83 protein-coding genes, 1 tRNA gene, 1 other RNA gene and 1 pseudogene are annotated in these 103,905 nt (G+C 52.7%); 51 read left to right on the top strand and 35 right to left on the bottom strand.

The genetic code is table 11. From position 1 onward, the window contains the following. The first annotated feature begins 193 nt into the window (after positions 1 to 193). The 6 genes from HQ37_RS07910 to HQ37_RS07885 all read left to right on the top strand — a co-directional run bounded on the left by HQ37_RS07910 (position 194) and on the right by HQ37_RS07885 (position 7,811). On the top strand, positions 194 to 466 hold the full coding sequence (locus HQ37_RS07910) for an HU family DNA-binding protein (RefSeq protein ID WP_036882221.1): 273 nt from the start codon (positions 194 to 196) through the stop codon (positions 464 to 466). Between the two features lie 222 nt (positions 467 to 688). Next, positions 689 to 2,254, top strand: coding sequence for an Rne/Rng family ribonuclease (locus tag HQ37_RS07905; protein ID WP_036882217.1), 1,566 nt, complete (start codon positions 689 to 691; stop codon positions 2,252 to 2,254). Between the two features lie 89 nt (positions 2,255 to 2,343). Continuing rightward, entirely contained in the window at positions 2,344 to 2,964 is a 621-nt protein-coding gene (gene recR / locus HQ37_RS07900; protein ID WP_036882215.1) for a recombination mediator RecR, read from the top strand. Positions 2,965 to 3,002: 38 nt separating this feature from the next. Further along, complete coding sequence (locus HQ37_RS07895) at positions 3,003 to 3,512, top strand: GNAT family N-acetyltransferase (protein WP_081951823.1); 510 nt, start codon at positions 3,003 to 3,005, stop codon at positions 3,510 to 3,512. Beyond that, complete coding sequence (ligA, locus tag HQ37_RS07890; RefSeq protein WP_036882210.1) at positions 3,500 to 5,533, top strand: NAD-dependent DNA ligase LigA; 2,034 nt, start codon at positions 3,500 to 3,502, stop codon at positions 5,531 to 5,533. Before HQ37_RS07895 ends, ligA begins: the two co-directional genes overlap by 13 nt. Positions 5,534 to 5,555: 22 nt before the next feature. Next, positions 5,556 to 7,811, top strand: a complete 2,256-nt coding sequence (locus tag HQ37_RS07885; RefSeq protein WP_036882208.1) for an inorganic phosphate transporter — start codon at positions 5,556 to 5,558, stop codon at positions 7,809 to 7,811. A 173-nt stretch (positions 7,812 to 7,984) separates the two neighbouring features. On the opposite strand, the gene HQ37_RS07880 is transcribed toward HQ37_RS07885, so the two are convergent. Further along, positions 7,985 to 8,479 carry a DNA-binding protein gene (locus tag HQ37_RS07880; RefSeq protein ID WP_036882205.1) on the bottom strand — a complete coding sequence of 165 codons (495 nt, stop codon included), beginning with the start codon at positions 8,477 to 8,479 and terminating at the stop codon, positions 7,985 to 7,987. A gap of 493 nt (positions 8,480 to 8,972) precedes the next feature. Between HQ37_RS07880 and HQ37_RS07875 the strand changes: the two genes are divergently transcribed. From HQ37_RS07875 to lpxB, 4 genes are all read left to right on the top strand, one after another. After that, positions 8,973 to 10,514 carry a glycine--tRNA ligase gene (locus HQ37_RS07875; RefSeq protein WP_036882202.1) on the top strand — a complete coding sequence of 514 codons (1,542 nt, stop codon included), beginning with the start codon at positions 8,973 to 8,975 and terminating at the stop codon, positions 10,512 to 10,514. Between the two features lie 69 nt (positions 10,515 to 10,583). Continuing rightward, positions 10,584 to 11,114, top strand: a complete 531-nt coding sequence (locus HQ37_RS07870; RefSeq protein ID WP_036882200.1) for a hypothetical protein — start codon at positions 10,584 to 10,586, stop codon at positions 11,112 to 11,114. 10 nt (positions 11,115 to 11,124) lie between these two features. Next, positions 11,125 to 11,889 carry a 5'/3'-nucleotidase SurE gene (gene surE, locus HQ37_RS07865; protein WP_036882196.1) on the top strand — a complete coding sequence of 255 codons (765 nt, stop codon included), beginning with the start codon at positions 11,125 to 11,127 and terminating at the stop codon, positions 11,887 to 11,889. 21 nt (positions 11,890 to 11,910) lie between these two features. After that, positions 11,911 to 13,068 (top strand): lipid-A-disaccharide synthase, encoded by a 1,158-nt coding sequence (gene lpxB, locus HQ37_RS07860; protein WP_036882192.1) that lies wholly within the window; start codon positions 11,911 to 11,913, stop codon positions 13,066 to 13,068. Positions 13,069 to 13,103: 35 nt separating this feature from the next. Here lpxB and ubiE read toward each other — a convergent pair whose 3' ends face one another. The 10 genes from ubiE to HQ37_RS07815 form a co-directional block, all read right to left on the bottom strand. Further along, positions 13,104 to 13,823: a bifunctional demethylmenaquinone methyltransferase/2-methoxy-6-polyprenyl-1,4-benzoquinol methylase UbiE gene (ubiE, locus tag HQ37_RS07855; RefSeq protein ID WP_036882189.1), complete on the bottom strand. Its 720-nt coding sequence runs from the start codon at positions 13,821 to 13,823 to the stop codon at positions 13,104 to 13,106. Between the two features lie 10 nt (positions 13,824 to 13,833). Next, a complete protein-coding gene (locus HQ37_RS07850; RefSeq protein ID WP_036882187.1) occupies positions 13,834 to 14,772 on the bottom strand; it encodes a phosphoribosylaminoimidazolesuccinocarboxamide synthase in 939 nt (312 codons plus the stop codon). Continuing rightward, positions 14,765 to 15,760 carry a PhoH family protein gene (locus HQ37_RS07845; protein WP_036882185.1) on the bottom strand — a complete coding sequence of 332 codons (996 nt, stop codon included), beginning with the start codon at positions 15,758 to 15,760 and terminating at the stop codon, positions 14,765 to 14,767. Before HQ37_RS07845 ends, HQ37_RS07850 begins: the two co-directional genes overlap by 8 nt. After that, a complete protein-coding gene (locus HQ37_RS07840) occupies positions 15,757 to 18,483 on the bottom strand; it encodes a 4-alpha-glucanotransferase (protein ID WP_052080866.1) in 2,727 nt (908 codons plus the stop codon). Before HQ37_RS07840 ends, HQ37_RS07845 begins: the two co-directional genes overlap by 4 nt. Before the next feature lie 144 nt (positions 18,484 to 18,627). After that, positions 18,628 to 21,858: a carbamoyl-phosphate synthase (glutamine-hydrolyzing) large subunit gene (gene carB, locus HQ37_RS07835; protein WP_036882183.1), complete on the bottom strand. Its 3,231-nt coding sequence runs from the start codon at positions 21,856 to 21,858 to the stop codon at positions 18,628 to 18,630. Between the two features lie 57 nt (positions 21,859 to 21,915). Continuing rightward, entirely contained in the window at positions 21,916 to 22,995 is a 1,080-nt protein-coding gene (carA, locus tag HQ37_RS07830) for a glutamine-hydrolyzing carbamoyl-phosphate synthase small subunit (RefSeq protein ID WP_036882182.1), read from the bottom strand. 202 nt (positions 22,996 to 23,197) lie between these two features. Next, positions 23,198 to 23,603, bottom strand: a transfer-messenger RNA (tmRNA) gene (gene ssrA / locus HQ37_RS08260). Between the two features lie 299 nt (positions 23,604 to 23,902). Further along, a complete protein-coding gene (locus HQ37_RS07825) occupies positions 23,903 to 24,787 on the bottom strand; it encodes an endonuclease/exonuclease/phosphatase family protein (protein WP_052080865.1) in 885 nt (294 codons plus the stop codon). An 89-nt stretch (positions 24,788 to 24,876) separates the two neighbouring features. Beyond that, positions 24,877 to 25,647 carry a YaaA family protein gene (locus HQ37_RS07820; RefSeq protein ID WP_036882180.1) on the bottom strand — a complete coding sequence of 257 codons (771 nt, stop codon included), beginning with the start codon at positions 25,645 to 25,647 and terminating at the stop codon, positions 24,877 to 24,879. A 31-nt stretch (positions 25,648 to 25,678) separates the two neighbouring features. After that, positions 25,679 to 27,523: a DNA polymerase III subunit gamma/tau gene (locus tag HQ37_RS07815; protein ID WP_036882177.1), complete on the bottom strand. Its 1,845-nt coding sequence runs from the start codon at positions 27,521 to 27,523 to the stop codon at positions 25,679 to 25,681. Positions 27,524 to 28,330: 807 nt separating this feature from the next. Between HQ37_RS07815 and HQ37_RS07810 the strand changes: the two genes are divergently transcribed. Both HQ37_RS07810 and HQ37_RS07805 read left to right on the top strand, forming a co-directional pair. Then, positions 28,331 to 29,422 carry a mannose-1-phosphate guanylyltransferase gene (locus HQ37_RS07810; protein ID WP_036882175.1) on the top strand — a complete coding sequence of 364 codons (1,092 nt, stop codon included), beginning with the start codon at positions 28,331 to 28,333 and terminating at the stop codon, positions 29,420 to 29,422. A gap of 119 nt (positions 29,423 to 29,541) precedes the next feature. Continuing rightward, positions 29,542 to 30,819, top strand: a complete 1,278-nt coding sequence (locus HQ37_RS07805; RefSeq protein WP_036882172.1) for a DUF2851 family protein — start codon at positions 29,542 to 29,544, stop codon at positions 30,817 to 30,819. Between the two features lies 1 nt (position 30,820). Here the strand turns inward: HQ37_RS07805 and nrdG are convergent, their stop codons facing one another. Together nrdG and HQ37_RS07795 are read right to left on the bottom strand one after the other, a co-directional pair. Then, the gene (gene nrdG, locus HQ37_RS07800; protein ID WP_036882169.1) at positions 30,821 to 31,321 is read right to left on the bottom strand and encodes an anaerobic ribonucleoside-triphosphate reductase activating protein; all 501 of its coding nucleotides are present in this window, start codon (positions 31,319 to 31,321) and stop codon (positions 30,821 to 30,823) included. 21 nt (positions 31,322 to 31,342) lie between these two features. Then, positions 31,343 to 33,748 carry an anaerobic ribonucleoside triphosphate reductase gene (locus HQ37_RS07795; RefSeq protein WP_036882167.1) on the bottom strand — a complete coding sequence of 802 codons (2,406 nt, stop codon included), beginning with the start codon at positions 33,746 to 33,748 and terminating at the stop codon, positions 31,343 to 31,345. Positions 33,749 to 34,126: 378 nt separating this feature from the next. Here HQ37_RS07795 and HQ37_RS08135 point away from each other — a divergent pair, with 378 nt between their 5' ends. The 22 genes from HQ37_RS08135 (at position 34,127) to HQ37_RS07690 (ending at position 57,833) form a co-directional block, all read left to right on the top strand. Beyond that, positions 34,127 to 35,101: a hypothetical protein gene (locus tag HQ37_RS08135; RefSeq protein ID WP_152566825.1), complete on the top strand. Its 975-nt coding sequence runs from the start codon at positions 34,127 to 34,129 to the stop codon at positions 35,099 to 35,101. Between the two features lie 46 nt (positions 35,102 to 35,147). After that, complete coding sequence (queG, locus tag HQ37_RS07785) at positions 35,148 to 36,062, top strand: tRNA epoxyqueuosine(34) reductase QueG (protein ID WP_235264652.1); 915 nt, start codon at positions 35,148 to 35,150, stop codon at positions 36,060 to 36,062. Positions 36,063 to 36,562: 500 nt separating this feature from the next. Beyond that, on the top strand, positions 36,563 to 38,617 hold the full coding sequence (locus tag HQ37_RS07780; protein WP_081951822.1) for a S9 family peptidase: 2,055 nt from the start codon (positions 36,563 to 36,565) through the stop codon (positions 38,615 to 38,617). Positions 38,618 to 38,935: 318 nt separating this feature from the next. Further along, on the top strand, positions 38,936 to 39,100 hold the full coding sequence (locus HQ37_RS08255; protein ID WP_081951821.1) for a DUF362 domain-containing protein: 165 nt from the start codon (positions 38,936 to 38,938) through the stop codon (positions 39,098 to 39,100). 196 nt (positions 39,101 to 39,296) lie between these two features. Beyond that, a complete protein-coding gene (locus HQ37_RS07775; RefSeq protein WP_036882159.1) occupies positions 39,297 to 40,190 on the top strand; it encodes a YicC/YloC family endoribonuclease in 894 nt (297 codons plus the stop codon). Positions 40,191 to 40,229: 39 nt separating this feature from the next. Then, on the top strand, positions 40,230 to 41,165 hold the full coding sequence (locus tag HQ37_RS07770) for a dimethylarginine dimethylaminohydrolase family protein (protein WP_036882154.1): 936 nt from the start codon (positions 40,230 to 40,232) through the stop codon (positions 41,163 to 41,165). A gap of 16 nt (positions 41,166 to 41,181) precedes the next feature. Then, entirely contained in the window at positions 41,182 to 42,555 is a 1,374-nt protein-coding gene (radA, locus tag HQ37_RS07765) for a DNA repair protein RadA (RefSeq protein ID WP_036882153.1), read from the top strand. Between the two features lie 63 nt (positions 42,556 to 42,618). Then, entirely contained in the window at positions 42,619 to 43,875 is a 1,257-nt protein-coding gene (locus tag HQ37_RS07760; RefSeq protein ID WP_036882152.1) for a hypothetical protein, read from the top strand. Next, the gene (gene lepA, locus HQ37_RS07755; protein ID WP_036882151.1) at positions 43,868 to 45,655 is read left to right on the top strand and encodes a translation elongation factor 4; all 1,788 of its coding nucleotides are present in this window, start codon (positions 43,868 to 43,870) and stop codon (positions 45,653 to 45,655) included. The genes HQ37_RS07760 and lepA overlap by 8 nt, the downstream gene beginning before the upstream one ends. A 24-nt stretch (positions 45,656 to 45,679) precedes the next feature. Beyond that, positions 45,680 to 47,206 carry a replicative DNA helicase gene (dnaB, locus tag HQ37_RS07750; protein WP_081951820.1) on the top strand — a complete coding sequence of 509 codons (1,527 nt, stop codon included), beginning with the start codon at positions 45,680 to 45,682 and terminating at the stop codon, positions 47,204 to 47,206. A 50-nt stretch (positions 47,207 to 47,256) separates the two neighbouring features. Next, entirely contained in the window at positions 47,257 to 48,429 is a 1,173-nt protein-coding gene (locus HQ37_RS07745) for a Xaa-Pro peptidase family protein (protein ID WP_036882147.1), read from the top strand. A gap of 10 nt (positions 48,430 to 48,439) precedes the next feature. Further along, the gene (gene coaD / locus HQ37_RS07740) at positions 48,440 to 48,901 is read left to right on the top strand and encodes a pantetheine-phosphate adenylyltransferase (protein WP_036882144.1); all 462 of its coding nucleotides are present in this window, start codon (positions 48,440 to 48,442) and stop codon (positions 48,899 to 48,901) included. Positions 48,902 to 48,941: 40 nt separating this feature from the next. Continuing rightward, positions 48,942 to 49,361, top strand: a complete 420-nt coding sequence (locus HQ37_RS07735; RefSeq protein WP_036882141.1) for a 6-carboxytetrahydropterin synthase — start codon at positions 48,942 to 48,944, stop codon at positions 49,359 to 49,361. 527 nt (positions 49,362 to 49,888) lie between these two features. Further along, positions 49,889 to 50,794: a diaminopimelate dehydrogenase gene (locus HQ37_RS07730; RefSeq protein WP_036882138.1), complete on the top strand. Its 906-nt coding sequence runs from the start codon at positions 49,889 to 49,891 to the stop codon at positions 50,792 to 50,794. A gap of 46 nt (positions 50,795 to 50,840) precedes the next feature. Next, on the top strand, positions 50,841 to 51,701 hold the full coding sequence (gene lgt / locus HQ37_RS07725) for a prolipoprotein diacylglyceryl transferase (RefSeq protein ID WP_036882135.1): 861 nt from the start codon (positions 50,841 to 50,843) through the stop codon (positions 51,699 to 51,701). A gap of 14 nt (positions 51,702 to 51,715) precedes the next feature. Continuing rightward, complete coding sequence (locus HQ37_RS07720) at positions 51,716 to 52,927, top strand: FprA family A-type flavoprotein (protein WP_036882132.1); 1,212 nt, start codon at positions 51,716 to 51,718, stop codon at positions 52,925 to 52,927. Between the two features lie 34 nt (positions 52,928 to 52,961). Then, positions 52,962 to 53,753 carry a glucosamine-6-phosphate deaminase gene (nagB, locus tag HQ37_RS07715; protein WP_036882129.1) on the top strand — a complete coding sequence of 264 codons (792 nt, stop codon included), beginning with the start codon at positions 52,962 to 52,964 and terminating at the stop codon, positions 53,751 to 53,753. Between the two features lie 115 nt (positions 53,754 to 53,868). Further along, a complete protein-coding gene (gene pyrB, locus HQ37_RS07710; RefSeq protein ID WP_152566824.1) occupies positions 53,869 to 54,786 on the top strand; it encodes an aspartate carbamoyltransferase in 918 nt (305 codons plus the stop codon). 20 nt (positions 54,787 to 54,806) lie between these two features. Beyond that, the gene (locus tag HQ37_RS07705; RefSeq protein ID WP_036882118.1) at positions 54,807 to 55,271 is read left to right on the top strand and encodes an aspartate carbamoyltransferase regulatory subunit; all 465 of its coding nucleotides are present in this window, start codon (positions 54,807 to 54,809) and stop codon (positions 55,269 to 55,271) included. Continuing rightward, positions 55,268 to 55,867, top strand: coding sequence for a flavin reductase family protein (locus tag HQ37_RS07700; RefSeq protein ID WP_036882116.1), 600 nt, complete (start codon positions 55,268 to 55,270; stop codon positions 55,865 to 55,867). The genes HQ37_RS07705 and HQ37_RS07700 overlap by 4 nt, the downstream gene beginning before the upstream one ends. A gap of 56 nt (positions 55,868 to 55,923) precedes the next feature. Further along, positions 55,924 to 56,517 (top strand): LemA family protein, encoded by a 594-nt coding sequence (locus HQ37_RS07695; RefSeq protein WP_036882115.1) that lies wholly within the window; start codon positions 55,924 to 55,926, stop codon positions 56,515 to 56,517. A gap of 17 nt (positions 56,518 to 56,534) precedes the next feature. After that, positions 56,535 to 57,833 (top strand): YgcG family protein, encoded by a 1,299-nt coding sequence (locus HQ37_RS07690; RefSeq protein WP_081951819.1) that lies wholly within the window; start codon positions 56,535 to 56,537, stop codon positions 57,831 to 57,833. A 442-nt stretch (positions 57,834 to 58,275) separates the two neighbouring features. Here HQ37_RS07690 and HQ37_RS07685 read toward each other — a convergent pair whose 3' ends face one another. Further along, positions 58,276 to 58,740, bottom strand: a complete 465-nt coding sequence (locus HQ37_RS07685) for a helix-turn-helix domain-containing protein (protein ID WP_036882107.1) — start codon at positions 58,738 to 58,740, stop codon at positions 58,276 to 58,278. Positions 58,741 to 59,550: 810 nt separating this feature from the next. On the opposite strand from HQ37_RS07685, the gene HQ37_RS07680 reads away from it, so the two are divergent. Continuing rightward, entirely contained in the window at positions 59,551 to 62,061 is a 2,511-nt protein-coding gene (locus tag HQ37_RS07680; protein WP_036882104.1) for a ribonucleoside-diphosphate reductase subunit alpha, read from the top strand. A gap of 51 nt (positions 62,062 to 62,112) precedes the next feature. Then, positions 62,113 to 63,156: a ribonucleotide-diphosphate reductase subunit beta gene (locus HQ37_RS07675; RefSeq protein ID WP_036882103.1), complete on the top strand. Its 1,044-nt coding sequence runs from the start codon at positions 62,113 to 62,115 to the stop codon at positions 63,154 to 63,156. Positions 63,157 to 63,241: 85 nt separating this feature from the next. Here the strand turns inward: HQ37_RS07675 and HQ37_RS07670 are convergent, their stop codons facing one another. The 3 genes from HQ37_RS07670 to HQ37_RS07660 form a co-directional block, all read right to left on the bottom strand. Further along, complete coding sequence (locus tag HQ37_RS07670; RefSeq protein ID WP_036882102.1) at positions 63,242 to 64,153, bottom strand: dihydroorotate dehydrogenase; 912 nt, start codon at positions 64,151 to 64,153, stop codon at positions 63,242 to 63,244. Beyond that, positions 64,147 to 64,941, bottom strand: a complete 795-nt coding sequence (locus HQ37_RS07665) for a dihydroorotate dehydrogenase electron transfer subunit (protein WP_036882099.1) — start codon at positions 64,939 to 64,941, stop codon at positions 64,147 to 64,149. Before HQ37_RS07665 ends, HQ37_RS07670 begins: the two co-directional genes overlap by 7 nt. A 96-nt stretch (positions 64,942 to 65,037) precedes the next feature. Further along, positions 65,038 to 66,384: an MATE family efflux transporter gene (locus HQ37_RS07660; RefSeq protein WP_052080863.1), complete on the bottom strand. Its 1,347-nt coding sequence runs from the start codon at positions 66,382 to 66,384 to the stop codon at positions 65,038 to 65,040. Between the two features lie 493 nt (positions 66,385 to 66,877). Between HQ37_RS07660 and HQ37_RS07655 the strand changes: the two genes are divergently transcribed. Next, entirely contained in the window at positions 66,878 to 68,032 is a 1,155-nt protein-coding gene (locus tag HQ37_RS07655) for an iron-containing alcohol dehydrogenase (protein ID WP_036882095.1), read from the top strand. Beyond that, complete coding sequence (locus HQ37_RS08130) at positions 68,023 to 68,826, top strand: type II CAAX endopeptidase family protein (RefSeq protein ID WP_052080862.1); 804 nt, start codon at positions 68,023 to 68,025, stop codon at positions 68,824 to 68,826. The genes HQ37_RS07655 and HQ37_RS08130 overlap by 10 nt, the downstream gene beginning before the upstream one ends. 8 nt (positions 68,827 to 68,834) lie before the next feature. On the opposite strand, the gene HQ37_RS07645 is transcribed toward HQ37_RS08130, so the two are convergent. Together HQ37_RS07645 and HQ37_RS07640 are read right to left on the bottom strand one after the other, a co-directional pair. Beyond that, the gene (locus HQ37_RS07645) at positions 68,835 to 69,539 is read right to left on the bottom strand and encodes a porin family protein (RefSeq protein ID WP_081951818.1); all 705 of its coding nucleotides are present in this window, start codon (positions 69,537 to 69,539) and stop codon (positions 68,835 to 68,837) included. Continuing rightward, entirely contained in the window at positions 69,536 to 70,825 is a 1,290-nt protein-coding gene (locus HQ37_RS07640) for a LysM peptidoglycan-binding domain-containing protein (protein WP_052080860.1), read from the bottom strand. Before HQ37_RS07640 ends, HQ37_RS07645 begins: the two co-directional genes overlap by 4 nt. Positions 70,826 to 71,010: 185 nt before the next feature. Here HQ37_RS07640 and HQ37_RS07635 point away from each other — a divergent pair, with 185 nt between their 5' ends. Continuing rightward, on the top strand, positions 71,011 to 73,299 hold the full coding sequence (locus tag HQ37_RS07635; protein WP_036882094.1) for a GH92 family glycosyl hydrolase: 2,289 nt from the start codon (positions 71,011 to 71,013) through the stop codon (positions 73,297 to 73,299). Positions 73,300 to 73,332: 33 nt separating this feature from the next. Then, positions 73,333 to 73,902 (top strand): GNAT family N-acetyltransferase, encoded by a 570-nt coding sequence (locus HQ37_RS07630; RefSeq protein WP_052080859.1) that lies wholly within the window; start codon positions 73,333 to 73,335, stop codon positions 73,900 to 73,902. A 172-nt stretch (positions 73,903 to 74,074) separates the two neighbouring features. Here the strand turns inward: HQ37_RS07630 and rmuC are convergent, their stop codons facing one another. The 4 genes from rmuC to rsmG all read right to left on the bottom strand — a co-directional run bounded on the left by rmuC (position 74,075) and on the right by rsmG (position 79,721). Continuing rightward, positions 74,075 to 75,400 carry a DNA recombination protein RmuC gene (gene rmuC / locus HQ37_RS07625; protein ID WP_052080869.1) on the bottom strand — a complete coding sequence of 442 codons (1,326 nt, stop codon included), beginning with the start codon at positions 75,398 to 75,400 and terminating at the stop codon, positions 74,075 to 74,077. A 139-nt stretch (positions 75,401 to 75,539) separates the two neighbouring features. Continuing rightward, entirely contained in the window at positions 75,540 to 78,413 is a 2,874-nt protein-coding gene (gene gcvP, locus HQ37_RS07620) for an aminomethyl-transferring glycine dehydrogenase (RefSeq protein WP_036882089.1), read from the bottom strand. 15 nt (positions 78,414 to 78,428) lie between these two features. Then, the gene (locus tag HQ37_RS07615; RefSeq protein WP_036882086.1) at positions 78,429 to 79,079 is read right to left on the bottom strand and encodes an MBL fold metallo-hydrolase; all 651 of its coding nucleotides are present in this window, start codon (positions 79,077 to 79,079) and stop codon (positions 78,429 to 78,431) included. An 18-nt stretch (positions 79,080 to 79,097) separates the two neighbouring features. Continuing rightward, on the bottom strand, positions 79,098 to 79,721 hold the full coding sequence (gene rsmG, locus HQ37_RS07610) for a 16S rRNA (guanine(527)-N(7))-methyltransferase RsmG (RefSeq protein WP_052080858.1): 624 nt from the start codon (positions 79,719 to 79,721) through the stop codon (positions 79,098 to 79,100). 527 nt (positions 79,722 to 80,248) lie between these two features. On the opposite strand from rsmG, the gene HQ37_RS07605 reads away from it, so the two are divergent. The 3 genes from HQ37_RS07605 to HQ37_RS07595 all read left to right on the top strand — a co-directional run bounded on the left by HQ37_RS07605 (position 80,249) and on the right by HQ37_RS07595 (position 83,367). Further along, complete coding sequence (locus HQ37_RS07605; RefSeq protein WP_052080857.1) at positions 80,249 to 80,839, top strand: nitroreductase family protein; 591 nt, start codon at positions 80,249 to 80,251, stop codon at positions 80,837 to 80,839. Beyond that, complete coding sequence (locus HQ37_RS07600; RefSeq protein ID WP_036882084.1) at positions 80,836 to 81,618, top strand: Rossmann-like and DUF2520 domain-containing protein; 783 nt, start codon at positions 80,836 to 80,838, stop codon at positions 81,616 to 81,618. The genes HQ37_RS07605 and HQ37_RS07600 overlap by 4 nt, the downstream gene beginning before the upstream one ends. Before the next feature lie 78 nt (positions 81,619 to 81,696). Continuing rightward, positions 81,697 to 83,367, top strand: coding sequence for a putative transporter (locus tag HQ37_RS07595; protein ID WP_369794066.1), 1,671 nt, complete (start codon positions 81,697 to 81,699; stop codon positions 83,365 to 83,367). A 72-nt stretch (positions 83,368 to 83,439) separates the two neighbouring features. Here the strand turns inward: HQ37_RS07595 and HQ37_RS07590 are convergent, their stop codons facing one another. From HQ37_RS07590 to HQ37_RS07565, 6 genes are all read right to left on the bottom strand, one after another. After that, a complete protein-coding gene (locus HQ37_RS07590; RefSeq protein ID WP_036882078.1) occupies positions 83,440 to 84,378 on the bottom strand; it encodes a DUF5106 domain-containing protein in 939 nt (312 codons plus the stop codon). 99 nt (positions 84,379 to 84,477) lie between these two features. Continuing rightward, positions 84,478 to 85,149 (bottom strand): OmpA family protein, encoded by a 672-nt coding sequence (locus HQ37_RS07585; RefSeq protein WP_036882076.1) that lies wholly within the window; start codon positions 85,147 to 85,149, stop codon positions 84,478 to 84,480. Between the two features lie 37 nt (positions 85,150 to 85,186). Next, positions 85,187 to 86,167 carry a dihydroorotate dehydrogenase-like protein gene (locus HQ37_RS07580; protein ID WP_036882074.1) on the bottom strand — a complete coding sequence of 327 codons (981 nt, stop codon included), beginning with the start codon at positions 86,165 to 86,167 and terminating at the stop codon, positions 85,187 to 85,189. 114 nt (positions 86,168 to 86,281) lie between these two features. Beyond that, positions 86,282 to 87,208: a ribonuclease Z gene (locus tag HQ37_RS07575; protein ID WP_036882072.1), complete on the bottom strand. Its 927-nt coding sequence runs from the start codon at positions 87,206 to 87,208 to the stop codon at positions 86,282 to 86,284. 59 nt (positions 87,209 to 87,267) lie between these two features. Beyond that, entirely contained in the window at positions 87,268 to 87,726 is a 459-nt protein-coding gene (locus tag HQ37_RS07570) for a nucleoside deaminase (RefSeq protein ID WP_036882070.1), read from the bottom strand. Further along, positions 87,723 to 87,926 carry a hypothetical protein gene (locus tag HQ37_RS07565; RefSeq protein WP_036882231.1) on the bottom strand — a complete coding sequence of 68 codons (204 nt, stop codon included), beginning with the start codon at positions 87,924 to 87,926 and terminating at the stop codon, positions 87,723 to 87,725. Before HQ37_RS07565 ends, HQ37_RS07570 begins: the two co-directional genes overlap by 4 nt. Before the next feature lie 481 nt (positions 87,927 to 88,407). On the opposite strand from HQ37_RS07565, the pseudogene HQ37_RS08510 reads away from it, so the two are divergent. From HQ37_RS08510 to HQ37_RS07535, 6 genes and pseudogenes are all read left to right on the top strand, one after another. After that, positions 88,408 to 89,336: pseudogene (locus HQ37_RS08510) on the top strand (IS982 family transposase); the annotation flags it as partial. A gap of 275 nt (positions 89,337 to 89,611) precedes the next feature. After that, on the top strand, positions 89,612 to 89,965 hold the full coding sequence (gene panD / locus HQ37_RS07555; RefSeq protein ID WP_036882068.1) for an aspartate 1-decarboxylase: 354 nt from the start codon (positions 89,612 to 89,614) through the stop codon (positions 89,963 to 89,965). A gap of 23 nt (positions 89,966 to 89,988) precedes the next feature. Continuing rightward, positions 89,989 to 91,338, top strand: coding sequence for a signal recognition particle protein (gene ffh, locus HQ37_RS07550; protein WP_036882066.1), 1,350 nt, complete (start codon positions 89,989 to 89,991; stop codon positions 91,336 to 91,338). A gap of 21 nt (positions 91,339 to 91,359) precedes the next feature. Beyond that, a complete protein-coding gene (gene folD / locus HQ37_RS07545) occupies positions 91,360 to 92,244 on the top strand; it encodes a bifunctional methylenetetrahydrofolate dehydrogenase/methenyltetrahydrofolate cyclohydrolase FolD (protein ID WP_036882063.1) in 885 nt (294 codons plus the stop codon). Then, entirely contained in the window at positions 92,244 to 93,539 is a 1,296-nt protein-coding gene (locus HQ37_RS07540; protein ID WP_052080856.1) for an MFS transporter, read from the top strand. Before folD ends, HQ37_RS07540 begins: the two co-directional genes overlap by 1 nt. A gap of 35 nt (positions 93,540 to 93,574) precedes the next feature. After that, on the top strand, positions 93,575 to 94,573 hold the full coding sequence (locus HQ37_RS07535; protein WP_036882060.1) for a glycoside hydrolase family 130 protein: 999 nt from the start codon (positions 93,575 to 93,577) through the stop codon (positions 94,571 to 94,573). 105 nt (positions 94,574 to 94,678) lie between these two features. Here the strand turns inward: HQ37_RS07535 and HQ37_RS08125 are convergent, their stop codons facing one another. From HQ37_RS08125 to HQ37_RS07520, 3 genes are all read right to left on the bottom strand, one after another. After that, positions 94,679 to 95,617, bottom strand: a complete 939-nt coding sequence (locus HQ37_RS08125; RefSeq protein ID WP_052080855.1) for a glycosyltransferase family 32 protein — start codon at positions 95,615 to 95,617, stop codon at positions 94,679 to 94,681. A gap of 27 nt (positions 95,618 to 95,644) precedes the next feature. Next, positions 95,645 to 97,039 carry a lipopolysaccharide biosynthesis protein gene (locus HQ37_RS07525; protein ID WP_160215080.1) on the bottom strand — a complete coding sequence of 465 codons (1,395 nt, stop codon included), beginning with the start codon at positions 97,037 to 97,039 and terminating at the stop codon, positions 95,645 to 95,647. 215 nt (positions 97,040 to 97,254) lie between these two features. Then, positions 97,255 to 98,406, bottom strand: coding sequence for a glycosyltransferase family 4 protein (locus tag HQ37_RS07520; protein ID WP_036882054.1), 1,152 nt, complete (start codon positions 98,404 to 98,406; stop codon positions 97,255 to 97,257). Between the two features lie 212 nt (positions 98,407 to 98,618). On the opposite strand from HQ37_RS07520, the gene HQ37_RS07515 reads away from it, so the two are divergent. Beyond that, positions 98,619 to 100,283, top strand: a complete 1,665-nt coding sequence (locus HQ37_RS07515; protein ID WP_036882051.1) for a dipeptidase — start codon at positions 98,619 to 98,621, stop codon at positions 100,281 to 100,283. Between the two features lie 158 nt (positions 100,284 to 100,441). After that, positions 100,442 to 100,512 (top strand) — tRNA-Gln (locus tag HQ37_RS07510). 114 nt (positions 100,513 to 100,626) lie between these two features. Here HQ37_RS07510 and HQ37_RS07505 read toward each other — a convergent pair. The 3 genes from HQ37_RS07505 to HQ37_RS07495 all read right to left on the bottom strand — a co-directional run bounded on the left by HQ37_RS07505 (position 100,627) and on the right by HQ37_RS07495 (position 103,878). Then, a complete protein-coding gene (locus tag HQ37_RS07505; protein WP_036882049.1) occupies positions 100,627 to 101,166 on the bottom strand; it encodes a shikimate kinase in 540 nt (179 codons plus the stop codon). A 9-nt stretch (positions 101,167 to 101,175) separates the two neighbouring features. Next, entirely contained in the window at positions 101,176 to 103,254 is a 2,079-nt protein-coding gene (locus HQ37_RS07500) for an HD family phosphohydrolase (protein ID WP_235264651.1), read from the bottom strand. Between the two features lie 348 nt (positions 103,255 to 103,602). Next, positions 103,603 to 103,878, bottom strand: coding sequence for an integrase core domain-containing protein (locus HQ37_RS07495; protein ID WP_152566821.1), 276 nt, complete (start codon positions 103,876 to 103,878; stop codon positions 103,603 to 103,605). Positions 103,879 to 103,905: the final 27 nt, after the last annotated feature.

Raw genomic sequence — 103,905 nt, 5'->3', positions numbered from 1 at the left:
GGCCTAGAGAAAAGTTGGGTTTCAAATCCCCAGCAAAAGTATTCTTCGCTGCTATAAAGTAAATTTGCACTTGATACTTGAACCTGCACTCAACCCTTTTGTCGCTGATGCAAAGGCTTTATCGAATATTTGTTCTATATTTGCACAGCAAAAAAAGAGATATCTATTCATCAATAAATAACGAGTATAAACTATGACTAAAGCAGAAGTTGTAACAGACATCGCTAAGGCCACTGGTATCGACAGAGAGACGACTATGAAGGTAGTCGAGGCTTTTATGGACTCAGTCAAGGGCTCTCTGATCAAGGGGGAGCATGTGTACCTTCGTGGATTTGGTAGCTTCATCATCAAGGAGCGTGCAGAGAAAACCGCCCGCAACATTTCCAAGAAGACTACGATCATTATCCCTAAGAGACGTATCCCTGCCTTCAAGCCCTCGAAGCTCTTCTCTACTCAGGTGAAGTAATTAGTATTATCACATAATAAATTTATTAGACAACATGCCAAGCGGAAAGAAAAGAAAGCGCCATAAGATGGCCACGCACAAGCGTAAGAAGAGACTGAAGAAGAACCGTCATAAGAAGAAAAAGTAAGTCTCGTAGAATAAGGGGTCATGGGCAGAATGCTTTGCCTAAACCCCTTATACTCTATTTGTATAGAACAACCCTCATAACTCATTCAACCAAAGATGACCAGCGATCTTATAGTCGATGTGTCGGCTCGTGAGATATCCATGGCTGTCCTAGAGGATCAGAAGCTCGTCGAGCTCCAACGGGAGCGTCGAGATCTAGCCTTTGCCGTCGGAGATATATACCTCGGTCGAGTCAAGAAGGTCATGCCTGGGCTCAATGCCGCCTTTGTTGATGTGGGTTACAAGAAGGATGCTTTCCTACACTATCTGGACCTCGGACAGGTCTATGGGGCTCAACAGAAGCTCCTCGAGATCATTGATAAGCAACGAGCCATCCCTCCACTCAGCAAGGTCGTTAGTGCTCATCAGGATCTGCCCAAAGAGGGCAAGATCGCAGACCATATCCGTGGGGGACAGTATGTCCTGGTGCAGATCGTCAAAGAGCCAATCTCGACCAAGGGGCCACGCCTGTCGGCAGAGATCTCTCTCGCAGGACGCAACCTCGTCCTAGTTCCTTTCACGGATAAAGTTTCTGTCAGCAGCAAGATTAAGTCTTCTGAGGAGCGTGCTCGCCTCAAGCAGCTCATGCTCAGTATCAAGCCCAAGAACTTTAGCGTTATCGTGCGCACCTCGGCCGAGGGTAAGAAAGCCTCCGAGCTGGACCAAGAGCTCCGCAAGCTAGTTCGCCGATGGGAAGAGAGCCTGAACAAGCTCAGTAAAGCTGTCAAAGCCCCCAAGATCATCTATGAGGAGGCTAGCCGTGCACTGGGAGTGCTGCGAGATACTTTCAATCCTTCGTTTCAGAGCATTCAGGTCAATGACAAGGACTTTTACGAGGATATACGGGAGTATGTGGCTCAGATAGCTCCTGGACGGGAAGAGATTGTTAAGCTCTACAATGGCCAAGTCCCTATCTTCGACGAGACTGGGGTTACCAAGCAGGTCAAGGCCCTCTTCGGCCGTACGGTTACCTACAAGAGCGGGGCTTATCTAGTCATCGAGCAAACTGAAGCCATGCACGTCGTGGATGTCAATAGTGGCAATCGCTCTCGTAATAGTTCCGAGCAGGAGACCACGGCCGTAGATGTTAATATGGCCGCTGCCGAAGAGCTCGCTAGACAGCTTAGACTTAGAGACCTCGGGGGTATCATCGCCGTAGACTTCATTGACATGCATGAGCCCAAGAACCGCCAGCTGCTACACGAGCATATGGTGAAGCTCATGTCTGGCGATAGAGCTCGGCACAACGTCCTACCGCTGAATAAATTTGGGGTGATGATGATTACCCGACAGCGTGTGCGCCCAGAGATGCGTATCATCACTGAGGAGAAGTGCCCCACCTGTATGGGTACGGGCAAGATGAAGTCCTCGGTGCTCTTTACCGATCAGATCGAGGCCAAACTACTAGAGCTTGTAGCAAAGCAACATCTTACTTACATCAACGTACATGTGCACCCCTATGTGGCTGCATATCTCAAAAAAGGATTACTCCTCTCCATTGCTCGCCAGTGGAAGCTCAAGATAGCACGTGGTATACGTGTTACCCCGAACCAAAGCTTGGCCTTCCTGGACTACAAGTTCCTCGACAAGGAGGGCAATGATATAGAGCTTACGGAGGACTAAGTCCAACTATTACCCAAGGTCGGTAAGCAAACACTCGCTGTGGCTTACCGACCTTGTAGTTTTGTAGCGTATCTGTCAAATATCTACTCATGATCTCATACCCTTCTAAGCTCGTCGAGCGAGCTGTCGAGCAGCTATCCACGCTACCGGGCATTGGTCGCAAGACTGCCCTGCGCCTAGCCCTACATCTGCTCTCTCGACCCTCAGCCGATACTGAAGCTTTCGCCTCGGCTCTGCTACAGATGCGGCGAGATATTGTCTATTGTCAGCGATGCCACAATATCAGCGATACCCCTCTGTGCTCCATCTGCAGCAATCCCTCTCGGGACGATCGTTTGCTGTGCGTGGTGCAGCATGTGGGGGATGTCATTGCGATAGAGAATACGGGGCAATATCGGGGGCTCTACCATGTCTTGGGTGGTGTTATATCGCCTATAGATGGCATTGGACCTCAGGATCTGACCATTGAGCCCCTCATTGCTAGGGCTCGTGCTGGGGAGGTAGACGAGATCATCCTAGCTCTTGGGACGACGATGGAGGGTGAGACGACAAATTTCTTCATCTACAGAAGTCTTGAGGCTACACCAGTCAAGGTCTCAGTTCTCTCCCGAGGTGTAGCTATCGGGGACGAGATTGAGTATGCAGATGAGGTTACACTCGGACGTTCTATCCTGGGGCGTACGGACTTCGAGCAGGCCATCCGCTTCTAACTCTCGGTATTACTCTCGAATTGTATTATCTTAGCGGCATGAACGCTTCGCAGATATGCTTGCGCTCCATTGAGCTGACAGACGCACCACTCTTGCTCCGCTGGGAGAATGACCCCAAGGCCTGGGCAAGCTCTGGCTCGTATAACCCTCTCTCTAGTGCTTTTGTGGAGGCTTATGTTCTCTCGAGCAATGTTTCCCTCGTAGAGCGAGGGCAGATGTCTCTAGTCATACAAATGCAGGACGAGGCTGTCGGCTATGTACAAGTTTCAGACTACAATGCTGTCGAGCGTCGGGCTGCTCTCGGGGTCTATATCGCCGAGCTGCATCGGGGGCGTGGCATTGCCACCGAAGCCATCAGGGAGCTAATTCAATATCTGCGCCAGCGAATGCGCTGCGAGCACCTCTACGCTACGATGCTCGAGTCTAATACCATATCTCAGCATTTATTTCTCAAACTGGGTTTTGTACATACGGCTTCGCTGCCCCATTGGCAGTGGACGGGTGAGCGTTATGAGGCCCTGTATTACTACCAACTATGGAGCGAGTAAAGGAAGAGATCGAGCGGCTACGATACCTCCTCGAGGAACATAACCACCGCTACTACGTCCTCTCAGACCCCAGTATATCCGACCAGGAATACGATGCCCTCATGCATCGCCTTGAGGAGCTCGAGGCTCAGCATCCTGAGCTGATCACTCCCCATTCACCTACCCAGCGAGTGGGGAGTGATCGAACAGAGGGCTTCGCCACCATAACGCATCGCTATCCGATGCTCTCGCTGAGCAATACCTATAGCTATGACGAGGTCAAGGACTTCTATGAGCGTGTCTGTCGAGAGATCGGCCGAGATGTCGAGGTCGTGGCTGAGCTCAAATACGATGGTCTCTCGATCTCGCTCGTCTATGAGGATGGGGTGCTGAGTCGAGCCGTTACTCGAGGGGACGGTCGGCTGGGCGATGACGTTACGGCCAATGTGCGTACCATTCGCTCGATCCCTCTACGCCTACAAGGCGAGGGATACCCTAGGGAGCTTGAGGTGCGGGGCGAGATCTTGCTGCCTTGGGTCGAGTTTGAACGTATCAATCAAAGCCGTATAGCCGAGGATGAGCCTCCCTTTGCGAACCCCCGCAATGCTGCCAGCGGTACACTCAAGCAGCTAGATCCCAAGGTCGTGGCGGCCAGGAAGCTGGATGCCTACCTCTACCACGTGCCAGGTGAGCAGCCTGAGCTACCCCATACGCATTACGAGCGGTTGGCGTGCTGTCGTCGCTGGGGCTTGAAGGTTTCGCATGCGACACATCTATGTCATTCGCTTGAGGATATATTGGCCTTCTTGGATCATTGGGATGCTGCTCGCTCTCATGAGCCTGTGGCTACCGATGGTGTCGTACTCAAGGTCAATTCGATCGCAGAGCAAGAGGAGCTAGGGTATACGGCCAAGAGCCCTCGCTGGGCGATTGCCTACAAGTTTAAGGCGGAGCAAGTGCAGACTGAGCTACTCTCAGTGGACTATCAAGTTGGGCGTACGGGGACGATTACCCCTGTGGCTAATCTTGCTCCTGTTGCGATCTCGGGGACTATCGTGCGTAGGGCTTCGCTGCACAATGCAGACTTCATTGCCTCGCTCGATCTACATCTAGGCGATACGGTTGCGGTGGAGAAGGGGGGCGAGATCATCCCCAAGATCGTCTCCGTCGTTCCCTCGCTGCGCTCAGTCTCTGCCCCTCGGGTTGGCTTCCCCAGTGTATGCCCAGCCTGTGGTACAGCTCTAGAGCGTATTGCTGGCGAGGCTGCTTACTTCTGCCCTGCTCGTAGCTCCTGTCCTGAGCAGCAGAGAGGTCGGGTAGAGCACTTCTGCTCTCGCAAAGCAGCTGATATTCGCATCGGTCCAGAGACGATTGACTTGCTTTTTGAGCATGGTTTGCTCTCGGATATCGGTGGGCTGTATGCACTAGAGGAGGAGCAATTGCTCGGCCTGCCAGGCTTTCAGCGTCGTAGTGCAAGCAACCTAGTGCGTAGCATTGAGGAAAGCCGAGAGCGCAGCTACTCGAGCATTCTCTTTGGCCTAGGCATTCGCTTTGTCGGTGAGACAACGGCCAAGACGCTTGCTCGTGCCTACCCCTCTATCGACGAACTCTCTGCTGCCTCGCAGGAGGATCTGTGTGCTGTGCCTGAGATTGGCCCTGTGATCGCTGGCAGCGTAGTGGACTTCTTCGCCCAGCAGAGCAATAGGTCTCTGATCGAAACCCTACGAGGAGCAGGCGTACAGCTGTCCCGTGAGGTTACGGAGCAGTCTGATTCGGGGGCAGAGAGTGTGCTCAGTGGCCTCAGCATTGTGATTAGTGGAGTCTTCGCTCTGCATACTAGAGACGAATACAAGGCACTCATTGAGCGACTCGGGGGCAAGATCTCCTCGGCCATATCGTCCAAGACAGACTACGTCCTGGCTGGAGAGAAGATGGGCCCAGCCAAGCTGGCTAAAGCCGAGAGCCTAGGGGTGCGCATCTTGGACGAAGCAGCCTTCCTGGCACTCATCGAACAAGGGACAGACGACAAGCATAAACATTAACATAATAACTGGTTAAAGAAGTATGGAAATCATTTTTACCTGTATCTTGATTTTCTTGGCAGTGCTAGCGATCTTTGATCTGACCGTAGGGGTCAGCAACGATGCTGTGAACTTTCTCAACTCTGCCATCGGAGCCAAGGCAGCACCTTTTAAGGTTGTCCTTATGGTGGCTGCCGTGGGGGTCTTCCTCGGAGCTTCTCTGAGTAATGGGATGATGGAGGTTGCCCGCAATGGGATCTATCACCCGGAGTTCTTTACGTTTGAGGAGGTGATGATCATCTGTTTGACAGCGATGGTGGCGGACGTTATTCTGTTGAATATCTTCAACTCTCTTGGGCTTCCCACCTCGACGACTGTATCGCTGGTGTTCAATCTTCTAGGGGCATCCTTCTGTGTGTCTCTGCTCAAGATCTCGGCCGACGAGACAGGCACACTAGAGCTGATGCAGCTGATCAATACGTCCAAGGCTCTGCAGGTGATCATTGCGATTTTCATGTCGGTGGTGGTTGCCTTCTTCTTTGGTTCTTTGGTTCAGTATATTACTCGTGTGATCTTCACCTTCAACTACAAGCGTAATCTGCGTTATTTTGCGGGGGTATTTGGGGGGATTGCCATTACGTCGATCATCTACTTCATGCTGATCAAGGGGCTAAAGGATGCGGCCTTTATGACGAAAGATATGAAGACCTGGGTCGCTGAGAATACAGGTATGCTGCTGCTGGTGATCTTTGCGGTCTCGGCAGTAGTGATGCAGGCCTTGCATTGGTTCAAGGTAAATATCTTCAAGATCATCATCTTGGCCGGTACACTGGCTCTCTCGATGGCCTTTGCGGGTAATGACCTGGTGAACTTCATCGGAGTCCCTCTGTCGGGTCTCTCGGCCTATACCGACTATATGGCTCATGGTAATGGGGCATACGACACCTACCTCATGGCCGCCAACAACGAACCTGCAGCCACACCCATCTATTACCTTCTCGGCTCGGGGCTTGTGATGGTACTGGCCCTAGTCTTCTCCAAGCAGTCGCAAAACGTGATCAAGACCTCGGTCAATCTGTCTCGCCAAGATGATGGCGAGGAGACCTTCGGCTCGTCGCGCATTGCTCGAGGCCTGGTGCGCTTGAGCAGCAGTATTGCCCAGGCCATCGATCGTGTTATGCCCCGTAGGGTGGAGCGATGGCTAGAGAGCCGTTTTAATAAGGAGGAGATTATCTTGGAGCAGGGCGCGGCCTTCGACCTTGTTCGCGCCTCGGTCAATCTAGTCTTGGCGGGCCTCTTGATCGCCATCGGTACATCGATGAAGCTACCTCTGTCTACGACCTATGTAACCTTCATGGTGGCTATGGGTAGCTCCCTGGCGGATAGGGCCTGGGGTCGTGAGAGCGCAGTGGGTCGTCTGACGGGTGTCATGTCTGTGATCGGTGGATGGTTCGTAACGGCTGGGGCAGCCTTCTTCATTGCTGCGCTGGTGGCTTGTCTGATGTACTTTGGTGGTTTCGTGGCCATGGTGGTGCTGGTAGCCTTTACGATCTTCCTGCTCTTCAACAATCACCTCATCTCGAAGAAGAAGGCGGACGAGGACGACAAGCTCTTCATCGAGATCCTCAACAGCGAAGATCCCGAGGAGATGTGGCCCTTGCTCTCTAAGCATGTACGTCAGACGCAGAGCATTCTGCTGGAGCGTGTTGTCGAGGACTACAGAGACCTAACGGATGCGTTCATCGCTGAGGACTTCAAGACGTTGCGCAAGCTACAGGCAGCCACCGAGGAGCATAAGCGTTCGTTCAAAACACGTAGACGTAAGGAAACGATTTGCCTGCGCCGAATGCCTACAGATGCTTTGCTGGAGAAGAATATGTGGTTTCACCTCGGCAGCAACGCCTGTCTACAGATGATCTATGCGATAGAGCGCTCGTGCGAGGTGTGCATCGAGCATGTGGGCAACAACTTCAATCCGCTGCCCGAGCAGCACGCAGCGGAGTTCTTGCCCGTACGTGATGAAGTATTGGCCTATCTGAATGAGGCCCACCAGCTCATCTTGGGTGACGAAGACCTCAAGACCAAGGAGGTCAAGAGTATGGGTAAGTCCCTGCGCAACAAGGTCAAGGAGATGCGTAAAACACAGATGAAGCGCACGCACAAGAGCGACAAGGATACCTTCAAGGTATCGATCGTTTACATGAACATGCTTCAGGAGACGAGCGAGATCTTGACCAATCTGCGCCACTTGATCAGCTATAGTCAGAGCCTACAAGAAGACTCGGACGATATAGACTAGCCCTATTGCGGGCCGAATGCCTCTGCCTAGCGAGCCAAACGACTAGAGCCTCATCGTCCGAGGCTCTAGTCGTCTCGTTTGGATGTAAGGTGTACGAATAGCAAAACCACCCGATGGAGAGCCAGCAGAGGTTCGTCTCATCGGGTGGTTTGCTTGATGGGTGTCGGCCCAACCTACAGCCCTATGTGCCCATTATCGGGTGGGGTTGTTGGGGATGAACCTCCCTCTTGGGGCTTGCCAGCCTTGCCCTTCTTGGGCTTGGGGATAATACGTTCGTAGCTCACTTCCTCGGGAAGTAGGCGAAAGTAGGTAGAGTTAGGTCTCAGGTTGATGCGTGGTTCGGTGATGTGAATGTTGGCATTGAACTCCGAGCCCTGTAGGACGACCTTGCTCTTGAACGAAGGTGAGAGCGTGCCCAAACGTCCGAAGTCCACAATGTCGCCATTGGCCACGAGGTCTCGTGCCATATCGGCTGCCAGGTTGAGTACACTCTGTACCTCCATGTAGTTGAGCGTGGTGTCTTTGGCTACAAGCTCACAGAAGCGTTCGAAGCTCACACGGTGTCTGCCGGATGGGGTAGCCTGGATGACCACCTTACCTTTGTTGGGCCCGATGCCGACCTTGCGTTCGCCTAGGGTATAACCTAGGGGTTTATTTTTTTTAGACATAATTATTAACGTGTCTCCAGATTGTTATTCCTGCCTCTGTCGGAGACTTTATACAGAGGCGGAGTGTGTTGTCTTTTGTGCCTTCTTAGACCCCTTATAAATAAAGGGTTTGAGTGGGGTGGTGCAAAACGTATACGTTTTACGCCCAAAACGTATACGTTTTCGGCCTGAAACGTATACGTTTTCGATGCGAAACGTATACCTTTTGACCGCGAAACGTATACCCTTCGTTCGCCAAGGCTATACCTTGCTTCCATTTAGGGTCAAAGTTAACATCTTAGATCCAATTCTATGCCTCCACCAGGACTCTATTATATCCGGAGCATCCCTCTAGTTCGATGCGACATAGACCCCGATCCTACAGCTGGAGCTGATGGGTGTATCATACCGAAATAAATGGCTATTTTTGTGGCTCAGTAGCCCGTACCTAACCCATCGAGCAAAGCCTCGGCCAGGCAAGGGCAGATGATAGAACAATTATATTACAACATCAATGGCACAACAAGAAGATTTGTTTAAGAAGGTCGTTTCACACTGCAAGGAGTACGGCTTTGTATTCCCCTCGTCAGAGATCTACGATGGCCTCGGAGCGGTCTATGACTACGGACAGTTGGGTAGCGAGCTCAAAAACAATATCAAGAGATATTGGTGGGAGGCCATGACCCTCCTACAAGAGAATGTCGTAGGGATCGACTCGGCCATCTTCATGCATCCAACGATCTGGAAAGCCTCTGGACACGTGGACGCCTTTAACGATCCGCTCATTGACAATAAGGATTCGAAGAAAAGGTATCGTGCCGACGTGCTCATCGAAGATCATTTGGCCAAGATAGACGATAAGATTGCCAAGGAGATAGCCAAGGCTGCCAAGCGGTTTGGTGAGAGCTTCGACGAGGCACAGTTCCGTGCCACCAACGCTCGGGTTCTAGAGTATCAGGCCAAGAGAGATGCCCTGCATAGCCGCTTCGCACAGGCACTCAATGAGGGTAACCTAGACGAGCTTCGGCAGATCATCCTAGATAACGAGATCGTCTGTCCGATCTCGGGCACGCGCAACTGGACAGAGGTGCGACAGTTCAACCTTATGTTCTCCACCGAAATGGGCTCGACGGCCGACGGAGCGATGAAGGTTTACCTGCGCCCCGAGACTGCTCAGGGCATCTTCGTCAACTACCTCAACGTACAGAAGACTGGACGTATGAAGATCCCCTTCGGCATCGCTCAGATCGGTAAGGCATTTAGAAACGAGATCGTAGCACGTCAGTTTATCTTCCGCATGCGAGAGTTTGAGCAGATGGAGCTACAGTTCTTCGTCCGTCCAGGTGAGGAGCTTCGCTGGTTTGACTACTGGAAGCAGCTGCGCCTACGTTGGCATTTGGCCCTTGGCTTGGGCAAGCAAAAGTACCGCTACCACGATCATGAGAAGCTGGCACACTATGCCAATGCTGCTACAGACATTGAGTTCGAGATGCCCTTCGGCTTCAAAGAGGTTGAGGGTATCCATAGCCGTACGGACTTCGACCTCAAGCGGCACGAAGAGTTCAGCGGCAAGAAGCTCCAGTACTTCGACCCAGAGCTCGGCGAGAGCTACGTCCCCTACGTCGTCGAGACCTCTATCGGTGTCGATCGTATGTTCCTCAGTCTCATGTGTGGCGCATATGATGAGGAGGCTCTAGAGGGCGGTGATAGCCGTGTCGTGCTGCACTTGCCCGCTGCGCTTGCTCCGATCAAGTTGGCCGTATTGCCCTTGGTGCGCAAGGACGGATTAGACGAGCAAGCCCGTCAGATCTACAACGATCTGCGCTTTGACTTCAACTGTGCCATAGACGAGAAGGACTCCATCGGCAAGCGTTACCGCAGACAGGATGCCATCGGTACGCCCTATTGTATCACCGTCGACCATCAGACCCTCGAGGACGGTACAGTAACTCTGCGCCACAGAGATACCATGCAGCAGGAGCGCATCGCTATCGATGCCCTCTCGAGCACCATCTCTGCTGCCGTGTCGATGAAGACCCTACTCAAGAAGATCTAAACTTGTACCGAATGCTTCGCTCTATGAGCTCCATGCCATGAGCGAGGCATTCACCGATATTCAATAGATATGATGACGTTCAAGAAACTATGCCTCCTCGGAGCAGCTCTGCTGGCCTTGGGGCTCAGTACGACAGGATGCAATCAGACAATAGACCGCCAGCTCATGCTTAGGGCCGAGAGCGAACGCCTCTTCAAGACCTTTGCCGATAGCACCAGCTACAAGAAGGTATCCATCAACTCTATACAGGGCGACGGATACGTCTATGTCAAGCAGCTCAATGACATTAAGCCCAAGGCGGGCGATCGTATGCCTCTACAGACCGACCGAGTGGTGATACAGTTCAGACAGTATTTCCTCTCCGACTGGGTTACTCACAAGGACAAGGCCGTACCCTTCCGAGACAACTACGAGATCCCTAATCCTCAATCCAAGCCATTGATGCGCGAGATCCCAGGTCTCGCAATCGTTTTGCAACAGATGGTTGTAGGGCAAGAGGTTGCAGTGGCTATCCCATGGCAGCTCTCGGGCGGTAATGATCTGATCATCTCTCCATTTGCGGCCCTATATTCAGTCGTCAAACTCAAGGGCATCGAATAACGTTAGAGTGATGAATCCTATTCGTCCACACATCTTACTCTGCAATGATGATGGCTTCAGAGCGCCTGGTATTCAGCAGCTCTCTACAGCCTTGCTGGCCTTTGCCGATGTAACCATCGTCGCCCCCGAAGGGCCTCGCTCGGGCTTCTCCTCGGCCATTACATCCAATCATCCCCTACGTCTCAAGCCTCGTTACGAGGGCAATGGCCTGCGTGTCTATAGTTGCGAGGGTGCTCCTGTAGACTGTGTTAAGCTCGGCCTGCACGCCCTCTTTGCCGATGCAGCCCCCGACCTGGTTATCTCTGGCATCAACCACGGGAGCAATGAGGGTATCTGCGTTCACTATTCGGGCACAGTGGGGGCTGCTCGAGAGGCCTGTATCCAGGGCCTCAAGGCTTTGGCTACATCGATCGACGATACAGCTCTTAGACCCGACTTCGGCGAGGCTATTGCTTATACAATTAGGGTTGCTCGCCAGATGCTCGTGCAGGATATGCCCCGAGGACGTTTCCTCTCGCTCAATGTCCCTCGAGGTGAGGTCAAGGGTTTACGCATCTGTCCGCAGAGCAGTGGTCGCTTCGTCGATGAGTATATGAAGAGCAGTAACGCCCGTGGTCATGATGTCTTTTGGCTGCAAGGCTACCAGCAGCCCGATCGTGAGGGTGCTGAGGACGATCTGCATCTCATGCGTTCGGGCTATGCAACCCTTACACCGCTGATGATTGACCAAACCGATTACGAGCTCTTGCAGGTACTCGAGGGCTCTTTCTGCTAGTCATGGAATTGCTTATAGCTTATGCGCTACTTCCTCGTTGTCGGCGAGGCTTCTGCCGATCTACATGCTTCCAATCTCATTCGAGCCATTAGGGCATTAGATCCAGAGGCGAGCTTTATGTTCATGGGAGGATCTTTGATGCAGGAGGCATCAGGGGTCGCTCCCATCGTTCATTATCGAGAGGTGGCCTTTATGGGTATTCTTCCTGTATTGACACACCTATCTACTATTCGCCATGCAGCCGAGCGGGTACGGGAGGCTATTCGAAGCTTTGCGCCCGCTGTGGTGATCCCTGTAGACTTTGCTGGCTTCAATATGCGCTACATCCTGCCCTATGTCGCAGAAGAAATAGGCTGCCCCATCGTCTACTACATTGCCCCTAAGCTTTGGGCCTGGAAGCGGTGGCGTATCCACAAGCTACGCCGCTACACTCATCTCATGCTCTGTATCCTGCCCTTCGAGGAGGCGTTCTTTGGCCGCTATGGCCTTCGTGCTCAGTATGTAGGCAATCCCTGTGTCGACGCCGTTCGTGCTCATGTGCTCGACCAAGAGGTCGCTCAAGCCCATTCACATCATACCTCTAGGCCGTGTATCGCTATCCTAGCTGGCAGCCGCAGGCAAGAGCTGCGGAGCAATCTTGAGGTCATGCTCACTTCGACAAAGGCTCTCTCGAGCGATTACAATATTGTTATTGCAGGTGCACCAGGGCTTTGTGCGGACGATTACGCACCCTATTTACAGCATTATCCTTGGGCACAGCTCACCTTCGACGCAACTTATTCTATTGTACAGCGAAGTTGTGCAGCTCTAGTTACTTCGGGCACAGCTACGCTCGAGGTCGCCCTGCTTGGTACTCCACTTATTGTCTGCTATCGGATGGGGGGGCAGCGCATTGCCCGATGGGTCTTTGAGCATTGCTTCAGCACGCCCTATATCTCATTGGTAAACCTAATCCTAGGCCGAGCAGCCATCCCTGAGCTCATCGGTGCAGAGGTCAATGCCCCTCGTCTGTCGAGAGAGCTCGCCAAGATCCTCGTCGATGGCCCAACCCGACAAGGGCAGCTAAAAGCTATGCAGGAGCTCCGCCTGCTCTTAGGCGATCAGTATAGCAGCCGAGCGGCTGCCGAAGCCATATTCCAGGAGCTATCGGCAACCGCTTCGTTTGCATCACATAGGTAGAGGCGACTCTTCCCCTAGTAATCTGTTCGTCTAAGCTACTTGATACCCATATAGAGGGTGCACACACCTGGCTTGAAGCTGTGATAGCTAACCTCTCTAAAGCCAGCCTCTACAAATATCTTGGTCATTTGCTCTCGCTGGGGAACTCTCGAGATAGACCTCGGCAGATAACGATAGGCCTCTCCATGATGTGAGATCATTCTCCCTACCAGGGGTATAAATACGCCTGCATGCAGCTTGTAGCCCAGGCGTAGAAGGTAATTTCTTGGCTCTGTTAGCTCCAAGATCATGAAGGGTTTCCCTGGTCGAAGTACTCGATAGATCTCTCGGGCTGCCTGAGGAATATCTTCGAAGTTACGGATGCCAAAGCCAATTGTAACGGCATCGAAGCTATTGTCCGGGTAGGAGAGGGCTGTACAGTCCTCTCGGGAGAACTCAATTACTTGCTCTAGACCCAAATGACGTACCTTCTCTCGACCCATACGCATCATCTCCTCGGATATATCCGTGGCATTGATACGCTCTATGCTGGGGATCTGCTCAAGCAGTTCGATCGCTAGATCGCCCGTACCTGTTGCCACATCGAGAACCTGTTTGGGCTGATACAGAGCCAAACGGTCTATACCCTGCTTGCGCCAGCGTATATCTAGCCCAAGGGAGATGATGCGGTTGAGACGATCATAGCTCGAGGCAATGCTATTGAACATCTGTCGGATATGCTCCGACCTCTTCTCCTCTTCTAGGGGTTTGTCCATAGTAGCGACTTTATAGTGCTGCGAGGATATTGCGCTCGATCCTCTCGGCGATGTCCTCGCTAGAGGCTGGCTCGAAGGGCAGTCCGGTTACCTTCTCGAAGAGTTCTATGTAACGATCCGATACACTCTGACAATACTCAGGTGTCATCTCAGGGATCTGCTCACCAGCTCTACCCTGGAAGCCCCCAGCGATCAGCCATTGGCGCACAAACTCTTTGGAGAGCTGGCGTTGCTCCTCTCCACGCTCGAAGCGTTCTGTGTACCCCTCTAGGTAGAAGTATCTCGAGGAGTCGGGTGTATGGATCTCGTCGATGAGGTAGATCTTGCCATCTTTCTTGCCAAATTCATACTTCGTATCTACGAGGATAAGCCCGCGCTCACGAGCCATCTCCTGCCCACGGGCGAAGAGGCGTTGTGTGTACTCCTCCAGCTGAGCATAGTCTTCGGCAGAGACCAACCCTTGGGCGATGATTTCTTCACGAGAGATATTCTCGTCGTGCCCTTCGTCGGCTTTGGTTGTAGGGGTGATGATAGGGCTCGGGAAGGCTTCATTCTCCCTCATCCCATCGGGCAGACGGATGCCGCAGATCTCCCTCTCGCCCGCAGCGTAGGCCCTCCATGCACTCCCTGTCAAGTAGCCCCTGATGACCATCTCGATCTTGAAGGGCTCGCAGTAATGCCCCAATGAAACCATGGGATCAGGCGTGGAAATGAGCCAGTTGGGTACGATGTCTTTCGTCGCATCGAGGAAGTAGGTGGCTATTTGGTTGAGCACCTGACCCTTAAAAGGAATGCCCTGGGGCAAGATAACGTCAAAGGCAGAGATGCGATCGGTTGCGATCATGGCTACTCGCTCTCCATCGAGGAAGTACACATCCCTTACCTTGCCGTGATATACAGCCTGCTGGCCAGGGAGGTTAAAGTCTGTTTTTACTAATGTCTTATTCATTGTCGTTGTCCTTTACTTGTTCCTGTTCGTTAATTAAGTTATCTCCTTCTTCCTGATCATAAACCTCTACAATACGCTGTACTAGAGGGTGGCGTACGATGTCCGAGGCCTCGAAGCCCACAATACCCACACCCTCTAGAGCAGAGAGCTTGTTTATGGCATCACGTAGGCCTGAATAAATGCCCCTGGGCAAGTCTATCTGACTGATGTCTCCTGTTACGATCATCTTAGCGTTGTTCCCGAGGCGGGTGAGGAACATCTTCATTTGCTGAGGGGTAGTATTCTGCGCCTCGTCGAGGATGATGACGGCATCGTTGAGCGTTCGCCCGCGCATGAAGGCCAAGGGGGCTATTTGGATCACACCCGTATCTAGATAGTCCTTGAGCTTGGTCGCGGGGATGAGTTCGCCTAGAGCATCGTAGAGGGGCTGTAGATACGGATCTAGCTTATCCTTCATCTCCCCTGGGAGGAAGCCAAGCTTTTCACCAGCCTCCACCGCAGGGCGAGAGAGGATGATCCGACGCACTTGTTTACTCTTGAGAGCCTTGACGGCAAGGCAAATAGCGATGAAGGTCTTCCCAGAACCTGCTGGGCCAGTTGCTAGGCAGAGGTCATGCTCGGCAAAGGCCTCTACTAGTCGATGTTGATTGCTCCCTCGTGCATAGATCCCTTTGCCATGTAGGCCGTAGAGAATGAGGGAAGAGGCTCCATGAGGCTTCGCTTCGTGGGAGGCATTTCGTCCTCGAACCGTCTCGATTATTTGCTGTTCGGTGAGCTGGTTGTGCTGGACGCAGAGCTGCTCTAATTGTTCTAGCTTGCTCAGTAAGGCTTCGCCCTCGGCCTGCTCGGCAAGGATTTTGAGGATGTTGCCTTGCTGACGAATTTTCGTCCGAGGGTACAGATTGCCTAGAGTGATCAGATTAGACCGATTAACTCCGACGAATAGCTCTATATCTGCATCTTCTATAACGTAGATTCTCTCTATCATGATAGTGTGGTCCGATCTCTATGTGTTTGCTCTAGAAGGCTTCTGATTTGCCTCTTCCAGAGCGGATAGTTCGAGCGTAGCTGCTCTATGGTCAGAGGCATACGGTACTCCCAACGTTGGTGAGGGTCCTCGGGGTGATTGATCTGCTCCTCCTCGGGGCGAAGTAGGTGTAGCTCCTCGGAGATAGCCATCCAGTCTGATAGGGGCAGTATGGCGAGCATCGAAGCCGAGGCGAGGTGGTTGCGTATTATCGCCTCCATAATCTCTGCTTCGCTTGACTTATCCACCCTAAGCCCGGAGAGGAGGAGCTGTGTCTCTAGGTAGAGGGCTTGTTGCTCAGGGTCTAGATGATGCCACCAGCCTCGTAGCGTCGGCATATCGTGCGTAGAGGTGGTGCATACTGAGCGGTAGGGTAGTCGGCCAAGGTCGGCCCATCCGTGCTCCGTCTCCCCCTTGGGCATACGCTCGAGCTCTAGGGAGAGGATCTGTATATCCTCTAGGACTTGGGGCACGCAGGCGGGTATCATCCCAAGGTCTTCGGCACAGACGAGCATATCTGTACATTCGATCAGAGGGATGAGACGCTCCAGGGCCGTATCTCTCCAAAGGCTATTGTGTACCTCGTAGAAGTAGTGGTGGCAGATCTGCCGCCAAATCTCCTGCATGGCTGGATTCCATAGCTTAAACTGCTTGCTCTCGGTGAAGGCTATGCGAGGGTGGTAGTAGTATGGGCGATGCGTATCTTGTACCAAGGCAACCTCTCTACAGAGCTCCTGAAGTAGCCTGCGAGCCTCACTGCCTCCAGGGATCTCATCGGAGGGCATAGAGGCATAGCTTTGCTGGCGAACGTAACGGAGGGTATAGTACTTGCTCCCCTGGATCGGTACGACCCAACCGCTCTGCTTGAGCCCGTCGAGGTGATGTCCCAAGACCTCCTCTAGCCTCTCCTGAGAGAAGCAAGGCTGTATCAGCTCCTCGATGGAGCAGAAGCGGTCGAAGTGGTCTCTCCAAAACTTGAGGGTCAGTGGCCGAGAGGGGCTGAAGTGTCCGAGGAGGCCAGAGCGTTGATCGCTAGGGATCTCCCAAATGCGGAAGAAACCTAAGATATGGTCAATCCTAAAAGCCTTGAAGTATGTAGACATGCACTCGAAGCGAGAACGCCACCAATTGAGGTCTCGCTGTAGCATATTCGTCCAGTTGTAGGTAGGGAAGCCCCAGTTCTGTCCATCGGTAGCAAATGCATCTGGAGGGGCTCCAGCAGACAGATGGCGATAGAAGAGGTGCGGCTCAGACCAAACGCTGATACTGTGTGGGGCTACCCCGATTGGAATATCTCCCTTGAGTAGTACACCTCGTCCCTCGGCATAGACAGAGACCTCTGCTAGCTGAGTAGAGAGCCAGTACTGGATGTACCGATAGTAGTCGGCCTCCTCATGCCCAAAATCTCGGACGAAGTGTTGTGGCGTTTGCACCTGATCATAGCGAGCGTATGCCCCCCACTGATCGAAGTGCTGATGAGGGTGCTTATCTCTCAGGACGCAGAAGATAGCATAGGGCGTTAGCCAAGTGTGGTGCTTGCGTAGGAAGGTCTTGTAGCTCGTACTCTCTAGCACCTTGCGGCCGTACTCTCGGTAGTGTAGGCGCAGATACTCCTCTTTGAGCTTCATGACCTCGGGGTATAGGTGCGTTGGACTGCGTCTCAGCTCTGCAGCCCTGAGTTCGAATGCCTTCTCGGCCCGTGTGTCTCTCAACCTAGGCATAGCCTTGAGGTCTATGTAGATCGGGTGTAGGGCATCGACAGAGATTGCATTGTAAGGGTAGGAGTCTCTCCAGTCTCGGTAATAGGTTGTGTCGTTGATCGGTAGGATCTGTAAGATGTGGAAGCCGACCTCTGATGCCCAGTCCACAGCTCGGCGGAGCGAACCGAAGTCTCCGATACCATAATCCTCCTCATGCCTTAGAGAGAAGACTGGGATGACAGTCCCCGCTACTCGAGGCTTATGATCACCCTCGTTGAAGAGTAGACCAGCGATATAGATCCCGTCATACTGTCCGAACTCGGGTAGCTGGTAGTGGTGGTCGTCCCCATCCTCCCAGCGACAAATCGCCCCGCTCTCGTCCGTGATGAAGAACTTGAAGTACATATCCCGAGCCGCTTGCTCCGCTCTGTTGATGACGAAGAATGTGATCCACTCACCCTTGCCCATGTAGCTAAATTCGGCAGCCTTAGTTGCATCCCAATGCCCGAGCTTTTGCGTGCTACCCGTTACCTTGAGGTGATGAGCAGAGGGGACTGTCGGGGCGTAGACTTGAAGGACGATGATCTGCTCATCCTCTTGGCGCACCTGAGGCTTGTGCCCACGCACCTCGTGCCGATAGAGCACATCGTAGAAGGCTGAGCTATAGAAGGGGGCATTGCTCGGACGATCTATCCATCGGTCTGTCATCAGCAGGGAGCGAAAGTTATGCTTGATCGAGAGGCGGTGCATACGCTTCCACTCTCGGCGCACAACCTTGCCCCGATCGTCCCTGACGAGGTAGCAATAGGTGAACTCCTTCTTACGCCCATCAATGGGGATAGTGCCTCCCCAGCAATCCTCTTGCTGAGGTGAGAGCTCTATGGCCTGGGTCTCATCCCAGCTGCCGAGCTCCGAGATAGAGCCACTGATATAGAGCTTTTGCCCCCATAGGGCTTTGTATTTAATCGAGAATGTTATGTTCATTTAAGCCGACTAACTGGTGTCCTGCAAAGATACTCTACGGAGCATCCCCTCTTCCTAGACACCTGCGAACCAAGAGTAAGGTCCTGGGGCATATACGCCCAGTACCTCCTCTTTTGCTCTCTAATTGTACTTATCTGTCCTCTACTACTTATACTCCCTCCAACTCTTGATCTGAACGGCCTCTAGAGGGATCGAACAGAAGGCGGTAATGAATGCCGAGGCCAGGCGAGCATTCGTAATCAGAGGGATGTTGAGGTCGATAGAGGCTCGGCGCAGTCGGTAGCCATTAGTCAGCTCTCGAGCGGTAAGGTTCTTGTTGATATTGACAACCATATCAATCTTGCGCTCGTGCAGCAGATCTAGAGCCTGAGGTTGCTTGCCCTCATCACTAGGCCAGTAGACCAGGGTACTCTCGATGCCATTCTCGGCGAGCATGTCATGTGTCCCTTGTGTCGCATAGAGTCTGTAGCCCTTCTCAAATAGGAGCTTGGCTGCATCGAGCATATCTACCTTCTGCTTGTAACCACCTGTCGAGAGCAGGACGCTACGCTCTGGGATGCGATAGCCCACCGAGAGCATGGCTTTGAGGATAGCCTCGTTGGTATCGTCCCCGATGCAGCCCACCTCGCCCGTACTCATCATATCGACGCCCAGGACGGGGTCGGCCTTTTGTAGGCGAGCGAAGGAGAACTGAGAGGCCTTGATCCCGACATAGTCTAGGTCGAAAGCACTCTTGGAGGGCTTCTCTACCGGGAGACCCAGCATGATGCGTGTGGCTAGCTCAATGAAATTGATCTTGAGCACCTTGCTCACAAAGGGGAAGCTACGAGAGGCTCGCAGGTTACACTCGATCACTTTAATATCGTTGCCCTTGGCCAGGAACTGGATATTGAATGGGCCTGAGATATTGAGGGCAACGGCGATTTGTCTGCTGATGCGCTTGATGCGACGAACGGTCTCTACATAGAGTTTCTGCCCAGGGAACTGTATTGTAGCATCTCCCGAATGCACTCCTGCGAACTCGATATGCTCGCTGATGGCGTAGGCAATGATCTCACCATCCCGGGCGACAGCATCGACCTCGACCTCCTTGGCGTGCTCGATGAATTGGCTCACCACGACTGGGTGCTCCTTCGATACATTGGCTGCGAGCTTGAGGAAGCGGTGTAGCTCCTCATCATTGGAGCATACATTCATAGCTGCGCCCGAGAGGACGTAACTGGGGCGAACCAGCACGGGATAGCCCACCTCGGAGACGAAGCTGTCAATATCGTCTAGGCTAGAGAGCTCTCTCCATCGAGGCTGGTCAATGCCTAGGCTATCTAGCATTGCGCTGAACTTGTGCCTGTCCTCGGCTCGGTCGATGCTCTCGGCCTGAGTCCCGAGGATGGGTACGCGCTCGGCATGTAGACGCATGGCCAGGTTGTTGGGGATCTGCCCTCCAGTCGAGAGGATGACTCCACGGGGCCGCTCCAGCTCTAGGATGTCCATGACACGCTCGAAGCTTAGCTCGTCGAAGTATAGGCGATCGCTGATGTCATAATCTGTACTTACCGTTTCGGGATTGTAGTTGATCATGATAGAGCGTAGACCCTCCTTGCGTATCGTATTGAGGGCATTAACGCCACACCAGTCGAACTCCACAGAGCTTCCGATGCGATATGCCCCCGAGCCTAGTACGACTACCGAACGGCCATCGTCCTCGTAGCGAATATCATTGCTCGTACCGCTATAGGTGAGGTAGAGATAGTTGGTCTCTGCTGGGTACTCTGCCGCCAGGGTATCAATCTGCTTGACTACGGGTAGGATGCCCAGGCCCTTACGATAGTGGCGCACGGCCAGGGCAGCATCGGCAGCCTTGAGCTCGGCAGGGAAGTCAAGCATGCGAGCGATCTGAAAGTCCGAGAATCCCTGACGCTTGGCCTGAAGCATAAGCTCGGCCTCGACGGCCTCGAGACTCTTGCACTCGGAGAGCTCATTCGCCGTCTCTACGATGCTCTGGAGCTTGTCGAGGAACCAGCGGTCGATTTTGGTCAGCTGGTGAATATCCTCGACGCTGTAGCCAGAGGCCAGAGCCTGGCTGATGGCGAAGACACGGGTATCGGTAGGCTGCCTGAGGGCGACATCTAGGTCGGCGATGGAGAGCTCCTTGTTGCCAACGAAGCCGTGCATCCCCTGACCGATCATGCGCAGCCCCTTCTGTATGGCCTCCTCGAAGGTGCGGCCGATAGCCATCACCTCACCGACGGACTTCATGCTACTGCCCAGCTCTCGAGACACTCCGTGAAACTTACCCAAGTCCCAACGAGGGATCTTGCAGACGATATAGTCTAGAGCGGGCTCGAAGAAGGCTGGAGTGCTGCGGGTAACAGAGTTCTTGAGCTCAAAAAGTCCATAGCCCAGGCCCAGCTTGGCAGCGACGAAAGCTAGTGGATAGCCCGTAGCCTTCGAAGCCAAAGCAGAGGAGCGAGACAGGCGTGCATTGACCTCGATCACTCGATAGTCCTCGCTCTCAGGGTCTAGGGCGTACTGCACGTTACACTCGCCGACGATCCCGATATGGCGTACGATGCGGATGGCGATCTCTCTGAGCTTATTCAGCTCGCTGTTGGTCAGCGTCTGCGAGGGGGCGATCACGATGCTCTCGCCTGTATGGATGCCGAGGGGGTCGAAGTTCTCCATATTGCAGACCGTGATGCAGTTGTCATACTGGTCTCGGACTACCTCGTACTCAATCTCCTTCCAGCCCTTGAGGCTCTTCTCTACCAGTACCTGAGGGCTGAAGGAGAACGCCTTGGAGCAGAGCTCATCCAGCTCAGCCTCGTTGTCGCAGAAGCCACTACCTAGACCTCCCAGAGCATAGGCAGCTCGTATGATGACTGGATAGCCTAGGGCCGAGGCTGCACGGCGTGCCCCCTCGAGATCCTCCACGGCATGGCTTTGGATGGTCTTGACGTTGATCTCGTCTAGCTTGGTAACGAAGAGGTCTCGATCCTCAGTATTGACGATGGCATCGACCTGCGTCCCCAGCACCTGAACTCCATACTTCTCCAGCACTCCGCTCTTGTGTAGTGCTACACCGCAGTTGAGGGCGGTCTGCCCTCCGAAGGCTAGTAGGATCCCCTCGGGACGCTCCCTCTCGATAACCTTCTCGATGAAGAAGGGGGTTACTGGCAAGAAGTATATCTCGTCGGCAATACCCTCAGAGGTCTGTACGGTAGCGATATTAGGGTTTACGAGGACTGTCTTGATCCCCTCCTCTTTGATGGCCTTGAGTGCCTGTGAGCCAGAGTAGTCAAACTCGCCAGCCTCACCTATCTTGAGTGCCCCCGAGCCAAGCAGAAGCACCTTATTGATCTTGCTCTTGTTGATCATTGCAACTATTACGATTTGTCAGTGATTGGTAATTGAGCTCCTGTGTCTTAGCTGCTCCTAGAGCAGGTTGAGAAACTCGTCGAAGAGGGTCATCGTGTCCGTAGGACCGCTGCAAGCCTCGGGGTGAAACTGTGCAGAGAAGTAGGGGAGGCTCTCATGACAGATCCCCTCATTCGTCCCATCGTTGAGGTTGATATAACGCTCACGCCAGCCCGAGCCCAGGGTCGTGGCCTCGACGGCATAGCCATGGTTTTGGCTCGTGATGAAGCAGCTCTTCGTCTCCACCTCCTGCACGGGCTGATTGTGGCTGCGATGGCCGTACTTCATCTTGCTGACCTTAGCTCCAGAGGCTAGGGCCAGGAGCTGATTGCCCATACAGATACCGCAGATGGGCTTACCTTTGTCGAGGGCCTTGCGAACGTGCTCTATGGTGCTCTGACAGGCATTGGGGTCTCCAGGACCATTGCTCAAGAAGAGGCCGTCGTAGTCTATTTGGTTGAAGTCATAGTCCCAGGGCACTCTGTAGAGCGTTACATGGGGACGGATGAGGTTGCGGACGATATTGTTCTTCGCCCCACAGTCCACGAGTACGACCTTCTTAGGGCCATTGCCGTAGACCTGCACCTCGGTGGGGGAGACCTCAGCCATTAGATTGCGCTGGCTGTGATCTTCAAAGGGGATGTCGGACTCACGGTCGCCCTCGAAGACGATCTTGCCCCGCATAGAGCCCTTCTCTCGGAGCGTCTTGGTCAGCTCTCGAGTATCAATACCCGAGAGGCCAACGACCTGCTCCTCTGTAAGCCAGTCGCTGAGCGACCTTATGGCATTCCAGTGGCTATACTTTTCGGAATACTCAGATACAACAAGAGCCAGCGTATGAATGCGCTCGCTCTCCCTATATAAATGAATTCCGTGCTCGTCTCTCTGATCGGAGGGGACACCATAGTTACCAATCAATGGATAGGTCATGACCACTATCTGTCCACGGTAACTCGGGTCTGTTAGGCTCTCGGGGTAACCCGTCATGGCTGTGTTAAAAACGACTTCTCCGGCTACTGCTTGCTCATAGCCGAACGAATAGCCCTCGAATCGACTCCCATCGTCGAGGATTAGGGTTGCTCTTTTGCGCTTTTGCATACTGGTTGAGGACATTACCCTAGACCTTTGGGCCTAGGATCGTTATAAATTTGGGCAAAGATAACGATAATCCTCGATACTCCCTAGAGCGAGAAAGGGCTCGGCAAAGAAGTTTTTTGTGATCCGTTTGACTAGGGAGATCCCCAGGGAATAGGGCGATAAAGTAAGCGGGAGTATCTGTCCTCAGATACTCCCGCTACCGATGTGGAGATGCGGGGACTTGAACCCCGGTCCAAACATGGAACTAACTCGCTTTCTACATGTTTATCCTCTCTTTCGATTTTCATTGTCCAGGTGCGGCAGAGGCGACCATCCTGGGCACTTATCCCTCTAAGTTTAACTCTCCCTAGAGGATGTCAGGAGAGCGATTCCCGAATTTCCGGCACCACCATGATCAGCTCGCCTCGGGACGGGGCTCTCTGGGTGATGTCTTGTCGCCGCAACTGTTGCAGCGATTAAGCTTCAAATCTACTGTACTTCGATTAAGCAGCAAGAGCGTAATTGTTTTCGCCAACTAAAAGTTCGATGTCCGAGATTATAGTGCTGGCCACCCTCGCACTACATGCTTACAAATCACTTCGTCATGCTGTCAAAGCCAAATCATCCCCAAAGTGATACTACAAAGATACGACCTTTTGCTTTCATGGCAAAATCAATCCTATCGCATCCTCCATCGAGACGCTCCTGGGCCTTTTGTTGAGCTCTCGGCAGGGCTTGCCCTGAGCTCCCGATAGGATCTCGACCGAGATCCTATTTGAGTCTCATCTTCGATCCTATTTGAGTCTCCATTGAAATCTTATCTATATCTCTCTTGAGGCTCTATGGCAGTGTGTGGAGAGGGGACGGAGAGTGAGTAGGGGTGAGCTCTATAGAAGTGGCTCTCGAGGGGGGAGGCTTGCTACCCCCTCTATCTATAGATCAAACAGGCCAGGACGGCATGGTGGTCGCTCAGACACACTGCTCCTCTGTCCGTTGCGATGTGCTCTTGGTGTAGTGTCTCTAGGTATTGATTCTTTAGAATATAGTCAATTCGGGGGCGATCGCTTGCTACAAGGCGAGCGAAGTTGTGAAAAGTGCCCTCCTCGCCCTCGGGCTGCTTGACCTCGAGTCTCGTATCTCTTAGGCTCAGGGGATCGGTCTCGTCGGTCATCATCCGATAGACCGGGTCTGTCGGAGCTGCGTTGAAGTCTCCCATCACGATCACGGGTAGGCCCTGCGCCAGACGATTGAGCCTAGACTTGATGAGCTCGGCCGAACGTTTGCGAGCCTCTCCTCCGACATGATCTAGGTGGGTGTTGAGCAGGAAAATCCGTCGAGAGGTCTTCTCGTCCTGTAGGATGAGCCAAGTGGCAATTCGTTCGCATGCAGCATCCCAGCCCATAGACCCTGCAACCTCGGGTTGGTCGCTAAGCCAAAAGTACCCCGCATCCTCGACAGAGAAGCGATCCCTTCGATACAGTATAGCAGCGTATTCGCCCTGCTGGCGACCATCCAACCGCCCAACTCCATAGGCTTCGTACTCGGGTAGTCGCTCCTTGAGATCTGTGAGCTGCTGGTGTAGCACCTCTTGCGTCCCCAGGAGATCGGGGCTATACGTCCTGATCAGCGCAGCGAGCGAGTCCTTGCGGTGTGTCCAATCGTTCGGCGCATCATCCGGATTGTCATAGCGAATGTTGAAGCTCATGACCAATAGGGGTGATGGCGCAGGTTGCACCCCACAGGCGTAGACGCCTAGGACTAGGAGGCAGATGGCAGATAACTTGCTCCAGAGGGGGGTAGAGGAGGACTTCATATACTTAGACTTATTTGTCAGGTTTGATTGATGAGCGAGAGTAGTAGGTTTCACTCAGTGCAGGGCCAAGGCTGGGGCAGGGGTAGGCACTAGTCCATCAGATAGACGAGCTCCGACTGAGAGGAGTGGTCGGGGCAGTAGAGGAAGCCCTCGGGGCTCAAATGGCGCAGAGCTTCGGGATCTTCGATGCGAGAGAGGATGATCGAGCGAGCCATCAGTCCTCGTGCCATCTTCGTATAGATAACGATTTGCTTCGTCGAACCGTCAGGTTGGCGGGTGAGGAAGGTCGGGCTAATCACCTGCACAGCCTCCTCTACAGCTCTCCAGTGGAAGAGCTGCTTCATCTCCTCGCTTGCCAGGAAGCATAGCACCCCACCACGTTGCTGCACCTCGTCGATAAGCATTCGGGTGAGGTCATCTCGCCAGTATTCGAAGACACTCTTTCGCTCCCTCTCGAGCCATACATTACCCTCCATACGATAGGGTTTGATCTCATCGTTTGGGCGCAGTAGCCCATAGACGAAAGAGGTGAAGCGCAGACATTCGCAGGCATACTCCCACTGCTCTCGGTCGAAGGTCTTAGCCCCGAGCTTCCGAAAGACCATCCCCGAGTACATCAGCGCAGCCGCTGCCCCCGAAATCGAAGGATCGACGAAGTTCTGCCAGTGCCGATGAGCCTCTAGAGCTAGTTTGGGGCTGATATGTAGAGCTCGTCCGAGCTCCTCCGCCTTCATGGATAGAGCTTCGGAGACGATTGGGCGAGACTGTTTGATGAGGAGCGGCTCGCTCAGCTCTGTGGGGATCTGAGGCAGCTTGCTCGCAGAGGCAAAGGTCTTGGCTGGGGAGAGTAGGGTAAGCATAGTCGTAGCGTGGAGATGAGAATAAGGGAAGTTAACGTATGAGGCGTAAATTCAGTCGCTCTCGCAGCTGTCCGAGGGCAGGGTTCTCCTGCTCCATCTGTTCGAGGCGGGCCTCCTCACTGAGGACCACCTGCATGCTCTGCTGCTCTTTGGACTCGATACGTAGCTCTAGAGCCCCGTTGTGCAGCTGCTTGCGAAGCGAATGGATGAGCCGGGGCTGCAGCTCGACAATGGGGTCAATGATTGCTGTCGAAGGGGTAAGTCGCACCACAGCCACGTCGGGCTCGATGAGCGTTGGGAGCTCACCAAGCATCGTCTTGCGTACAAAGATCTCCTCCTGGGGCAGCTCATGCTCGGCGAAGTAGATCCAGGCACGCTGTAGGGCCTCCTCGACTATGGGCTCTCGCTCGTCGGTCTCGGCCTCCGAGGGGTTATCCGCTGGAGCATTCGCCCCCAAGGCCTGTGCGGTGGCTGTAGGCCTGCGCCTAATCCCTCGAAATCGTTCTCGTCCACGTCGGGCATCCTCCTCCTGTGCCGTGATGGGCATAGCCACTCGAGGTGGCGTCTCTAGGATCTCCTCCTTTTCGGCAGTCTGTTGCTCTACTTCAGAGGCTGTAGAGGGTGTGCTCGAGGCCTCACTCTCGGGTTCTCTGTGAGGAACACCCTGTACGTTATGGGTAGGATTGCCCGCCTTCGGCTGCGGCATCGGGCTGACTGACCTCGAGGCTTGGGGTGTGGAGACAGAGGCTGCCGCCTTGGGTTGCTGCTCGGCTGCGTTCGGTGCAAAAGTCGAGATGAGGGTCAGTAGGGTAAGCTCTATCAGCAGCCTTTTGTTCGTAGCTGCTCGGTACTGCTGATCGCATTGTACAAGAGCCTTAATGCCTGCAAAGAGCATCGCTGGGGAGCACCGCTGCGCAAGGGATTGGTATTGGAGGAGGACGCTACTGGGCTTCTCGAGTAGCTTAAGGGTGTCGGGATGCTGAGCGACCAATAGATCTCGGCAGAAGGAGGCTAGCCCTCCAATGACCAATTGCCCATCGAAGCCTCGGCCGAGGATCTCGTCGAGGATCAAGAGCAGAGAGCGGTGGTCTCGAGAGAGCAGACACTCCAAGATACGGATGAAGTAGCTATGATCGAGGATATTTAGACAGTCAAGGGCCTTGGCATGGGTGATATGCCCCTCTGAGAAGCTTGCCACTCGGTCAAACATCGAGAGGGCATCGCGCATCCCTCCATCGGCTTTTTCGGCGATCAGGTCTAGGGCTGAGGGCTCAGCTTCGATTCCCTCACTTTGGGCGACGTAGCTCAGATGCCGAGCAATATCCCCAACGGTAATGCGCTTGAAGTCGTAGATTTGACATCGGGAGAGAATTGTCGGCAGGATTTTATGCTTCTCAGTGGTAGCTAGGATGAAGATCGCATAGCTGGGAGGCTCTTCGAGGGTCTTGAGGAAGGCATTGAAGGCTGCCGCCGAAAGCATGTGTACCTCGTCGATGATATACACTTTGTATCGGCCTAGAGCAGGAGGCATGGCCACTTGCTCTGTCAGGGTGCGGATATCTTCTACGGAATTGTTGGAGGCAGCATCTAGCTCAAAAATATTGAACGAACGCTGCTCATTGAAGGCTCGACAGCTCTCGCACTCATTGCACGCCTCTGCCTCGAGGCTGAGACGAGTACAGTTGATCGTCTTGGCTAGCACTCGGGCGGCCGTCGTCTTGCCCACACCTCGAGGGCCACAGAAGAGGTAGGCATGTGCCATCTTGCGCGAGAGGACTGCACTCCTAAGGGTTGTAGACATAGCCCCCTGCCCCACGATGGAGGCAAAGCTATCGGGGCGATACTTGCGTGCTGAGACGATATAATGATCTGCCATTGAAATATTCTGTGATTGCTTGTTAGCCAGTCTATCTACCGAAGGAGAGGCCAGTACAAAAGTACGAAAAAGCGTCGGGCTTACGCTATCTCTCTACAAAGAACGAAGCTTTTATTCCAAGATAAGACCTTGCCTCTGGATAGGTCTAGTGTGTCTCGAACTATCTGATCAATATTCTGGTATCGATACCAATAACAGCGGGTATATACAGCCTTGGGAAGCCACAACAATGATTTCTAAACCAGGACTCAGTGTCGTACATATTGTTGCGATTAGAATGGGCTAAAGTGATTAATTCTGGTTTGCAAGAAAACTTAGCTTAATTCACACCATGATATAGATTTGTTATGGCTATATATGTCTCTATTACGATCCAAGTAGGATCTCGATCGAATTCCTATTTAAACCTCGATCGAACTCCTATCTAAGCCTCGAATGAGATCCTACTTAGCCCTTCTAGAGAACATTCGATAGGAGTTTGTCGTCGAAACTATTTGAGTCTAAATTAGAGGCCTTATTCGGCATGCAGCGAAGGAGTCTGATCTGAAAAGTAAAGGAATCCGAGCATCATTGACTTCACGCAAGAGCTATTATGATCAAGCTTTTGTTAATGCTAATTGATTAGATCCTTATTAGCAATAATATTGATAATCATTCAAATTGAGTCAATTTCTCTAGCGAAGATCTGATGTTGAGGAATCGGTTTTGAATATATTTTTAACCTTTTCTGTCTCTAAAGTCTTGCTGGTAAATAAATATGGTTTATCTTTGGTGTGGTCTTTTATATAAATATAAACGAATTGCGCTATGGCACAAAACACCTACTGCATTATCATGGGCGGAGGGATCGGAAGTAGATTCTGGCCGGCCAGCAGAGACAGCAAACCTAAGCAGTTTCTTGACATATTTGGTACTGGGCGTTCGCTGCTGCAGATGACTTTCGATCGGTTTGCTCGATTTATTCCCGAGCAGAACATCTTCGTCGTTACCAACGAAGCTTACAAAATACAGGTGTTGGAGCAGCTGCCTCAGATTGCTGAGCGTCAGGTCTTGCTCGAACCTATGCGTCGAAATACAGCCCCTTGTATAGCTTATGCTTGTTATCATATCCAGGCCATTGACCCCGAGGCTCGTATAGTCGTGAGCCCATCGGATCATCTGATCCTCGACGAGGCTGCTTTTGAGGTCTCTTTGCGCAAAGCCTTGGATTTTGTCCGTCAGCATGACGAGCTTGTTACCCTGGGTATTCGGCCCTCTAGACCCGAGACGGGCTATGGGTACATCCAAATGAACCTTGAGGAGGGGGCTTGCCCCGAAGGGATCTGTCGTGTCCGCACTTTCACCGAGAAGCCTGACAGAGAGATGGCCCAGGTATTCCTCGACAGTGGCGACTTCCTTTGGAATAGTGGGATGTTCGTTTGGAACATCCGCAGCATCATGGCAGCCTTTAGAGAGCATCTTGCGGAGGTCGTTGCTATCTTCGACCAGGGTGTCGGACTCTTCACCACAGACAAGGAGCATGACTTCATCCAGGAGCACTTCCCTCAGTGTCCCAGCATCTCTATAGACTATGGGGTCATGGAGAAGGCGCACAACGTTTCCGTCCTACCAGTAGACTTCGGCTGGGCAGACCTTGGTACCTGGGGCTCGCTCTACGAGCTCAAGGAGCATGACGAGCAGAGCAATGTCGTCCTGCACAGCCAGGCCGCCTTCTACGAAGCAGAGGGCAACCTCGTCAGCATGGACGACCCCAATATGCTTGTCGTAGTCCAGGGACTCAACGATAGTATCATTGCCCAGTCGGACGGAGTGTTGCTCATCTGTAAAAGAGACGAAGAGCAGCGGATTAAGACTTTCATGAACGAAGCCTCTATTCGCTTCAACAAGAAGTATGACTAAGCAAGAATGATCTCGACCAGGGCACACTGCTGGGCCGCAGATCAACACAAAGAAGACACCCCCTAGGCGTGCCATTGCACGCTCAGAGGGTGTCTTCTTCGACGAAATAAATCAGCTCGATGGAGACTTTCCTGCATTATCTTTGGGCCTCTCGCCAGTACACCTCTCTAGATCTAGTAGGGGAGGCAGCCCCTGCAACCATAGAGGTGATAGATCCAGGGACGCATAACGTCCATGCAGGGCCAGACTTCTTCAACGCCAAGGTTAAGATCAATAATATACTTTGGGTAGGGGATGTGGAGGTGCATCGTTCGGCTGGACAATGGTTCGAGCACGGACACCATCGAGACCCTCTGTACCGATCGGTTATCCTCCATGTCGTAGAATATGCAGATACTAGTACTACGGATCAAGGAGGCAGGCGTCTACCAACCTGCGTAATAGGCGTTCCCGAGGAGCTGAGGGAGCGAGCCGAGTATCTTGTCGCCTCCAGTAGTCTGCTCCCTTGCTCTCCTCTGCTGGGGAGAGTTTCGGAACATTCTATTCGGGAGTGGCTTCATAGTCTAGCTCTAGAGCGTATGGAGCGTAGGGTAGAGCAGATTGCAGAGCTCTATCAGAGCTATTCCGATCCTCGAGAGGTTGGTTACCTGCTCCTGATGCGATACTTCGGCTTCAGCCTCAACAATGACACGATGGAGGCCCTGGCTCGCTCTTTGCCCTATAGGGTGGTAGAGGCCGAGCAAGATCGCCTCGTGGCCCTAGAGGCTGCTCTCCTGGGGCAGGCAGGGCTATTGGATGAGGTCTTGGATGATGATCGTAGGCGGCAGCTTGTGAGGGAATATGCCAGACTGAGACAGGACTATGGCCTTCGCCCAATAGATGCGAGGCGTTGGCTTCGAGCAAAGATCCGCCCCGCCAACCAACCTCTCTCGAGGTTATTACAGTTGGCCAGCATCTTTCATCTTCATAGAGATCTAGCCCAGGAGTGTTTGTACATAAGGGATATAGATCAGCTTTCGAGGCTACTCTCTCTCCACAAGCCCTCTAGGCGAGGCTCATCCTCAGACCAAGAGAGCAGCCCAAGCCTACGCCTAGGAAAGCAAAGCCTCTCAATGCTCTTTATCAATGTGATCGTCCCCTATCAGATCGAGTATGCACGACGGACAGGACAAGTGCCTAGCTTCGAGGTTGCTCGCCATTCTCTAGAGGAGCTCCCGCCTGAGAGCAATAGGCATACACGACTCTTCGATCAAGAGGGTATTCACGCTGCAAATGCGTTAGGGAGTCAAGGGATGATCGAGCTACGCACATCCTACTGTTTACCCCGCAAATGTCTCTTCTGTCGCTGGGGTAGGGAGCTCCTCTCCGCCCGAAGCTCGAAGGACAAAAGAGGCTGAGTTACTCCATCAGAGATATGGTCTCCATCGTGATCGCTCTATCGTGAGGTATTCGGATCAGTCTCTGGTTGCTACTCCCGCGAAAGCGTAGGTGAGGGTCAGCAAGGCTTTGCACAAATCGTCCATCGACAAGCACATCAATGTAGGCCAACGATCGTGCCATATCCTCGTGTGAGAGGATATACTCGATTGTGTAGCCCGTATAACACCAAAGGTTGAGCTTGGTCTCTTCCTTGAGCCTGCGCAGCAGAGGGTAAAGCTCCTGAGGGTTATAGAAGGGGTCGCCTCCGGAGACCGTAATCCCATCGAGGAGGGGATTGGCTCGGATCTCCCGAATAATATCGTTCAATACAGCATCAGAGAGTGGGATCCCGGCGAGGGGATCCCAACTCTCTGGGTTATGACAGCCTGGGCAATGATGCGAACATCCCGACAGGTAGATCGAGTACCTTAGCCCTGGGCCATCGGTGATCGTCTCCTTATATACATTGAGCAATCTCATCACTGCCAAACCTCAGAGGGGCTAATGATGCTTTACTCGATCTCGCTCTTCTGCCTGCTTAGCACTATTCCAGCTGTCGAGGCTGCCTGTGAGGTAGCCTGTGATGCGTCTGAGGCGAGAGATACGCTCGCTCTTACATACAGGGCATTTGTCGTAGATGACACCTCGATAGCCGCAGCTGTTACAGGTATCTACGGGATGATTAATAGAGCCATAACCGATCTGCTCATCGTGCATCGTCTTGACAAGTTTGAGGATAACAGAGACATTCTTCTTTGCCTCTCCATCTAGCTCTACGTAGGTGATATGCCCACCGCCTGTAATGGTGTGGAAGGGGGCTTCACGTTTGATCTTCTCGAACATCCCAATAGGCTCTCGTACATCCACATGGAAGGAATTGACATAGTAGTCTAGGTCATTCACCCCTGGGATCACGCCATACTTCTTACGATCAATGCGGGTAAATCGACCCGAAAGTCCCTCTGCAGGTGTGGCCAGGACAGAGTAGTTGAGCTTGTACTTCTCTTTGTAGCGGCTTGCCACTTCGTTGAGAACACTAACAGCTTGATATAGAGTTTGCCATGCATCCTGGTTCGTGCCATGTCCCTCGCCGTAGAGTGCGACCATGGCATTATGTCCTCCGATAAAGCCAATGCCGAGCGTACCACTCTTCCAAACGTCTCCCACCTCTTCGTTTGGCGAGAGGCGTGCTCCGCCCTTCCAAACGTCGTTACCAAGCATGAAGGGGAACTGTCTCGCCAATGCTTTACGCTGGTACGAATAACGCTCATAAAGCTGCTCGGCGACCATTTCGGCCCGAGCTCGTAACTGCTCCAGGAAGTGCGCGATAGCTAGACTGCGACGCTGATGCTTGTCTGCCCCAGGTAATTCGCTCTCGGCATAGCGCATAGCCTCTATGGCTAAACGAGGCATATTGATCGTGGTGAAGGATAGATTGCCTCTGCCGACTGAGGTTTTCTCCCCATTGATGTTGTCGAAGACACGCGTACGGCAACCCATCGTAGCCACTTCGTAGAGGTAACGCTTAGGATCGTTGGGCATCCACTTCTCGTGCTTGTTATAGTCCGTGTCAAGGAAAACGAAGTTGGGGAAGAGGGCATGAGAGGTCGTGCGGCAAGCGGCCAAGAGGAGGTCAAAGTTGGGGGTCTCGAATTGAACTCGTCCCTGGAGGGCAGCATCGAAGTCCTCCATAGCCCGCTCGTAGTCTGCTTGGCTATAGTTTACCCCGTCCTTAACCTTGAAGATCTGAATGGGGAAGATCGGGATCTCTCCCTTACCCAATCCCTCAACGGTGGATTTGAGAAGCTCCTCGATCACCATACGTCCTTCGGGAGAAACGTCTGTCCCATAATTGATAGAGCTAAAGACAACTTGGTTCCCCCCACGGGAATGCATCGTATTGAGGTTGTGGATGAAGCCTTCCATAGCTTGGTGGGTATCCTTGCGAGTGCGGTCGTAAACAGTGCTGAGCACACACTCGAGTTTGTCGGTAGGTAGGTCAATACCACTGTCTACTAGGATGCCCTGTAGTCGTTCTGCTAGAGCCCGAGAGTAACCCAATTCGATCTGAGCACTCTCGAATTGTTGGACGAGTCGTTTGCTCAGCTCGGATTGATCCTTGAGCTCTAGATCCCCATTGAACTGAAGCAGGAAGATCAATCGATCTGCCAAATGCCGATGAAAAGACTTACGTACCCCTGGAGCCATGAAAAAGTCAAAGGCTGGGATGGACTGACCACCATGCTGCTCATTCTGATTGGTCTGAAAGACAATAGTTGCTAGCGTGGCATAGCTCTGAATATTCTGCGGTGTACGGATACTGCCATTTTTGGTGCGGAAACCCCGCTCGAATAGATCAGCTAGATCGTACTGCACGCAAGTAGCTGTCTTGGTGGGATAATAGTCTAAGTCGTGAATATGGATATCTCCCTGCGCATGTGCACGAGCATAGCTGGGCGATAGGAGATATTTAGTCGCATAATCTTTGGTTACCTCGGAGGCAAAGGTCATCATTTGCCCAGCCGGGGTGTAGGCACTCATATTAGCATTGCTGAGGTTGGTATCATTCTTCTCAATCGTAACAATGCCGTCCATAGTATGCTTGAGACTGGTGCGCTTCTCTCTCTCGACGGTGCGCCATTCTCGATAAATGATATAACGCTTGGCAATCTCGGGACTATACTTCATTAGCTCCCTCTCGACGATGTCTTGGATCTCTTCGACAGCAATTCGTTTCCCTTCTCTTTCGGAGACTGTGTCTTTAACGACCTGAACTATCTGCCCAAGCTTCTGTATATCGGGCTGTTCATCGCCTGCCCTAAAGGCCTTGACTAGAGCATTGAGGATCTTATCTGCATTGAATTCCTGCACGCTCCCGTCTCTTTTGATGATTTGTAAAGAATCCATAGATGTGATTGTTATTGATTGTGTAACGGAATAATAAAGGCCCTATCCCATCCTCATACCTACAAAGGAGAAGCCTCCTTCTCGAGGGAGAAATCCTAGGGGCAAAAATAGCCCTTTTGTTTACCGAAACCTCGCTTCAGAAGAACAAAAGTTATACACATCGAACCTAGCCCTCTCTAGCCAAGGGAAGTACGCCTCAAGATTCTTGAACATCTCTTCGGACGGGAGTGTTTGCCTGGCTATACTCCTCTGCTCCTAGACCCACTTCATCGCTATAGGGGTGGAATATTCGCTCGAGGAGATGATGGTTGTCGATACTGCTGCAACCAATGGAAATCATTAATTTTGTGTCGCAGAACTCTTAGTTAATGCTTCTTCGTGGACAATAGATTAGCTTTACATATCGGGCAGGTGCTGCGCCAGCACACCTGCGCTGTTGTGCCTGCCTTGGGGGGCTTCGTATTGGAATCTCTCCCAGCGAGCTATGATCCTCGGACTGGTCTTGCTACACCTCCTACGACGAAGGTGCGCTTCCAACCCGCTCTCTCGCATCATGATGGCCTGATCGCCGAGTGCTATGCTCGAGTCTACGGGCTCTCGCTCAGGCGTGCCAGGATCTTGCTTGATGAGGATGTCGCTCGTCTACGCCAGGCTCTGCTCCGATGGGGTCGCTATGAGCTCCAAGGGCTAGGAATACTCAACCTGGATGCTGCCGCTAATCTCTCTTTCGTCCCTACGGTAGAGAGGGGCTTCGATCGAGATGCCTATGGCTTGAGTTGTGCCTCCCTCTCCCCTCAAACACCTCCTCTTGAGAGAGAGGCTCAGCCTACGCTGAATGATGGGCGATACTTTACGATCAACATCCCTCGCCGCCTGATCTCTTCGGCTGCCGTCCTGCTGATAGCTATTCTTGTAGCAGTACCACTGTGGTGGGGAGGGAGCAATTCGCAGGAGAAGGCAGAGCCTAGCTTCAAGGCCACCATTGTCCCCTCTACGGAGATCCGCTTACCAGAGATCATCTCGAGCATCCTTCCCGCACAGACAGAAGAGGCCATGCCTACCCCCGAGGAGCAAGCCCTCTCAACCTCCGTCGAAGATCCATGGATCGAGCCCATCTCGGGATGCTACTATGTGATCGTCGCCTCGAGCCGAAGGACTGATATTGCCGAGCAATACCATGCTGAGGCTATGCAGGAGGAGATCCTCCCCAGTCCCCATATTCTTCTAAACGAACGAGTATTTCGTGTGTCTGCGGCCTCATTCGAAACGTATGCAGAGGCACGAGACTTCCTCCGAAGCCTGATCGCTCAAGCCCCACACCATCGGGGTGCTTGGGTGCACCGAGCTCCTTAGTCGGATCGGGATGCAGCGAGATCTCTCTCCACTGGAACAGGCAGATATGATCAGAGCCGAGGCCTACCGCCTCGGCTTCTCTGCTTGTGGCTTTGCCCAGGCCGATGCTGTCCCGAGAGCATTGGCCGAGGGCTATGATCGCTGGTTGTCTGATGCCTATCATGGGGAGATGAGCTACTTGGAGCGCAATACGGATTTGCGCCGAGATCCACGCCTGTTGGTAGAGGGTACTCGTACAGTTCTCGTTGTGGCCATGAACTACTATCCGGGTGAACGCATCGATGCGCATCGACCTCAGTTTGCCTACTACGCCTATGGCCGAGACTACCACAAGGTTGTCAAGCGACGCCTGGAGCAGCTCCTGCGATTTGTCCAGGAGCAGATCGACCCGAAAATCACGGGTAGAGCCTTTGCCGACTCGGCCCCTATCATGGAGCGTTACTGGGCTGTACAAGCGGGCCTCGGTTGGTTGGGGAAGAATGGTCTATTGATCTTGCCTAGAGCTGGGAGCTTCTTTGTCCTGGGCGAATTGCTGCTATCCCTCGAACTCCCTCCTTCAGAGCCTATACGATCACTGTGTGGCAACTGTAGCCGTTGCCTCTCGGCTTGCCCGACGGGGGCTCTCATCGCCCCTGGGGTGATGGACGCCCGTAGGTGCATCAGCTATCTAACTATAGAGCAGAGGGGGCAGCTGCCCGAAGAGCTTCGGGCGAAGATCGGCCGTAGAGTTTACGGCTGTGATGCCTGTCAGACCTGCTGCCCCTGGAATCGCTTTGCAATTCCCACCACTGTAGAGGATTTCGAGCTGCGTGAAGTCCTGCGTACTCTAACAGCAGACAAGCTCGAGGCCATGACAGCCGAAGAGTTTGATCATTTATTCGCTGGCTCTCCCATTCGCCGAGCTGGGTTAGAGGGTTTGCAGCGCAGTCTGCAAGGGTTAAGGGACAACTTCGATGACTGAGCCTCTGCCAGGATCACTGTTCGGTTTCGATGGAGGCTGTACCTGGGCCTCCACTCATAGCCCTACAGACTACTCATTTATAAGATTTTTTGCTGTAAGTTAATCGCTCACTGACTACTAACTTATAAGATTTTTTCTTGTAAGTTAGCAGTTTACCCACTACTAACTTATAAGATTTTTCGCTCCTACTTAGACCTCTACGGAGGTTCTAGACGAGGCCTCGGTGGAGATCCTATTGGGGTCTCTGTTGCGATCCTACTTAGACCTCGATGGAGATCCTATTTGAGTCTCTGTTGCGATCCTACTTGGATCTCAGTCGTAACTCTATTGAGAGCTTATTGACGATTCTATCGAGATCTCTTACCTTATTCTCGTGGAGGCTTGATGGACTCTTCGCTGCTTGGAAAAGCCAACTGCATGACAGAGGCAGAAATATTTGCTAACTTCGCCTTGCACTTCATCTGCACGGTATATAAACTTCAACTTATAACATTTAAGGTATGACAGCAAAACACCTTCTCCTATCCACCTTGGCGGCAAGTACACTCAGTGCGACAGCTTTGGGACAGAGCTCTACTTCTCACCAAGGCATGACCCCCGAGATACTGCTTACGATGGCCCGTGTAGGGGCATCGGACATCTCCCCAGATGGTAAGCAGGTTGTCTATGCGGTGAGCTTCCCCAGCATAGAGGACAATAGTAGCCGCTCCGAACTCTTCGTCGTTGGCTTTGACGGCCAAGGGCGCAAGCAGATCACCCATACTCCTAGCGGAGAATACGCTCCCAAATGGATCGATCAAGGCAGACGCATTGCCTTCCTCAGCCCCGAGAGCGGGAGCATGCAGCTCTGGTCTATGAAGCCTGATGGGAGCGATCGCCGAATGCTCACCGATATAGAGGGGGGGATCGAGAGCTACGCCTTCTCGCCCGATGAGACGCAGGTGGCCTTCATCAAGCAGATCAAGTACGGCAAGCGCACGGTAGATCTCTACCCTGATCTGCCCAAGGCCTCGGGTCGGGTCATCAACAACCTCATGTACAAGCACTGGGACGAGTGGGTAGAGACCATCCCCCATATCTTCGTTGCCAAGCTGGGCGAGCAGCCTGTGGCTCAGAGCCTAGATATTCTCGAGGGTGAGCCCTACCAAGCCCCTACCAAGCCCTTTGCCGATATTAGTGATGTGGCCTGGAGCCCTGATGGCAAGACTATCGCTTACTCCTCCCGCAAAAAGGAGGGGGTAGCCTATTCACTCTCGACGAATACGGACATCTACCTCTATAGCCTCGAGACGGGACAGACACGCAACATCACCGAGGGAATGATGGGCTACGACACGCACCCCCGATTCTCCCCCGACGGCAAGAGCATCTCCTGGATCAGCATGGAGCGTGATGGTTATGAGGCCGACCTCAAACGCCTCTTCGTGATGGATCTATCTAGTGGTGAGAAGACTTGGCTCACAGAGGGCTTCGAGTGCGATGTGGATGAGACCCAGTGGGCCTCCGATGCTAAGAGTATCTACTTCTTGAGTTGCATCAAGGCAGAGACCCAACTCTTTCACTTGCCTCTGAAGACCCGCAAGATCCGTCAGATCACCGAAGGTCAGCACAACTATACCTCGCTCCAGCTTGCGGGCAAGTACCTCCTGGCAGGTCGACAGAGTATGGCCGCCCCTACCGATCTGTACCGAGTAACGATCAAGACGGGCGAGGCCCTGCCCATCACGCAGGAGAATAAGGAAGTCCTCGATCGCCTGAGCCCTATCACCATCGAGAAGCGTTGGATGAAGACTACAGACGGTGGTGATATGCTTGTTTGGGTGGTTCTGCCCCCAAACTTCGACCCTAACAAGAAGTACCCCTCGCTGCTCTATTGTCAGGGTGGGCCTCAGAGCACGGTAAGTCAGTACTTCTCCTTCAGATGGAATCCTCGCTTGATGGCCGAGCAAGGCTACATCGTCATTGCTCCCAATCGCCATGGCGTACCTAGCTTCGGAAAGTCCTGGAACGAACAGATCAGTGGAGACTATTCGGGTCAAAACATTCGAGACTACCTCACGGCTGTGGACGAAATGAAGAAGGAGAGTTACATCGACCCCAAGCGAATCGGGGCTGTCGGGGCCAGCTATGGTGGGTACTCGGTATTCTACCTGGCAGGACATCACGAGGGCCGTTTCTCCGCTCTAATTGCCCACGCAGGGATCTTCAACCTGGAGATGCAGTACATGACCACAGAAGAGATGTGGTTTGCCAACTGGGATATGGGTGGAGCACCCTGGGACAAGGATAATAAGATAGCCCAGCATACCTTCGCTAACTCGCCTCACAAGTTCGTAGATAAGTGGGATACCCCTCTGCTTGTCATCCATGGCGAACTAGACTTCCGCATCCTGGCAGGGCAGGGGATGGCTGCTTTCAATGCCGCTCAGCTCAGAGGCATCCCCAGTCAAATGCTAATTTACCCAGACGAAAATCACTGGATCCTGCGCCCTCAGAATGCTCTTCTCTGGCAGCGCACCTTCTTTGGCTGGTTAGATCGCTGGCTGAAGAAGTAGGCTAGGGGTTTTTGCCTCGAGCCTAGAGAGATATGAGCGGAGGGATTGCCTAGGCAGCCCCTCCGCTCTGCTTATAGAGGGGATAGCCCTATTAGATGGACCTTGGTTGATATACCTACATTGTACTAGTATTCTTTTTCTTCCTTATTAGGGTTTTTATTCTTGATTTATAGCTGTTTGTGTGTCATTCGCTTTCTCTTTGTAGATCATCTCGTAACAAAAAGAATACCTACTATTAGGTATATATCAAAAACTATACTACCTTTGCAGCATCATTCATCACTAAACGATTTATCACTTAAACGGCTTACTACAATTATGGCACATGTTATTACTGACAGCTGCGTAGCTTGCGGCACTTGCATCGACGAATGTCCTGTAAACGCAATCTCGGAGGGCTCTATCTATGTGATTGATGCTGATACTTGCATCGATTGCGGGGCTTGCGCAGGGGTATGCCCTACCGAAGCTATCCACGGTTAATCGGATAGTATCATCTCCCTCTAGGGAGGGAATGGGTTTTGTTACTTCAACGTTTTAAGGCTTGCTGGAGCATCATGCTTTGGCAAGCCTTGTTTTTAGACCATGGTTTGTCTTATTCCTGGTCGTTCTAGCTGCTTGTTAGCTCAAAAAAGTGTACCTTGCATTCGCAAATATAAGACAACGAAGAGTCGAGATTATGATTTACTCAATGACTGGGGCGGGCAAATCTACCGCCCAATGCGACGGGAAGAATATTACCGTCTTTGTTAAAACGCTCAATAGTAAACAACTAGATACCAGTGTTCGCCTACCCGCCATTTGTCGAGAGAGAGAGATCGAGATCCGCAATATGATTGCTGAGCGGGTACAGCGAGGTAAGGTAGACTTTACCCTCTCTATAGACGATGGAGTAGCAGATAATCTCTTGGCGGTGCAGCGTCTCAACGAAGCTGCCCTTAGCTACTATGCTGAGACCATCACACCTGTCTCTCAATCTCTCGGGCTAGGAACTCCTAGTCTAGAGATCCTGCTGCGCCTGCCTGGCGTCCTCGTGCCCAATACCGAGGCAAAGGCTACTGAGGAGCTGAGCGAGCGTGAATGGAGGCTGATCCGAGACACTATTGTCAAGGCTCTCGAGCAGCTACAGAGCTTTCGTGCTCAGGAGGGAGAGATGCTTCGCGATGCCTGCCTAGCTCGTATTAAGAATATTCGCTCTCTACTTGAGCAGGTCGATGCCCCAGAGAGTGAGCGAATTCCAGCCATTCGTCAGCGTCTAGAGGAGGCTCTCGGCAAGCTCTCGGTCGATGCCATCAACAACGGACGACTAGAGCAGGAGCTCATCTTCTATATCGAGAAGCTCGACATCAATGAGGAGAAGGATCGTCTGCGCCATCATCTCAATTATTTCGAGGAGGTTATCGAACTGCCTCAAGGAGCACAGGGCAAGACCCTCGGCTTCATTGCTCAAGAGATAGGCCGGGAGATCAACACCTTGGGCTCAAAGAGCAACAATGCCGAGATGCAGCAGATTGTCGTGCGTATGAAGGACGAGCTCGAGCAGATCAAAGAACAATCCCTCAATATCCTATAGAGCTTAGAGTACATCACCATACTATCACATACATGAGTTATGACACAACCGATCATCCCCAGCGTTAGCAACGAGACTGATTATCTAAAAGTCGTTGTCCTTGGCCTTCCCGAGAGCCTAGGAGGCATCCCCTCTCTATCGGAGACCTACGATGCCAAAAGCTACGAAGCTGTCAGCAAGGGCTTCTTCCCAACTGAAGAAGCTGTCAAGTACGAGATGGGTTGCCTGCTCTCCGTCCTGGAGCGTAATGGCGTCGAAGTCCTTCGCCCAGCCCCCTTGCCGGACTATAACCAGGTCTTTGCTAGAGATGTATCCTTTGTTGTCGATGATACCATCTTCGTCTCTAACCTAATCCCAGACAGAGAGCTCGAAACAGGAGCTTTTGACCCTATTATCAGCAGAATACCCTCTGCGAACATAGAGTATCTGCCCGAGAGGGTGCATACAGAGGGCGGAGATATATTGCTCTTCAATGACATCCTCTTCGTTGGTTCTTACCTCAGGGAGGATTATCCCTCTTTCAAGACCGCTCGAACCAATCGCTATGCAGTTGATTACCTTCGTGAGCACTTCCCCCACAAACAGGTCATAGCCCTAGAGCTGCGCAAGCATGACCAAGATCCTCGCCAGAGTGTCTTGCATCTAGACTGCGCCTTCCAGCCCGTAGGGCGAGGCAAGGCTCTGATTTATCGAGAGGGCTTCCTCGTGCCCGAGCAGTTGGGCCTTGTGGAGGAGATCTTTGGACGGGATAACCTCTTTGCTGTAACGCCGGAGGAGGCTTATCACATGAATACCAACGTAGTCTCCTTAGCCCCCGACAGGCTGATTAGTGATCAGAGCTTCACTCGTATGAATAGATATCTCACAGAGGAGTGGGGGATAGCCGTAGAGACTGTTCCCTACCAGGAGATCTCCAAGATGGGTGGGCTACTACGCTGCTCTACAATGCCTCTAGTTCGGACGCAGACCAAGTAGACCCCAAGTTCGGACGATGAGTAAACAGAAGGTCTCTTTCGCCTGCCAAAGCTGTGGCTCCTATTATCCTAAGTGGCAGGGGCAGTGTACTCAATGTGGAGAATGGAATGTAATCGAGGAGGTGCGTATCGTGAACTCCAATCGCCCCTCTTATGCCCAATCTGCGTCTACTACCTCCGCCCGACCCCTGCAGCTCAGGGAGATCTCTACTACTCAAGAGCAACGCATAGACCTGGGAGACCCTGAGCTCAATCGTGTGCTCGGTGGGGGGCTAGTACCTGGAGCTTTTGTCCTACTCGGGGGAGAGCCCGGGATCGGCAAGTCTACCCTGATCCTACAGACAGTCCTCAGATCTCCTCTAAAGACGCTGTATGTCTCGGGCGAGGAGAGTGCCTCGCAGCTCAAGATGAGGGCCGAGAGGCTAGGGAGTGGGGCAGCTGAATGCCTCGTCTACTGCGAGACCAATCTAGAGCGCATCCTCGACGAGGCCAAAAGCCTGAGGCCAGACTTACTCGTGATCGACTCCATTCAGACGATACAGACCGAGCTCTCAGAATCCTCCGCTGGCAGTGTCTCTCAGATACGAGAGAGTGCCAACATCCTCCTCAAGTACTCCAAGACGGAGAGTGTCCCCGTTATCCTCATTGGTCATATCAACAAGGAGGGGAGCATCGCTGGCCCTAAGATCCTCGAGCATACGGTAGACGTGGTGCTACAGTTCGACGGAGATAAGCACTACATGTACCGCATTCTTAGGGCTAATAAGAATAGGTTCGGCAGCACCAGTGAGCTGGGGATCTATGAGATGCAACAGCAGGGCTTGCGTGGGGTAGAGAACCCCTCAGAACACTTGATCTCCCGAGAGAGGGCTTCGCTCAGCGGTATTGCCATTGCTGTGGCGATGGAAGGCATGCGCCCCTTCCTCATAGAGACCCAATCTCTAGTGAGCTCGGCAATCTATGCTACACCTCAACGCTCTGCCACAGGCTATGATACTCGGCGCATGAATATGCTTCTAGCTGTCTTGGAGAAGAGGGCCGGCTTTAAGCTCGTCCAAAAGGATGTCTTCCTCAACATCGCTGGGGGCATTCGGATCAATGACCCAGCCAGCGACTTAGCCGTTATTTCTGCAGTGCTCTCCTCTAGCTTAGATATTGCTCTGCCCGAGGGCGTTTGCCTCACCGGAGAGGTCGGGCTCTCTGGAGAGGTCCGTCCCGTTGGGCGTATCGAGCAGCGTATCGTAGAGGCTGAGCGTTTGGGCTTTAGGGCAATTATCTTGCCTCAGGCCAACCTACAGGGCTTCTCCCCGAGCAAGTCTTTGGCTATTCGCTGTGTAGGGGTTCGAACTGTAGAGGAGGCCTTTCGCCTGCTTTTCAAGCCTAGAGAATAAGCTTCACCCCTGCTGCTCGCTTTGGCTAGGATGGCATCTAGCACTGAAAAAGACTAATGGACAATGACATCAGAAGAGATTGCACAAATCATAGCCTATCGAGATCAGTATCAACATCTCTCTCCCGAGCGCATCTTATTGGGTAGTACTCAGATCCCCCCCTCACTGCGCTCGGCTGTAGCCCTGCAAATCAAGGAGAGGAAGGCACTAGAGCGTAAGCTCCCTCATTGGGCGAGCCAGGGGGTATACCTCCCCTCGTCTCTGAGCCTGGAGCAATGCTCCAGCCAATTGGCTGCGACCTACAAGCAACGCTTCGTCGATGGTCAGGATCTAGTTTTAGAGCTTAGTGGTGGACTGGGCGTAGATTTCTCCGCTTTCGTCGAGAGGGCTGCTGGGGGGATATACGTCGAGGAGCAAGAGGCCCTCATCGAGGCGGCCTCGTACAATCTGCCCCGCCTCCTACCACGAGGAAGCTTCTCTATCGTACACGGCAACTCGATGGAGCTACTGGAGGCCTTGGTTCGAGAGCATCGCCCGAGCCTTATCTATGTCGATCCAGCTCGTAGGGCTGGGGTGGATCGGCAGCATCGTGTCTATGCCATTGAGGATTGTAGCCCCTCTTTGAGTGAACTGCTCGAGCGGCTGCCTCCACTCTATGACGGCATGGGTAGCCCACGGCCTAGGTTGCTCGTTAAGCTCTCTCCTATGCTCGATCTGATACATACCCTCCAACAAGCTCCTCATACCCGAGAGCTGCATATTGTCTCAGTAAAGCAGGAGGTTAAGGAGCTACTCCTACTAATGGATCTCTCGATCCCTCCACTCTCTCCAGAGTCTGTGCCCGTATATGTCGTGGAGATTGACAGCAAGGGGCAGAGGCAAGAGCTCTGCTGGCATAGGGGATGGAGTGAGGAGGCTACTGCCCCACAGCGCATAGCGAGCGTAGTAGGGGAGTATGTCTATGAGCCCTCGCCCGCTATGATGAAGTCAGGCTTCTTCAAGAGTATTGCCGCTCGCTATGATCTAGAGGCTCTGCACCCGGATGCTCACCTCTACACCTCTGATGAGTATAAGGCGGAGTTTATAGGCCGCCGCTTTCGTTGTCAAGAGGTCATCCCTCTAAGAGCTTCACAACTCAGGACTATAGGCAAACGCCTTGGGCGGGCTCAGATCAGTTGTCGCAATCTTAGTCTCTCTCCCGACGAGTTGCGTAGCCGCCTTGGCATCAAGGACGGAGGCGAACGAACCCTCCTGGGCACTAGGCTCTCAGATGGCAGTCAAGTCTTGCTTAATTGTTATCTTTGCAGCCATGATGAATAAGATCCGCAACTTTTGCATTATCGCACATATCGACCATGGTAAGAGTACCTTGGCTGACCGTTTGCTCGAGACAACGCAGACCGTATCGGGCAAGGATTTGCAGGCTCAGGTGCTTGACAACATGGATCTTGAGCGTGAACGTGGTATCACGATCAAGAGCCATGCCATACAGATGAATTATAAGCAGGACGGGCAAGACTACGTCCTCAACCTCATAGATACCCCGGGGCATGTAGACTTCTCCTATGAGGTCTCCCGATCGATCGCTGCCTGCGAAGGGGCTCTGCTGATCGTCGATGCCGCACAGGGCATTCAGGCACAGACTATCTCTAACCTCTACATGGCCCTCGAGCAGGATCTCGAGATCATCCCTATAGTCAATAAGGTCGATCTGCCTAGTGCTATGCCCGAAGAGGTTGAGGATCAGATCATCGAGCTCTTGGGCTGCAAGCGAGAGGAGATCATCCGGGCAAGCGGCAAGACAGGGCTTGGTGTGGAGGATATTCTGCGTGCTATAGTCGATCGCATTCCCCCCCCCAAGGGTGATCCCGAAGCCCCTCTGCAGTGCTTGATTTTTGACTCCGTCTTCAACCCCTTCCGAGGCATTATCGCCTATTTCAAGGTTGTTAATGGTGTGATCCGTAAGGGCGATTTGGTTAAGTTCATCGCCACTGGCAAGGAGTATGATGCCGACGAGGTCGGCGTTCTCCGCCTGGATATGGAGCCTAGAGCCGAGGTCAAGACTGGCGATGTAGGCTATATCATCTCGGGGATCAAGACCAGCAAGGAGGTCAAGGTCGGCGATACCATTACCCATCGGACAGGTGGAGCGAAGGAGGCTATTGCTGGATTTGAAGAGGTGAAACCCATGGTATTTGCTGGCCTCTATCCGATCGAGAGTGAAGACTTTGAGAACCTAAGAGCCTCGCTGGAGAAGCTCCAGCTCAACGATGCCTCTCTGACCTTCCAGCCAGAGAGCTCTGCCGCTCTAGGCTTTGGATTCCGCTGTGGCTTCCTGGGACTGCTGCACATGGAGATCATACAGGAGCGTTTGGATAGAGAGTTCAATATGAATGTGATCACCACAGTGCCCAACGTGTCGTACAAGGTCTATGACCGCAAGGGTGGATGTATAGAGGTGCACAATCCCTCTGGACTACCCGATCCGACTCTGATAGAGCGTATTGAAGAACCCTATATCCGAGCCAGCGTGATCACCCATACAGCCTATATTGGGCCGATTATGACGCTATGCCTAGGAAAGCGAGGTCAGTTGGTCAAGCAGGAGTACATCTCTGGAGAGCGTATAGAAATCTTCTTTGATCTGCCTCTTGGAGAGATCGTTATTGACTTCTATGACAAGCTCAAGAGTATCTCCAAGGGTTATGCTTCTTTTGACTACCATATCAGTGAGTTTCGCCCGAGCAAGCTCGTCAAGCTCGACATTCTGCTCAATGGCGACCCCGTAGATGCCCTCTCGACCCTAACGCACTTCGACAATAGTGTACCCTTCGGACGTAGGATGTGTGAGAAGCTCAAGGAGCTCATCCCTCGTCAGCAGTTTGATATTGCGATCCAGGCTGCTATCGGGAGTAAGATCATTGCTCGTGAGACGATTAAGGCAGTGCGCAAGGACGTAACGGCTAAGTGTTACGGCGGGGACGTTTCTCGTAAGAGAAAGCTGCTGGAGAAGCAGAAGGAGGGGAAGAAGCGTATGAAGCAAATCGGAACTGTAGAAGTACCTCAGAAGGCATTCCTTGCCGTATTGAAACTAGACTAAACTCTCTCCCACTAAGAAAACAATATGACTGCAAACCAGCCCAAGCGTCCTCAGCGCAAAGCACCAGCTCGGGTATCGGTAGTGGAGAACCTGGATGGGCGTAAGCCCCCCCAGGTTCCCGACTTTGAGGAGATTGTCCTCGGGGCCATCCTTTTGGAGAAGGATGCTTTTGCCCGTGTGGGAGAGCTACTCTCGCCCGAGGCATTCTATGTCAAGGCGCATGAGATCATCTTCACGGCTATGTCTACGCTGGCGATGAACCAGCACCCTATAGACTTCCTCACCGTAACCGAAGAGCTACGTCGTACAGGGCATTTGGAGGAGGTAGGAGGAGAGTCCTATATCACAGGCTTGACCTTCAAAGTCCTCTCCACCTCGAGCCTTGAATATCATGCCTCGATCATTCAGAAGAAAGCTCTGAGTCGGCGACTCATCGGTTTCTCCTCTGAGGTTCTCAACGACGCTTTTGAAGACCAAGAGGATGTCGAGGAACAGATGCAGCGAGCCGAAGGGAAGCTCTTCGAGATAGCTCAGAAGAAGAACTCTAAAGACTTCTCCCCGATCAAGCTCTTGACCAGGGAGATCCTAAGCGATATTCAGAATGCAGCCAACGAGGGCACTGGTATCAGTGGTGTCCCCTCTGGCTTCGGCGAGATCGACCGCATGACCTCGGGCTGGCAAAGCTCAGACCTCATCATCATCGCTGCCCGTCCAGCCATGGGTAAGACGGCCTTTGTGGTCTCCATGGCAAAGAATATGGCAGTGGACCTGAATATCCCAGTGGCCCTCTTCAACCTAGAAATGAGTGATGTGCAGCTCGGGAAACGCTTCGTTAGCAACGTGGCCGAGATCCCTGGCGATGTGATCAAAAATGGTCAACTCAAGGATGCCGAATGGGATCGTCTCAAGAATGGTCTAGGTTTACTCGAGTCCGCCCCACTGTATATCAACGACACACCCAGCCTCTCGATATTTGAGCTGCGTACTAAGGCTCGTCGCCTAGTGCGTGAGTACGGGGTTCGGATCATCATCATCGACTATCTCCAGCTGATGAATGCCAGTGGGATGAACTATGGCAACCGTGAGCAAGAGGTGAGTATGATCTCTCGATCGCTCAAGATGCTGGCCAAAGAGCTGCGCATCCCTATCATTGCCCTCTCGCAGCTTAACCGCTCTGTCGAGACCCGCCAGGGGGATGCCAATAGTAAGCGTCCGCAGCTCTCTGATCTACGTGAGTCTGGGGCTATCGAACAGGATGCGGACATTGTCTGCTTCATCCACAGGCCAGAGTATTACAAGATCTACAACGACCCCAATACAGGTGAGGATCTTAGGGGGACGGGTGAGTTCATCATTGCCAAGCATCGCAATGGCTCGGTGGGTGATGTGCGCCTGCTCTTTAGGTCAGAGTTTGCCCGATTCTCCTCGATGACCCGACAGGATCGTAAGTCTCGCCGCTTCAACGAGGGCAAGGCTCAGGCGATAGGGCCTGCGCATGACTATTCGTCCTCGGAAGTGAACGTCCCATTTGATCCACTCAGCGGCCTCTAGAGCTATGGCTCTTCCTTGGCCTACCTTCTTCCCATAACCCTTCAAAAACTATGCAACTCTCTACCGATCTCCATCTGCGCCTCGAACGGGTTCAACTCTTGATGCAGCGTGAGGGGCTGGATGCTCTACTGCTAACCAGCAATGTCAATACCCTCTACCTCTCGGGGGTGATCTACCAAGGGCTCGTCGTCGTACCATCGGAGGGCTCGCCCAAGCTGCTCGTACGTCGCCCGCAGCACCTGCCTGAGCTCTCGCCCGACTTCGTCCCTATGCGTAAGGTCGAGCAGCTACCGGAGCTCGTCCACGAGGCCCTCTCCTGGAGGCATGTGGGTCTAGAGCTGGACGAGATGAGCCATACAGAGGCTGTACGCTTGATGGGCATCCTGCCCCAGTGTCAGTGGACGAATTGTAGCCCCATGATGCGTATGGCTCGGATGATCAAAACACCACTGGAGATCGAGACCTTCCGACAGACTACTCGCAGGCACGTTGAGGTCTACACACAGATCCCCTCGCTGTATCGGGCTGGGATGACAGACCTTGACCTACAAATAGAGGTTGAGCGGCTGATGCGTCGCCATGGTTCGATTGGGATCTTCCGTACCTATGGAGCTTCGATGGAGATCTTCATGGGTAGCCTCATCGCTGGCGACAATGCTCAGATACCCTCGCCCTATGACTTCGCCATGGGAGGAGAAGGTTGCTTAGCTCTGCCGATCGGAGCCAATGGGACGCTCCTCGAAGAGGGGCTCTCTGTCATGGTCGATATGGCTGGCAACTACAGCCCCTATATCTCTGACCTTACCCGAACCTTCTCTGTCGGACGGTTACCCGAAGAGGCTTACCGTCTGCATGAGCTCAGCTGTCAGCTGCACCGAGAGGTGATGGATCAGGCCGCCCCAGGGACTTCGTGCGCAGACCTCTACCAGGAGACATTGAGTAGGGTGCGAGAGGCTGGTGCTGAGGCCTACTTTATGGGGACGAAGCAGCAGGCTCAGTTCGTTGGTCATGGTATCGGTCTACAGATCAATGAGCTACCAGTTCTGATGGGTAGAAGTCGGGATGTGCTTGAGGTCGGGATGGTGATTGCCTATGAGCCGAAGTTCGTCCTGCCAGGCATAGGAGCTCTCGGAGTGGAGAATACCTATCTCGTTACTGAGGGTAGGGTCGAGAACCTAACCCCCATGAGCGAAGAGATTATAGACCTAACCCAAGCAAACTAGTATTCGGATTATGAGTAGAGTGGCTATGTATGCAGGCTCTTTCGACCCATTCACCCAGGGCCATGCCAATATTGTCAGTCGAGGCCTTCGCCTCTTCGATGAGATCATCATCGCTATCGGGGTCAATGAGAGCAAAAGAAGCCTCTTCACCCCCGAGCAGCGTCTCAAGCAGATACAGACTTACTACGCCTCTGACCCTAGAGTGCAGGTCTATACCTATGACGGCCTTACGGTAGACTTTGCCCTCAAACAGGGGGTCAAGGTGTTGCTCAGAGGCGTACGCAGTAGTACGGATATGGAATATGAACGTACACTGGCAGACCTTAACCGACATATTGCCGATATGGAGACCGTACTATTGCCGGCCTCGCAACGGCTAACGCATATCAGCTCGACCGTAGTGCGAGAGCTCCTGCACTTCGGGGGAGATGTAAGTGGCTTCTTGCCCGATGGCTTCAATCTAGAGCCGTAGGGAGGTCGCTCCTCTTTTATTTTTCATTTGTATTAAGCTCATGACTACTGTACAACGCTACCATGACATCAGCATGGGGCATCGTGTCGTTGGACACGAAAATAAGTGTCGACACCTGCACGGACACAACTATCGCATTCACTTCACCTGCACGGCAGAGCAGCTCGATGCCCTGGGGCGAGTGATTGACTTCGGAGTGATCAAGGAGCGCCTCTGCCTATGGCTGGAGGAGCACTGGGATCATCGTATGATGCTCTGGAGCGAAGATCCTCTCCTCTCCGAGCTAAGGCGTATCGCAGCAGAGGACCTTATCGTTGTGCCCTTTAACCCCACGGCCGAGCAAATGGCAGCCTATTTGCTGCACGAGGTCGGCCCTCGGCAGCTCGTGGGTACAGGGGTTCGCCTTGTGAGCGTCTCCGTCGAGGAGACACGCAAGTGCTCTGCCGCTTGCGCCCTCTAGTGCCCTCTCTGCGGGGGCTGCTATTAGGGTAGGTGAGTGTCCCTGTGCTCGCCTGTGGGAGTATCGTGAGTCCAGGCCCAGAGCGTTGAGATATTGACCTTGAGGGTGCGATGGGATTACCTCCCCATCGCACCCTCTTCGTATCATAGAGGTATAGAGAATGGAGGGCTCGATCTTAGCCCTAATGAATTCTTATTTTTATCTGAATAACAGCGACTTATAAATATTCCCTCGGTCTGCGCAACCGATCCCCGATAGGAATGCTGTTGAGATCCTATCTAGACCTCGAACGAGCTCCTACTTATACCTCGAGTGAAGTCCTACTTGAGTCTCCACAACGACCTCGATAGGCTCTCTACTGCTCTTCCTGGGTAGGCTCAATTGCAGAGGAAGTAGCTTCGCAGCATAAGTCCAATTTTTTGCCCTTGATTATCCCGAGCGGCCTAGCCAAAGTATTATTGCTATCTTTGTAGCACTATGCCTCTCGAGAGGCCATTCGCCCTGCGAATACGGACTTTAATTATTGTATGACAGAAAATAAAATCATCAGAGCAGCCGTTGTCGGCTATGGCAATATCGGTCGCTATGCAGTAGCGGCCCTCGAGGCAGCCCCTGACTTCGAGATTGCAGGCATCGTACGACGCAATCCCCAAGACATCCCGAATGAAATTAGATCTTACCCCGTGGTAGGCAGCATTGACGAGCTGGAGCGAGTTGATGTGGCCTTGCTCTGCACACCTACACGCCTCGTCGAGCAGACGGCCCTTGAAATCCTCTCTCGTGGTATCGCCACCGTGGACAGCTTCGATATCCATGGGGGTATAATAGATCTTAGGGCCAACCTCTCGGCAGCAGCTCGGGTACACAATACAGTGGCGGTCATCGCCTCCGGCTGGGATCCAGGCAGCGACTCTATGGTTCGTGCTCTAATGGAGGCCATTGTCCCCAAGGGGATTACCTATACCAACTTTGGCCCTGGGATGAGCATGGGGCATACCGTCGCAGTCAAGGCTGTCGCTGGCGTGCGCAAAGCTCTCTCGATGACTATCCCTACGGGTACGGGCATTCATCGCCGTATGGTGTATGTGGAGCTGGAGGATGGTTATAACGCCGATGCTGTCGCTCGGGCCATCAAAGAGGATGACTACTTCGTCCATGACGAGACGCATGTTCGCTTCGTGGAGGATGTAGATGCCCTGACGGATATGGGGCATGGGGTGAATATGGTGCGCAAGGGGATCTCAGGCGTAACCCACAATCAACTCCTGGAGTTTAACATGAAGATCAATAACCCCGCCCTGACAGCGCAGATCCTCGTTTGCGTGGCCCGTGCAAGCAAGCGACTGAACCCAGGCTGCTACACCATGCTCGAGATCCCTGTCATCGACTTGCTACCGGGCGCAAGGGAGGGGTGGATCGCTAAGCTCTGCTAGACTTAGAAATAAAACAAATACTTCGACTGAACTAACGAACCTGATCATGCTACCTCATTACATCAATTGGGATGTAGATCCTGTACTCTTCGAGATCTTCTCTCGAGAGATACGTTGGTATGCCCTGCTCTTTGCCGCTGGCTTGCTCTTCCTCGGCCCTATGATCGAGGCCCGTATATGGAAGCGAGAGGACCTCAAGCCTGAGTGGCTGGACTCGCTCTTCATTTACATCTTTGTGGGCACTATAGTAGGGGCTAGACTAGGGCACGTCCTCTTCTATGATCCTCTGTATTACCTGGCCAATCCGATCAAGATCCTTTTCACCTGGGAGGGTGGACTAGCGAGCCACGGAGGGACGATCGGCGTCATAGTCGCTATATGGCTCTATTCTCGGCGAGTTACCAAGCTCCCAATGCTTTGGGCAATGGATCGAGTAGCCGTACCTGTAGGCATTGTCGCAGCGATGATCCGCCTAGGTAACTTGATGAATAGTGAGGTTTTTGGCCGTCCTACGGATGTGCCCTGGGGCTTCCGCTTCGTTCGCTCGCAAGAGTACCATCAGCTAGTACCGGACTTATCTATCGGTTGCCATCCAACGCAGCTCTATGAGGCCTTGGCCTATCTGTTTGTCTTCGCTCTGTGTATGTGGCTCTACTTCGCTAGAGATGCCGCACGTCGCTATTCGGGACTCCTCGTTGGGGTCTTGCTCTCAGGGATCTTTGGTGCGAGAATATTCATTGAGAGGATCAAGGTCGTCCAAGAGCCTTGGGAGCTAGACCTAATCGATAGCATCGGGCTAAATATGGGGCAGCTACTGAGTATCCCCTTCGTTGTCCTAGGCCTGTGGCTCATCGTTCGAGCCCTGAAGAGAGCTAAGAGTACTTCCTATCAGATCAATGGAAACTAAATAATTCAACCCTTATGTATACAGTACCTCAAGTAACGGACTCCGTGTATTATGTCGGAGTTAATGATCGCAGCAAAGCCCTCTTCGAAAATATGTGGTCTCTGCCACATGGGGTGTCGTACAACTCTTATCTTGTTGTAGATGAGGTTACGACGCTGATTGATACAGTAGACGTGTGCTACTCGGATGTATTCTTTCACAAGCTAGAGCTCGTCCTGGGAGATAGACCCCTAGACTACCTAATTGTCAATCATATGGAGCCCGATCATGGTGGCTCAATTGGGCTTCTACGCAAGCGTTATCCCGATGTGAAGATCATTGGGAACAAGAAAACCTTTGATATGCTCAAGGGGTATCATGGCATTACCGATGGGTTGATCGAGGTCAAGAGCGGTGATGCTATCCGTGTGGGCAAGCATGAGTTCTCCTTTCTTCTTGCCCCTATGGTACACTGGCCAGAGGTGATGTTCACCTACGAACAGACGCAGAAGATTCTTTTCTCAGCCGATGCCTTTGGGACTTTCGGAGCTCTCAATGGGCATATATTCGATCACTCGGCAGATCTGGATCTGTATCTCGGAGAGATGTCCCGTTACTACTCTTGCATCGTCGGCAAGTATGGCAACTTCGTTCAGAAGGCCTTCGCCAACATCAAGCAGCAGGGCCTCGAGGTAGACTATGTTTGTCCTACCCATGGGGTGGTGTGGACTCCAGCCCACTTCGACAAGGCTTATGAGATCTATGACCGCCTTAGCCGCTACGAGGGCGAGGAGGGTGTGGTCGTACTCTATGGCTCCATGTATGGCAATACGGAGCAGCTCGCCGATGTCGTTGCTCAGTCGCTTGCAGCAGCTGGCGTCAAGAAGGTAGTATGCTACAATGTCAGCCACAGCGACCCCTCTGTCATCCTCAGAGACATCTTCCGCTACAAGGGCCTCATCATCGGTAGCCCCACATATTGCGGCGGCATCTTTACCCCGCTGGAGACTATCATGAATCTCGTACGTATTCGTGAGGTGAAGGGGCGTCTCTACTCGATTTTCGGCTCTTACACCTGGGCACCTGCCTCGGTCAAGAAGCTAGCACCCTTCGCAGAAGAAATGAACTGGGAACTGGTAGGTACACCCTTCGAGCTCAAAATGGCCGACCTACCTGCCGTCATGGAGCAGGCCTGGGCTATCGGTCAAGAGATGGCCGCCAAGGTACTAGCCAAGGATATAAGCTAAGCTATTTATCAACCATCATTATATCTCTTTTCACATGAGACTTATCATTCAACCCGACTATCAGAAGCTCTCCCAATGGGCTGCCGACTATGTCGTATCGAAGATCAATGCCGCAGCTCCTACGGCGGATAAACCCTTTGTCCTAGGCTTGCCTACGGGCTCTTCCCCTATGGGCATGTACAAGGCTCTGATCGAGGCCTACAAAGCCTCTCGCGTCTCCTTTGAGCACGTCGTAACCTTCAATATGGATGAATATATCGGCCTACCCCAAGATCATCCTCAGAGCTACCATACCTTCATGTGGACGAACTTCTTTAGCCACATCAATATCAGGCCCGAGAACGTTCATATCCTCGACGGCAATGCAGCTGACCCCGAGGCCGAGTGTGCTGCCTACGAGGCTGCAATGAGGGCTATGGGGGGCATAGACCTCTTCCTTGGAGGTATCGGCCCTGATGGGCACATCGCCTTCAATGAACCAGGCTCTTCGCTGACCTCTCGTACCCGCATCAAGACCTTGACAACGGACACCATTATTGCTAATAGCCGCTTCTTCGAGGGCGATGTCAATAAGGTTCCCAAGACCGCTCTTACTGTGGGCGTTGGTACAGTAATGGATGCCAAGGAGGTGCTGATCCTAGTCAATGGCCATGGCAAGGCTAGAGCCCTACACCATGCTGTAGAGGGTTCGATCAATCAGATGTGGACGATCTCTGCCCTGCAGATGCATCCCAAGGGGATTATCGTCTGTGATGAAGCAGCTTGCCTAGAGCTCAAGGTTGGCACATACAACTACTTCAAAGACATTGAGAAGGACAACCTCTAGGCCTCATCCTTTGATCTCAAACAAAGCAAGAGGAGCGAATGCAGTCGGAGTACAGCCGAGGGCATTCGCTTCTCTTTGCTTATATTTGTAAGCAAACTCTATCGCATCATCTCCTATCACTATGAAGCATTTAGTCTCTATCAATGAGCTGAGCCCAAAGGATATCCTCCGCATCCTAGACAGGGCAGAGCTCTTCGAGCAAGACCCCAATCGAGATCTGCTCCGGGGGCGGGTCGTTGCCACGCTCTTCTTCGAGCCATCTACACGCACTCGCTTAAGTTTTGAGACAGCAGTCAATAGGCTAGGGGGGCGGATTATCGGCTTCTCCGATGCTGCGACCTCTAGCTCCTCCAAGGGGGAAACCCTCAAGGACACTATCTCCATGGTCGGGGGCTACGCCGATCTCATCATTATGCGACACTATCTCGAAGGGGCGGCTCGCTATGCCTCAGAGGTTAGCCGTGTACCGATCGTCAATGCAGGGGATGGAGCCAATCAGCACCCTTCACAAACGCTGCTCGACCTTTACTCCATCCGCAAGACCCAGGGAACGCTCTATGACAGGACTATCGTCCTGGTCGGAGATCTAAAGTATGGTCGCACAGTGCATTCGCTCCTGGTAGGGATGTCGCACTTCCGCCCTCGCTTCATCTTCGTCGCTCCCGATGAGCTGCGGATGCCTCAAGAGTACTTGGACTTCTGCCGTAACCATGGGATTCCTTACGAGGAGACACGAGCCTTCGACCGAGAAGTTATTGACCGAGCAGATATCCTCTACATGACTCGTGTGCAGCGAGAGCGATTTGTCGATCTCGAAGAGTATGAGAGGGTCAAGAATATCTACGAACTGACCAACGACATGCTCTCCACCAGCAGAGACAATTTGAGGGTGCTACATCCACTACCTCGAGTAGGAGAGATCGCTCAGGACGTGGACGATAACCCTAAGGCTTACTTCATACAGCAGGCCCGAAACGGTCTCTATACGCGCCAGTCTATCATCTGCGAAGTATTAGGCCTCGAGGTTCACTAAAGACAATACGCATTGCCTCTATGAATAAGAAAAAGATGCTGGTCGAGGCCATCTGTGATGGTACAGTACTCGATCATATCCCATCGGATAAGCTCTTCAAGATCGTTTCTCTCCTACAGTTGGAGCAGATCCAGAGCCCCATTACCATTGCCAACAACTTAGAGAGTGGCCGTTGTAAGCAGAAGGGCATCATCAAAATCAACGACCGCTTCTTCTCAGAGAACGAGCTCAATCGGATTGCAATCCTAGCCCCCAACGTCCGACACAACGTCATACGTGGCTACAAGGTTGTGGAGAAGCGCAACCTGAGCCTCCCCGATGAAGTCGTAGGACTAGTGCGTTGCCCCAATGCCAAGTGTATTACGAATGCAGAGCCGATGGCCACCCGCTTCACCGTAGAAGCTCATACCGAGGGTGGAGCTCCTATCCTAGAGTGTCGCTATTGTAGTCGTAAGGTTCTCGGCGAACAAGTGGAGTTACTATGAGAGCCGATTGGAAGCCTGGAACGCTGATCTACCCCCTGCCTGCGATACTCGTCAGCTGTGGCAGAGTGGGGGAGGAGGTTAACCTCTTCACAGCCTCGTGGGTCGGGACGATCTGCACCAATCCTCCTATGTGCTATGTGAGTATCCGTCCCGAGCGACACTCCTATGGCTTAATCAAGGAGCAGATGGAGTTTGCCCTCAACCTCACAACCCGAGCGATGGCACATGCGACGGACTGGTGCGGGGTAGTCTCGGGGCGCAAATATGACAAGTTCGCCGAGACAGGCCTGACCATAGAGCGAGGGAAGTGTATCGAGGCCCCTCTAGTGCTGGAGAGCCCTATTAGCCTCGAGTGTCGGGTGAAGCAGATCATCCCCCTCGGCAGCCACGACATGTTCATCGCTGAGGTCGTGAATGTGCGGGCTGATGAAGCCTACCTAGATCCTGAGACTGGGGCTTTTGATATGGCTCGAGCGGATCTTCTAAGTTATGCCCATGGGGAGTACTTCTCACTCGGAGACTATCTCGGCCACTTCGGCTGGTCGGTGAAGAAAGACAGAACTAAGAGGCGAAAGCCTCGAAGCCTAGCTCGCTAAACCAGCGAAGTTGGGGAATTGATATAATTGAAGAATAAACTTAAAACAAGAAGACAATGAAGAAGAATTTTGTGTGGATTGCAATCCTGATTGGCTTGATCGTGCTCGTTGTAATGGGTTTTAGCAGCTACAATGGCCTTGTGGAGAAGGAGGAGGGTGTGAGCACAGCCTGGAGCCAAGTTGAGAACCAATATCAGCGTCGTGCAGACCTCATCCCCAACCTCGTCTCCACGGTCAAGGGCTATGCAGCCCATGAACAGGAGACGCTGCAGAGCGTGATCGAGGCCCGTAGCAAGGCAACGAGCACGACGATCAATGCAGATCAGATGGACGAGGCGGCTCTAGCCCGCTTCCAGCAGAGCCAAGACGCCCTCTCCTCTGCCCTTTCTCGCCTCATGATCGTGGTGGAGAAGTACCCAGATCTCAAGGCTAATGAGAACTTCCGTGATCTACAAAATCAGCTCGAGGGCACAGAGAATCGTATCACAGTTGCCCGCCAAGACTTCAACAATGTAGCCAAGGCTTATAACACGAGTATCCGTAAGTTCCCCACCAGCATCGTAGCTGCCATTGCGGGCTTTGAGAAGCGTCCTTACTTCTCTGCTCAGGAGGGTAGCGAGGTTGCTCCTCAGGTAGACTTCGGCAAGTAATCTCTCTTGTTTCCCCGATGAGTATAAGACGAATATTGATGGGGCATGCTAGATATCTGCTGCTCGTATGCCTAGTGCTACTAGCCTCCAGTACCCTCTGGGCACAACGAAGCTATCGGGTCGATGAGGTGCCCAATGTACAGCTCCTCGACTCTACTCGGCGTGTCTCTGACCCTGAAGGCATTGTGCAGGACATAGGCCTCGCGAAGTTAGATGCAGCTCTCTCGAGATTCAAGATCAACTATGGTGTGGAGGTGGCTGTCGTGCTGTTGCCCTCTATTGGAGAGCGAGATATTGAAGGCTTTGCTGTCGAGCTGTTTCGTCACTGGGGACTGGGGGATAAGAAGCTCAATAATGGCCTCCTCATCCTCTACGTTGCAGACCAACGCCGCATCCGTAGCGAGGTCGGCTATGGCCTTGAGGGTGTGCTCACGGATGGCCGTATGGGGCGCATCCAAAGGACGGTGATGATCCCACACTTTAGAGAGGGAAGGATGGGGCTAGGTCTCTTGGCTGGTCTAGATGAGATCGAGCAGCTCATACAGAATGAAGGCTTACGCCCCTCTGAGGGGCATCTGTCGGGTATGGATGTCTTGCAGGGGAATATGGTCCTCTACTTCTTCCTCCTCGTAACGGGGATCCTTTTCTTTGGGCTACTGATCTCTCTAGAGTACGAAGTCAATGCCATAGACAAGCCCTCTCAGGCCAGAGCCCGATGGGAGAAGTTGTACAGCAGCTATAGACTTTCACTCGTATTATTTCTCCTGTTGGGCGTTGCGCCTGGGGTACTCATTTGGCTTTGGGGTAGGGTGCGGTTGCCTAGAGTGCGTCGTATGCTAACACACTGTGATCTCTGTGGAGCAGAGGGTATGGAGCGTAAGACCGACTTCCTAGAGTCCTATCTCAGCCCAGTGCAACGCACGGAGCAGGCGATTGGCTCTCGGGCTTACTCGATCTATCATTGCTCGAACTGCAATGAGGTCGAGTTGCACGCTCAGACGGTCGCAGGGTCTTCATTCGTTGAGTGTCCGGTCTGCCATGGGCGTACAATGCAGGCCACCCGTCAGCAACGTATTCGCCTCTCGGGTAAGCCTTATATTCGTACCTACCTGCACTGCCTACATTGTCAGCATGATGATCATGCCGATCGCCGAGATAGTGATTCGGCAGAGAATGCAGCTGCCGCAGGAGTCCTGCTGGGTACGCTGATCAGTATTGCCGGCTCGGGCTCTCGTCGCCATGGCGGAGGTGGCTGGGGAGGCGGTAGCTGGGGAGGAGGATCGAGCGGCGGTGGCGGCGCAACCAGTAGCTGGTAATTCATTAGACAGCCAATAAACAACTGGGGCTAAGGGGAAGCAAACTCCTCTTAGCCCCAGTTGTTTTGAGACCCTCGTCCGTGGGGGAACTATCGATTGAGGTGCGATCCTATAGGCATCCCAGCATGGTACTCAGAAGAAGCTCCTCTGAGGCCTCAATAGGATCGTCGTAGAGGCTCAGATAGGATCTCGATCGAAGTCCTAATAGGATCGCAGGTGAGATCCTACTTATACCTCCACAGAGGCTTCGATAGGGGCTCAATCGATGGGCCGAGAGGCGCACTGTAGTGATCCTTATATGTCCTCAATCGAGCTCTTATTATTTTCGTTAATGATGATTATGTTTAATTTATGATGCGAAGTAATAGAGAAGGCGAACGGAGGGTTCGATCTGGACCATGGACCGAAACCTACGAAAAAGCCACACAGCCCCCTTCGATGGCTAAGGCTTAGAACTCTCGAGACTGAAGGTGGCGAAGCTACTGTCGGTATAGAAGACCGTGATATGTGAGATCTCTTTGGGTCTACTGGCTTCGATTTGCTCCTTAAGACGACCGATCTCTTCGGCTTGCCCGATGAGTACCTCTCTGAGCCGATCGTCTTGTCCATGACTGGAGAATAGATCACTGGACTGAGCCCCCTCGCTTGAGGCCAGTGATGCTCTATTAGAGAGCCCCTCATCCCTAATCCCAAATAGCAGATAGGTCGGGCTCATTAGGTCGCTCCACTTATCGATGATCTTATTGATATTGTCCACGCTGGGTAAGATCTTGCCATTATTGATTTGTGAGAGCGTAGAGGCTGGGATCTCAGTCTTTGCACTAAAATCCTTTGCCGTCATGCCACTCATATCCTGGAGCTCTCTGATACGCTTAGAGATCTCTGCTAGATTGATAAAATCTGCCATTTTCCCTTCGATATTTAGTATTCTGTATTTCGAATACAAATGTACCTCAAATTATTCTCAATCCAAATTTAGGAATTAGATATTCTGAATTTTAAATATCAAAATCCTATCATTCGCAAAGGTATCTACCCTTCGATTACCTCCCTATAGAATAGTCTATTACTGGATATATATCATATAAATCATTGGTTTATAGTTAGTAATGGCATACACTAAGCATTCTTTGATGGGAATATTGCTTCAGTAAGCCCTTTACCTTAGAGTTATACTATAGAATAGTGGTTACAAGATATTGATTTTCAGTTGATATTCTTTTTACAATAGGAGTTCCCCTACTCTATGCTTCTAGATATAGAAGGTGTATTCCTATAAATGAATTTCACTTGGTAGATTTCAAAATTGGCAATACAACTTCACGTGAATCCTATTTTAGAATTAAATTTAGTTCGTTTATTTATGATTTTCGATTTTATATTTCAAATACTGGGCCACCCAAATTCGACAGATTTGCCCTCTATTCGAAAAAATGATCTCTAGCTCCTCCTGCCCTTTGAGGCCTCTAAACAGGCAGCAATGAGCCAAGACTATTGTCATTGTCTATATAAAGAATAGACAATAGCTATTCAGCCTATCTAGAGTACTAAATGGTTATCCTGCTGATCATAGATGGTCTCTAGGGCTGCGCCGATGAGAAAGTCGTCCTTGATCTCGAGACAAAGATTTGCTAACTTTGGCTGCCCTAGAGACTGGATAGGTCTTGATTTACTGGCAAGAATTTAAGCATCACAATACATACACAGACCCGACCCAATGAAGATTATCAAGCGAGACAAAGCGGTAGAGGACTTTGAGCTTTCTAAGATCTCCAACGCCATAAGACGTGCCTTCCAGGCCACAGGCGAGCGTATGCCTGAGAAAGAGATCCAAAAAATCTGTAAGAAGATAGAAGTAGAAGCTGCCGAGAGAGGCGGAGAAATCGAAGTCGAAACTATACAAGACCTCGTCGAGCAGGCTCTAATGGCCGCAGGATACTTCACCGTGGCCAAGGCCTATATATTGTATCGTCAGAAGAGAAGCGAATACCGCCAGATTATCAATAAATTTTGCTTGACAATCACCGATCCTGGTATCATTCGTCTACTCAAGGATATTCAGGCATCTTTCGGCGACAAACGCTACTCCCTCGACTTCCTATATACTAAGTATCAAGCCTTCTACAAGGAGCAGGCCGATACACTTGAGATCTTGACCAAGGCTGCAGTCGAGCTGATTACCCCCGAAGCTCCCGACTGGGAGTTCATAGCCTCTCGGCTGCTCCTTATGCAGGTCAATCGAGCAATCTCGAGCCAGGAGGATAAGCTATATATTGAGGGTTTCTACGGCAAGATCGCCTATCTGACCAACGAGGGCCTCTATGGTCGCTACATTATGGAGCACTACCATCGGGCCGAGATCGAGGAGCTGGGACGCTACCTCGACGAGTCTCGCAACCACCTGCTCACCTACAGCAGCCTACAGCTGATCTCCAAGCGTTACCTCATCACCGACAACAGCCATACCCTGCTGGAGCGTCCTCAAGAGATGTTTATGGGGATTGCCATGCACCTAGCCATGCCCGAGGGTGAAAACAAGGTATTCTGGGCTAAGAAGATCTACGACACGCTCAGCCGCCTGCAGGTTACCATGGCAACGCCCACGATGAGCAATGCCCGCAAGCCACTCAGCCAGCTCAGTAGCTGCTTCGAGGACGTTATGCCGGACAGCTTGACCGGTATATACCGTACGATCGACAACTTTGCTCAGGTCTCGAAGTTTGGCGGAGGGATGGGTATCTATATGGGCAAGGTCAGGGCCGTGGGCTCCGACATCAGAGGCTTCAAGGGCGTAGCTGGAGGTATCCTCAAGTGGATCAAGCTGTGCAACGATACTGCTATTGCCGTCGATCAGCTGGGTGTGCGTCAGGGCTCAGTGGCCATCTATGTAGACATTTGGCACAGGGATATGCCTGAGTTCCTTCAGATACGAACCAACAATGGGGATGACCGTATGAAGGCGCATGACGTCTTCCCCGGGGTATGTGTGCCAGACCTCTTTTGGCGCATGGTACAGACCGATATTGACGGTACTTGGTACATGATGTGCCCTCATGAGATCCAAAGCATCAAGGGTTATTGCCTGGAGGATTATTACGGAGAGGAGTGGGAGCGTCGCTACCAGGACTGTCTCAATGAGCATCGCATTGCCAAGCGTCCCATTAAGGTCAAGGAGATGGTTCGCCTCATCATCAAGAGTGCAGTTGAGACTGGCACGCCCTTCATCTTCAATCGAGATACGGTCAATCGCCTCAATCCGAATAAACACCAGGGTGTTATCTACTGCTCTAACCTCTGCACTGAGATCGCACAGAACCAAAGCGAGATCAAGGAGCGCAAGATCTCCGTTCGCACAGAGGGTGGCAGAGAGATCATTACGACAGAGACAGAGGCTGGGGACTTCGTTGTCTGCAACCTCGCCTCTCTCGTGTTGGGCAATATCAAGGTGGATGACCGGGAGGAGCTCCGTAGCGTGATCCACACGATCGTACGTGCACTGGACAATGTGATCGACCTCAACTTCTATCCTATTCCCTATGCAGAGATCACCAATATGAAGATGCGCCCCATAGGTCTCGGCACCAGTGGTTACCACCATCTATTGGCTCAGAAGGGGATCAAGTGGGAGAGCAATGAGCACCTCGAGTACATGGACAAGCTGTACGAACAGATCAATTACCATGCGATCGAGGCCTCCTCGCTCCTGGCTGAGGAGAAGGGGCAATACCTGCGCTTCCCGGGCAGCGATTGGGAGACTGGGGCGTACTTCCAGCTCAGAGGCTACGAGTCCCCAGAGTGGAAGCGTTTGGCCTCTGACGTAGCCCGCAGAGGGATGCGCAATGCCTATCTGCTGGCCATTGCCCCTACCAGCTCTACCTCCATCATTGCAGGCACGACAGCCGGGATTGACCCCGTTATGAACCGCTACTTCCTCGAGGAGAAGAAGGGCAGCATCGTCCCACGAGTAGCACCACAGCTCTCAGACGACACCTTTTGGCTATACAAGACTGCCCATCAGATCGACCAAGATTGGGTCATCGATGCGGCGGGCATTCGCCAGAGGCATATCGACCAGTCTCAGTCTGTTAATCTCTTCATCACCCACGACTATAGCTTCCGGAAGTTGCTCGATCTCTATCTTCGTGCTTGGGAACATGGGGTTAAGACCCTATACTACGTGCGCAGCCGATCGCTTGAGGTCGAAGAATGTGAAAACTGCTCGGCTTAGTCCTAGCAACAATTTGTCAACATTATTTATCTATCATAATCCCTCCCTAATATGTCAACCCTAAAGAAGAAAGCCCTATTCAACGAACATGGAGATGTCGATGTTACGAAGAGACGCATGATCAATGGCAATACTACTAATCTCAATGACTTCAATAACATGAAGTACTCTTGGGTAGCAAACTGGTATCGCCAAGCGATGAATAACTTCTGGATTCCAGAGGAAATCAACATGAGCCAAGACGTTAAGGACTACCGAGAACTCTCAGAAAAAGAGAAGATTGCCTATGACAAGATCCTCTCCTTCCTCATCTTCCTAGACAGTATCCAAACGGCGAACTTACCCAATGTTGGAGAGTATATCACTGCTAATGAAATCAACCTCTGCTTGACGATACAGGCTTTCCAAGAGGCGGTACATTCGCAGAGTTATAGCTATATGCTTGACTCGATTTGCTCACCCGAGGAGCGCACCTCTATCCTCTACCAGTGGAAGGATGATGAGCATCTGCTCAAGAGAAACAAGTTCATCGGAGATATCTACAATGAGTTTCAGGAGCACAAAAAACCTGAGCAGCTACTCAAAACGATGGTGGCAAACTATATTCTCGAGGGCGTGTACTTCTACTCGGGCTTCATGTTCTTCTATAATCTTGGTCGCAACGGCAAGATGCCAGGCTCTGTGCAGGAGATCCGCTATATCAATAGAGACGAGAATACGCACCTTTGGCTCTTCCGCTCTATGATCCTAGAGCTGAAGAAGGAAGAGCCTCAGCTCTTCACCCCCGAGGCCATCGAGACTTTCAGAGAAATGATCCGAGAAGGGGCACTACAGGAGATCGAATGGGGTAAGTATGTCATCGGTGAGGATATTGAAGGGCTAACCTCCCAGATGGTTAGCGACTATATCATGTATTTGGCTAATCAGCGCAGCGAAAACCTAGGCTTCGGGGTGCTCTTCGAGGGTTACGAGCAGGAGCCAGCCAGCATGAATTGGGTTTCTCAGTACAGTAATGCCAATCTCATCAAGACAGACTTCTTCGAGGCCAAGCCCAGTGCCTACTCCAAAAGCGGTGCCATTGAAGACGACCTCTAAGCCTCCATGCCACTTAACAATCAGAGAAGCCCCCAAGCACAATAAGGCTTGGGGGCTTCCTTTTCAGTATAGAGAGGGGCTATCCTCAGATTTGCAGTGATCCTACAAGTTCGGAGAGATCCCTTACTCCATGACGCTGCATATAGTCCTCAATGCCCTCTATGACCTTGATCGTGGCCTTAGGATCAACGAAGTTGTAAGTACCGAGCTGTACTGCCGAAGCTCCTGCCAGGAGGAACTCTATGGCATCGCTAGCACTGCAAATCCCTCCAAGACCGATGATGGGGAGGCTAACCGCCCTAGAGGTCTGCCAAACCATTCTTAGGGCAATAGGCTTGACCGCAGGGCCTGAGAGGCCGCCTGTAACGGTCGAGAGTATAGGGCGACGCTTTTCGGCATCGATGGCCATCCCCAGGAGGGTATTGATCATCGAGAGGGCATCTGCCCCCGCAGCCTCCACAGCACGAGCGATTTCGGTGATATCCGTTACATTGGGCGATAGCTTGACGATGAGCGTCTTGTCATAAACTTTTCGCACAGCTCTGACAACGGCCTCAGCCCCTGGGCAGGTAACACCAAAGGCCATCCCACCCTCTTTGACATTGGGACAGGAGATGTTGAGCTCTATGGCTGGGATCTTCTCTAAGCTATTGATCATCTCTGCCGTCGCTACATAATCCTCTATGGTCGATCCGCTCACATTGACGATCATAGCTGTATCAATATCCTTGATCTCGGGATATATGTGCTCACAGAAGTAGTGTACCCCCTTATTTTGCAACCCAACAGCATTCAATATCCCCGCTGGGGTCTCGGCCATACGCGGATAAGGGTTACCTTGTCGTGGATGCAGGGTAGTCCCCTTGACGACAACCCCCCCTAGCCTACTGAGGTCTACGAAGTCTTGGTATTCAATCCCATAGCCATAAGTCCCCGAAGCCGTAAGGACGGGGTTCTTGAGCTCGAGCCCTGCGATGTTGATCTTAGTGTTTACCATTTGAGCTGCTTAGCATTAAAGACTGGACCCTCTGTACACACGCACACGTTGCCCTGCTCGTGAAGGTCCTCAACGCAGCAGAGGCAAGCTCCAATCCCACAGGCCATTGTATTCTCCAGCGAGACCTCGCACTCGATCCCTCTCTCGGCGGCAAGGCGGGCCACAGCCATCATCATCGGCTTAGGGCCACACGTATAGATGCGCTCATGGGTGCTTTGGCTCAAGATCTCGTGATCCACCACAAGTCCCTTGAGGCCCATCGAACCGTCATCAGTCGTGAGATGAACCGCACCATAGCGATCAAATTCGTCCAGCAGGGCCAAATGGGCATGGCTACGCCCTCCGAGCAGGATATCGGGCCGAATACCCTCTTGGGCGAACTGCTTAGCCAAATAAAGCATCGGGGCAATGCCTACCCCTCCGCCAACAAGCAATGGTCGTTGCACGCCCTCAAGAGAGAAGCTATTGCCTAGAGGGAGCATAATATCCAGCTCATCGCCTAGACGCATCTCACTAAGCGATTGAGTTCCCAAGCCGACCTTAGCCACCAAGAGCCAAAGCTCTCCATCCTCAACATTGCACACCGATATTGGACGACGTAGGAGTACCCCCTGATGCGGCACTTTGATCTCAACGAATTGCCCTGGGAGCATGAGGGGCATTTCTGTGGATATAGGAGGGATGCAGCGCAGCAGATAATTATTACTGCCGAGGTGTGCAAGGCTTGTGAGCTTGAAGTTTAAGACCTGTTTTTTGCTCCTAGGTCTAGGGTTTAATGGATGAGTCATTACTCGTGATTCTGTGATCCTACAATGTGGAGGGTGAGATGGATTTGCCTGCAAAGATACTACATATTCATTCGGCTAGGGAGGCAATTCAATGCTCTAATCACTTTCGATGATCCGATGGATGAGTCTGCGCCCCCAAAAGGCAGAGAGGAGCGAGCGGACGAGCAGGTAGACTACAAAAGCCAGCCACAGAGCATCGAGCCCCAACAGCGAGCGAAGAGACCAATAGAGAGCAAAGAAAGCCAACCAGGCAGCGAATACTGCCTGAGTCATTGGGCGACTTGTCGTTGCCCCTACGAAGATGCCATCCCACAGAAAAGCTCCGAAGGAGGCCAAGGGGATGACAAGCACCCACAGCCGATACTGCTGTGCCAGGACAATGACCTCTGCCTTGTCGCTCAGGAGATATAATAGATCCTCCGAGAATAGGAAGAAGATGAGAGACATCATCGGAGCCATGATCCAGCCGATAGAGAAGAGTTTGCGAAGCATTTGTCTCAGGCGTCCCCAGTCCATTGCCCCGATATAGCGGCCCGAGAGGGCTTCGCCAGCATAGGCAAAGCCATCCATGAAGTAGGCAAAGATCGTGAAGAACTGCATCAACAGAGCATTAGCCCCCACAGCCACTGTACCATAATGGCTGCCTGCATGGATGAAATAGAGCGAGATCGAGCCGAGCATGAGGGTGCGCAGGAGCAGATACTTGGCTATGTGTACATAAGAGAAGAATTCGCCTAGAGAAAAGAAGTCTCGCCAGTGCCACTCCTCGAAGTAAATCTTATAGCGCACGAGAGCCACGACAGCTAGAATGATCACGGCAAAGTATTGGGCCACGACTGTTCCCCAGGCAATGCCCTCGACACCCATCCCCCATTTCCATGCGAGGGCAAAGGAGAGGGCAATATTGAGTATATTGCTCAATATCGTCGTGATCATCGGAACGACAGTGTTTTGAATGCCGACAAACCAACCATTGAGCACATAGAGCAAGAGGGCCGCCGGCGCACCTAGGTAGGCAATGCGCAGATAGGCAATGGCTTCGGGGGAGAGCTCCTCGGCCCCTTCGCTCAGGAAGCGAGAGAATTCGTAGAAGAGTGGACGCATCAGGATGATGACCAAGGCCCCGACGATGGAGATCGACACGCCCACACAGAGCTGGCGAGAGATCGCCCTCCGATCCCCTCGGCCATAGGCTTGGGCAGTAAAGCCCGTAGTAGTCATACGCAAGAAGCCCCAAAGCCAGTAACTAAAGTTCGCCACCATGGAGGCTAGGGCAACCGCCCCGAGGGCCTCGACCTGAGGCATTCGCCCTGCAATGGCCGTGTCTGCGAGCGACAGCAGGGGGACGCTGATGTTAGATATAATATTGGGCAGAGCCAAGGCGAGGATGACCCAGCCAATGCGCTCCCGCCAATGCGAAGAGATGCTCTCTTTTTGCTTCATAATGCTTAATGAATAAGCCTCTCAACACTCGAGAAGGCGGGTACAAAGATACGACGAGAGGGGCGCAGAACAAGCATACTTATAAATCGCTAAAACATAGAAGGATAATACAGAGTTCGAAGATGATTTAATTTTCGTATATACAAAAATATATTTTCGCATATACGAAAATTAATCTGCGCATATATGAAAATAAGAATGTGCATATAGATCTATTCTACAATGTACGTACTCGTCTAAATTTTCGTACGTACGAAAATATTTTTTTGTACGTACGCAGATAAATTTTCATACGTACAAAAATTTCGCTCCTTGACCACGACCATTAACAAGGATGGCCGCAGAGGGGCCCGTCGGACATAACAGCAGAGGGCAAGGATAGGCTCGGGAGATAATCTTATCTTTGCGCTGAAGGAGGAAACCAATCGAGTAGGCCTCACTCCGAGTGCCCAAAGAGCACGTTCCCCATCCCAACGAAACAACAGCAAAGACTATGCAAAACTTTAAGTTCAAAAATCCGACCGAACTCATCTTCGGTCAAGGTATGATCGCCGAGCTTCCCAAGCGACTCCCCAAGGGGGGGAAGATACTCATGACCTGTGGCGGAGGAAGCATCCGTCGCAATGGTGTCTACGATGCCGTCCGAGCTCAACTCGAGGGCTACGAGGTCGTCGAATTTTGGGGAATAGAACCCAACCCCAGCGTACAAACCCTGAGCAAGGCCATCGAGCTGGGTAAGCGCGAGGCAGTGAGCTTCGTCCTGGCCGTAGGTGGTGGGTCAGTCATCGACGGCAGCAAGCTCATCGCCCATGCGATTGTCTCGGAGAGAGATCCTTGGCAGTTGGTGTGTCGGGGAAGGGATCGATCCGTCGTGAGCCTTCCGCTGGGGACTGTGCTCACCATCCCCGCTACAGGATCGGAGATGAACAGAGGGGCCGTGATCTCCAATACCGATACGCAGGAGAAGTACCCCTTCTCAGGTGATTATCCCCTCTTCTCCATTCTTGATCCCACCTTTACTTATTCGCTGCCTCGTTATCAACTCTCTTGTGGTATTGCAGATAGCTTTGTTCATGTGATTGAGCAGTATCTGGCTGGCTCAGACGAAAGCCCTTTGATGGATCGTTGGGCAGAGGGGATCTTGCTCACCCTCATCGAACAAGCTCCACAAATCCTGGCGGAGGAACATGACTACGATGCTCGAGCCAACTTCATGCTCTGCGCCACGATGGCTCTCAATGGATTCATCTGCATGGGGGTTAGTCAAGACTGGGCTACACACCGCATCGGGCACGAATTGACGGCCCTGACAGGTTTAACGCATGGGCATACGCTCGTCATCCTGTTGCCTGCGCTGCTGCGTACCGTGGGCAAGAAGGCCAAGCGAGACAAGCTCCTGCACTACGCCTCCCGTATATGGGCCATCGACGAGAGGTTAGACTCAGAGGAGCGCATCGAGCTGGCTATTGATCGGACGGAAGAGTTCTTCCGCAGCCTCGGGCTCGAGACCAAGCTCAGCGAGCTGGGCATTGCTCCCGAGATCTGTCAGAAAATCGTAGACCGCTTTGCCTCTCGAGGCTCTCTACTCGGCGAGCATGAGGATATTGATCACGAGGCGATTGCCCAAATATTTGCCCTATGCTACTGAGCAGGGAATGGCTTAACCTAGATCCACTACCCGAGCATTCCGATCTCGTGGTAGTACCACCCTCTAAGGGCGGAGGCTATCGGGACTTGATCCGCCTGGGTGTCGGTGCAGCTGTCGGCTTTCTTCTACTGATCGGCTGGATGACTATTCGTCAGCTGACAGAGGGAGGGCAAGAGCCTTCGGGGCAAGAGATGATCATCCTAGTAGGTCTACAGCTTGTACTCATATTTGGTCTTCCGACGCTATTGGCTCGTAATGGGCGAGCAACTCTAGTGGGACTACTCCGCCCACTTCCTCCCAGGCAGTGGCGAGGCTATAGCTGGCCTTGGCTCATTTTGATCTTGCTGGGTATCGGATTGGGATTATCGTTTGTTTTGTCAGAGCTGAGCAGCTCTATCATTCAAGCCCTCTCGCTCGAGGGGATCTTCTCCCTCGAAGATATTGTTGCCCAGCAGGTTGAGGAGATGCTTCTAGGGGCAGATGCAGGGACGATAGTTCTAGCCTTATTCTCCTTATGCATCGCCCCTGGTGTGTGCGAAGAGCTTTTCTTCCGTGGCGTCGTAGATAGGGCATTGCAGCAAGAGATGCCACAACGCCCCTGGTTAAGTCTATGGCTTAGTTCAGCTATTTTCAGCTTATTGCACTTCTCAGCAGTCGGATTTCTCTCTCGTATGGCACTCGGCGGGCTACTCGCCTACACCTACCGAAAGACCAATCGCATCTATATGCCGATGCTCCTGCATGCCCTCAACAACCTGATCGCTCTACTTTGGGTCTTTGTCCCTTTCGATTAAGGAGCTTATCACCATCCAATCAAATACTGTACCCCTAGGCCAAAGTGCATCTGGGTCGATGTTCCGTAGGGATCTACCCTCTTATTTGACCAAATATCGCTCAGGCTATGGAGAAAGCGTCCCTCGATTTCGAGGCGATGCTTTCCCCCAAGCTCTAGACTAATACCAGGACCTCCACCTAGACCCCAAATAAACCGATTTTGTATTGGGAGGGCGTGTCTCTGCTGTGCCCTAGGGGTGTGCTCTGTTCCCTGCTTGCTGCGAGAGAGGCTTTCATCGCCAATGATCCAGGAGACATAAGGACCAGCATTAATATAGAAGCGCATTGCCCCACTCTTGAGATAGAGATGAGTGAACAGTGGGAGCTCGATGCTTCGGATTAGGCGTTCGTAGCCAAGCTTCGGATCATCAAAACGCTCTCTCCAACCAGCCTGCTTGTAATTGAGCTCAATCTGCAACGAAGCCCCTCGCTCGACATCGACACGAGAGATCAGCCCCCAGTTATAGCCCTGCATCTGCGTCTGAGGGACAGAAGGCACGAAGACAAATTTACTCCATTGGACTGCCCCCCTTATACCCGTCCACAGCCTTGGGGCGAAGGGCTCGGGGGGGGACACTTTCCCATCTTCGATCTCGACCTGAGCCCTTAGGCTACCGATGGTGAGGCTACACACGAGGAAAACACCCAGCATTCTAAGACTACCTCTCATCATAGAGCCTCTCGATGAATATTCCCATTGCGATCGTAGCGCACGAAGTAGAAGCGTTGGTTATAATATCCCCCTGCATGCCCCGAAGAGCTTAGTACAAGGTCGCTCTGCAGACCATCTGAAGGCAACAACCAGCTCTCCTTCATAAAGCCCTGTCCTAGGGCGGCATAGGAGCGAATGAAGTAGCGAGCTAGGTCATAGCCTAGGACAGCCATCTTGGGATACGAAGCTCCAATCTTTTTGTTGAACCAGGCATGATACTTTGTCAAGAAATCTGTGGCATCGCTCTGATAGGGGTCAAAGAAGAAGCTGGCATAGATCGTTGTCCCATACTTGTGCATTTGTTTCGTCACTTCATCCCCATAAGATTGCCACTGAGGGTAGCCAAAGAGTGTGCAGGCATCATTCGGATCCAATTGGGCTAGGAGCTGCTGCAGGAGAGGCTTCGAAGGGGATACGGGCACAACGACTGTGTTTCGCCCTAGAACACCTAGATACTGAGAGGTAATATTGACCACTCGATAGCGAATACCTGCCTTACCCAATGCGACCTTGAGGTGATGAGCGAACGGATCATCCCCATCCTCTGTACGACGCACGAAGCAGACCTCCATGGACTTATACTTGCGGATAAAGGTATCGGCTGCTCGGGCGATGAGGGCCGAGGCAGGAGGATTGATCTGAATGACTCTATCTCCAGCTTGATCTAGCGAAGCGTAGCGATGGAAAGGGATCACATAGTGCCCATAACCCCTGGAGCGGACAATGCGCTCGATCTGATACTCGTTGACCCCTCCGAAGACTAGATCTAGACCCGTGAGAGAACCTCGAGCGATGAGTCTATCGAGGGTTTCATCTTGTGGAATATCATGTACGAAGAGCTCGATAGAGATCCCATTCTTCTTGAGGTCATTGATGCCCATCAAGAAGCCTTCGTAAAACTCTACATAGGTCTTCTGACTTGCCAACGGTAGCATGAGGGCTACCCGTATCTCGGGGCGGATTGCTTGTTCGGGCTCAGCTTCTTCTCGAGCAGGGTAGGTTGGATGGGCTTCTTGAATGGGTCTAGGCTGTGCTTTCTCTTTTGGGGTGAGTTCACCAGCGGAGATGATTAGGATGTCTCCTGGGTTGATCTGCTTACGAGCCCAAGGGTTAAGCGTGTAGAGCTGATCTAGGGGGACGCCATAACGCTGAGCGATGCTATAGAGGGTATCCTTAGGCTTGACCTCATGCACCTGACGAGTGGGCTGGGTTTGCTGCCCGAGGAGGTGGACAGGGGATAAAAGCATCGCAAGGCATAAGGTAAGGGCTTTCCCCAATAGTTGTATTCTCATCATCGGAGTTCTATGTACTTATATGGATCACAATCATCGACAAAGGTAACATTATATATGTATATTTGCGCTGATCTAGGCAAGCGACAAAGGCCTAATAGCATTGGTGCCGTAGGCACTTCACCAGCAATATTATCATCATGAAGAGAAGATTTTTGGGCAATATCCTAGCCCTTTCGGCAGGCTTGCTCTCCTCTACCCTACTTTGGGCCCAGAGTACCTCTAGCGAGAGCTATTCCCCCGTAGATCTAGTTAATCCTCTAACTGGGACGCTGAGTTCGTTCGAGCTCAGTACGGGCAATACCTACCCCGTCATCTCTCGACCCTGGGGGATGAATAGCTGGACACCACAGACAGGTAAGATGGGGGATGGATGGCAATACACCTACACGGCAGGCAAGATCAGAGGCTTCAAGCAGACGCATCAGCCAAGTCCGTGGATCAATGACTATGGACAGTTTAGCCTCATGCCCATGACTGGTGATCGGCCTATATTTGACCAAGAGCAGCGAGCCTCTTGGTTTGGGCACAAGGCCGAGCTGGCACGTCCTCATTACTATAAGGTTTATTTGGCAGATTATGACACCGAGGTCGAGCTCACGCCCAGCGAGCGAGCGGCTGTCCTGAGGATAGAATACTCCGAGACGTCCAAGAGCCACGAGCGATGGTTGGTGGTCGATGCCTTCGATGCGGGCTCTCATATCGAGCGAGTCGGCACGCATCGCCTTGCTGGCTTTAGCCGCAAGAATAGTGGTGGCGTGCCAGAGAACTTTAAGAATTACTTCGTCCTCGAGTTCGATGCTCCGATAGCTGAATATGTGGTAGGCGACAGCCTCGGCAAGCAAGGTCGACACGCTATGATTGGCGTTCGCTTTGAGGGGGAGGGTCGAATGCGAGAGGTGCGTGTGGCCTCGTCCTTTGTCTCCGAGGAGCAAGCATGGGTCAATCTTCGAGAAGTCCAAGGGAAGAGCTTCGACGAGCTCAAGCAAGAGGGGCGAGAGGTGTGGCATACGGTTCTGTCTCGTCTGATGGTGCGACATCCCGAGGCGGACAAGGTACGGACCTTCTACTCTAACCTATATCGTTGTCTCCTCTTCCCTCGTCGCTTCTACGAGATCACGGCCGAGCAAGACACGATCCACTACAGCCCCTACAACGGGCGGATCGAGCGGGGGTACATGTACACCGACACTGGGTTATGGGATACCTTCCGAGCCCTTTTTCCTCTGATCAATTTGGTTTACCCGGAGGAGGGTGCACGAATGCAAGAGGGCATGCTAGCTGCCTATCGGGAGAGTGGTTTCTTCCCCGAATGGGCCAGCCCTGGTCATAGGGACTGCATGGTGGGGAACAACTCTGCCTCGGTGGTAACAGATGCCCTGCTCAAAGGCCTGGGGAGGGTGAACGCTCGAGAGCTCATCGAGGGACTCATCCACGGCAGCGAGCAAGTGCATCCATCCGTGAGCTCGACCGGGAGGCTAGGCCATGAGTACTACAATAGGCTAGGCTACATCCCCTGCGACGTAGGGATTAGGGAGAGTGCAGCTCGCAGCCTAGAGTATGCCTATGCCGACTGGTGCATTCTGCAGGCTCTCAGGCACACAGGAGCGTCGAAGAAGCTCCAGAGGGTATACGCTGAGCGGGCCAAAAGCTATCGCAATCTATTCGACAAGGAGAGCGGTTGGATGCGTGGACGCAATCAGGACGGCAGCTTTCAGAGTCCGTTCTCTCCGTTCAAGTGGGGCGATGCCTTCACGGAAGGGAATGCCTTACACTATACTTGGTCGGTCTTCCACGACGTGGCTGGGCTGGTGGATCTGATGGGTGGAGAGAGGGCTTTTGAGCGGCAATTGGACACTATCTTCAGCCTCCCTCCGCTCTTCGATCACAGTTATTATGGCTTTACGATCCACGAGATACGAGAGATGCAGATCATGAATATGGGCAATTATGCTCACGGCAACCAGCCTATCCAGCACATGATCTATCTGTACAACTACGTGGGGGCTACCCATAAGACACAGCAACGTATTCGTCAGGTAATGGATCGCTTCTACAGTCATCAGGCGGACGGATATTGTGGCGATGAGGATAATGGGCAGACCTCTGCCTGGTATGTATTCTCTGCCCTGGGCTTCTATCCCGTAACGCCTGCGAGTGATCAGTACGTCATCGGCAGCCCCTACTTTGAGGAGGTGCAGATGAACTTACCCTCGGGCAAGACCACGCTGTACGCTCCCCGCGCTTCGAAGCAGTATTACATTCGAGGCATGAGGGTCAATGGGCAGCCTTACGAAAAGGTGTATCTGAGGTACAGGGATCTTAAGGCTGGGGCGAAGGTAGAGTTTGACCTCGATACTCGACCTAGCTCGTGGGGGCAAAAGGCAGAGGGGAGGCCTTACTCCTTCTCGAGGGAAGGCAAGAGATAGATTGGCCTATCAACGAACGAGGAACTACAGACAATGATCTTCACCCCAAGCAATCACCTCAGTTCTGACGACTGGCGGCTCATACGAGAGCTATATGAGGCGAGCTTCCCCATCGAGGAGCGTCGAGACTGGGCACTGGTTCAGAGGCCGCAGAGGTCAGAGTTCGCCCTATATAAGATGAGCGACGAAGCGCACAGCTTCATTGGTTTTGCGACCATGTGGCATTTGCCGAGCTGCCTCTACGTCGAGCATTTGGCTATTCGAGCTGATCTCAGGGGGGGCGGACTCGGTACAGCAGTCGTGCAAGCCTTGCTCCAGGAGAGCGACTCCGAAAGACCTTTGCTGCTCGAAGTAGAGCCTGCTGAGGCCGGGGAGCTTGCACATAGGCGCATTGCCTTCTACGAACGCTCGGGCCTACAGCTGCTCCCTTACGACTATATACAGCCAGCCTATTCGGACGACTTGCCCGAGGTTGTTCTCAGACTCATGTGCAGTCGATGGCTCGAGGAGCATAGCTGTCGCCATCTGATTGGCGACCTCTATCGGGTTGTCTATGCTCGTTCGACGGACGCGCGAAGGGATGTTCATGAGGGCAAGGTATAGCCCTGTCGGATGAAAGGTATACGTTTCGCGATCAAAACGTATACGTTTCGCATCGAAAACGTATACGTTTCAGGCCGAAAACGTATACGTTTTGGGCGTAAAACGTATACGTTTTGCACCACCCCCCTAGAACCCTTTATTTATAGGCATTTCACCTTGCCCCTCGAAGAGGTCAATCCTCCGCCTCTGAACTGTCGGATAGAGCTCGAGGAATGGACTTCTTACTCGACACGCCAAGCTCTTTGAGCTCCTCAAGTCTGCGTACCACATTACCCGGTCCGGTAAAGAGTTGCCCCTTGGCTCGTGCTAGGCTTTCGGTCGCTGAGGTGAGGGCTGCTTCGGCCTTGAGTAGGCTCTCGCTGTAATTGACGAATTTGTCGTACAGAGCTCCGGCCTTGACAACGATCTTCTCCACATTCTTGATCTGCCGATCACGCTGCCACAGATCCTGAGCCATCTTGAGGGCTGCGATGAGGTTTGTACCATTGATCAAGACGATACCCTTCTTGTAAGCCTCCTCCCAGAGTTTAGGTTCTTGCTTGAGTGCAAGGTTATATGCTGGTTCGTTAGGTACGAAGAGCATGACGAAGTCTGCCGCTCCCTGCTTATTCTTAGCATAAGCCTTGGAGGCTAAAGAGTCAATATGCCTGCGAATACTCATGAGGTGCTCTCGGGCATACTGCTCACGCTCGTCCTGCTGCTCTGCAGATACATAGGCTGTATAGGCTGTCAGACTGACCTTGCTATCTATGATGATGTAGCCTCCATTCGGATAGCGAACGATGATGTCCGGACGCAGGCTCTTGCCCTCCTCAGAGAGGATGACGTTGCCCTGCTCATCCCTTAGCGTCTCCTGCACGCTGTATTCTTCGTCCCTTCTGAGGCCGCTCTGCTCGAGAATGTTTTCCAGGATCATCTCTCCCCAGTCGCCCTGTACCTTGCTATCGCCCTTGAGTGCTCGGGTGAGGTTGGTCGTCTCTTGGCTGATCTGCATGCTGCGCTCGAGCAGGCGTTCGATCTCGTTTTTGAGAGAGAAGCGTTCTCGGGCCTCTCCCTCATAGACTTGTTGCACCTGTTCGCCGAAACGCTTGAGGTCATCCCTCAGAGGCTTCATCGTCTCTTCGCTACGCTTAGCGAGGGCTTCGCTACGCTCGGCCATGATGCTGCTAGCCATCTCCCTGAACTGAGCTTGTAGCTCCTGGTTGATCTCTCTAGACTGTTTGCGCAGCTCAGAGACTTGCTCTTCGGAGAGCTCTAGGCGGGTTCGTAGGATGGCGGCCTCTCGCTCAGCCTCTGAGAGCTGAGCCCTGAGCTCTAGAGTCTCAGCTTGCGCCTTAGAGAGTTGTTCCTCTCGCAGCTCGAGGGCACGTACGAGCTCGGCTTCTCGTACAGAGGGGGTGGGCTCGAGAGGTTGAGCTTGTTGGCGACTGAGCCTAAACACCAGCCACAAGATCAGAACAAGCTGTGCAAGGAATAGAACAAATAGGATAATGGTCATAATGGACATAGATCGCAAAAAAGAGGAGTACTGGACAGAGGTCTATCCCCTCTGTCTGTCAAATCATGTATACAATGCTGCACCACAGCCTAGCAAGCTCGGGCCATGGTGCAGCAAAGTGTTGAACAGAAGTCCTAGGCTATTCGACACCTGGGGCTAAACAGCAGCAGAAGGCTGGCACTAGGTTACGGTCGCCAAAGCCGTTGTCGATGCGGGCGACATTGATCCAGAACTTGTTCTCTCTCAAGTAGGGCAGAGCATAAGCAGCCTTGGATCTGCTATAGCTGTGCGTCCATTCGTCTGCCACGACCTCATACTCGGGATGCGGAGCATTCTTGAGGACATTGTCGTTGGCATCGACTAGTCCATCCTTGACCTCCTGGATCTCTTGCCAAATACATTGCATGACCTCGAGGAAGCGGTCGAGCTCGGCCTTGCTCTCGCTCTCCGTGGGCTCGATCATGAGCGTACCATGTACGGGGAAGGATAGTGTGGGGGCATGATAGCCAAAGTCCATGAGTCGCTTAGCAATATCGCTCTCATCGACTCCGCAGGTCTCACGCAGCTTACGGCAGTCGAGGATTAGTTCGTGCCCTACCCTACCCGTAGCTCCTGTATAGACGATACCGTAGGAGTCCTTGAGGCGAGCAGCGAGATAATTGGCACTGAGGATCGCTGTACGGGTCGAGCGTTCGAGCCCAGCAGCACCCAAGAGGCGAATGTAGGCATACGAAACGACGTCTATACCCGCACTACCATAGGGCGATGCAGCGACAACGTTATCCCCTGCGCCAACGCTCTGCCAGTGGCTATGCGTAGGCAAATAAGGCTCTAGAGCAGGAGTCGCACAGATAGGGCCACTACCTGGGCCGCCGCCGCCATGGGGGATTGCAAAGGTCTTGTGTAGATTGAGGTGGCATACGTCTGCCCCAATGAAGCCAGGGTTGGTAAGGCCTACTTGAGCATTCATATTAGCCCCATCCATATAGACTAGAGCTCCACAGTCATGGATGCGCTTGCACAGGTCTATGATATTGGTCTCGAAGATCCCATGAGTACTGGGATAAGTGATCATCATAGCTGCGAGCTGATCTCTATGCTCTTCGCTCTTGCGCATAAAGTCTTCCCAGTCTACATTGCCCTGGGCATCACAGGCCACGATCACACATTCGTAGCCACATTGGGAGGCACTTGCTGGGTTCGTCCCATGAGCCGAAGCAGGCAAGAGTACCTTGTTGCGATGCCCCTCACCATGAGCCTCATGATAAGAGCGAATGGCTCGAAGACCAGCATATTCCCCCGCAGCACCCGAGTTGGGCTGTAGCGATACAGCTGGTAGGCCTGTGATCGTACCCAGGAGTTGCTTGAGATTCTCAAGCAGCTCGAGCGATCCAGCGACCTGATCGGCAGGGGCATAGGGGTGTACGTTGCACAGGGCAGGATTGCTCAGAGGGATGACTTCGCTGGCTGCATTGAGCTTCATCGTACAAGAGCCTAAGGAGATCATCGAGTGTACGAGCGAAATATCCTTGCGCTCAAGACGCTTGATGTAGCGCATCATCTCCGTCTCGGTGTGGTACTTGTTGAAGACCTCGTAGGTCAAGAACGATGAGGCCCTGAGGAAGGAGCGATCGACACGCACAGAGTGCTCAGAGGGCTCTGTGTCGTAATTGCTCTCCACGCCCATGGCCGAGGCGAAGATATAGCAGAGGACGCCTAGATCATCCTCGAGTGTAGTCTCGTCGAGGCTGAGCATCACATGCCCACAGGGAGTATAGTAGAGGTTCACTCGGCACTCCTCAGCCTCCTGACGCAGGCGATCAATATCTACCGACTTAGGTAGTTCGACGAATAGGGTGTCGAAGAAGTTGTTGTGGCGTATCCGATAGCCCAGGGCGGAGAGCTTGTCAGCTACAAAGGCTGCGAAGGAGTGCACCCGACGGGCAATGTGTTTGAGCCCCTCAGGACCATGATAGACGGCATAGAAGCCGCTCATCGTAGCCAGCAGGGCTTGGGCGGTACAGATGTTCGAGGTCGCCTTCTCTCGCTTGATATGCTGCTCTCGGGTCTGTAGGGCTAGACGATAGGCCTCCTTGCCCATACGATCCTTCGAGAGACCGATGATGCGGCCTGGTAGGGTACGCTTGTACTCCATACGGCATGAGATGTAGCCCGCAGATGGGCCGCCAAAGTACATCGGTATGCCAAAGCGTTGCGAAGAGCCAAAGACAACATCCGCCCCCCATTCGCCTGGAGGAGTGAGCATGACAAGAGAGAGCAAATCGGACGCAACGGCAACCTTGACATCAGCTTCGTGAGCCTTCTCCACGAAAGCCTTATAGTCGCATACTTCGCCCTCAGCATTGGGGAACTGCACAATAGCTCCGAAAAACTCTGGGCTGAACTCAAAGCCCCTATAATCTCCCTCAACGACCTCAAGCCCCTGAGGGACAGCTCGTGTACGAATAACGTCCTTCGTCGAGATGAAGACGTGTCGGTCAACGAACAACTTATTCGCCCCAGACTTGGCCTTGGCACGGCTGCGCTCGTTATAGAGCAAGAGGGCAGCCTCTGCCCCAGCCGTAGCCTCGTCGAGGAGCGAGCAATTGCTCAGAGGCAAAGCCGTCAGATCCGTGATGACACTCTGGAAGTTGAAGAGAGCCTCGAGACGACCCTGTGAGATCTCAGCCTGGTAAGGGGTGTAGGAGGTGTACCAAACGGGGTTCTCCAGTACGTTGCGCAGGATAACAGGAGGGGTAACACAATCATACCAACCCTGACCGATGTAAGAGGTGAAGACCTCATTCTTGGAGGCTAGATCTGCGATGTGCTCGGCGAACTCTCGCTCGGTCATAGGCTCTGGCAGATCCAGAGGTTTGGGCAGTCGAATGTTCTTTGGCAGGGTGGCACTGATGAGTTCGTCCATGGACTTGACTCCGATCGTGCGGAGCATCTCTGCGGCCTCTAGGTCGCCGATGCCGATGTGTCTTAGCGAAAAGTCGTTCGTGTTCATTACTAAGCAAGTAGGTTATTTGAAGTACGGATTATGTGCGATTTCCTCCCCGATCACTGTAGGATCTTCATGCCCTGGGTAAACAATGGTGTCAGTTGGTAGTGTGAAGAGCTGCTCCCGGATGCTGCCGATAAGCTGATCATAGCTACCATACCAAAAGTCCGTGCGACCGATATTGCGACGGAAAAGAGTGTCTCCAACGATCACGAAACCTGCATTGGCAGCATAGAATACGACATGACCAGGTGAATGGCCTGGTACATGACGCACCTCTAGGCTATGCTTACCGAGCTGGATGACCTCACCCCCAACGAGAGGGCGATAGACAGAAGGATCTACCTCCTCACAGCGGAGTAATAAGCCAAATTTACGGATCTGCTCCGAGGGGCTGGGGAGCTGCTCGAGGTCGATCTTGGGCGCATAAGCCTCTATCTCGGGCCAGGTACGCAGAACCCAACCATTGCCCCACACATGGTCAAAGTGCATATGGGTCGAGAGCAGCAAACGGGGGCTGAGCCCCTTGCTCTCGACGAAGCTGCGCAGACGCTCCTGCTCGTTGCCTGTCATACAGCCGCAGTCTACGATGGCGGCATTGCCCACCTCGTCGTAGATGACGTAGGTATTCTCCTCTACGGGACTAAAACAAAAGGAATGTATCTGTAGCATTTAGATAGATTGTATCGTTTAGAGGGGAAGGTAGACGACCTTTTTGGTCTTGAAATACTCCTCCTCAAATGTAGGGAAAAGGTCTTGAACCTCCACTATATTCCTATACGGTTTGATCTCGGCCTGTAGCTCTCCGCCCTTGAGACAAATGAGACCATTGGGCATCCCATTGTGGTGCTCATGATGGACAAGTCTCTTGACCATCGGTACAAGCTCGCCCAGCTGCATCACGGCTCGACTGACGACGAAGTCAAACTGGCAGCCCAACTGCTCCCCTCGCCCATGCACCGTCTGCACATTACTTAGTCCAAGGGCTTCGGCAACGGCTGTGGCAACCTTGACCTTCTTGCCGATGCTATCTATGAGGGTGAAGGAGACTTCGGGAAACATAATTGCAAGAGGAATACCTGGGAAGCCTCCACCACAGCCAAAGTCCAAGACCGAGGTCTCGGGCTTGAAGCGGATCATCTGCGTGATGCCTAGCGAATGCAGTACGTGGTGGGGGTATAGCTGGTCAATGTCTTTGCGAGAGATCACGTTGATCTGTGCGTTCCAGTGCCTATAGAGCCCATCCAGCTGGGCATACTGCTCTTGCTGCTTGTCTGTAAGGTTGGGAAAATACTTGTCTATGATAGTGGACATAACCTTCGGGAATATAAATACAATGTAGCTCTCTACGTAGAGCAGAGGCAAATATACGATGATCCGTCGATATGCGAAAGCTCCTCGGCCAATTTATCTTCTTCGCTCCAAGGCATGGCTGAGCCTCTAGAAGAGAAGGCAACAGAGCTCTAAATAGAGCCTCTATCCATAGGCATAAGTAGGAGCGTGGTAGGGATATAAGTAGAAGCGAAAAATCTTATAAGTTAGCAGTCATTAGGCTGCCAACTTACAAAACAAAATCTCGTAAGTTAGTAGTCTGTAAGGGATGCAATGGAGACCCAAGTAGGAGCTCCACCGAGGTCTAAGTAGGAGCGCAGTGGAGACTCAAATAGGAGCTCCATTGAGATCCTACTTGGATCTCAGCCGACCCTCCCTCGGGCATTCACCCTGAGCCCTATCGAGATCTTGTCAGAGACCCCTATGGGTCTTCACCCAAGAGTCAAAGGACGGAGGCTTGATCCTACGATAAACCGTACCTTTGCAGCAAACTCAAAACAAGACGAACAATGGCCCAACAACTATTAGACATCATCCGCCAGCGCAGATCCATTCGCCGCTACAGCTCCGAGGTCCTCGATCCTCTAGAGGTGAGCACGATCCTCGAGGCTGGCCTCAGAGCCCCATCCTCCAGAGGGGCGCATACCACTCAGTTTATCCTTGTCGAAGACCCCGAGCACCTCGAGGCTCTAAGCTACATGCGTGCCGAGGGGGCAGCATTCCTTCGAGAAGTACCCCTAGCAGTGATTGTCCTGGGATCGCCCATGGAGTGTGAGAGTTGGATGGCCGATGCGTCCCTTGCCGCTGGCTATATGCAGCTACAGTGTGAAGCTCTAGGTCTAGGGTCATGCTGGGCAGCAGTCTATGGGCAATACACGGCCAATGGGCAGGACTGCTCGGAGTATGTCCGCCAATTGCTCCACATTCCCTACCAGCTAGAGGTACTCTGTGCCCTAGCTATAGGACACAAGGCTGAAGAGCTGGAGCCACACAAGAGCGACAGCCTTCGCTGGGAACAGATACACATTGGCTATTATCCTAGCCTCGAAGCCGACTCCTCGGCTCAAGGTAACGGCGAGACACCCTCCACACAAGCATGAAACAGATCGTACTCATCGGCGCAGGCAATGTAGCCACGCACTTGGCTCGAGCTATAGATCAGTCTTATCCTCGGGGCACACTCAGCCACATCTACAGCCGAAGGCATTCCTCTGCCCTAGAGCTTGGGCAACAGCTGAGCTATTGTCCCGTCTGTGTGGATAATCTCCAGGCCTTGCCCACCTCTGCAGACCTGTATCTCTTCTGCACCCCTGACGACAGCCTCGAAGCTCTTTGGCATACTATGCCTGCGACCCACGGCGGGCTATGGGCCCACACGGCAGGCAGCGTCCCTCTAGACAAGATGATGGCTTGGCACTCGAAATGTGGTGTCCTCTATCCGCTACAGACACTCAGCAAGGCTCGTTCGATAGACCCTCGAGAGCTCCCCCTATATATTGAGGGTAGCGACGAGGAGGTAGCTGCCCGTCTAGAGAGCTTCGCTCGTAGTCTCTCAGGCTGTGTGTATCGAGCTGACAGCCAACAGAGGGGGCATCTACATTTGGCTGCTGTACTGGCCTGCAACTTCACCAATCATCTGCTAGCCCTTTCGGAGGATTATCTCAAGAGGCATGACCTTGACCCTAAGGCTCTATACCCTCTCGTGCGAGAGACAATGGCCAAGGCTGAGCTCTATAACCCCAGGAGCATGCAGACAGGGCCGGCCATTCGAGGCGATGAGGAGACTATGAATCGACACCTAGAACTCATCCAGGAGGATCTGCTCCTCAGCCAAATCTACCGTCTACTCTCCGAGAGCATCCGACGCCATAGCCGGTAAGACGATGTGATGAAGTCTCTTTTTAAATAACTTTGCAGCTCAATTTTGATAGGGATACCTATACGATCAATGGATACAATGAAACAATGGTTGCTCGAGACCTTCATCGAGCCCTCTGGTACACAGACTATTGTAGTGCTTACGCTCGTCTGTGCTGTCGGCCTTTTACTGGCCAAAATGCGCTTTGGAAAGGTAACCCTCGGCGTTACCTTTGTCTTCTTCACAGGGATCTTGCTCGCCCACCTGGGGATGCCAACCGATTATGAGATCTTGACCTTCGCCCAAAACTTCGGTCTAGTCATCTTCGTCTACGCCCTAGGGCTAGAGGTTGGGCCCTCATTCTTCCCCTCGCTGAGGAACCAGGGCGTCATCTACAACCTCTATGGGGTGCTGCTCATGGCAGTAACCTACGTCTTCATCATCCTCTTCCACTACCTCTTCGACGTCTCCATGGCCAATCTCCTGGGCATCATGTCGGGAGCTGTTACTAATACGCCCGTACTGGCTGCGGTGCAGAGTACGCTTCAGTCAGCATACCCCGATGCAACACGAGAGGTCGCCGACGTGGCCCTGGCTGGGGCTGTTACTTACCCCCTCGGCATCGTGGGCGTTATCCTCGCCTTTGTCGTGCTGGACTGGCTTCACCCCAAGGAGCAAGAGCAGGAGCAGGAGGAGGCTAGAGAGGCCTTCGTTACAGAGTTTGAGGTGATCAATCCTGAGCTCAGTGGCCTCAGTGTCAGAGATCTCGTCAGCAGGATCAATCTACACTTCATCATCTCTCGTATTTGGCGAGATGGGCATTTGATCGTGCCTACCTCACAGAGTCAGGTGCAGCAGGGAGACCACCTCTTGATCCTCTCGAAGCAAGAGGATGTAGATACCCTCACCCAATACTTCGGCAAGAGGGAGGAGGGAAAAGACTGGAACCGCCCAGATATCAACTGGGATGCTATCGATGATAATCTCGTCTCCAAGCGACTCATCATCACCAACCCCGACCTCAACGGTGCTAAGCTCGGTTCTCTCAAGCTGCGCAATAAGTACGGGATCAACATTACCCGTATCGACCGAGCTGGCATCGAACTACTCCCCAACCCCGAGCTCTACCTCCAGCATGGCGACCGCCTCACAGTCTTAGGCGAGGCTGGAGCACTCTCGCAGGTGAGCAAGCTCATGGGAGACTCGATCCAAATGCTCGACAAACCCAAGCTCGTGAGCTTCTTCTTCGGGCTACTGCTGGGCTGTGCTCTCGGGACACTCCCTGTCTTTATCCCAGGCATGAGCATCCCCATACGCCTAGGACTGGCGGGCGGGCCTATCATCATTGGGATCTTGATGGGAGCTTTTGGCCCAAGGCTTCGCCTGGCAACCTACATGACCAATAGTGCTACACAGCTAATCAAACAGCTTGGTATAGCGATCTTCTTCGCTGCTCTAGGCCTCTCCAGTGGCGAGCACTTTGTCGAGACTCTAATTGATGGTGGGGGACTCTTGTGGGTGGCTCTTGGGTTCTTCATCACTGTCGTACCCACTGTGCTTGTCGGACTTTTTGCCCTCAAGCTTAGAGGGAAGGGTTATCCCGAGACGGCAGGCTTCCTCAGTGGGACGATGGCTAACCCTATGGCTCTTGACTTTGCAGAGGAGCAGACCGGAAGCCGCGCCTCCTCTGTTGCCTATGCGACCGTGTATCCCGTAGCAATGTTTGTTCGCATCATTACGGCACAGATCCTATTACTCTTCTATCTCTAACGAAGCAGGTAGTAAAAGACAAGGGGGAGGGGCATCTAATTGCCCCTCCCCCTGACTTATATCCCGCTCGATCTATTCGTGCATCTGTAGATAACGGACGATCTCATCAGGCATAGCATCCTTCATAATGACCTCTCGAGAGCCTCTCAAGAGATAGCAAGTGGGGCTGGCCTTGAGATCGTAGAGTGGCCTCCGCATGATCTCACCCTCAGGATCATAGCCCACAGTCGCCCATTCGGGGGCGATACCTCTCTGCTCAATATAGCTGGAGGCCCCCTCTCCGAGGTAAATGACCAGCAGTGTCAGCTGCCCTCGAGCAGCCATCTGAGCGAGACTCTTCTGCTCCTTCAGATAGCTCATTACCTCTCGACAGTATGGGCAACCTATTGAGGAAAAGATCACCATCGTGTAGGGAGACTTAATCTGACTGAGGCGAAGACTGCGTTCATCCGCAGTCTTGTAGAGGAAGTCTTCGGCCTGCTGCCCTACTCTATTCTTGTTGATGAGCTTCAGCATCAGTGAGGCTTGCTCCTGGTAGGGCTGATCTACACGAGGCGAAGAGATGGCCCATTCGAGCACGGGACGGAAGAAATCCTCATTCGTTAGGGGCGAATCGGCTTCGTAGAGATACTTGCGATAGAGGGTCATGGTGTATAGAAGGGGCTGCTTCACCATCTGCTCGAGCGGATAGAGCAGCTGCGGACGCACCTCTTCTAGGGGGAGGCTGGTCAGAAGGCCAAGGTAGGTAACGATAGCCTCCTCGTAGGCCTCTGCATGCGTTATGATGCTAGGATCGGACAGATTGATATTGTCCCAAAAGTGATCGACCATATAGCGAGCCTGCTCATGGGCCGAAGCTAAGTGAGCAGGAGGCTCAGGTAAACGAACGAGCAACTCCTCAATGGATAGCGTATCGGACGAGAGGCTCTGCTTGCTTGCCCTGTTGAGGCATGAGGGAGAGAGAAGGATGAGGGCAGACAGAGCCCCGATAGAGATGAGTCGGGCGAACATAGACTTAGGTGATAAAGTTTCTGTAGCAACGTAATAAGGATGGGGAGGGATAGCAGCCTTTGGCCACACCCCTCCCCATATCGAGAGTAATCTTGAGGCTTACTTGAGCGTTCCCTTTTGGGCTGCCTCGATCATCTCCTGGCTAGGGAGGATGTACACCTCTACACGGCGGTTCTCCTTGCGGCCAGAGGCTGTAGTATTGTCGGCGATAGGCTCATGGCTTCCCTTACCCAGGTAGGTCATGCGCTCAGCGGCAATGCCATGCGAAGTAAGGTAAGTGTAGACGCTCTTGGCACGATTGACCGAAAGAGGATCATTGACCTTGTCTGAGCCAGTGTTATCGGTGTGCCCAATGATCTGCAGCAGTGTCTGAGGGTTGCTGGCAATGCTGGCAGCGAAGTCCTTGAGGGCAGTCTGAGAGTTTGCCCCGAGGACTGAAGAGCCGGTGGCGAAGAGGATCCCACTATCGAAGGTTACACGAATAGCCTGCCCCTCGTTGATGGACTCGATCTTCGCATTCTTGACCTTCTCCTCGAGCTCACGCTTCTGCTTGTCCATCTTGTTGCCAATTAGAGTACCAGCAGTACCTCCGACTACAGCTCCGATGGCAGCACCAAGGCCAGTATTGCCTGCGATCTTACCGATACCTGCACCGAGGGCAGCACCAGCAGCCGAACCAATACCACCTCCCTTGATGGCGTTGCTGAGACCGCAACTAGAGAGGAGCATAGCCCCCATGAGGAATGCTATACCAAAAGTCTTTTTGTTCATAGTCTTTTCTTGTCTATTATTTGAATTTTCCACGTATTTACTCTACGTGTCTACTAAAGTATTTCATAAACTGCATCCGCTCGAAGAGCCCAGCCTCGGGGATAGAGGTCGAGTTGAGCCTAGCTCTAAACTCATCGATGCGCTCATAGCCCTGCTTCTGCATCCACATACGCATCCCCATTAGGGCATCGGAGATGGCAGGTGCGCCCTGCTTGTAGAGGGCGGTACACATCTGAGCAGTCTGAGCCCCGACGAGGAGAGCCTTGACAAGCTCCTGCCAAGTATAGACTCCAGTAGAGGCACTGATCTCAATCTGAGGGATGAGGCCGCTAACGAGACCTGTGAAGCGCATCGTATCGGTAAAGTCGCCCGCATGGGTGAAGATATCTCCGCTAATGAGCTCCTCCTTATCCAGATCAATATCGGGCTGATAGGCTCGGTTGAAAAGCGTTACTGCCGAAGCTCCTGCAGCACGGAGCTTATCGACAAGAGCAGGGATAGCAGTATGATGACGGGAGAGCTTGACGATGATGGGGATCGAGAGACGCTTCGAGAGCTCAGAAACCACCTGGACATAGAAGTCTTCATTCTTCTTGGGGTCGAAGAAGAGATCTGTCTCCAGGCGCATAATATTAACCTCGAGGGCGTGAGCCCCAGCTTGCTCGATCTGAGAGGCAAACTCTATCCAGCTGCTGCTCAAGCGACAATTGATACTCGCAATGACAGGGATGGTGAGCTCCTTACGAGCCTTCTCGATGTGCTCGAGATAGCGACTCAGCTCCTCACTGCGCACATAAGTGGCGATGTAGTCTGCGGCCTCGGGATAGTCCGACTGACGAAGCATCTCAAGCCCTTGGGCCTCGATTTGCTCCTCGAAAAGAGATTTGCATACAACTGCACCTGCGCCGACCTTAGCAAAGTATTTTACCTTGTCTAGGTTGCGGGTAAGTCCTGAGCTACCGACAATGAGAGGGCTCTGGAGCTCCAGCCCTACAAATGATGTACTGATGTCTATCATAACCAAATAAGTGTTTGATTGCCCTACTTCTATCGCCCATCGGTGCTTCGTGGAGCAACTCTGAGGACAAAGGTAGGTATTTTACATTATTAACATTCTATCTAACAAAATGGCTCAACGCTTTTGAGCCTCAATTTCCAGGCAGAGCCCCTCCTCGGCAGCGATCGTCTTGGGGAAGAGCCTCTGTGCCTCCTGTAGCAGCGGTTCGGGGTCGGGATGACGTGCCGAGTAATGCCCTATGACCAGGCGACCTACTCGAGCTTTGAGCGCGATACGGGCAGCCTGCTCGGCCGTACTGTGCCCAGTGGCTAGAGCCCGAGAGGCGTATTCGCTAGAGAAGGTAGCCTCGTGATAGAGCAGATCTATACCCTCGATCCAAGGGATAATTCGTTCAGAGTAGGCAGTATCAGAGCAATAGGCATAGCGTCGAGCAGCTCGAGCAGGAGAGACAAGCAGTTCGTTGGCGATCCGTCGCCCCGAGGGGGCTACAAAGTCTTCGCCTCGCTTGAGGGATGGATAGGCCGACAGAGGAATGTCGTACGCATCAGCTAGAGCCTTGTTGATGTGAGGCTCGGCAGGCTGCTCCTCGATGAGGTAACCCGTTGTCGGTGTCCGATGCTCTAGGGGGAGTGTCGAGACACGAACCGAACGATCCTCGAAGATCAAGGCATGGCGTCGGTCGTCCACTTCATGCAGTACGACTTCGTAGGACATACCATGGCAGAACTGTTGCAAGATTGGCTCGAGGAATGCTCTAAGGCCTCGAGGCCCCCACACATCGAGCTGCCCTGTGCGTCCGAGTAGCCCCAGCGAAGATAGCAAGCCTGGCAGACCGAAGCAGTGATCTCCGTGTAGATGAGAGATAAAGATCGCTCTGAGACGATTGAAGTTCAGACGATGGCGGCGAAATTCTCTCTGAGCACCCTCGCCACAGTCTATCATATAGAGCTTACTGTGCACCTCTACAACCTGCGATGAGGGAAGATGCGCACACGATGGCAAGGCAGAGCCACATCCGAGTATATATACCTTGAAGTTCATTCGTTTTGGTTCAGTTGTTTGAGGGGCTAGAGCCCCAAGCCCCTAGGGGTCGGAGCGAGCTAACGCCTCAAGCGGAAGAACTCCTGCATCAAGGCCCGAGCCTCCTGCTCCAACACCCCCGTACGCCTACGACACGAGGAGGGGAGGATCTCCGAGGAGTAGATCGTGTAGCCGAACTTCTCCTCTGCTGCCCCGTAGATCACCTCGGAGAGCCTCGCCCAGCGAATTCCCCCTGCGCACATCGGGCAGGGCTCGATGGTTACATAGAGACTACAGCCCGAGAGCCGAGAGGCCGAGAGGGCTTCAGTGGCAGCCGTAATGGCAAGCATCTCGGCATGGGCAGTGGGGTCTCGGAGCTGCTCGACCTGGTTGTGAGCCCGAGCAATGACCTGCCCTTGACAGACGACGACGGCTCCGATAGGGACTTCCCCTGCCTCGAAAGCGACCTGTGCCTCCTCTAGGGCCAAGCGCATGTAGTACTCATCGTCGAGAGGTTGTAGGCGTGCACTCGACTTCATCGCATCTCCTCCTCCTCGAAGAGCATAGGACTATCTTGCTCTGCACGGCGCAAGACCTCGAGCAAGATTTGCTCTCGTACCCAGCGAGATCGATTGGCTATCTTGTATTGACGACAATGGTCTTCGAGGGCCTTCTGCTCTCGATCGTTAAGGCGCACAACTAGGGTATGCTGGCGTACGCCATCGGGTTTTCGGTTCATGCCCAAACTATAGGTGGCGTGTAGGATAATGATGAGTATCTGCAAAGATACTCTATTTCTTCTTGTATCACTAGAGGCTGAGTGATATAATTGCCCAGCGAGGAGGGCAAGCCCTGCCCAGTGAATATCGCTCAAGAGAATCTAAGTAGGATCTCGAGTGAACTCCTACTTAGACCTCGAGTGAGGTCCTATCTGAGCCTCGAATGAGATCCTACTTAACGTGAGTTCGGTATAAGGACTGCCGTCTTTTCGGTTTCAAAATAGGAGGTGTTTTTATTGCAAGAGTGGGAGATATTTAGTATCTTTATNACGTGAGTTCGGTATAAGGACTGCCGTCTTTTCGGTTTCAAAATAGGAGGTGTTTTTATTGCAAGAGTGGGAGATATTTAGTATCTTTATAGCTGAATAACAAATAGATAACTAAATACTCCCACTCCAATGGATAAGACAAAGTTAGTAGAAATATACTGTATGGTNAACGAAAACCCTCCCCCAAGACGACAGACCCAGGCGTCGTCGAAAGCCCTTGATGTCCGATAGTGAAGTGATGACCATCCTCATCATGTTTCATCTATCCGGGCATCGAAATCTCAAAGCTTTCTATCTAGGTTACATTAAACAGCATTGCCAAGAGGATTTTCCTAAACAACTATCCTACAATCGTTTTGTGGAAAGACAGACCTCTGTCGGGATCTACTTGTTGCTCTACTTGAACCTCTTTTGCCTAGGCCAATGCACCGGGGTTTCTTTCATTGACTCTACCCCTATAAGAGTTTGCCACATCAAGCGTGTTCGTCAGCATCGAACTCTGCGTCATTGGGCGCAAATAGGCAAGTCCACTATGGGCTGGTTCTATGGNNAAGAGTTTGCCACATCAAGCGTGTTCGTCAGCATCGAACTCTGCGTCATTGGGCGCAAATAGGCAAGTCCACTATGGGCTGGTTCTATGGATTTAAGCTCCATATCATCATCAATGACAGAGGTGAAATCCTCAACTTTCTCCTCACTCATGGAGCGATTGATGACCGAGTCCCCCTAAGGCGAGATTCCTTCATCAATGGTCTGTATGGCAAGCTGGTAGGCGACCGAGGCTACATCTCTCAAGACCTGTTTGAAGGATTATTCGTCAATGGTATTCAAATGATTACCAAGAGGAAAAGGAATATGAAGAACNAGAACGCCCTAATGCATCTCTATGATAAGGTCTTACTGCGGCAAAGAGCCTTGGTGGAATGTGTTAATGATGAATTGAAGAACATTTGCCAAGTAGAGCACACCAGGCATCGTTCCATTCATAACTTCATTTCTAACCTGCTAGCAGGGCTTATTGCCTATCAAACACTCCAAACACTCCAGAAGAAGCCTTCTCTAAACCTAGAACACATTGATAGTCAAGACCTAGTTGCCTAAGCTTATACCGAACTCACGTTAAGTAGGATTACAATGGAGGCATAAGTAGGATCTGCATCGAGACTCAAATAGGATCGCAGTGGAGACCTAGATAGGGCCACTCGAGGGATAGATAGAAACGAAAGAATAGGGGAAAGTAAAGGCCTCAGACAACCACAGGCGACACAAGGCCGAGGGACAGGGCTGAGGCCTAGCAAGAGAAGGGGGAGAGGCTGTAGGAGAGGCAGGTCGTACTTTTTACCTTATCTTTGCTGGCGAATTATTCAACCACTAAAATGTTAGTAGAACTAGTCAAGTCAAAGATCCATAGAGTTACCGTAACCGAAGCTAACCTACAGTACGTGGGGTCGATTACCATCGACCAAGACCTAATGGATGCTGCCAATATCCTACCTGGAGAGAAGGTGCAGATCGTTAACAATAACAATGGTGCACGTCTCGAGACCTACACTATCCCAGGAGAACGAGGCTCAGGCGTGATCTGCCTCAATGGTGCAGCAGCCAGACTGGTTCAGCCAGGCGATATTGTCATCATCATGGCCTATGCCTGGATGACTTACGAAGAGGCTCAGGGCTTCAAGCCCAGTATCGTCTTCCCAGATGCCGCGACAAATAAGATCATTAAGTAACCAAGATACCCCATAGATAAGGAATGTTTGAGAACCTGAGTGAACGCCTCGAACGATCGTTTAAGATCCTCAAAGGCGAAGGTAAGATCACCGAAATCAATGTAGCCGAGACGCTCAAGGATGTGCGTCGCGCCCTCCTCGAGGCTGACGTTAATTACAATGTCGCCAAGCAGTTCACCGAACGCATCAAGGAGAAATCCCTCGGGCAAAATGTACTCACAGCCGTTCGCCCAGGCGAACTGATGGTCAAGATCGTGAGAGACGAGCTGGCAGAGCTGATGGGGAGCAAGGCCTCCGACATTAACCTCAGTGGTCATCCCGCCATCATCCTGATGTCAGGGCTACAGGGCTCGGGTAAGACAACCATGAGTGGTAAGCTGGCCCACCTGCTCAAGACTAAGAACAACCGCAAGCCCCTACTCGTCGCTGCCGACGTCTATCGCCCCGCCGCTATCGAACAGCTTAGGGTGCTGGGCGAGCAGATCGGTGTGCCCGTCTACTTCGACCTAGAGAGCAAAGACCCAGTATCGATTGCCCGCCGAGGGGTGGCCGAGGCCATGAGCCAGGGCCGGGACACGGTCATCGTCGATACGGCTGGTCGTCTCGCAATCGACGAGGAGATGATGCAGGAGATCACAGCCATCAAGACCGCTCTCAAGCCTAGCGAGACTCTCTTCGTCGTTGATTCGATGACGGGACAGGACGCGGTCAATACGGCTAAGGAGTTCAACGAACGTCTTGACTTCGACGGAGTCGTGCTCACCAAACTCGACGGTGATACCCGTGGGGGAGCAGCCCTCTCCATTCGCTCAGTCGTAGACAAGCCCATCAAGTTCGTCGGTACTGGCGAGAAGATGGAGGCACTGGATGTCTTCCACCCAGACCGTATGGCCGACCGCATCCTCGGCATGGGCGACATCATCTCTCTGGTCGAGCGTGCACAGCAGCAGTTCGACGAGCGAGAAGCGCGCCGACTGGAGGAACGCATTGCCAAGAACCAGTTCGACTTCAACGACTTCCTCGGGCAGATCCAGCAGATTAAACGTATGGGTAACCTCAAGGATCTAGCCTCCATGATCCCAGGCATAGGCAAGGCGATCAAGGATGTAGAGATCGACGACAATGCCTTCAAGAATATCGAGGCTATCATCTACTCGATGACCCCCGAGGAGCGTCGCCGCCCCTCGATCATAGACGGCCGCCGTCGCAAGCGCATCGCCGATGGTAGCGGAACGAATGTGCAGGAGGTCAACAAGCTTCTGACCCAATTCGCCCAAACCAGCAAGGCCATGAAGATGCTACAGGGGATGAAGGGTGGCAAGATGCCCAAGATGCCCCGTATGCCCAAGATGGGTGGCAAGTTCGGCTTCTAATCATCATATACTCCTATTCTTATGAGCAACCACACCTACAAGCTACTCGATGGTAAGGCAACAGCCGAGGCCATCAAGCTAGAGATCGCAGCCGAGGTCGCTGCCATGGTCGCCGAGGGCAAGGCTGCACCGCACCTGGTGGCGATCCTCGTTGGCCACGATGGGGGCAGCGAGACCTATGTAGCCTCGAAGATGAAGACCTGCCAGGAGGTAGGCTTCCGCTCGAGCCTCATTCGCTATGAGGACAACGTTACCGAGGCCGAGCTTCTGGCCGCTATTGCCCGCCTCAACCTCGACGAGGATGTTACGGGCTTCATCATTCAACTCCCTCTGCCCAAGCATATCGACGAGCAGAAGATCATCGAGGCCGTAGACCCACGCAAGGATGTGGATGGCTTCCACCCGATCAACGTGGGTCGCATGAGCATTGGCCTACCCTGCTTCGTCTCTGCTACGCCCAAGGGCATCCTAGAGCTCCTCAAGCGCAACCAGATAGAGACCCGAGGCAAGCACTGCGTAGTGCTCGGGCGCAGCAATATCGTCGGCAAACCTATGGCCCAGCTGCTGCTGCACAAGGCTAGCCCAGGCGACTGTACCGTTACCGTCTGCCACAGCCGCACGCCCAATATCAAGGAGCTCTGCCTACAGGCCGACATCATCGTCGCTGCCCTCGGAGTCCCCAGCTTCGTCAAGGCCGATATGGTCAAGCCTGGGGCAGTAGTCATCGACGTGGGGACAACCCGCATTGCTGACCCTACACGCAAGAGCGGATTCCGCCTCTCAGGTGATGTTTGCTTCGACGAGGTCGCACCGCTAACCTCCGCCATCACTCCCGTGCCCGGTGGTGTAGGACCGATGACCATCGTTTCGCTCATGCTCAACACCCTACAAGCAGCTAAACAGTAATGGAGCAGGCCACATACACTCCCCCTCAGAGCCCCAAGGGCAACCCTATCCGCTGGGTGCCTTCGGTCTACTTTGCGATGGGCTTGCCCTTCATAGCCCTCTCACAGGTAGCGACCCTGATGTACAAGGATCTAGGCGTTAGCAATGAAGACATTACCTATTGGACTTCTCTGCTGATCCTACCCTGGTCCCTCAAGCCCATCTTTAGCCTCGTGATGGAGCTGTTCGGCACGAAGCGACAATACCTGGTCATCACCGAGATGATCTCGGCCCTCATGTTCGGGCTGATCTGCTTCGCCCTGCCGTTACCTGACTTCTTCGCCCTAAGCCTTGCCCTAATGGGTGTAATCGCCATCAGCGGATCAACCCATGATATCGCTGGCGACGGGATCTATATGCAGGAGCTTACTGCCAAGCAGCAGAGCGTCTATGCAGGCTGGCAGGGGGCATTCTACAACCTAGCTAAGATCCTGGCCAACGGGGGACTCGTATACCTGGCTGGGATGCTCTCCAAGGCCATGGGCCTACAGACAGCCTGGATGATTATCATGGGGATCTGTGGGGTGATCATGCTCCTAATTGCCCTCTATCACCTCGCAGTCCTTCCTCGAGAACCCAAGCGACAGGAGGAGAAGAGTCTCAGGCAGGGGATCAAAGATCTCTCCGAGGTTGTGGTCTCCTTCTTCACCAAGCGGTACATTTGGCTCTATTTGCTCTTCATCTTCCTCTATCGTTTGGCCGAGGGACTGGCCATGAAGGTTGCCCCCCTCTTCCTCAAAGACTCCGTCGAGATCGGGGGAATAGGCTTGAGCAACGAACAGTACGGCCTGATCTATGGGAGTGCAGGCTCGGTAGCCTTTATCCTGGGGTCTATCCTCTCGGGCTACTACATCTCGCACTTCGGTCTCAAGAGGGTGCTCTCCTCCCTAGTGCTCTTCTTCAATGTCCCCTTTGTAGTTTACCTCCTACTAGCTCTTTATCAGCCCGATAGCCTATGGTGGGTGGCCACAGGGATTATCTTCGAGTACTTTAGCTATGGTTTCGGCTTTGTCGGCATCACCCTCTTCATGATGCAGCAGATCGCCCCAGGCAAGTATCAGATGGCACACTATGCCTTTGCCAATAGTCTTATGAACCTCAGCGTGATGGTCCCTGGGATGATCAGCGGCAAGCTGAGCACAGCCCTCGGCTACGAGACCTTCTTCGGTGTGGTGATGCTTGCATCGATCCCCGTGATCCTCCTCTCCTTCTTCTTGCCCTTTGCCCATAATCAGCAGGAAGCTAAGGCCTCTTAATTCATTTACAGATACATTCTAACTCTATCACAACAATGAGCAACCTAAAGATTGTCGGTGAGGCCATGCCTCACATGCCCTGGGAGGATCGCCCAGCTGGCAGCAAGGAAGTTATGTGGCGTTACTCCGCCAATCCGATTATTCCCCGAGACCTACTCCCTACCTCCAATAGTATCTTCAATAGTGCTGTCGTACCCTTTGGCGAGGGTTTCGCTGGGGTATTCCGCTGCGACGATACCAACCGCCGTATGAGGCTACACGTGGGCTTCAGCAAGGATGGGATGAAGTGGGATATCAACCCCGAGCCCCTCAAGTTCGAGTGCGACATCGAAGAGGTTGGCCAGTGGGTCTACGGCTACGACCCTCGTGTGGTCTTCATTGAAGATCGCTACTATGTAACCTGGTGCAACGGCTACCATGGCCCTACGATTGGGGTTGCCTATACGTTCGACTTCAAGACCTTCCACCAGCTGGAGAATGCCTTCTTGCCCTTCAACCGCAATGGCGTCCTCTTCCCTCGCAAGATCAATGGCAACTTCGCTATGCTCAGCCGCCCCAGCGACAATGGGCATACGCCCTTCGGGGACATCTTCTACAGTGAGTCCCCCGAGCTTGAGTACTGGGGACGCCACCGTCATGTGATGAGCCCAGCACCCTTCGAGGACAGTGCTTGGCAGTGCACCAAGATCGGGGCAGGGCCTATCCCCATCGAGACCAGCGAGGGATGGCTGCTCATTTACCATGGAGTACTCAATAGCTGCAATGGCTTCGTCTATGCCTTCGGCTCAGCTATTCTAGACCTAGATGAGCCCTGGAAGGTGAAGTTCCGCTCAGGGCCCTACCTCATCTCTCCTAGAGAGACCTACGAGTGCATGGGCGATGTGCCTAATGTTACCTTCCCCTGTGCCGCCCTACACGATGCCGAGAATGGTCGCATCGCTGTCTACTATGGCTGTGCAGACACGGTTACAGGCCTAGCCTTTGGCTATATCGACGAGATTGTAGAGTTCACCAAGAAGCACTCGATCATCTAAACCCTTCGGACAACGAAGTGGCTAATAAAGTAGGAGCAGCATCTCGATCGAGATGCTGCTCCTATGCTTTTGTCGAGAAAGGCCCGATCTCTCGGGATGAGGGGGCTAATCCTTTATCGAACTATCGTTCTCTCGAACCCTCATTTGCCTATACTTGGCCAAGAGGCCAGTGTAGGTCTCGGTGATACGCTGCACCCAAGCCTTCCGACTAGAGATCACTGGCACACGGCCCTTGTGGTAGTCCGTCTTGAGTATCTTCTTGTGGTTAAGGGAGCGTTTACCTGTCTCATAGATGGAGTATTGGATCTGTAGATCCTTAGCAAAGCTAACCCAACGATAGCGATGCTCCCCCTGCTTGATCGCCTCTTCTATGGCTAGAGTATAGGGGGCAGGCCCAGTAGTCCGTATAGTCCCCATGAAGCCCATCCCAGTATGGTAGGGGTTGTATTCGTCCATGATCCTCATGACCCGAAGCAGTACTGCCCTCATCAGAGGATGCCCCTCGCTGGAGATGATGCACCACTGGACATATTCCCCTCGGGGGATATGATCCAGCTCACAGACGAAGGTCTGCCCCTCATGCAGATCACCAGGCTCATTGTCCCAATAGGAGATGAGAAAGCTATCATCTGGCCTTAGAAGCTCGTCCAAATGCCCTCGGACACAGGTTTTGATGTCTACATAGACCCCACCCAGCCTATACATGAGTAAGTAGCGAAAGAAGTCTGCACGAGCAGCCCCATAGGAAGGACTGATGCGCAGATAATAACCCAAGATCTTCTCCCCATAATGCTCTAGGATAAAGTCCTCAATATCCTGATCGTCAAAGAGGTGATGCTCCCAGTCGGGATTACCCTTCATCATCTCCTCGATGCTGGCCTGTATTTCCTTGGGCAATGCCTTGGTATAGGTTGTCTGGTAGATATGACGAGGGATTCCTTCTCGGTATGGGACTAGAGGGAGCAAGGCCTCGTACTCTGCTGGGGATAGCCTCTCTCGGGCATGATCCCATACTTGGCTCAATAGCTTGGTTACAATGCTCATAAACGTTCGATTTTTGGAGGAATGGCACTAGCCCCTGAGGCGTCCGACCATCTTGCGTCCGATCTCGACGAAGCGCAGACTCATCCTACGAGCCCCGTCGGACATCAACAGATAGATCCCTAAAAGGATGGAGGAAAAGGCTATGGAGTAGAGACTGGCATTGAGTACGAAGCTCCCCCAAGAGGAGTAATCGGGCTCGCTCCACCTGACAAGATAAGTCCCCACCACTATAGAGAGCAAGGCGACCAAAAGGTACTTGGCATAGCTGCGCCAGTAGATCCAGACCGAGATCTCGAACCCAGTGCGGAAGAGGAAGAATAGCTTCCACACCACAATGATCACAATATAGGAGATAAGCGTGCCAAGCAAAACACCTGGCAGACCCCAAAAGTGCCCGAAGAGTATTCCACAGCCAATATTGAGCGAAGCCTCTATGATGGGGGCCCAAACATCTTGATATAACCCCTTAGCGGCCAAGAAGGCGTCTTGGGTGGCTCGGCTCTGAGACACGAAAGCGGTCGTCGTGATGAGGAGCAGTGTGATGTTGTCCAATTCGGACTCTGCACCCACCCAAAGGATGATGAAGGGATGAGAGAAGTTATAGATGATGAAGCAGATAATCGTTGCAACGAAGTTGCGCAAGGCTAGGAACTCCCAAAAGAAACGAAAGATCTTCTCCCTATTCCCCTCGGCCACCAGATTACCAATACTTGCTCCAATGCTGCCAAAGACTGCACTAGAGATTGCATTAAGATTGGCTACAACCATAGTATAGTTACTATAGTATGCAATGACTACGAGAGAGGTGTACTTCCAAATAATAAGGGGTGCAACATTGCCTGCACAAACACCAGCAAGCTTGTGGACGAAGATCTCTTTGGTCTTTTTGATGATCTCAGGATGCTTCTTCAAAAGGGAGCGTCCTTGCTTGAGGTCGGGGCGCAGCCAAGGGTAATCCCTATTGATCATATACTCAAGGATGAAGATCCCGATCAGAGAGACAATAAACTCCAGGAGCAGATAGTAGGGGTAAGGGTTGTCTACATAAAGCATGACTGCTACCTGGAGAAGACTTTTGACGATCACAACTCCCTGAGTATTAATCGTGAGGCGATAAGCATTCTGATTAGCCCCAAATATAAGCCCTCGAAAGTTTACTAGATAGGACATGAGCACCTCCCAAAGTAGCAGGGCGAATGTGGCATAGGCATACCAAAGAGGGCCTTCGAAGTCGGAAAAGATCAGAGGGAGAAAGGCCATCAGAATGAGGCCAATGACCAAGAATATAACCGAAAGCTTACGATAGAACCACGCCTGCACTGTAATGATCTCGTTCACCGTTCGAGTATCGTTGTCGTGCAAAGGCTTGTAAAGGAAGAAGCCTATCGCAACGCCTAGACCGAGCTCGGCTAAACTGAACATCGATAGCAAGTTCGATATGGTCGTACGCAACCCTAAGATCTCAGGGCCAATGCTCTCGAAGAAAACCTTACGAGAGAAAAAAGCTATCGCTGCACTTGTGAGGTAAGCCAGGAGTGCAACGACGGAGTTAAGAATGCTTTTATTCGTTCGTGATTGATTCATGCAAAACAGAATAGATAGACTTGTCTCAATACCCTACCAGCAGATGTAGTGGATCAGCGAGCCTTCTCGGCAAGCTTACGCTCGAAGAGCTCCACCCATCTAGCGATAATCGCCTCTCGGGTAAATCGCTGTGCATTGTGCAGGGCATGTACCCCCATGCGTTGGCGCAGATCATCCCGACGCATCAGGGCCTCGAGCCTGGAGGCGAAAGTCTCTTGGTCTCCGACCTCAACGAGGAAGCCATTCTCCCCGTCGGTTATGATGTCGCTCGGCCCACACTGACAAGCATAGGACACAATGGGGACACCCACTCGCTGTGCCTCAATCAAGACCATGGGAAGGCCTTCATATCTAGAGGTCATAGCATAGATGGAAGAGCCAAGGTAACATTCTTCTATACGTGTAGTACTAGGTAACAGATCTACACTCGAGAGGCCTAAGGATTTGATCTGAGCCTCCAGCTCTCCTCTCAGTGGGCCATCGCCATAGATCTCGAGCCGCCACGAGGGATTTCGCCAGGACAGACGAGCCCAAATAGAGATGAGCTCCGAGAAGTTCTTCTGCTCGACGTGCCTGCCGGCTGCCATGACTCTGTGATTGGTCAGTGTGGATGCTCCGTGGGAGGAGATGGGGATAAAGTTCGGGATTACCTCTGCATCCACACAACCATGCCACAGCTTCTGATCCTCATACGTCAGGACGACGAAGACGTCGGCTCGACGCGCCACTCGGAAGTTCTGCCACAGACGAAAACGATTGATCACTCGGCCAATAAACCCTGAGAGATTTCGCTCTCGATGCATGAGTAAGTAGTCATACCTAGAGCCATGACTCTCAATAAGCTTGATGCTGCCATCCGTCAGCCCAGGGAAGAGCTGTGCCTCTCCCGAGAGGGGGGAGATGAAGAAGTCCAGACGAAGCTCTCGAAGCAGAACCTGAAGCTTCTGCTTGTGTCTCCTCCGCTTGGCCCAATAGATCGGGATCCTGCGCCACCTAGGGTTAGTGTAGTTCTCCTCATAGTTGATCTCGAGGTCGATCATTCGGATGCGGTTATCTATCGGGAAAGCTGTTTCTCTACTGCGCTGGCAGGTTGTGATAATAAAAACCTCATGCCCCAATTCGGCAAGCGCATTAGCTTTGGCCGTCATGATGCGCTCCAGGCCACCCCTAATCGTAATCTTGGGAAGTGTATAGGCAATCCTCATAGTGCAGCTCAGTTTTTAATGAAATTTATCTCCTTCGAATATTTGGCAAAGGTATATATAATATCGCTGCATTTGTATGGCCACAGAATTATCTCTTGAACGAGGCTAGAACCTCCTGGAGCTTGGCTTTTATGATTATTCGGCGTACCTTTAGGCTGCCTTATGAACAGGGATACAACTCAATTACTTCATAAAACTAAACATCCAAGCGTATGAAAAAGAACCTATTTGCCTTGGCTCTAGCCGCCCTAGCCCTCGCTGGGGGAGCAGACCAGGCACAGGCGTGCTCAGACCTGATCGTCGGGAAGAAAGCCTCTACCGATGGCTCTGTCATCATCAGCTATTCGGCTGACTCGCACACCCTCTATGGTGAGCTCTATCACTGGCCCGCACGCACTTGGGCGACTGGCACTATGCGTGAGATCCGTGAATGGGACTCGAACAAACCCCTAGGCTTCATCCCCGAGGTGGCACAGACCTACAACGTCGTGGGGAATATGAATGAGCACCAGGTAGCCATCACCGAGAGTACCTGGGGAGGGCGTAAGGAGCTTCATGACCCTAATGGGATCATGGACTATGGTAGCCTCATCTATGTAGCCCTACAGAGATCCAAGACTGCCAAGGAGGCGATCAAGGTCATGACCGACCTTGTGCGAGACTATGGCTATCACAGTAGTGGAGAGTCCTTTACGATTGCTGATAAGAATGAGGTTTGGGTCATGGAAATGATCGGTAAGGGAGCAAACAAGAAGGGGGCTGTTTGGGTAGCTATCCGCATCCCCGACAACGCTATCTCTGCCCACGCCAACCAGGCTCGCATTCATCAGATCCCCTTCGATGACAAGGAGAATTGCATGTACGAGAAGGATGTAGTCAAGCTAGCCCGTGAAATGGGTTACTTCAAGGGTAAGGACAAGGACTTCGACTTCCAAAAGGCCTACAACCCCTATACTTTCGGTGGACTAAGAGGCTGTGAGGCTCGAGTATGGAGCTTCTTCCGTGAGTTCAACAAGGGGATGGAGAAGTATCTCTCGCACGTGCAGGGAGATGTCGAGGCTGCTCCTATGCCTCTGTATGTAATCCCTGAGCGTAAGGTCTCTGTAGCTGATGTACGTCAGGCCATGCGCAACCACTACGAGGGGACGGCTCTGTCCATGACCAACGACCCTGGGGCTGGCCCCTACAAGGTCCCCTATCGCTGGAGGCCTATGACCTTCGAGGTCGATGGCAAGGAGTATGTCAATGAGCGTGCTATCGCCACACAGCAGACGGGTTTCGTCCTAGTAGCTCAGCTACGCTCTTGGCTGCCCGATGCTGTGGGGGGCGTCCTTTGGTTCGGGGTGGACGATGCCAATACGGCCGTCTTCACGCCCATGTATGCCAGCATCACTGCCATCCCAGAGGCCTACCGAGTGGGCAATGGGGACATGATGAACTTCTCCTGGACTTCTGCCTTTTGGGTGCACAACTGGGTGGCGAATATGGCCTACAACCGCTATGCCCCTATGATCAGAGACATCCGTCCCGTGCAGCAGCGATTAGAGCGGGCTTTCGATGAGCAGCAGAAGCACGTCGACGCAGAGGCTCTACGTCTCTATCAGGAGTCTCCCGACAAGGCTGTCAGCTTCTTGACGACCTATTGTGCGGATGCCGCCAACGGGACAACGGCCCGATGGAAGAAGCTCGGCGAATATCTCCTGGTTAAGTACATGGATGGCAACGAGAAGAAGGAGAAGGATGGCCGCTTCGTAGACAACGGCTATGGTCTCTCGGAGATGCCCAATTTCCCCGGCTACAGTAAGGAGTTCTACGAATGGATCGTCAAGACTGATGGCGAACGCCTACAGGTACGAGGCCCCAAGGACGAGCACTAAGTAGCACTGCCCCTCAGGGGCTGAGAGCTAATACTCCCCTATGCTCAGCAGCTGTATGCCGTGGGGTATAGGGGAGTATTGTGTTTGTCATATAGAGAATTTTGATTATCTTTGCACCGCATTTGAGGCGAGTGCCCTTGCCTCGAAGGGCTTAGGATTGTCCCGTGGTGTAATGGTAGCACAACAGGTTTTGGTTCTGTTTGTCAAGGTTCGAATCCTTGCGGGACAACTCGTAGAAGGTCTGTGCCATCGGTCTTTGGAGATCGGTGGCACAGGCTTTTTTTGTTGGTGCGGAGCGAGGGGAAGCTCTCTAGAGCAGGGCAGATAAGGGGAGTAGAGGAGGCTAGACCTCGAGGCCTCGGCGGATCTCTCGGGCAAGCTCTTCGGCCACAGCCCACTCTTGCCTACGGTTCATGACCTGCCCCACAGGCACACGCAGGGCGGCCTGTTCGTAGATCGGGCGACGCAGGAGCATGGCCTCTCGGACGTGCTCGAGGAGCTCAGGGCCACTCTTGTCTCGGATCGTGGGGCGGGTGCGCTTACAGAGCTCGAGCCTTGTGGCCAGCTCTTCGTCCGTAGCCTCCAGGTAGATCGTTAGCCCCGATTCGAGCAGGAGATTCATCGTGTCGAAGAAGCAGGGCAGGCCTCCACCCGTCGAGATCACCACATCCTGCATCCCCGAGAGCTCTTCGATAACCACTCGCTCACGTCGTCTGAAGGCTGCCTCACCTATCGAGGGAAGCATATCGACGATGCGCTCACGGAAACGATTTTCGATGAAGAAGTCCGTGTCGATGAAGCGCAGCGAAAGGCACTCGGCCAGCTTCGCTCCGACGGTACTCTTACCCGAGCCCATATAGCCAATGATGAAGATGGGTCGCATAGAGAGGGGTTACTTTTGCTTCTCTGGGTAGGTAATGCGGGAGTGGTACATCGTTCGGATCTTGTTGTAGAATACCTCCTTGATCGTCTTGATGTCTCTGAAAGTCAGAGGTGTATCGTTGAGCAAGCCTTCAGCGACGATGCTATCGATGATGCGGTTGATCAGCTGCCTAATTCCCTGCTCCGTATGCTCCTTGAGGCTACGGCTAGAGGCTTCTACAGCATCGGCCAGCATAAGAATCCCTGTCTCCTTAGTACTGGGATTCGGACCTGGATAGGTGAAGGGCGTAGGGTCTACCTCCTGCCCAGGATGCTCGTTGCAGTAGGTATTGTAGAAATACTTGGTTAGCCCACGACCGTGATGGGTGCGAATGAACTCGATCACCTGCGGAGGTAAATTGTGCTTCTGTGCCATGGCGATCCCATCGCTTACGTGGCGAATGATGATGCTCGCACTCTCGTCGCACGTGAGGGAGAGGTGCGGATTGACCACCCCTTGGTTCTCGGTGAAGTAAGAGGGGTTGCGGATCTTACCTATATCGTGATAGAGTGCCCCAGTACGGATGAGCTGCACATCAGCCCCGACCTTGAGGGCGGCCTCGGTACAGAGGATCGAGACCTGTAGGGAGTGTTGGAAAGTGCCTGGGGCGACCTCGGAGAGCTCTCGAAGCAGGGGAGCATTCATATCGCTCAGCTCGACGAGGCTCACATTGGAGACATAGCCGAAGAGCTTCTCAACGACAAAGACGAGGATGTAGGTAAAGGTCAGGAAGATCAGATTGATCGCATAATAGAGCTGTACGATCCAGTATTCGCTACCAATAGTCCCATCTCTCAAGAGTACCATGGAGATCGAGGTGATGCTGTAAGCGATGTACACCATGAAGGCTGCGCGGATGAGCTGCCCACGAGAGGTGAGGCTCTGCAGATTGATGATGGCCACTAGACCCGCCATCAGCTGAATAATAATGAAGTACAGCGGTTCGGAGACGAATAGGGCGGAGCAGAGGATGCAGCACAAGTAGGTAATCAGAGCCGTATGAGAGTCGAAGAAGGTACGGATCATGATCGGCAGGACGACATAGGGGATAATATGTCCGTTGAACCACTCGTAATCGGCATTGAGCTCCGTAAGTCCAATGAATAGGAGCAGGGCACAGGCGAGGAAGAGGACATTCTTGATCTCCCGCATGAAGTTGGTACAGAAGAGGATGAGATACATCCCGAGGATCAAGAGCATGATCATGGTGCTCATCAAAACCCCCGAGTTGATGATGCGGCTCTGTGCCCCACCCATGCGCTTCTCTTGCTCGAGGCGTAGCGAACGCAGGATGTTGTGCGTGTGGGGGGTAATGATCTCCCCTCGGTCGATGATGCGCTCGCCTTGCTGCACCAATCCCGTTGAGCGAGAGAGCTTGCCCAGCTCCTCCTGGAGCATCTTCTGGCTCAGAGCTTCGCTGTAGAGGATATTCTCCTTGAGATATTTGGAGATGTTCATTTGGGAGAGCACCTCTCGGTCAATGCCCTCGGGGGCATTGTCGTAGATCTGCTCGTAGGCCTCCTTGAGGGTGTAGAAGCGGGTCAGGGGCACTCGAGTGAGCACATTATCCTCATCGAGTAGCTGCACCTCCAGGCGTCCCTCTGCTCGTCGCTCCAACTGGTCAGTCAGGCCGATGAGCCCACCGATATAGAGGCGACGTAACTGCGACTGCACATAGGCGAAGTAGCGATGGGGGATACTCGTCGAGAGGTTTGCATCGTAGGCATCCTTGAGCTGATTGAGCATAGAGGCCATGACCTCCCTATCGTAGGTATAGACAGGCTTCATGGCCTGGCGAATACTATCCTGCTCGAGGCGCAGCTCTGCATCTCCTTTGTAGATGGGGAAGTCGTAGGGGGCTGTCAATAGCTCATACTGCCAGGGCTTGCCCTTGTTGAACTCGTACTGAAAACCTTGTCCGCTGGGGGCAAGTAGCATCACACAGAGGGCGACGAAGAGGAATATAGAGAAGGTATTCAGATGACCTCTGAGCTTACCAGGGATGGAGAGACGGGCATACCACATAGCGAAGACTAGCTTATTGCTCACAAAGATACGGATTATACCCACACGGCTGGGTGTGGGGGGATCTGTCGAGACCAGATCGTCCTCTCTTGGTTCGGGACCTCGACAATGATCTCGATAGACAGTCTATTCCTAGCTCGATAGGCCCTCCAGCGAAGGTTAAGTAGGATCGCAACGGAGATCTAAGTAGGATCACAAGTGAGGCATAAGTAGGAGTTCGAGTGAAGTCCTACTTATGCCTCACTTGTGATCCTACCGATCTCTCGACAGAGTGTCGTGTACTGAAAAAAGTTGACAGTGGGTGGAGCTGGTTCTAGAATAAGTTTACAGGGTTTGTGCTATAGCTCTGAATTGGGTTGACACTCTGCCGCCTTAAGACGACTTTCTGTTGACACGTGCAAATTTAGCCTTTTGTTGGGCATTCATTCTACGGGACAATTGGGGCGCAACCTGAGGCCAATCGTCCTTCCACCCCAGCAAAGGATTTACATGCTCTGAAAGAAGGACTTGCATAGGTGTCTTGCCCCCGAGAGCTTGATGCGGTCGGGCCTCATTGTACATCTGAACAGCCCGATCGACAACCCGCTTCGCCTCTTCGAAGGATTGTCGCTCGCTGGAGACAGACCAAGAGTAGGACATCTTCCTCATGACAAGAAAAGGCGTTGAATTGGCGTT

It is taken from the genome of Porphyromonas sp. COT-239 OH1446 (genome assembly GCF_000768875.1).
Taxonomy (GTDB): Bacteria; Bacteroidota; Bacteroidia; order Bacteroidales; family Porphyromonadaceae; genus Porphyromonas.
The sequence above is the reverse complement of the archived record's forward strand: the minus strand, read 5'-3'. Positions and strand labels throughout refer to the sequence as shown.

Coding starts and splice junctions, on each gene's coding strand:
- HQ37_RS07910 (WP_036882221.1), top strand. CDS start 194: ATGACTAAAGCAGAAGTTGTAACAGACATCGCTAAGGCCACTGGTATC.
- HQ37_RS07905 (WP_036882217.1), top strand. CDS start 689: ATGACCAGCGATCTTATAGTCGATGTGTCGGCTCGTGAGATATCCATG.
- recR (WP_036882215.1), top strand. CDS start 2,344: ATGATCTCATACCCTTCTAAGCTCGTCGAGCGAGCTGTCGAGCAGCTA.
- HQ37_RS07895 (WP_081951823.1), top strand. CDS start 3,003: ATGAACGCTTCGCAGATATGCTTGCGCTCCATTGAGCTGACAGACGCA.
- ligA (WP_036882210.1), top strand. CDS start 3,500: ATGGAGCGAGTAAAGGAAGAGATCGAGCGGCTACGATACCTCCTCGAG.
- HQ37_RS07885 (WP_036882208.1), top strand. CDS start 5,556: ATGGAAATCATTTTTACCTGTATCTTGATTTTCTTGGCAGTGCTAGCG.
- HQ37_RS07880 (WP_036882205.1), bottom strand. CDS start 8,479: ATGTCTAAAAAAAATAAACCCCTAGGTTATACCCTAGGCGAACGCAAG.
- HQ37_RS07875 (WP_036882202.1), top strand. CDS start 8,973: ATGGCACAACAAGAAGATTTGTTTAAGAAGGTCGTTTCACACTGCAAG.
- HQ37_RS07870 (WP_036882200.1), top strand. CDS start 10,584: ATGATGACGTTCAAGAAACTATGCCTCCTCGGAGCAGCTCTGCTGGCC.
- surE (WP_036882196.1), top strand. CDS start 11,125: ATGAATCCTATTCGTCCACACATCTTACTCTGCAATGATGATGGCTTC.
- lpxB (WP_036882192.1), top strand. CDS start 11,911: ATGCGCTACTTCCTCGTTGTCGGCGAGGCTTCTGCCGATCTACATGCT.
- ubiE (WP_036882189.1), bottom strand. CDS start 13,823: ATGGACAAACCCCTAGAAGAGGAGAAGAGGTCGGAGCATATCCGACAG.
- HQ37_RS07850 (WP_036882187.1), bottom strand. CDS start 14,772: ATGAATAAGACATTAGTAAAAACAGACTTTAACCTCCCTGGCCAGCAG.
- HQ37_RS07845 (WP_036882185.1), bottom strand. CDS start 15,760: ATGATAGAGAGAATCTACGTTATAGAAGATGCAGATATAGAGCTATTC.
- HQ37_RS07840 (WP_052080866.1), bottom strand. CDS start 18,483: ATGAACATAACATTCTCGATTAAATACAAAGCCCTATGGGGGCAAAAG.
- carB (WP_036882183.1), bottom strand. CDS start 21,858: ATGATCAACAAGAGCAAGATCAATAAGGTGCTTCTGCTTGGCTCGGGG.
- carA (WP_036882182.1), bottom strand. CDS start 22,995: ATGCAAAAGCGCAAAAGAGCAACCCTAATCCTCGACGATGGGAGTCGA.
- HQ37_RS07825 (WP_052080865.1), bottom strand. CDS start 24,787: ATGAAGTCCTCCTCTACCCCCCTCTGGAGCAAGTTATCTGCCATCTGC.
- HQ37_RS07820 (WP_036882180.1), bottom strand. CDS start 25,647: ATGCTTACCCTACTCTCCCCAGCCAAGACCTTTGCCTCTGCGAGCAAG.
- HQ37_RS07815 (WP_036882177.1), bottom strand. CDS start 27,523: ATGGCAGATCATTATATCGTCTCAGCACGCAAGTATCGCCCCGATAGC.
- HQ37_RS07810 (WP_036882175.1), top strand. CDS start 28,331: ATGGCACAAAACACCTACTGCATTATCATGGGCGGAGGGATCGGAAGT.
- HQ37_RS07805 (WP_036882172.1), top strand. CDS start 29,542: ATGGAGACTTTCCTGCATTATCTTTGGGCCTCTCGCCAGTACACCTCT.
- nrdG (WP_036882169.1), bottom strand. CDS start 31,321: ATGAGATTGCTCAATGTATATAAGGAGACGATCACCGATGGCCCAGGG.
- HQ37_RS07795 (WP_036882167.1), bottom strand. CDS start 33,748: ATGGATTCTTTACAAATCATCAAAAGAGACGGGAGCGTGCAGGAATTC.
- queG (WP_235264652.1), top strand. CDS start 35,148: ATGATCAGAGCCGAGGCCTACCGCCTCGGCTTCTCTGCTTGTGGCTTT.
- HQ37_RS07780 (WP_081951822.1), top strand. CDS start 36,563: ATGACAGCAAAACACCTTCTCCTATCCACCTTGGCGGCAAGTACACTC.
- HQ37_RS08255 (WP_081951821.1), top strand. CDS start 38,936: ATGGCACATGTTATTACTGACAGCTGCGTAGCTTGCGGCACTTGCATC.
- HQ37_RS07775 (WP_036882159.1), top strand. CDS start 39,297: ATGATTTACTCAATGACTGGGGCGGGCAAATCTACCGCCCAATGCGAC.
- HQ37_RS07770 (WP_036882154.1), top strand. CDS start 40,230: ATGACACAACCGATCATCCCCAGCGTTAGCAACGAGACTGATTATCTA.
- radA (WP_036882153.1), top strand. CDS start 41,182: ATGAGTAAACAGAAGGTCTCTTTCGCCTGCCAAAGCTGTGGCTCCTAT.
- HQ37_RS07760 (WP_036882152.1), top strand. CDS start 42,619: ATGACATCAGAAGAGATTGCACAAATCATAGCCTATCGAGATCAGTAT.
- lepA (WP_036882151.1), top strand. CDS start 43,868: ATGAATAAGATCCGCAACTTTTGCATTATCGCACATATCGACCATGGT.
- dnaB (WP_081951820.1), top strand. CDS start 45,680: ATGACTGCAAACCAGCCCAAGCGTCCTCAGCGCAAAGCACCAGCTCGG.
- HQ37_RS07745 (WP_036882147.1), top strand. CDS start 47,257: ATGCAACTCTCTACCGATCTCCATCTGCGCCTCGAACGGGTTCAACTC.
- coaD (WP_036882144.1), top strand. CDS start 48,440: ATGAGTAGAGTGGCTATGTATGCAGGCTCTTTCGACCCATTCACCCAG.
- HQ37_RS07735 (WP_036882141.1), top strand. CDS start 48,942: ATGACTACTGTACAACGCTACCATGACATCAGCATGGGGCATCGTGTC.
- HQ37_RS07730 (WP_036882138.1), top strand. CDS start 49,889: ATGACAGAAAATAAAATCATCAGAGCAGCCGTTGTCGGCTATGGCAAT.
- lgt (WP_036882135.1), top strand. CDS start 50,841: ATGCTACCTCATTACATCAATTGGGATGTAGATCCTGTACTCTTCGAG.
- HQ37_RS07720 (WP_036882132.1), top strand. CDS start 51,716: ATGTATACAGTACCTCAAGTAACGGACTCCGTGTATTATGTCGGAGTT.
- nagB (WP_036882129.1), top strand. CDS start 52,962: ATGAGACTTATCATTCAACCCGACTATCAGAAGCTCTCCCAATGGGCT.
- HQ37_RS07705 (WP_036882118.1), top strand. CDS start 54,807: ATGAATAAGAAAAAGATGCTGGTCGAGGCCATCTGTGATGGTACAGTA.
- HQ37_RS07700 (WP_036882116.1), top strand. CDS start 55,268: ATGAGAGCCGATTGGAAGCCTGGAACGCTGATCTACCCCCTGCCTGCG.
- HQ37_RS07695 (WP_036882115.1), top strand. CDS start 55,924: ATGAAGAAGAATTTTGTGTGGATTGCAATCCTGATTGGCTTGATCGTG.
- HQ37_RS07690 (WP_081951819.1), top strand. CDS start 56,535: ATGAGTATAAGACGAATATTGATGGGGCATGCTAGATATCTGCTGCTC.
- HQ37_RS07685 (WP_036882107.1), bottom strand. CDS start 58,740: ATGGCAGATTTTATCAATCTAGCAGAGATCTCTAAGCGTATCAGAGAG.
- HQ37_RS07680 (WP_036882104.1), top strand. CDS start 59,551: ATGAAGATTATCAAGCGAGACAAAGCGGTAGAGGACTTTGAGCTTTCT.
- HQ37_RS07675 (WP_036882103.1), top strand. CDS start 62,113: ATGTCAACCCTAAAGAAGAAAGCCCTATTCAACGAACATGGAGATGTC.
- HQ37_RS07670 (WP_036882102.1), bottom strand. CDS start 64,153: ATGGTAAACACTAAGATCAACATCGCAGGGCTCGAGCTCAAGAACCCC.
- HQ37_RS07665 (WP_036882099.1), bottom strand. CDS start 64,941: ATGACTCATCCATTAAACCCTAGACCTAGGAGCAAAAAACAGGTCTTA.
- HQ37_RS07660 (WP_052080863.1), bottom strand. CDS start 66,384: ATGAAGCAAAAAGAGAGCATCTCTTCGCATTGGCGGGAGCGCATTGGC.
- HQ37_RS07655 (WP_036882095.1), top strand. CDS start 66,878: ATGCAAAACTTTAAGTTCAAAAATCCGACCGAACTCATCTTCGGTCAA.
- HQ37_RS08130 (WP_052080862.1), top strand. CDS start 68,023: ATGCTACTGAGCAGGGAATGGCTTAACCTAGATCCACTACCCGAGCAT.
- HQ37_RS07645 (WP_081951818.1), bottom strand. CDS start 69,539: ATGATGAGAGGTAGTCTTAGAATGCTGGGTGTTTTCCTCGTGTGTAGC.
- HQ37_RS07640 (WP_052080860.1), bottom strand. CDS start 70,825: ATGCTTTTATCCCCTGTCCACCTCCTCGGGCAGCAAACCCAGCCCACT.
- HQ37_RS07635 (WP_036882094.1), top strand. CDS start 71,011: ATGAAGAGAAGATTTTTGGGCAATATCCTAGCCCTTTCGGCAGGCTTG.
- HQ37_RS07630 (WP_052080859.1), top strand. CDS start 73,333: ATGATCTTCACCCCAAGCAATCACCTCAGTTCTGACGACTGGCGGCTC.
- rmuC (WP_052080869.1), bottom strand. CDS start 75,400: ATGACCATTATCCTATTTGTTCTATTCCTTGCACAGCTTGTTCTGATC.
- gcvP (WP_036882089.1), bottom strand. CDS start 78,413: ATGAACACGAACGACTTTTCGCTAAGACACATCGGCATCGGCGACCTA.
- HQ37_RS07615 (WP_036882086.1), bottom strand. CDS start 79,079: ATGCTACAGATACATTCCTTTTGTTTTAGTCCCGTAGAGGAGAATACC.
- rsmG (WP_052080858.1), bottom strand. CDS start 79,721: ATGTCCACTATCATAGACAAGTATTTTCCCAACCTTACAGACAAGCAG.
- HQ37_RS07605 (WP_052080857.1), top strand. CDS start 80,249: ATGGCCCAACAACTATTAGACATCATCCGCCAGCGCAGATCCATTCGC.
- HQ37_RS07600 (WP_036882084.1), top strand. CDS start 80,836: ATGAAACAGATCGTACTCATCGGCGCAGGCAATGTAGCCACGCACTTG.
- HQ37_RS07595 (WP_369794066.1), top strand. CDS start 81,697: ATGAAACAATGGTTGCTCGAGACCTTCATCGAGCCCTCTGGTACACAG.
- HQ37_RS07590 (WP_036882078.1), bottom strand. CDS start 84,378: ATGTTCGCCCGACTCATCTCTATCGGGGCTCTGTCTGCCCTCATCCTT.
- HQ37_RS07585 (WP_036882076.1), bottom strand. CDS start 85,149: ATGAACAAAAAGACTTTTGGTATAGCATTCCTCATGGGGGCTATGCTC.
- HQ37_RS07580 (WP_036882074.1), bottom strand. CDS start 86,167: ATGATAGACATCAGTACATCATTTGTAGGGCTGGAGCTCCAGAGCCCT.
- HQ37_RS07575 (WP_036882072.1), bottom strand. CDS start 87,208: ATGAACTTCAAGGTATATATACTCGGATGTGGCTCTGCCTTGCCATCG.
- HQ37_RS07570 (WP_036882070.1), bottom strand. CDS start 87,726: ATGAAGTCGAGTGCACGCCTACAACCTCTCGACGATGAGTACTACATG.
- HQ37_RS07565 (WP_036882231.1), bottom strand. CDS start 87,926: ATGAACCGAAAACCCGATGGCGTACGCCAGCATACCCTAGTTGTGCGC.
- panD (WP_036882068.1), top strand. CDS start 89,612: ATGTTAGTAGAACTAGTCAAGTCAAAGATCCATAGAGTTACCGTAACC.
- ffh (WP_036882066.1), top strand. CDS start 89,989: ATGTTTGAGAACCTGAGTGAACGCCTCGAACGATCGTTTAAGATCCTC.
- folD (WP_036882063.1), top strand. CDS start 91,360: ATGAGCAACCACACCTACAAGCTACTCGATGGTAAGGCAACAGCCGAG.
- HQ37_RS07540 (WP_052080856.1), top strand. CDS start 92,244: ATGGAGCAGGCCACATACACTCCCCCTCAGAGCCCCAAGGGCAACCCT.
- HQ37_RS07535 (WP_036882060.1), top strand. CDS start 93,575: ATGAGCAACCTAAAGATTGTCGGTGAGGCCATGCCTCACATGCCCTGG.
- HQ37_RS08125 (WP_052080855.1), bottom strand. CDS start 95,617: ATGAGCATTGTAACCAAGCTATTGAGCCAAGTATGGGATCATGCCCGA.
- HQ37_RS07525 (WP_160215080.1), bottom strand. CDS start 97,039: ATGTTCAGTTTAGCCGAGCTCGGTCTAGGCGTTGCGATAGGCTTCTTC.
- HQ37_RS07520 (WP_036882054.1), bottom strand. CDS start 98,406: ATGAGGATTGCCTATACACTTCCCAAGATTACGATTAGGGGTGGCCTG.
- HQ37_RS07515 (WP_036882051.1), top strand. CDS start 98,619: ATGAAAAAGAACCTATTTGCCTTGGCTCTAGCCGCCCTAGCCCTCGCT.
- HQ37_RS07505 (WP_036882049.1), bottom strand. CDS start 101,166: ATGCGACCCATCTTCATCATTGGCTATATGGGCTCGGGTAAGAGTACC.
- HQ37_RS07495 (WP_152566821.1), bottom strand. CDS start 103,878: ATGAGGAAGATGTCCTACTCTTGGTCTGTCTCCAGCGAGCGACAATCC.